Raw genomic sequence first — 97,155 nt, 5'->3', positions numbered from 1 at the left:
TTCAGGCTCAACAACTGGTTCAGGCTCAACAACTGGTTCAGGCTCAACAACTGGTTCAGGCTCAACAACTGGTTCAGGCTCAACAACTGGTTCAGGCATAGCACTATTAACTGACTGTGCTAAATTGTCATTATCATAAATATCGCTTTGCAACTCATCGTGACTTGAAGTCTGATAATCAACATTATAAAGTTCTGGCGGTGGTGCTGACGCTTCATGTGCAATAGCATCTGGAGCTGATGCCGAAGAAACTGGTTCTATAGCTGGTACTTTGGTAGCAGACCCATTACTATCATAAGTATTGCTCAAGACTTCATCGACTGGTAATGGACGAAACGCCAATAAACGCAAGATGCACATCTCAAGCGCTTGCATCGGCGTACTTGCAAGCTTAACACCTTCACGGGCTTGCACAACAATCTCATAATACAGCTGCAAGACATCAGGGCTAATATGCTGAGCTAGCGTATAAATATCTTTTGCTTGCGCCTCATTAACATTAAGAGCGACCTCAGGCAACAGCTGAGTCAATGCCAACTGATGTAACAGTTCAGCAAGCCCGTCAAACATACTCGTCGCATCGACCATTTGCGCACGCATTTGCTCAATATGAGCAGCAACAGCAGACTTATCATGATTATAAATATCTGTGATTAGACGCACTAAGTCAGCAGCATCAATAAGACCAAGCATTGCATTAACAGTCGCATCATCCAGTGCGCCTTGACCAAAAGCAATGGCTTGATCGGTCAATGATAGAGCATCACGCACAGAACCTTTGGCTGCACTTGCTAACTGCCAAATCGCTGGCTGAGTATAGCCTACCTGCTCTTTGGTCAAGATATTTGCCAAGTGCTCGCTAAGTAACGTTTGAGGTAATGGGCGCAGAACGAACTGCAAGCAGCGCGAAATAATCGTAATCGGTAGCTTTTGTGGATCAGTTGTCGCTAATAAAAACTTCACATGCTCAGGTGGCTCTTCTAGCGTTTTAAGTAGCGCGTTAAAGCTGTGCGTAGACAGCATATGTACTTCATCAATCAGATAGACCTTGTAACGCCCTTGGCTTGGCGCATAAGGCACATTGTCTAATAGCTCACGCGTGTCTTCGACCTTGGTACGAGAAGCGGCATCAATCTCAATAAGATCAATGAAACGCCCTTGATCAATAGCAACGCAGTTATCACATACGCCGCAAGGAGTGCTGGTAATACCTGTATCACAGTTCAAGCATTTAGATAAAATACGCGCAATCGTTGTCTTACCCACACCGCGCGTACCTGTAAACAGGTAGGCATGATGCAAACGATTATAATCAATCGCATTAATCAACGCTTGAGACACATGCGTCTGCCCAATCAACTCGTGAAAGTTTTTTGGTCGGTATTTGCGAGCTAAAACTTGATATTGCTGCGTCATAAGAAATGCCAATGTAAATAATACAAATATAAAGGGAGCGTCAAACTAATGAATCATACTATGTTCAGATTATAACTGAGCTTGAAGTTGGGCCAGTCGGTCATATAAGCGTTGAGTACTTTCATCAATCAATGAGCCTGCTTGATGAAATATATCCAGATAAACCTCAGTATTTACACTGTCTTCGCACGGCCTAAACTCTACGCCCAGTAAAAACAAATTGTCCATCACTGGCTCTTGTAACTGGACATTGATATCTGACAATAAATCTTTATAAGAAAGCCTAACATTTTCTGCGCTCAGCGAACTGCTATTGTCTTGTGCATAAAACACCATGAGATAATGGCGTCCAAATACATGATAAGAATGCTCGTGACGGACATATCCATTCCAGCGCGAGTCTTGATCCATGGTTCTATAAGCTAAGATTTTTTCTACTAGACATGCATAGGTATACATTGACTCATCTACCAAAATATCAACCTGATCATTTGGTAAAGGTGTACCTACTTCATGATAACGCTCAAGCACACTGTTGAATAGCTTGAACCACATTCCAGTATTTTTTTGCATCTCAGCCATTAAGGCATCGGCATACACAGTCTGATTCGGCTCTACTGCTTTAAGTAAGCGTAATTCAACTTGCTCAATTAACTCGTTATCGATTAGCTGCTCTTGCACCCTAATCGCTCTTTGATGAAAGTCAGGTGATTGTAGAAACTGTTTAAGCAATGTTGATTCGTTTTGAAATGATGCAAAGCTAGACAGTTGACGACGATGGAAATCCAAAAAGGTTGTTAAATCACTTGGCGTCACTAACTGATTGAGGATATCAACGAAGTTTTGATGACTAAAGACTTGTAGGATACTTTGCTCATCATCTAAGTCTAAAACACAGTCTTCTGCAAAAAACCGACTGCCATATTCGTAGCCAACTGCATAAGATGAATGGCCCGATTGATCGTTTTGATGATTGATGGACAACGACGTCAAGCCAATAAAATAAACTGCTTTATCAGTTATCGAGGCACTTCTATCTACAATTAGGCTATCGTTTTTTTGATAAATCTGAGCGTGGCGTTTGATGAGTTGGTTAACAACTTCTTTTCTCCACTCACGAACTTTAGTATTATCCACTTCTTGCTTATTTGCCTGTATCACGACGGTATTGACGAGCAAATAAATAGTAGCGCCAGAAAACTCAAAAACAAAATCATAACCCTGAAAATGATCAGAGTCAGTGATTTTGTTATCAGGCAACTCATACAATGATAAAAAACATTGCTGAATCATTTTTTGCCATGGCGCATGTGATGCTTGCTGAATATCCATAATACCTCTATAAATGATATTTCACAAAAAAGCTTATACCCATTCTGTGAAAATGAGCAAAAGCTTTTTATGCTGAGTTAAGTATCAGTTTGGATTTACAGCAAGCAAATCCACCTTAGCTGTCTTGTTTGCGGCGCATGTGCGGGAACAAGATCACATCACGGATACTAGCAGAGTCGGTAAATAGCATTACTAGACGGTCAATACCAATACCCTCACCGGCTGTCGGTGGCAGACCATAAGACAATGCTTCGATATACTCTTCATCGAAATGCATAGCTTCATCATCGCCAGCGTCTTTTTCAGCAACCTGACCACGGAAACGCTCAGCTTGGTCTGCTGGATCATTAAGCTCACTAAAGCCATTAGCCAACTCACGACCACCAACGAACAGCTCAAAACGATCAGTAATCTCAGGATTGTCATCACTACGGCGCGCTAGTGGTGATGTCTCAGCAGGATATTCAGTGATGAACGTTGGCTGACGTAATTGATGCTCAGCCGTTTCTTCGAAGATAATCGTTTGTAGTTTACCCACACCAAACACATCTTTGACTTGTTGCTTAAGTGTCGTAGATGCATATTCTGCTAGGTATTCACGATCATTGATGCGCGCCATGTCAAAGTTTTCAGCATATTTTGCAATCGCATCAGACATTGATAGACGAGCAAATGGTGCTTTTAGGCTAATGGCTTCTTCTTGATAAGTAAGCTCCGTTGTGCCCAACACATCTATTGCTAACTGATTAAACAGACGCTCAGTCAAATCCATCAAGTCATGATAATCAGCATATGCTTGATAGAACTCAATCATAGTGAATTCAGGGTTATGGCGGGTTGAAACCCCTTCATTACGGAAACTACGGTTAATCTCAAACACGCGCTCAAACCCGCCAACGACCAGACGCTTAAGATAAAGCTCAGGCGCGATACGTAGGTATAAAGGCATGTCTAATGCATTATGATGTGTCTCAAACGGACGAGCTACTGCGCCGCCTGGTATCGGATGCATCATTGGCGTTTCAACTTCCATAAAACGCTCATTAAGCATAAATTGACGAATACCACTAACGATCTGACTACGAACCATAAAGGTATTGCGAGTCGTCTCATTGGTCATCAAATCAAGATGACGATTGCGATAGCGCGCTTCTACATCAGACAAACCATGGAACTTGTTTGGCATTGGACGTAATGATTTGGTCAGTAGCGTAATTTCTTCAATATGCACATACAAATCGCCTTTACCTGAGCGACCGATATAGCCTGATACACCAACGATGTCACCCAAATCTAGTGATTTGATGCTCGCACGCGTCTCCTCATCAAGCTCTTTACGTGCTACATATAACTGAATACGGCCTGTCATATCTTGGATCACGATAAACGAACCACGGTTGAGCATGACTCGACCTGCCACGTTGACCTGTGTTTTTTCACCATTCGCTGCTTTTTCTTCAATTTCCTGCTTTGAGACACCATCAAAAGCCGTCTGTAAGTCTTGCGCATAATCAGTACGTTTGAACGTATTAGGATACGGCTGTTTACCTGAAGCACTGATATCATCTAGCTTGGCTTGCAGTTGTGCGATTAGCTCGTTAGCATCTTCTACGACTGGGGTTTGATCTTGGTTCTGATTATTGTGCTTTGACATAACACTCTCAATATTTTTAGGTAATTAAATGGATAAACGAAAACAGAAAAATTAAATCAATACTTATTATTATAAGAACAGACACGGTGATAAAAACGATAAAACTGTTAATACTTTTACAGACCAACTACTAGTCATTGCCACCGATACTGGCCATCAAATCAGCCTGATGCTCACGTAGTAGTGCATCAAGAATCTCGTCCAAGTCGCCTTCCATAATGGAATCAAGCTTGTATAAGGTAAGGTTGATACGATGATCGGTCATGCGACCTTGTGGAAAATTATAGGTACGGATACGCTCTGAGCGATCGCCACTACCGACCAAGTCACGACGTATAGAGTCCGCCACATCGACCTGTGCTTGCACTTTGGCTTGTTGAATTTTAGAGACCAGCATTTTCATAGCATGCGCACGGTTTTTGTGTTGGCTACGCTCTTGCTGACACTCTACCACGGTACCTGTCGGAATGTGCGTCAAACGTACGGCAGAATCAGTCGTGTTAACATGCTGACCACCCGCGCCGCTTGAGCGGAAAGTATCCATCTTGATATCAGCAGGATTGATATCAACAGTATCATCAATCTCAACTTCTGGCATTACCGCAACCGTACAAGCTGACGTATGCACACGACCTTGGCTCTCGGTTTCAGGGACACGCTGTACACGGTGAGCGCCCGATTCAAACTTTAAGCGACCATATACACTATTGCCAGATACGCGAGTGATGATTTCTTTATAACCACCATGCTCACCTTCATTTGCAGAGAGCACTTCTAGTGTCCAGCCTTGGCTCTGCGCGTATTTTTGGTACATACGGAACAAGTCACCAGAGAAAATCGCTGCCTCATCGCCGCCTGTCCCAGCACGAATCTCCAAAAACGCTGGTACTTTGTCGTTAGGGTCTTTTGGTAGCATCATCAGATTGAGTGCTTCTTCCATCTCTACGATGGTATCACGCGCACTCTCAATCTCATCGATCATCATCTCTTTCATGTCAGGATCTGTTGCATCGGCTAGCATCGCTTCTGCATCGGCCTGATCCGTTTCTGCACCCACGTAGTTTTGCCACAGCGTCGTGATCTCCATCAAGTCGCTGTGCTCAACAGACAATTCACGGAACTTATTATTATCACTGATGACACTAGGATCTGATAATAAAGCGGTGACCTCTTCATAACGGTCTACCATCTGGTCTAAACGCAGGCGTAAGGATTCTTTCATAAAAGGACTTTTAATTGGATAAGAGGAATAAGCCCGTGATTATAGCAAATTTTTTGGGGTAAATTAAAACCTCTAATCATTCTTGTTGATATTGTCGGTAATCTCGATGTTATCTTCTCAAACATCTCTGTTTATATTTAGATGTCACGACGTAATTTCAATAGCAAAAACGACAGACAAAAAAATAGCTAAGAATATTCTTAGCTATTTTTATCAGGACAGGTAGTTAAAGTATTAGACCTTGCGAACTAAGACCGAACCAATAGAGTAACCTGCACCAAATGAGCAAATAACGCCCAAATCACCTGATACTAAGTCATCTTTGTGGCGATGGAATACAATCATAGGACTCGCTGAGCTAGTATTGGCAAATTCAGCAATAACACTTGGAGCAATCGACTTATCGGCATCTTTACCAACCACGGTACGCAGAATCAAATCCAACATATTGGCATTGGCTTGATGCAACCACATCATCTTAACATCAGATGTTGGGATGTCGTTTTCTTGCAAGTGCTCAGTGATAATCTCTGACACTTTTGGACAGACTTCACGGAATACTTTACGACCGTTTTGCAAAAACAGCTTATCAGTGACTGGTGCTTTGATATCTGGATACATTTCGGTCTGCGCTGCTAGATACTCTGAGCGATCCATAAAGCCGTATTCGTTTTTGATGTTGGTCGAAAACTGAGTAAATAGCTTAGAGTTTAGAATCTCGTAACCTTTTGGCGTATCTAATTCTTCAACGATAGAAGCAGTCGCCACATCACCGAAGATAAAGTGGCTGTCACGGTTACGCCAGTTTAAATGCGCTGAGGTAATCTCAACGTTGACCACAGCAATACGTTTGGCCAAACCAGAGATGATAGAACCATGTGCTTGTGACAGACCGAAAGTCGCCGCACTACACGCAACGTTCATATCATAAGCAAAGCCGCCAATCATACCAATTTCGTTCTGGATTTCGATAGCAACTGCAGGATAAGTACGCTGGAAGTTTGAGCAAGCAAGGATGATACCGTCTAAGTCATTGGCCTCAAGTCCAGCATCAGCCAAAGCGTCTCTAAGTGCTGCTGCACCCATTTCGGCCATTACCGACAGCTCTTCGCCCAAGTTGCGGTAAGGGATAACTGGCGCCATGATTTCAGTATTTAAGATACCTTCTTTTTCCATCACATAACGTGATTTGATACCAGATACTTTTTCGATGAAAGCAGCTGAAGAAGGCTCAAGTGCCGTCACTGTCTCTGCAGCTATCTCTTCAGCATGTTCGGTATTATAGTTTTCAACATACTGGTTAAATGACTCAACTAGCTCTTCGTTACTAATGCTGTAAGGTGGGATATAAAGACCAGTGCCTGTGATACAAGTCGTCATGATAAGCTTCCTTGTCTACTACTGTGGTGCTTGGAATAAGCATAAAAGTGGAAAAATAATAGCCATTCAAATTCAGTGAATAACTGTAAACTTAAAATCAGTGTGTTTATTATGCCTGAATATTATAATTTTTCTAATACTTTGTTACAAATAATCTGTTTCTTGCCATAAATTAGCAAAGACTGCCGTCCTTTTTCGGTAGCTACGTTATAATTGGCATCATTTATTTTGTACTATTCGTCGAACTATCTTAATTATTCAAAACATTGATACACGCTCATACTTAGGAATGCTAATGGCAGAACTTCTCAACTGGTTATTTGGTCAATACGCTGACTACTCTACGATATTTATCATTCTTGAACTGATTGCCGTTGTCTTCGGCGTAGCAAGTGTCTTACTCGCCAGCAAAACCAATATTTTAGTCTTCCCTATTGGTCTGGTCAGCACTGCTATATTTGTGTACCTACTGTGGAAGTGGCAGCTGTTTGGCGATATGTTCATTAATGCTTACTATACCGTGATGAGCTTGTATGGCTGGATTAACTGGTCAAAGAACAAGAAAAACCAGTCTGTTGAGCATAAGCAGTCAGATACCAATAATGTCCGCATTGAGCATTTGCATGCAGGTGACATCCCTATACTTTCTGCTTTGGCAGCAGGAACGATAGCTTTTGTAGGATTGGTTTATTATTTCCGCCCAGTGATTAATAATGGCTTTAGTTTCGATGGTGCGGTACTTGGACTCCATTTATTTACTTGGGTCGACTATACTGACATGCTCACTACGGCTTTATTTCTGATGGCAATGTGGCTCATGGCACGACGTAAAATCGAGCATTGGATACTCTGGATCATCGCTGATGCGATATCGGTACCGCTATACTTCTATAAAGGTTTTACTTTTACCGCGCTACAATATGTAGTCTTCACTCTTATCGCAATCTGGGCATACTATGAATGGCAACGACGCTACCGCGTACAACCTCGAGCAGCATACGCCTAAACCTGTCATCAAAGTCGCGGTCTTAGGAGCAGAAAGTACGGGTAAGACGACCTTATGTCGTGATTTGGCCGCGCATTTTGATAGTCCTTGGGTGTCAGAATATATGCGTACCTACTTACAGGCAAAGTGGGATGATGAGCAGCTGACTTGTACGTGGGAGGATCTGCTCCCTATCGCACAGGGACAGATTACACTAGAGAATACCTTGGCCAAACAGGTCGCTCAGTCGTCTGATGCCAGTCATTATTTGTTTTGCGATACCAGTTTGTTTGAGCTGATGGTTTATTCCTATTGGTATTATGGCGACTGCCCTACTGCCCTTGAGCAAGCAGCATTGGCCCATCATTATGATTTGATATTATTGACTGATGTTGATACGCCATGGGTCGCCGATGATCTGCGCGACAGTCCACACCAACGTGATGAGATAAGTGCTTATTTCGCCAGTCAATTAAGCAAACATCAAAAAACATTTCAACGCATTAGTGGCGATAGAAAAGAGCGTGTTCGGCAAGTAGTAGCGCAGCTCGCTGATATAGACAACATATCGCCACACCAAAGCTAAACAGCTATACCCAAAAACTTATTCATATTTGTGTCTTTAGGACTTTCTTGTCTTCAACACTTTTTTGTCTTTGAAACCTAAGAGATAGCCATGCTAAAGAAGTTTGAGCTTTATTTAGAAAAAACCATATTTAATAGCCGCTGGATACTGGCACCTTTTTATCTAGGGTTGGTGTTAGGCATTATTTTATTATTTATTAAGTTTGTCCAAAAGCTATGGTACATGTTTGCTGACATTCTGACGGCCTCTGAAGCCAGTGTGATTGTAGATATATTGGTATTAGTTGATATCTCTCTAGTTGCCAGTTTACTGCTTATCATTATATTCAGTGGCTATGAGATTTTTGTCTCAAAAATCGATACTGGCACTCATGATGATCGACCTAGCTGGATGGGCAAAGTAGACTTTTCTGGTCTGAAGCTCAAAGTCATCGGAGCGATCGTTGCTATCTCGGCGATTGACCTTTTGAAATCCTTTATGGATATCTCTAGCGGAATGAGTGAACTTGATGCCGACAAACTCATGTGGAAGGTTATTATTCATATGACCTTTGTATTGTCTGGCTTGTTATTCGCTATTATGGATAAAGTCGTTGGCGACACGAAAAAGCATTAAAAACATTAATAATCTAAAAATAATTATCCGAGAATATCAACTTTTACCCTTTCACAGTTATTCCATATTTCCTGCACATCTTCTCTTCATGCCCTCTCTATGATGTCTTTTAAAACCACGGTCTGCTATCTCGGCAGCTGTGGATTAAAGACACTTAGGAGGCGAAAACATGCAAAAAACATTATTGACTAAGTTATCTATCATTGTAGGACTTTGTATCGTCTTTTTGATTGGTCTCACTATGATTGGCGATATCATATACGAGAGGCAGTACTACGCAGAGTCAGTGATAAAAGAAATCACCCAGCAGCATGTCAATCCACAAGAAGTGATTAATCCATTTATCGCCATCCCTACGACAGTCACACCAGCATGTCAGTCAGATGCATCTGATACACCAAATATAAAGAGCAAATGCGAACCGTCATACTCGAAGATTGAGACGATTTTTGCCTCTCAGACGCAGGCTGTACAAAACCTAAAAGCAAACACAGACACTTATAAACGCGGTATCTATAGTGCTACTAGCTATGATGGTCAACTGACATTCGATCAAAGTTATACGCTTGATGAGACTTTAGAAAATTTAGATCAGGTTGGCACTACAATTGACGATGATGCAGATTCAGTCGGTATATCTCTTAATACAGACAAAACGCAATTAACCAAAACCATTACCCACTGGAATAAAGCAAAACTTATCATTCCTGTGTCTGACTTACGCGGTGTCGCTACCCTGCCTACTGTCACAATTAATCAAAAATCAATTGCAGCAAACTATCCGCAGATACCAATGATAGAGAACTTAACCTATGTTGAAGTAGATATTCCTAAAGACGCATTGGAGCAATTAAGCAATCCTACTAGCCAGCATAATAAAGATAGCTTTATTATTACAGGTTCAGTAGATGCAGATCTAGATAAATCAGAGGTAAATAGCCAGTTATCTAATCCTAAAGACAATCAAGCGCTGAATATTGTGATCGACTTACCATTAGCTGGCATTAGTAATATAACGACTGTCCCAACTGGGCAGAGCTTTACTCTATCTATGCACAGTGACTGGCAGACACCAAATTTCATCGGTAAAGCATTACCAAATACTAAGAGCATTACCACTAAAGGATTCGATGCCAGTTGGCAAAATCAGTATTTAACTATCGCTAATAACCAATACCTCTCTCAATGTCTCAGCGCGCCTAACCATCAATGTACTGTCATAAGTGAATCAACGCTCAATACCGATAGTCATTCGTACAATACTGATTCGTTTGAGTCATCAAGAAGTCTGACGACAGACAGTGCGACAGTGGCTGGCAGCAATCAAAGTATTCTGCTGAACAGCTTTGGCGTTAGTTTTGCAAGCCCAAATGATGTCTATCTACAAACTGAACGAGCCATGAAGTACGCCTTGCTATTAATGTTGGTAACGTTTGGTACTTTCTTTTTATTTGAAGTGCTCAAATCAAGTCGCATCCACCCTATTCAGTATCTGTTAGTCGGCTGCGCACTATTTGTCTTTTATGTCTTATTACTACCACTTGCAGAACAAATCGCATTTTGGCAAGCCTATATGGTAGCGTCCAGTGCTTGTGTCGGGCTTATTGGCTGGTATAGCTATTATGTATTTGGCGGTTTAAAACGGGCAGTAATCTTTACCGCGACACTTGCTGGGCTATATGCTGCGTTTTTTGGTATTTTAAGTACAGAAGATCTCAATCTGTTACTGGGTGCGATATTCTGCTTTGTGATACTTGCCTGCGTGATGGTGATGACTCGCAAACTCGACTGGTATAAAGTGACATAAATGATGAGAGCCATGCGCTGTATAAAGCAAGTCAGACAAACTGTCAGTAAATGAAAGGTTTTTATCTAATAATTTGAAAAAAGGCACTAGCTGCCTTAGCTTATCAACTGAGCTAAGGCAGCCAAGTAGTAATATTATTTGACGATATGATTGTTTAACGCTTTAGCCCAATTGTTGCAATTGTCCTCGCAGCGCGGGCAACACTGATTAGGGTCAGAGATTTCATCAACGTAACCGCAATACATACAAGCATAATAAACCCCTGCTTCTACTTGCTCGACCGGTCGGTATTGCTTGGGGAAAAGCGGCATCCCGTAGTCTGTCTTTTCAGAGGTGTGCAATAAAATACTAAAATTGCCATCAGCTTCGAGCAAACCAGTACGCACTTGTCCTAAATGCTCAACCCCTTGTTGGCGCATTTCAGCAAAAAACTCATCATGTGACATTTCCCCTTTTTTAATCTTATCAAGCACCAGCATGCCATCTTCTACAATATACATTGAGCGCCCCTCTAACAGATCCTCAAAAGGCTGGAACTTCATCATCGCCCAAGTACACAGCCTATAGAGTGAAATGACCGTACCCATGATTAATACCGCTTGGATAATGGGCAGGTCTTCGGTGAACATAGGATCACCTGCAATAGAGCCTAGCGATAAAATAATGGTTAACTCGAAAATAGAGAGCTGACGGACACCGCGCTTACCAGTAAATCGTAAAAATGTGATAATTAATACAAACATTACAGTGACACGTATTAAAATTTCTACGGCAAACAACCAAGTTGTGTCATAAATAAAAATACTTGCCCAATTCATACTATCTTTTCCTATTTATTTATCTGATTTATTGTGTTTAATAAGTGCTGTTCTAATAGTTCGTTTGACGCGAAGCACATCATCCCTATTTTTAGACCTTATCGTCAATACAACTATCGTTATTCTGATTTAAAAGAGACTTTTTGCCATAAGTACGACAAAATATCCTGTCTTGTAAGACAGCTATAGATCAGATTGATAATTTATCAATCTATTATCTTTGCTAAAAAAAACGTTCGTTATAACAGCGTATCTCAAGACCTAAAACTAAAATCCTATGTTTGCCTGTTTTGTGCCATTTATTCATTGTAGGAATTACTTTTGAAAGCCACTATTTATACCATTATTGCGTTAATCGCCTTTGCCGCAAACTCCTTGTTTTGCCGAATGGCATTGGCAGAAGGCTATATCGACGCTTGGAGCTTTACCATTATCAGGCTAGTGAGTGCGACGGCTTGTCTAGGCATTATCATGGCTATACATGCTTACAGACTGCGACGCCAAACGTCTAATCATGACGAACCTACTGTCCACGCTATATTAAATGATAAAGGCAGTTGGTTAAGTAGTCTCAGCTTGGTGATTTACGCACTATGCTTTTCGATTGCGTATGTAGAGTTGGATACTGGCACTGGGGCATTGATTTTGTTTTCAGCGGTTCAGCTGACGATGATTGGCTGGGGTATCTACAAAAAGGAGCAATTAAGCGCGCTACAATGGTTGGCGTTTGTCGTTGCAGTAGCAGGATTCGTGTATTTGATGCTGCCATCAGCTGCCATACCATCACCATTGGCGGCAGCGTTAATGGCTATGAGCGGCGTAGCATGGGGAGTATATAGTATACGAGGCAAATCATGTATCTCACCGCTACGAGCGACAGGGTTTAATTTTGTGCGTAGCTTAGTCGCTGTGCCTATACTATTACTGGTAGGTATGACCTATCTAGATGACTTAGGTTTGAAAAATATCAATTTGGAAGGTATTGCGACTGAAGGTGTACTACTCGCCTGTGCATCAGGAGCGATCGCCTCAGGGTTGGGCTATAGTATCTGGTATACAGCAATGCCACTATTGAAAAACACACAAGCCGCTATCGTTCAGCTATGTGTCCCTGTGATTGCTGCGTTGCTAGGTGTGATATTTTTGTCTGAACAGCTGACTGTTCCATTTATAGTTGCAAGCACAGTCATTTTGGGCGCGGTCTTGGTATTTACTTTAAATAAAAAAGTACCAGTATAAATTAAGTCTATTAGTGATTTATCATTAATAATCTGCTCAGAAAAGGTTCCAGCTAATTACGTTACCGGACAACATAAAACGCCCCGACTCTTATAAATCGGGGCGTTTTATATTCGAGTTATTATTTTAATATTGTTAGTCTATGATCAAAAGTCGTTGAACAATAGCCTTTAAGCAACAGTCTGTACACAACAGCCTTTAAACAACGGTCACTTCTAGACGAGTATCGACATTGCCGCGAGTAGCATTAGAATACGGGCACACCTGATGCGTGGCTTCTATCAGCTGCTGCGCCTGCGCTTCATCAATACCTGATACTTCTACAGACAACTCTATCTCTAAGTTGTAGCTACCGTCAGCTTTCATACCGATACCCACTTGCGCAGAGGTTTTTGAAGCGGTAACAGGCAATTTCATGTGCTGTGCAGTCATGCTCAAAGCGCTATCAAAACAAGCCGCGTAACCCATTGCAAAAAGCTGTTCTGGATTCACGCCTTCTTTATCTTGTTCTTGAAAAGATACCAAGTCAAATCCCAACGAACCATCGTCTAATCCAGTATGGCCAGAACGTCCACCAGTAGCGGTTGCGCGCGTTTTATAAAATATTTTCATGAGTAATTATTCCTTGTTTCATATTGTTAGAGGTCGTACTTACGCTGTTGCGATGAGATTATTATAGAATCCTCAACATTTATACGTTAGAACAAACCTCTATAACTCTTGCCTAATCCTACAAATATTTATACTATCAGGCAATCTTATAAAATAAGCACTCGTGATGAATCAAACGACTATTGACCAACTTTTAGCAGTACTGCCTAGAAATAGAACCATCGAATCCGCTGTTTCAGGTTTATTCTTTTACTGCGCGGATAAACCAAGCAAAGCCGTAAGCTATATTCAAGAGCCAAGTATTTGTATTGTACTGCAAGGTGAACGAGAGATTTACTTGGGTGCTGACTGTCAAAGGTTTGACAATAGTAACTTGATGTTCTGTCCCGTTAATATACCGCTAAGTATGCATATCAAGCACGCTTCGATAAAAAACCCTGTCATTGTTTTATCAATGAAATTAGATTTAGCTATGATTAGAGATGTCTTAGCGCAGATACCGACCACACACCCAATGGCAGGCAGCCATTTAGGAATAAAGTGGCACTTAGATGACACCATAATGGACGCGTTTGAGCGATTGATACGCTTGCTTGATTATCCAAACGATATTGATTTTCTGTCTTCTTTAATTCAACAAGAAATATACTATCGCCTACTCTTGGCTGAGCAAGGCAACAAACTTAAGCAATTGGTCGTTAGCGGTAGCCATACACACCGCATTTCCCAAGCGACTGACTGGATAAAGGCACATCTAGATGAACCTATTATGATTGAAAGCTTAGCTAGTAGATGCGGCATGAGTGTTTCAGGGTTTCATCAGCATTTTAAAGAAATAACCCAGCTGAGTCCGCTACAGTATCAAAAAAGCTTACGTTTAATGGAAGCTAGGCGATTAATTAAGATGCAGGGAGCGCAAATATCACAAATAGCGATGCAAGTAGGCTACGAAAGCCCTAGTCAGTTTAGCCGAGAATATAAGCGGTTTTTTGGTGTGAGCCCGAGTAATGAGTTGTAGTTATAACTATATCGTTTAATAGAATGAAAAATTTTGCTTAGGCTATTTTCTACTATACCTATGAAACTCTTCCCCAAAAAACAACATTTTTAAGTTGGATAACTTGTGAAGTATTTCAAATAAATAGAAAAATTGGTTGACGTGACTATATATTCGTATTATAACATATGATATATATTTAAAATAATGAATATATAGGAGCAGCTTTACTCTGCGTAAGAACGATGTAAAGCGATCAATAGAAAGCTTAGGGAGGAGATAACATGATTCGTTTAAGCTACACTCTCAAATGCTGGGCACTTGGCATCACGTTTTTTACAGTGTTCTACTTTATGGTAGTCATGAGTGACCCTGGCTTTAGTAAGTACATTTATATGTTAGCTTTCAGCACTTTGCTATTCCCTATTGCTAAGCGTGCAGTCGATGTCATGACCGATTTTTTCGCACCAGATATTGAATTGTTCAATGGATTGCTACCATCACTTTTAATCAACATTGTGATTTGGATGCTTACTCCATTTATCGTCGCATTAACTGTGATTGCTTATGTACTTTATAGCATGGGTGTACTGACAGAAAAGATTAGCCATTAAGTACCAATTATCAAATGCCAATCATTAAATACTAGTCATTAGATACCGGTCACTAATTATCAGATATTAAGCCTCAATAGCTCATAGAGAAGATGGTTTGCAAACTATCTTCTCTAACTATGTATATAGCGACTAAAACGATCAATAGATTTAACTTACAACGGCTAGTTTCTGGCTTTTTTGCCAACAAACTGTACTACAGCGCTAAGCCCTTGATGGCGCTTTCCTTCTGATACCATACGCAACTTCTCTACACCAATCACTTCGTTCAGCCCTACAAGCTCATTTTGAAAGTTCTCTAAAGCGCCAAAACGCTCCCTTTGACTGTCTGGTGGTCCACCGACTGCCTCTGTTTCAAGCTGTCGTTCTGTATAAGCTTCGACGATAAATACTCCATCGGGCTTGAGAGCAGTGCCAACTTGTGCATGTACATATTGACGTACCATTTCAGGCACGTGTGCCCAGATAGAAACTATGGCATCCCATTTATCCTGACCAAAGTTGTAATCTGCTAAATCAGATACTTGGGTGGTAATAGCTACGCCTCTATCTTTGGCCAACTTATTCGCTTTGTTTAACCCTACTTCGGACATATCCATCGCAGTTACCTTGAAACCTTGCTCAGCTAAGAATACTGCATTCCTACCCTCGCCCTCTGCTAGACAAAGTACGTGTCCACCTACAGGTATCTGCTCAAATGTCTCTCTCAAAAAATCATTAGGTTCGGTGCCAAATGCGAACTCTGTGCCACTATAGCGTTCATCCCACATTTTAATCGTCCTTTTATTTGAGATTGATATCCAATTTAGTAATTAATATATGGCACCTAGAACACTTAGTTATAAAGCCCGTATCTTAAGATCAATGTGTGCTCTATAACATAACGTACCATACAAACCTAAGATTTAGCCTAACTTACCTTGTCCCACATTTTGCTTAGACGCTTGGGCGACACTGCCATACGAGTTTTCATAGGCTGGGCAAACAGTTGAATACGGTATTCCTCCACCATCCAACGATACTCACTGATGGCTTCTTTGTCCGCACGTCCTGCTAGCCGCTCCATATGCAAGTCAAGCGCGTATACACCATCGAGGTCGGCGTCGAGGTTGTGCTCCAAACGCTCTAGTCGAATCTGTAACGCTTCGAGATAGCGTGGATACTGTTGCCAATGGCTATAGTCCATCCGATAAACAAAATCAGCCAAATGTAAATCTTCTAATTGATCTTCGATATCATCGATAGACTCACCAAATATCTCACGATCTAGCATCAACAACCCTTGGCGAATACGTTGCCAACGAGTGTAGACATTCTTAAGCGTTTTGATCACGCTTTGACCAGTTAATAAGAAGTTATTGACTACCACTTCGAGAGTTTGGGTATACTCTTCAGAGGTAAACGGTAGCTCCTCGCTCAATCCAACTGCGATGTCATCGGCGCTTTCTGGTAAATTCTCAGAGTGATCAAATAAGACATAGTGCTCTTCGAGAGCCGCGTCTAACGCAGCATCTATAACGATCGTTTTGAGTTTATCCATGTCGCCAAGTGGCGCAAATGCCAGTTTAAATATACTATCGATTTGGCTCGTTAGCTGCTTTTTCTTTGCACCAAGTTTGCCTTTGATTAAAGTCAGCACCCCAATACGATGTGCTTGAAGTGCTGCATTGACATCAGTGTATTGATGAATCGATACAGCTTCTCCCGCTTCATCAGCGACAAGCGCTGCAAACTGTTTCATCACCACACCTGCGCTATGATGGTTTTTGCTAAAAGCAAAATACTCAGGGAACTCAGTATGCACGCCTTGCTGTTCATTTACCGCTTGACTGGTCTCAGATGCATGACGAATCTGTAGGGTTTGTAGATCACGGCCTTTTTCGATGATACGGTTTTTCTCATCGACCACGCAGATTTGTGGTTGCAAATAACGATCAATCGTAGATGGATTGAAGTTCTCTGGTGTCACCGACATAATACCGCGACGATGCAATGCCTGACATAGCTGTTTCAGCAATCCTTGTCCACCCTTTGGCTGCAACTCATCAAACAAACTGTCTGCAATATTGGGTATCGGTACGATTTGGCGACGTATCTCTTTTGGCAATGACTTGAGCAGCTGCAATACCAATTCATAGCGCCAACCGGGCACGCCCCACAGTAGCTCAATCGCGTCGAGCTGCGGTAATGCGGCAAGCGGTACACGTATGGTCACACCATCATCATCGCTGGCTGGATCAAAGATATAACGCAGCGGCAGCTTTAGATCGCCCAGCTTCCACACTTCTGGGAAGTCCCCTGTGGTCGGCGCTTGGCTATTAAGTACATCTTCATCAGTAAAGAATAGATGCTTGGCATCATGCTTTTCGACTTCTGCACGCCAATCCTCAAACGCTTTACGACTGGCAACGTGCTCAGGAATTTTCTTATCATAGAACTGATACAGCGTCTCTTCATCTACCAACAAATCGCGGCGACGCAGCTTGTCTTCGATACGCTCAACATGAGCAATCTTATCCATGTTATGTTGCAAAAATGGTGCATTGCGACCAAGGTTACCCGTCACTAGACCATCACGGATAAATATCTCTCGTGACTCGATTAGATTGACTTGCTCATAGTTGGTCAGCTGCTTACTAATAATAATCAGTCCAAACAGACTGATCTGAGCGTAAGCTTTGACTCGTCCTGTTTTCTTGGACCAATGTGGCTCGAAGTAATGATATTTCAGCAAATCACCTGCCGCTGAAATAATCCATTCTGGTTCGATTTTGGCAACGGTACGCATAAAGACTTGTGAAGTCTCCACCATCTCAAATGCCATCACCCAAGGTGGTATTTGTTTAAACACCGTACTGGCTGGGAATATCTTAGCCTTTTGCTGACGCGCAGCCAAATACTCACCGCGACTTTCGGTCTTATGCGCGATGATAGACAACAATCCTGTTAACAATGCTCTATGCAGATTGGCATATTTGACCGCTTTTAGCTCTTCGTCTTCGATCGCTGTTGGATCATTAACAGCCACATTTTTATCAGCAGCTTTTGATTCATTAACATCAGTTAATTTCAGCTCAGTGACCATTTGCACCAATTGACGGTGTGTCTGATGCCATTCTCGTACACGCGGGAAGCTTAAATAGTTTTTCTTAGCAAACTGCTTACGCTGATTGCCAGACAATTTATTGCCGTCTTCATCTTTCTCAAACAGCGCCTTCCACAGACTTAAATAAAATAAGAAGTCAGAGTCGTCTTGACGGAAGACCGCATGCTTTTGATCCGCTTGCGTACGTTTATTGGCAGGACGCTCGCGTGGATCCTGTACAGCAAGCGCGGCCACAACGATTAGCATTTCACGAATACAATCAAAATCAGAACCAGCCACCAGCATACGTGCCAGCCTTGGATCGATTGGCATACGTGCCATTTTCTGACCAGTTGCTGTCAAACGCAGATGATCAAGCCCTTTTCTCGATTTTGGCTTGTTGGTTTTGTCTTGAGCAGCGATGTCTTTCTTGGAAGTAATAGCGCCCAACTCATCTAGCAATTTATGACCATCAGTAACCAATCGGCTATCAGGCGGCTCAATGAATTCAAAGTCATCTACACTACCTAGACGCAGGTTTGCCATCTGCAATATCACAGATGCCAAGTTAGTACGTAAAATCTCAGGCTCAGTAAACTCAGGGCGGCCACTAAAATCTTCTTCACTATAAAGACGAATACAAACACCTGGAGCAACACGGCCACAGCGACCTTTACGCTGATTGGCCGCTGCTTGCGAAATCGCTTCAATCGGTAAACGCTGTACGCGCGAGCGATACGAGTAACGCGAAATCCGCGCAAAACCCAAGTCAATCACATAGCGAATACCCGGCACGGTCAATGCAGTCTCAGCAACGTTGGTCGCGATAACAATACGGCGACCTCGACCCGATGGCTGAAAGATACGCTGCTGCTCTTCATAAGTCTGCCGTGCAAACAAGGGCAGCACTTCTGTATGGCGCGGGCCATGACGCTCAAGCACTTCCTGCGTCTCACGAATCTCCGCTTCAGTCGCAGCAAATATCAAAATATCAGCTTGATCGGCGTGACCCTTACTCTGCGCATCGCTAAAGCACTCTTCGACAGCGGCGACCACAGCACGCGGCAGGTTCTCTTCAAAATCATCGTAGCTGTCATCTTCTGAGCTATTTACTGGCTCATCTGTCAACGGACGATAACGGACTTCTACTGGAAAACTACGCCCTTCGACATTAAAAATAGGCGCAGGAACTTGCCGTTTGAGCTTATTGTCATAACGGCTGAAATACTCACTAAAGCGCTTGGTATCAAGGGTCGCCGAGGTAATAATGACTTTTAAATCTGGGCGCTTGGGCAGCATCTTTTTGAGATAACCCATAATAAAATCGATGTTTAAACTACGCTCATGCGCCTCATCGATAATAATCGTATCGTACTTACTCAAAAACCGATCATGACCCAATTCAGCGAGTAAAATACCGTCCGTCATGAGCTTTACAACAGATTGCGCTGTCCCTTGCTCATTAAAGCGAATCTTAAAACTGACCGTATTACCTAATGGCTCACCCAACTCTTCTGCGATACGGTTTGCCACACTACGAGCAGCCAATCGTCTCGGCTGTGTATGCCCTATCTGCCCTGTAATACCGCGCCCTGCTAGCATTGCAAGCTTAGGCAACTGCGTCGTTTTACCAGAACCCGTCTCACCAGCGACGATAATGACTTGATTATCGATAATCGCTTGTACTAAGTCTTCTGCGCGTTGGCTAACAGGCAGATCTAAATTTAGCTTGGCAGGTAAATCACTTGGAATACTGTCGATACGTGCTTGCACGGCTTCTTGAGAACGTGTCTTTATTTTCTCGTACTGAGCACGTTTTTTAGCGAGTACATTATCTGAATTATTCTTTCGCTCAGAATCCTGATTAGATTTTTTATTTTTAGACACAGCAGCACGTGCCAGCTCTCTCTCAAGACGGCTTAAGTAATAGCTGTCTTTAGCAAGTACTGGTAGATCAGAAGCAATGCTAGTCTGAACAGCAGTGCTATCGTCGCTAAACTTATTATTCGAGTGGCTGTCATCTGGATTTGTTGTCTTATTTGTTTCTTCAACGCTGCTTTCACTAGGCATTTTTGGTTCATTCTCAGAAGTATTGGGCATATTTACTTAGGCTATTTATTATGTAGAAGTGGTTAGATTATGGGGGTAATTGGGGTATGATTCAAGTTAGTCGAGTCCTGATTGCTCTCGTAAGCTATCCATTAGGTTCATTTAATGAGGCGTGTATTGGGTTACTTTTATAAAATTTAGATGAACCTGTTATTAAACCTGTTGTAGCGCCAATTTCTTTAAATTCTTGATGCTTAGATAACCGACGTATTCTTTGTCTTCTCTAGCATTCAGCTCATCTGTATCACTAATAGGCTCAATCGAAAGCTGAACATTGGAGATAAGATCGTTTACGTTATATATGTCATCTATATCTACTGCAAACTTATCATCAATATGAGAAGCTGCATTAAAAGGTGACGTTTCATCTTTAAAAGTAAACTGCTTATAAAAATCACTTTTTTTTGCTTGTTTGATCGCGTCAGCTTGGTGAGGTGCAACGATAAGTAGCTTATAGTGAAACTCTTCAAAACTGTCCTGTTGATAGCCACCTAGATTGATAAAGAATAACCTTAAGTCAGTAGCAGCCTCTACTTGCTCACTTGATTCAATTAACTTGATGGCATAATTACCCACTTTAGTAATTGCTCTATATGAATCAATATGCCATTTATTTTTTACCTCAGGCCAATGTTCATTGATATCTGCTATCAAGCCACTCACTTGACTGGCTGTGCCAAAGAAAATATCGTGTTGCTCAATCAGACGGCCTTTAGGACGACCGCCCAGTTGAACCATATATAGTGTTAGCATTTTACGTAATCTCTATTAAAACAAAACCCATAGTTAATCTAAAGGTGATGCTGTTATTGCTAGGATAGAATGTTTTTAAGTACTGTCATACTGGAACTACTCTACCCGTCTTCAATGCAAATACCCAATCTTCACGTCCGTTTCTTAGAGCCATATTTGCTGCTGCTTCATGGTTATAAGCGACCCTGACATGCTCAGTTTGCCAATGTTTACCTTGTTGAGTCTCAATACACTTGATAAGAGCATAATTAGCATGAGGCGAATAAGTTTGCATCTTATGAATAATAGACAAATCATCTTCGTAAGCTGGATAGCCAACGCTACCACTATTCACAATAGTTTGTCCTGACGACAGTACTACTGTACGCGGGATGTGTGTATGACCACATAAGATAACATCATTATCAATACCATTGAGTAACGCCAATATAGTCGCATCATTACGCACTATTGGTTGACCCGTTTCGATATCCTATAGTAAATATATCATGTCATCGGTCGGCGAACCGTGGCAGAGGTATATATCCTCACTGACATGAAAATCAAATGGCAAAGACCGCATCCATTCAATCGCTTTTTTAGAGAGATCTTTGATAATAAAGCCCATGGTTGGATTATTAGCAATTTCTGCCGTAGTGGCTTCATAAATCTGCCTATCCTGATTGCCTCTAATGGTAATAATATCATCTCGATTTGCCATTAATAGCTCATAGGTAGCACGAGGCGCTATTGGCCCGTATAAAATATCACCAAGATTGACAATCTGATCAACATCTCGATATCTTATATCGGCAAGCACAGCTTCAAGGGCGTAGACATTACTATGAATATCTGAAATCGCAGCGATGGTTGTTATCTGTGTCTTTTCTAAGTTATCCATTTCCTAACTCACTAATCAAAAACTGCTTTACAACGTCAACGGTTGCTAACGGATCTTCTTCGTGCGGTACATGACCTAAGTTATCAAATATCTTAAGCTGACTATTACGTATATCTCTATGGAATAACGCGGCGTTTTTTACAGGAATAAGATCGTCTTTTGCACCCCATAAGATCAAAGTCGGTATGTCCAGCTGCTTTATTTGGGCTTGAACGCTCTCATCATCAGTTTCATTTAGGCGACGACTTAATGCTTGCCGATTACCTTTACGTAGGGTCAATTCATAATATCTGTTAATCAATTTCTCGTCGACTTTACTGTCATCGGCATACACGCTTAAAACGCTTTTTTCGACGACACTTCTGGGTAGGATACGATTTAAAATTGGTGACAGCATTGGATATTTAGCAAGCTTAAAACCAATAGGAATATGTTTTGGCGTTGCTGGATAACCAACTGAGTCTACCAATATTAACCGATCGACACGCTCAGGATACAAAGCGGCGGTGCGCCACGCTACCTTGCCTCCTAATGAATTACCGGCTAGCGTGACACGATCCAGCTTCAAATGATTGAGTACTTCAATGACAAATGCCGCATAATTTTCGCTACTATATTGTGTGCTTTCGTCCACGTAAGGACCGGTCAAACCGAACCCTGGCAAATCCATGCTCACGACACAGTATTGATCAGACAGCGCTTTGGTCCAGCCCTCCCATGTATGCAAACTTGCCGATGTACCATGCAATAAAACGATTGTTTCAGGTTGTTTTTTTTCGTCTGCATCGCCACGGTGTATATAACAATTAGCTGACTGCGCTACATGCGCCTGCATACCTTGTATGTCTATAAATTCGCTGTTGGGTAGTTGCCATTGTTTTAGCTCAGCGACGGTACGATCAGGTGCCCAGTATTTTGCTATAAATATCATTAACACAGCAATTGCGCCTATTACTATGAGACTAATTGCTTTTGATAAGTACTGTGTCATGTGATCAAATCCATTTAATAAGATGACGTTAATGATAAACATTCTATACCGTTAGCTCATATGATAAGCCATAAAAAACCCCAACGTTCAATTTGTCTTGAACATCGGGGTTTCATTTATACTAAGCAGATATGACTAGGATTGTAATGACTACTTGATTATATCAAGAAAAAATACGCCCATAGCCCGATAACGATAGTAGCAATGATATTTAATATGATACCTGTACGAATCATTTCTGTCTGTTTGATCAAACCTGTACCGAACACAATAGCATTTGGCGGTGTGGCAACTGGCAACATAAAGGCACACGATGCACCAATACCGATGACCAATACGAGCACTTCATGTGGCAAACCCATCTGCTCTGCAATAGCGGCAAATACAGGTACTAGCAATGCTGCCGAGGCAGTATTGGAAGCAAATTCTGTCAAGAAAATAATAAATGCTGAGACTGCCATCATCACAACAATAAGTGGTGCCGAAGACAACGCAGTTGCTACGGTTTCCCCTAGTACCAAAGACGCCCCAGATACTTTCAAAATTGTCGATAGCGCAATACCACCACCAAACAACATGAGCACACCCCAATCCGTATTATCTGATACTTGCTTCCAAGATACCAACCCTAAGCTCACTACTGCTGCAGCTGCTGATAGTGCAACGATGGCATCAGTATCCGTGATGTCTAAAGCTGCTCCGATCTTTTTGGAGAATATCCAGCTCAATGCCGTAACGATAAAGACGATGATAGTGACGATACGTGGCTTGTTCCAAGCAATCGGCGCGTCATCAACGAGGACAATAGTACGATTTAGGTTCGGCTTTAGGAACACATACATCGCACCCAACAATAATGGTAACAGTACCAACATCATCGGAATACCAAACTTCATCCAGTCTACAAAGGCAATATCGAGCGCCTTTGCTGCAATAGCATTGGGCGGCGAACCAACAATCGTACCTAGACCACCAAGGCTGGCTGAATAAGCAATACCTAACAGTACAAAGACAAACGTACCGCGATCTTTTTCACGATCAACTTGCGTCAAGATACCGAGTGCCAATGGGAGCATCATCGCAGCTGTAGCAGTATTCGATATCCACATCGATAAAAATGCCGTCACACCAAATATCAAAAATACAGCTGTACTCAGTTTGCCACCAGACATCGATAGAATCTTTAGTGCTATTTTTTTGTCTAGCTGCTGCACATGCAATGCTGCTGCCAAGGCAAAACCACCAAAGAACAGATAAATAGTAGGATTGGCAAAGCTTTGCAGACCGATTTCAGCATCGAAGTCTGGTATGCCAACTAAGGCACCGATTACTACGACAAGTAGCGCTGTTATGGTGACGTGCACAGCTTCTGTAAGCCAAAGTACCCCAATAAAAAACAGGACTGCGAGACCTTTATTAGCATTGATATCGAACGGCAACACATTGTAAATAATCAACGCAATAATCGCGGCAATCGCGACAACGATCAGCCCTTTTCCTGTACCTTTTGGGAAGGTATCAGTAAATAAATATTCATTGCCATCATTAGGAAGATGACTATCTAGCTTTTGCTCTGACATAGAATGTCCTTATTGAATCAAAGACGGTGTAAGAAACCTAAAAATAAAACATAAATTGTTGGTTAATGTATTTTGATAATACACATGACCACTGAGGTAAATCTAATTATCTGCAGACATTACTTGAGATATATACGTCGAAACTCGCTTTTTTACAACTTATGCTAGAAATCCGTAAACTTAGTCGTTAATCATGTGATCAGCTTCATTATTAGTTGCATGGTTGATTGCAGCATTAGTTACACATAGTCACTAAACAAGTGTACTCTGTATATGTACAAGACTATGGTCACACTGCATACTAGATAAGTTAAATAAAAGCCAAGCGCTACTAAATACGAGCGTCAACAAATAAAGATTTAATTAAAACATCTCTATTAAGAAGTAAATAAAAATACTGGAGTACTTTATGACAGACTCAAATAAAACGGACTCAACGACCAAAATGGCACCAAAAGACATCAATCAAGATGGCCTAGCCAAAGAAGATCAACAACGTACTGACGACTCTATGCTCGATATGATGCAAGGGATGCATGAGCACGAAGATCATAAAGAATAAGACCAAAGCATGTTTTAACAGCTCGCTATTCTATACCTAAATAAACATGCAAAAACCAATACGGTTAATAATAGGCACGATAGGCGTTTATCACTATGATAAGCGCCTATCTTTTTTTGGTTCTCTCACCTCTGGCAGATGATCTGAGACATAGTTGTATACAAATGCTGCTGTCGACACAATGGCGATGGGAACGAACAAAGCATCATAGCTGACTTTTGCAAACAAGAAAGCGCCTATTGCGCTACCGCCGCAGAAGCAATACCAAATAATGGCTTGGAACCCCAAGGTTGGCTTACTAATAGAACGACCAGCAAGCCAATTACCGATTGCTGCACCCATGTCTGATGTTAGCCCTGTTAAGTGAGTGGTACGAATGACCGCCCCACTATAAGTTGCGACCATCGCATTTTGCAGTCCACATGCCATTGCTGCTGCTAATTGCCCCAAGTAATCATGCTGCTGATATAACCAATAACTCACCAACAGTAGTGCTGCTTCTAGATATAGCGCTCGCCCATAACGACGACCAAGTTTCAATGATGTCTGTCCAATGACAAAACCGCTTAGTATAGCCCCTGCCAAAAAGGACAGCAACAAGGTACCAATATATAAAATACTACGCGCGTCTGAATGAGCGATAGCCGCTGCAAACAAGCTTACATTGCCCGTTACGTGCGACACTGATAAATTGGCAAACCCCATTAACGCCGTCGTATTCACGCAACCAGCACTAAATGCCAATACTGCCCCGCCCCATAGTATCCACTTTGGTAACTTGGTTATCATATCCCTCGTCCAAAGGCACGTAGCTAAAAAGACGCATTGCTAAAAAAGTACGTAGCCAAAAAGACTCATAGTATAACTAGAAAAGACAGCCAACTGGCTGTCTTTTCTATTATCAAACGAATCATCTATAACAATTACTGTGCTGGTTCATCAAGCATCATCAACTGCTCGCTGATAGCTACTGTATTGAAGCCTGCATCAACGAACATAATCTCACCTGTGATACCAGATGCCCAAGGCGACAATAGGAACAATGCGGCGTTGCCTACTTCTGTCTGTGTGATGTTGCGCTGTAGTGGCGCAATTTTTTCGCTGATATCAAGCATTTTACGGAAAGACTTAATACCACTAGCCGCTAGCGTGCGGATAGGACCTGCAGATATCGCATTAACACGGATACCTTCACCGCCCATAGACGTTGCTAAATAACGAACGCTCGCTTCTAAACTGGCTTTTGCCATACCCATAACATTGTAGTTTGGCAATACTGAAATGCTACCTTCATAGGTCAATGTCAACATAGAACCATGGCGCATCGCTAGTAACTCACGAGCCGCTTTAGCCAATGCAACGAAGCTATAGCTAGATATATCATGCGCGATATGACTGCCTTCACGAGTCGTGGCATTGACAAAATCGCCATCCAACTGATCCATCGGTGCAAAACCAATGGCATGTACCACACCATTAATACCGTCGCCCCAGTGAGCAGTCACTTGCTCAAAGCATGCAGCAATTGACTCATCAGAAGCTACGTCACATTCTAGAACCAAATCTGCTTCAAATTTTTCAGCGGCCATATCGACGCGTTTTTTGATTTTGTCATTCGGGTAAGTCAGAATTAGTGAAGCCCCTTCGCGGTGCAGCGCTTCTGCGATAGCCCAAGCGATAGAGAGTTTACTTGCGATGCCAGTTACGACAAATCGTTGTCCTTGCAGTAGCATAAGATTTCCTTTTGAATCAATCGAGATGATTTAGAATAAGAATTTATTTAGAGTAATTAGAAGATAGAGACTACTAAATAGTACAAATGAAAAGATGAGTTATTATACACGAAATAATTTAAGTAAACAGTCGTAAACTGTATTTGGTTCTTGTTATTGGATTGACTGATACAAACAACTAATAACGTCAAAATGACTAATAGCAGTTTATCACTTGAAGTAGTATCGACAGTGGGGGTTTTTCGTGAGTTGCTAGATTGCATTTTAGCATCAACGCTTCAAGATAAAATACTTAGAATATAGTAGTTTGCTTATTTTATGAGAAAAATTGTACTTCGAATATTAACACTACAACCGTTTCGATTAAGTACCAAACACTCCTTTATTGATTAAAGACTCAACTGCTAGCCACAGCAGTATGAAGTTCAGCAGATTTCGAGTATAATCACAGCCCTTCCCAGCTTGCACAATTTTTATAAGAATCCTCACATGATAGGATTCAACGTTAAGCTACACCCACATTTTGGATGGCTGCCAAACTTATGAGTAACACCCCCATCATAACCCCAGATTATAAAGAAAGTACCGAATCTTATCGCCAACTGATTGCTTCAACTGGCGAAGACTTAGATCGTCCGGGTTTGCTAGATACGCCTGTACGTGCTGCAAAGGCCTTTGCCCATCTGACCCAAGGCTATCATCAAAGTATAGATGAAGTGGTCAATGATGCTGTGTTTCCATCAGCCAATCGCGAGCTGGTACTGGTACAGAACATTGAGTTTTATTCACTGTGTGAGCATCATATGCTACCGTTCCATGGTGTCGCTCATATCGGCTACTTACCTGACGGCCAAGTACTAGGACTGTCAAAATTTGCTCGTATCGTTGATATGTTTGCTCGTCGTTTGCAAATACAAGAAAACCTAAGTGAGCAGATTGCACAGACCATCATGGATGTTACTGGCTGCCGCGGCGTAGCAGTCGTTATGGACGCATCACATATGTGTATGATGATGCGCGGTGTTAGCAAACAGCATTCAACCACGCGTAGCACCGCGATGCTCGGCGAATATCAACACAATAATCAAGCCCGTAATGAATTTTTGGGTGCGGTACCTAAGCGTCAACCAGCGTTTTAATTGACTGTTAATTGCTTAGGCTGTTGTGAATAACAACCAAATAAAAAGGACGCATATGATGCGTCCTTTTTATTTGGCTGAGCGATAGAAAAATAGTACTAACCAACTGGTTTTACGTCATCTACCCAATCGCCATAACCAGCAGCTTCCATCTGCGCCAGTGGAATAAAGCGGAGCGCTGCTGAATTCATGCAATAGCGCTTGCCTGTCGGTGCTGGACCGTCATCAAATACATGTCCCACATGTGAGTCCGCGTAACGGCTACGAATTTCAGTACGAGTTCCAAATATTCCTCGATCTGGCTTTTCAACCACTAAGCTCGTATCCAATGGGCGAGTAAAGCTCGGCCAGCCCGTACCAGACTTATATTTATCACGCGAAGAATACAGTGGCTCACCAGATATCACATCGACATATAATCCAGGTTCTTTATTATCCCAGTACTCATTATCAAAGGCACGCTCGGTCCCTTCTTTTTGTGTGACTTTATACTGAATATCACTAAGTGACTTCTTTAGCGCATCTTGTGAAGGTTTTACGAATGTATCTGGGTTAAAACCTTTGCCTACCTTACTATTCGATGTGTTATTTGACGTCACTTGCTGTGTGCTGTCTGCTTCGGGCGTAAACTTACTAAAATCAAGCTCATAGTTTTTACCAAAGACACTCTCGATAAATTGATAGCGACCAGAATTGAAGGTATAGGCTTTATAGCGTATCGGGTTCTTTTTGTAGTAATCTTGATGATACTCTTCAGCAGGATAAAAAGTGCTAGCAGGTACAATCTCGATCACTACTGGCTTGTCATATACACCAGAGGCTTGCAGTGACTGCTTGGCCGCTTCTGCGATTTGCTTTTCTTGCGCGTTGTTATAGAAAATCGCTGGGCGGTACTGCGTGCCGCGATCAACATACTGCCCTTTATCATCAGTAGGATCAGCGATTCTCCATAGCGCCTGTACTATGCCATTGTAAGTAATCTTCTTAGGATCATAATACACCTGCGCAGCCTCGGTATGCCCAGTACCACCTGCTGACACCTGCTTGTAGGTTGGGTTTTCAGCGGTGCCACCCGTATAGCCAGATACGACTTCTACCACGCCAGGGATTTTTTCATAACCTGCTTCAACACACCAAAAACACCCACCCGCTACTGTGGCTACTGCCAATCCTGGCGTAGTCGGTGCATATGGGTTAGCGGCAGTTGTGTTTTTTACAGTAGCGCTGTTTTCAGTTGATGCACAGCCTGCGTAAATCGCACTACTCGCTATGATAACTAACCCTATGATTCTAGATGGTAATATGCGATTCATGAAAATCTCCTAAGCGTAATGTCCTTCAAATATCCTAACGCTTTTGTATCACTGAAACATTCCTATACTGTTATATATTTACAGTTTATTAAGATATTTTTTATCAACTGGGTTTAGGGCGTGTCCTCAATTCAATCGATAGTCATCTAAATGGGTTAAAAATGGCTAAATCTTGCCAAACGGTGTCAAATAGCTGACTAATATCTCGATATTACCTGCGCTATTTTCCTTGTTTGACTGCAATTTATCTCATTTTTATCACCATTTTTAAAATGAGGACACGCCCTAATCACAAGATAAATTAAACGATTATTTGATAATAATTATATGTCTTAGTATAAATTATACTATAGAAATAAAACGGAAACTTTATTATCTCAATGCATTAAAAAAGCCTATCCTTCAAAGAGTAATAGACTTTTTTATTTTAATATCACTAGCTCTATAAAAAACTATGACGCTGTTTCATTATTACTATCAGCACGTTCGTCACTAGCCTGCTTAATCTTCGTTAGAATTTCTTTGATCTCAGCGGCTGATAGATAGGTTGGCACGGCATAAGTATCACTGACTTCTTTTGCAGCTGCCTTTGCGATATCATTAAAATCGCTGGTTTGCATACCATTGACAGTCGGATCAATGTTTAGATCTGCAATCAAGTCTCTAACTTGCGCAATCAGGTTATCTGCTATCTCACTATCGCCATTAGCTGCTTGACCATTCTGTACCATACCGGTTCTTTTCGACAGTGCAGCCAGTCTTTTTTTGCTCGCTTTGCGATTGACGTCAAGTACATAAGGCAACACGATGGCATTGGCACGACCATGAGGAATACTATAGTAAGCGCCTAACTGATGCGCGATAGCATGCACATAGCCTAGACCTGCTTTGTTAAAGGCAATCCCGCCGTAATGAGCGGCGATACCCATCTCTTCTCTTGCTTTTAAATTGCCACCGTCTTTATAAGCTAGTGGTAGATAATGCATAACAGATTTTACGGCAGAGGCTGCATAGTAATCTGTCTCTACGCTAGCATTGGCACTCATCCATGCTTCTAAGGCATGGGTCAATACATCAATGCCAGTATCTGCTGTTATATGGGCTGGCATGCCTTTCATGATAACTGGATCAATCGCTGCGGCTAGCGGTACCATTCTTGGGTCGATAGACAATGCTTTTTGATGCGTTTTATCATCCGATACTACTGCGCCAAGTGTCGCTTCTGAACCCGTGCCAGCTGTCGTTGGTACGCAGTATAACGGAGTCGCGGGCTTTCTTGCTTTAAGAATACCGATTAGCTGCTTTGGCTTGCACTTGTTACCTTGAGACATGGCAATCATTTTGGCCGCATCGATCACTGAGCCGCCGCCAATGGCTACGATAGAGTCACAATTGGCTTTTATAGACTGACGTAGCCCCTCTTCAACTACCTTAAAAGTAGGATCTGGCGTAATGCCGTCATAGATGTGATAACTGATATTTTTCGCATCTAGATAATCAGTGACTTTTGCAGGTATACCCAGTTCGTTGAGCACTGTATCCGTGACAATAAACACATTGGTATTGCCTTCATTGATAAGCATATCGCATAGCTCATCACAGGCAGTCTCACCAATGAATAACATCGGTCTTCTGATAGGTATCACATAAGACACTGCTTTTAATACCTTCGCCCGAGTCTTAGCAACAGCCAAATAACCAGCATGCTGCAAGCTGTTGTTCTTTACCAATTTAGTAATACTGTTTTGTGTTTTCATGGGCACAAAAATCCTTTTTAATGATGGTTTTAACTGCAATAAAGACCGTTAAAGACCGTTAAAGACCGTTAAAGACCGTTTTTGCCAGCCAGTTAAATATTACTAATTTACGAGCGCCAGAATGTATAAAGATACGTATCACAGCATTATAAAATGGGCAGCTCTCTAAAATTATTGTACCACTGCTCTTTTCAATATGTCGCTATTATTATGAACTGCTCGCCTTTAACAATTGCTGAGTATAAATATGTTGTGGGTGATTAAAGAGATCTTCGGTACGTCCAGATTCCACACACACCCCTTGTTTCAACACCATAACATGCTGACACAGTGCACGTACTACCTTGAGATCATGACTGATAAAGACATAGCTAATTTTTAACCTTTCTTGTATTTCTCGCAGTAAGCTGACAACCGTAACCTGTGTGGTACTATCGAGCGCAGAAGTAGGCTCATCTAATACAAGTAGACTGGGTTTCATAATAAGTGCGCGCGCCAGTGCCACGCGTTGACGCTGGCCACCTGACAGCTCGTGTGGATAGCGCTGCGCAAATGCTAAAGGCAAATGTACCGTAGCAAGACTATCTAGCACCGCTTGCTGACGGGCGACTTTATCCACGCCTTGTACTAACAATCCTTCTTCCACGATTTGCATGACCGTCATACGTGGATTAATACTGGCAAATGGATCTTGAAATACCATCTGTATCTGCGAGCGGAAGTTACGTAGCGCTTTTTTGGACAATGCTGAGATATCTTGATCATTGACCACTATCTGCCCATTCACACGTGCTTGGTTGCTCAGTAGTTGGCTAAGCGCCAACGCAATGGTGGTTTTACCTGAGCCAGACTCACCGACGATACCCAATGCCTGACCTTTTTGTAGTGTCATATCGACATCTTTAACCGCGTCAAACCAGCGCTTGGTACCACCAAACAGACCTTTTTCAATTGGGAACTGTACGTTAAGGCGTTTCACTTCTAATACGCTTGATTGTTTATCTGCGTTATCGTCTTTTATGGTTAATGCTTGCCCAAAGTCTTGCTTGATAAGTGTGCGGGTATAATCGGCCTTAGGCTGATCAAATACCGCTGACGTTTGACCCTGTTCAATCGTTTGACCTTGGCGCATAACGATAACCTCATCACTATAGCGCCTGACCAGATTGAGATCGTGACTGATTAATATCATCGCCATATTGTGCTTGCGTTTGAGCTCATCTAGTAGCGTCAAAATCTCATGCTGCAAGGTAACATCGAGCGCAGTCGTTGGCTCATCAGCAATTAAAATATCAGGCTGCTGAGCCAATGCCATGGCAATCATCACTCGCTGACGCTGACCACCTGATAACTCATGTGGATAACGGTTCAATTTGTCAGCAGGATCTGTAATATTGACATCATTTAGCAAAGCAATGCTGGTGTCTCGCCATTGCTTTTTAGGTATTCCGCTTAGACGCAACGATTCAGCAATTTGTTTGGCGACCGTATGCAACGGATTTAATGCGGTCATTGGCTCTTGAAACACCATACCGATACGCTGTCCACGAATAGACTGCAATGCAGCATTACGCGCCTTATCATTCGCTATGGGCAAGGTCGACATGCCTGTTGTACTTGCCAACTGAACTTCACCAGTAATTGTCAAACTGTCTGGTAACAGACCTAGTAACGCAAGACTGGCGATTGATTTGCCAGAGCCTGACTCACCTACAATAGCCAAGGTTTGCCCTTGTCTTAGCTCATAAGACAGCGCATCGACTAGCTGGACTCCTGTAGTCGTCGTGATAGTTAATCTATCTACAGTTAGCATAAGCTTATCTTGTGCATGATGAAGACTTTCATCTGACGCGTTGTGGTGCTTGGTGGCGACAATATTTTTAGTCATATTAAGAACGCCTCGGATCAAATGCATCACGCAGCGCTTCGCCAACGAAGATGAGTAATGATAAAATAAAGGTCAAACTAAAGAATCCTGACAAAGCAAGCCACGGTGCATCAAGATTATTTTTCCCTTGTACCATTAGCTCACCAAGAGACGGCGAGCCAGGCGGCAATCCATATCCCAAGAAATCCAGCGCAGTCAAAGCGATAATATTGGCCGTTAGAATAAATGGTAGTTGCGATAAGCTAGAAGCTAACGCATTGGGTAAAATATGTCTGAGCATGATTTGGCTGTCCGAAACACCTAAATTGCGTGCAGCTCGCACATAGTCAAAGTTGCGGGCTCGCAAAAACTCTGCCCGTACCAAACCGACTAGACCCATCCAGCCAAACAGTAGCATCATGGCGAACAACATAATAATACTAGGACTAAACAGACTAACCAAAATAATAATCATAAATAGCTGAGGCATACCGCCCCATACTTCCATAAATCGCTGCCCTGCCAGATCTACCCAGCCGCCATAATAGCCTTGTACCGCACCAACGATAATCCCAATCAGTGCGCCCGCAAGCGTCAAGGCCAAACCAAACAGTAACGACACTCGCATACCATAAAGTATCCGTGCCAGCACATCACGCCCCATATCATCAGTGCCAAGCCAGTTCTGAGCATTGGGTGCTGCTGGATAAGGCAGACCAAGCTCGACATTGGGCGTCTGATCGGCAAACGGAATAGGCGGCATTATATAAAACCCTTGCTTATCAATCAGCAACTGCACTGCAGGGTCTTTATAATTGGTTTCGGTCTCAAATACACCGCCAAACGTTGTTTCAGGATAAGCTTTTAATACCGGAAAGTAATAATTGCCTTGATACTGCACTAACAATGGTTTGTCATTGGCAATGACATTAGCTGCCATACAAATAACAAATATCACTGCGAAAACAAACAGTGATATCACCCCAAGTCTATTTTGACGAAAGCGATTTAAACGCGCTTGCCATATAGGGTTTAAGCGTTGCTTTTTTGTGGTAGATAGCTGCTCAGGCATTGGCGCTTTATCTGGTTCGCTATTAATAGTACTGCTCTTTGATGAAGGTTGATTATTTGACATTAGCGGCCCTCAAAATCAATACGAGGATCAATTAAGTGATAGCTCAAATCACTGATTAATTGCAGTAGCAGCCCCACTAAGGTAAAGATAAATAGCGTACCAAATATCACTGGATAATCGCGTTGTTGAATGGCTTCAAAACCTAGCAAACCGAGGCCATCAAGCTTAAAAATAATCTCAATCAAAAAGTTACCCGCAAAAAAGATACCAACGATAGCGGCTGGAATACCTGCGATAATAATCAACATCGCATTGCGAAACACATGGCCATATAGCACCTGACGCTCACCTAAGCCTTTAGCACGAGCGGTCAGTACATACTGCTTGCCAAGCTCCTCTAAAAAGCTGAATTTGGTCAAATAGGTCAAACCTGCAAAACCGCCTACAGTACTTGCCAGCAGCGGTAACGCTAAATGCCAAAAGTAATCTTTTACTTTACCAAGCGCGCTGAGCTGATCAAAATTTTCGGACGTCAGTCCCTGTAATGGAAAGATATTCCAATAGCTGCCACCCGCAAAGAAAACCAGTAAAATCACTGCAAAGACAAATACAGGTATCGCATGTCCGATCGCTAGCAGCATAGCCGTGGCTTTATCAATACCTGAGCCATGATGCATCGCTTTATAGACGCCTAGTGGAATAGCGATCATATAGATGAGCAACGTACTCCACAGCCCAAGAGATATCGAGACTGGTAACTTCTCTACGATAAGATCGGTCACCGACTGCCCTTTAAAAAACGACTCACCAAAATCTAGCTGAGCGTAGTTCTTTAACATAAGCCAAAATCGCTCTGGGGCAGACTTGTCAAAACCATATTGGGCATTGATTGCGGCGACCATCTCCTCAGAGAGACCACGCGTGCCTTGATAAGTACTGTCATTACCACCTGCACTGCCCGCACCAATATTACCACCAAGCGCATTGTCTTTTGCGCCCTGTTCGATAAGTGCCAGCTGCTGCTCAACAGGCCCGCCAGGTGCTGCTTGTACGATTACAAAGTTGGCAAGCAAGATCAAAAATAGTGTCGGCAATATCAGTAGTAGTCTTTTTAAGATATAACGACCCATAATGGCGACTTCCTAAATAAAGAGAGAGGGCAATGACGTTCAGCAGCGAATTGATTTTTATTGAAGCAGTACACAAAAGCATTTTTTAAAAGTTGTTTTTTAGCTCACGTAACGCTGCAAATACCGTCAATGACTTCTCATCATCGATAGACATTTTGGATTTCACTCCTGCGATGACGCTTGGCTCTTGTGTACGTAAAAACACATTTACCGCGCGCTCATGCTCTAGTGTCACTGGTAGCGTTGCCATGCCTTGCTCAGTTTGAGCCTCTGCTCGTGCTAATGCTTGCTGCATCGCTTCGTTGTCAGGTTCAATAGACAGGCCAAAACGCAGATTCCTCGCTGTATATTCATGCGCAGGATACAGTAGCGCCTCATGAGGCAAGCCGTTCAAACGTTTAAAGCTCTCATGCAATTGCTCAATCGTACCAGTAAAGACACGTCCACAACCTGCACTAAACAGAGTATCACCGCAGAAGCAGTGCTTTTGCCCATCTATATCTAAGATATAAGCCATATGGCTAGCGGTATGCCCTGACACATCCCAGACTTGCGCAGAGCAGCCCCATGCGCTCACCGTGCTACCATCTTTGATAGTTTGATCTTCATCGACGCCATGCTCACTATGCGCAACCAGATGAGTCATCGGATACGATTCCTGTAACTCTGCGACGCCGCCGATATGATCATGATGATGGTGAGTCGTCCAAATCGAGGTTAGCTCAAGCTCATGCGTCTCTAGATAATCAATGACTGGTTGAGCTTGACCTGAATCAATGACAATCGCCTGCTTATTATTTTCATTAATCAATGTCCAGATATAGTTATCGCTAAATGCTTTGATTGGGTGAATACGGATACTCATGTTAAATCCTTACCGGTAGTTATTTTTGTTACGTGTTATTTTGAGTTATCTAGGGCGTGTCCTCAATTCAAACGAGTGTCCTCTAAATGGGCTAAAAACAGCTAAATTTTGCCAAACATCGTCAAATAGTTGGTCAATATCTCGATATTATCTGCACTATTTTCCTCATTTGATGGCAATTTATCTCATTTTTATCACCATTTTTAAAATGAGGACACGCCCTAGTCTAACTGTTATTTGATAGCAATAGCATATATGCTCAGCTGTCCGTTGTTATCGGGTCAAACTTTATAATAAATACTGTCTACTGCTTTAAATATTTATTGATGCGCCCTTCTGCCTCTTTATCGACCCACCAATAATCGATACCAACAGCATTGGTCGGTAGTTTTTCGGTATGGCGATACTGATCCCAATAGGCGACATTGGTACCAGATTTGCCGTATAGCGGTACAACATAATGTCCTGCCCGCAATAACCTATCTAACACCTGTGTATACAGTACAATCTCGTCACGATTTTTAGCATTACCAAGGGCAGCAACGACTTTATCGACGGCTGCATTCTTGATACCAGCACTGTTATGATTACCCGGCTCGTCAGCAGCAGCGCTTCCCCAGAATGCCGCTTGTTCAGCACCAGGAGATAGACTTTGAGCAAATACGTCCACGACCATGTCATAGTCAAAACGGCGCATACGCTCATAATATTGCGGCCCATCGACTTGGCGCAATGTTGCATCAAATCCCAAGCGTTTTAGATTGCGAATATAAGGCAACAAGACACGACCCATAGTCTCGCCTGTCATCAAAATCTCAATCTGAGCAAGCGACCCATCAGGCTGATATAGTTTCATGTCCTCATAATAAAACCCAGCCTCTAACAGAAGCTGGCGCGCCTCTAATAGCCCTTGACGATTAAAACCATTACCATCGCTGGTGGGTGACTGCCACTCTGCTAATGTTGCTTGGCGCTGAATTGGTTCAAGCTCAGACAATAAAGGCGTCAATACCTGCATTTCTGCATCAGATGGCGTACCCGTTGCAGCAAGCTCTGATCCATGAAAAAAGCTTTGCAAACGCTCATACTGCCCATGAAATAGGGTTTTATTCATCCATTCAAAATCATAAGCAGCTGTCAGTGCTTGGCGAACCTTGATATCTTGGAAGATTGGGCGGCGCAAATTCATCACCAACGCTTGCATCGGTACTGGGTTTTGGCTGGTTATCGTCTCTTTTTGGATAAGCCCTGCTTTCACCGCGGGGAAATTATACCCAGTTACCCAGTTCGATGCTTTGTTTTCGGGACGAAAGCGGTATTTACCAGATTTAAAACCCTCAAAGGCAATTTCATCACTTTGATAATAAACAAACTTGATCATATCAAAATTGTAGCGACCACGATTGACCATCAAATCACGACCCCAATAATTGGGATCACGTATATAACTTACCGAACGCCCTGCATCGACGCGTCCCAATTTATAAGGACCGCTACCCATCAATGGAGTCAGACTGATTTTTTCAAAATCGGTATCAATGGAAGATTTGGCAAAAATAGGAAACTGGCCAACAGTCAGTAAAATCTCTTTGTTTTCAGCAGATGCAAAGACAAACTTTACTTGTTGATCATTAATGATGTGAATGTCTTTAATATCACTTAAATAACTGCGAATATACATAGGACCTTTGTGCAATATCGCCTCAAAAGTTGCTTTTACATCGCGACTGGTCACACCCGACCCATCCCAAAAACGAGCATCAGGATTGAGGTGATATACAATCCAGCTCGTATCATCTGGGTCATACGTCACTTTACTTGCCAACTGTGGATACATGGTAAAAGCTTCATTTAATGAGCCAGTCATCAAAGTATCATACAGATAGTCTGTGCCAATCATCGCGACGCCTGTGGTCATCCATTTATTGGCGCTATTAAACGTACCACGCGCATCTAGAGAAAGCGTGCCCCCTGATGGCGCTTTTGGATTGGCATAAGGTAAGTAAGGCGCGTCGATGTATTCAGTAGGACTATTGTGACCAAGCGCGGTCCTCGTGATAGGTGCAGCGATACTGCTCGGTATCCAACTGACGGTGATGGTTAGCAATACAGCTTTTAACAGGGCATTTTTTATTATCATGACGTTATAACAAACCTCTATGCTAACCAATATAAATATCAAAACGTAAAGCCTGACAGCAAAACAGCGTTATAGCAAAATTTTATCATAACAAACTTAGGTTTTTTAACCTAATGGTTTGCCGTGGATATCGCTTCATGGTGATAGCATTAAGCGATATCCATGGCAAACTATTATTACTACGCGCTAGCATGACCAAACTGTCTATTTATAAGTATAAAAAGGGCGCAACCATGACTAGTTACGCCCTTCTTGATGTGCAGTTTATATATAAAAACTTTATATGCTAGCAGTTATTATTTTGCTTAGGCGTGCTTTTTTTCAAAGGCAATCATAAAGTCAACCAACTGCTGTACCCACTCAAGTGGTACGGCATTGTAGATACTGGCTCGCATACCGCCTACGTCACGATGACCTTTTAGATTTAACAAGCCAGCTTTTTCTGACTCTTCTAAGAATACTTTATCGAGGCTGCTGTCTGCTAAAGTAAACGGCACGTTCATGATAGAGCGATACTTAGAATCTACTGGATTATTATAAAAACTGCTCTCATCGATTGTCTTATAAAGTAAGTCAGCTTTTTGCTGATTGATTTTACCGATAGCAGCCACACCGCCCTGCTCTTCCAACCAGTCAAACACTAGCCCTGCTAAGTACCAAGAATACGTCGCTGGCGTGTTAGACATAGATTCTTTGTCAGCTTGATGCTCATAATTCAGCAGCATAGGACACCATTCACTTGCTTGCCCCATCAAATCATCATGGATAATGACAATGACTAGACCTGCAGGGCCGATGTTTTTCTGTGCGCCCGCGTAGATCATGCCAAATTTAGACACGTCTATCGGCTGCGACAAGATACAAGATGACATATCAGCAATGATTGGCGCATCTACTTGTGGTGGCTCAAATATCTGTAGGCCATGAATTGTTTCATTGGCACAGTAATGAAAATAAGCGGCGTCTTCATTAATATTCCAATCGCTTTGCGCTGGTACGTCAGTAAAGTTATTCTCTTTCCCAGTCGCAACTAGGTTAATCTCGCCCAGACCCAGTGCTTCATAGCGCTTGGCTTCTTTGATCGCTTTGCCTGACCATGCCCCTGTCGTCAAATAGTCACCGCGTCCACCATTCAACAGATTCAATGGAATCGCAGAAAACTGCAAACTTGCGCCACCTTGCAAAAACAGCACTTTATAGTTATCCGGTATTTCCATAAGCGAGCGTAGCTTAGCTTCCGCTTTGTCAGTAATGGCCATATACTCTTTGCTACGATGGCTGACTTCCATGACCGATAGGCCGCGACCTTGCCAATCAAGCAGTTCGCTCTGCGCGCGCTCTAGTACGGCTGTTGGCATGGTAGCAGGTCCAGCACAAAAATTTGGCAGGCGATGCGGTGTGGCAGTTGCTGTAGACGTTGGGGTTGTAGGCATAATCACAGTCCTAGGTATGATGAAATAAAAGGATGTTTTTTATTTCAGTTTGTTGATAAAGGCATTGGTATTGATGTTAGTTTTTATACAACTCAATGAGATATCTGCTCCCATAGCTGACGTTTAGCATCACTGTCTGCGAGCATTTCTTCTAATGTCGGCACAGCAGTCAGATTGGGATGTTGTAGGCCATCAGGTAGCGCTGTTAGTGCAGCAACTTGTATTTCTTCACTCCGGCCAATTCGAAAAATATATCCTGCAAGACTGGCATTGGCAAGCTCAGCAGTATCCATACCGTCGCAAATCGGGAATGATGTTGTCTCGCAAGTGATTGATAGCGCCTGAGTAATGTTTTGCCATAGTTTTTGACTATCACTATTCAGCGCTTTGATATCAATCAATATTACCCAGTCACCATAGCGGCCACCTTGCAGGTCAAATGGTGCTACTTTTTTTAAGCTATCATCATTTATGCTGTCGTCATTATTACTTTGCGGAAAATCACTCTGCGCAAATTGAGGTTGCTCAATAGGTGCATTCGTAGAGGTTACAGCAGTTTGGTTCAATGCAGTACTTGGGATGTCATGATAGTTAGACCCAGCACTTGAACTAGCAGCACTTGAACTAACACTATTCGAATCAACGGAATCAAAACTATAGGTAACAGGGCTTTGCTCACTAGCCGCCTGTTCAGTGGTAGCTTGCAAATCAGCATCATACTCATCGGCAACATAGCCGTTAGCATTATAGTCATTGATATGATAACCATCAGCCGGTTGATCAACTGTACCTATAATTCTAGCGCTCGCTACTTCATTGTTATTAGGCTCAATATCAGTGGAATCAATATTTGATTGCTCAACCGAAGCTGTCGTAATATCAGCCATATTGATGGTTTCTGACTCAGGCTGCACCCACTGATTGATACCCATCATCGCTAGAATTTGGCGTTGCTGCACACGGCGCTGTAATACAGTTAGCGGGTCTTGGGTATCACTCATTCGACTCTACTATCCTACTAATTTTGTTTATATCATTTATAGATGTTTTTATGGTTTTGGCAGCTCTCACTGAGTATGTATCACACCATTAATCAAATACTAAATACATACCCGTCAAAACAGCTGTCGAATACCGAGCCAACGCTCTGATATTGCCAACAAACAATCATATTCATCTTGGCTAATTATCGTATCGTGTAACATCACCGTATGCAACGTACTTAGCCATTGGCGATACTCATTATGAGTCGGCTGGTTCATCTCGCTTTCATTATAATCTATTTGGCTACCATCCTGTTGCTTCTCTCGATAATTATCAGCATTCTGAGCACCTACCAAGCGCTTGATAGAGTGATTGGCAGAGACAGGAACCGCAGAAATAATCGTCAATAACTGAATGCTATTCAAATGCTGTGCGGTCAATAATAACCACTGTAAATTGACATCGCTTACTGTCACGAGATCAATATCAATCAAGCGCGCATGCCGTCTCAAATCTACAATATAATGCGCCACACTGTCGTTGCCTTCACTCAATAGCGATCGGTCATGCATTGATATCATCTGGCCTTTTGCATCTTTTGATAGCCGATAAGCCAATAAGACAACAATTGATACTTCTGATTTACTAAGTCCTGCAAACACCTGACCCGAAGGATCTAGTTGCGCCCTTACGTCTTCCATACCAGTCTTCAGTATTTGCAACCATAGAGACTGCGCGTCTGTATCTTGTAAAACTTCAGACAATATCGGTAGCAACTGCTGCAAATGTAGCGCTTGCCATAGTGATAATATTGGCGATTTTTGATGTGCTAAAGCTAAAGAATTGTTCAGAGCAATTGCATGAGCGTTATCACTAGATATATTTTGATCTGACGAATCAGGAGCTAAGCTTTTGGTTAAGTCAGATGTCAGCTGTTGGTTAAATAACTCAAATATGCCCTGCTGATAACGCAACAACATCGTACGGCATTTCTCTTGTTTTTTATAGTACTGATGACTGTCGTGACTATGATCGTCTTTACTTTTGAGTTTTAGATTTTCGATAGATAGTTCAGATAAATTCTTTTGATGCAATTGGTTTAAGGCGAGCTCAATCAAAGCGCTGTCCAAACGCCTGTCCAAACTGGCTACTACTGTCATCAGCTTAGTATCTATCCTATGCGGTAATATTTGCTCATGGTCAATAGTGCCACCCTCAATAGACAAGCCATCATTCCAAATATCATTCAAACTATAAGTGGTAGTTGTTGATAAGGGTTGATACTGATGGCAAAACAAGACAGCTTCGACTAATGCTAGCGCACCTAAAGGATGATGACTATGGTTTAGTATGTGCTGAGGTAGCGATACCTTTTGAATATCGCTAACTTCAATTAGTGTGTTTTCTGGTAGGTCAGCATCAGGTTTGGCCTGCCACGGTTTTAATAGCTGATGAGCACCAACGTCTTCGGCCTGTACTTGAAGCCGCCCATCAATTACCACATCAGCTTCTACGGTAAACTCTAAACCGTCATCAATCTCTGATTCGCCATTATCTTTATTACGATTGTCGCTTATAGATTCAGCAAGAACTTTTCCATCATTTGGCTGTTTAGTGTCACCTGTATCAATCGTTGCAGCTGTTTGAGATCCAAGTAACGACGACTGCTGCAAGTTTTTGTCTGGCAAATTTTCACTTAGGCTATTTTCTTTTGTTTCTGCCCAATCACCTAAGCGTCGTTGCCTATATATCTCTTTAACCTTTTGCTGATTTATTCGCTTTTCTTTGGCGACTTGTACCGCGAACCTATGATAAGCATCCGCATTAATAGCGTTCATACGCTCTGTCAAGCTTGGATGGGTGGCAAACCATGACACATCACCTAAGTCTGCCCCACTACTAGCAAAGAAAAAATGGCTGAGTCCATTGATATCGGCGATGCCAGACAAACGCGAGCCGAGCGAGTCTTGATGAATGGCTTTTAAGGTTTCGACAATCGCAGGCGTACGTGTTAACTGAACACTGGTGGCGTCAGCAAGTAGCTCGCGCTCACGATTAAAACTGTGCTTAATCAACTGCGCGCTTGCCATACTAGAGAAGCTTAAACCATGCAGTAGCAATGTCCAAGCACTACGCGAGGCTTGACGATCTATTATAGGTGGCGTTTGCACCCATTTAGACTGACGCTTGGCTGAGGACTGCTGTTGTTGTGATTGCTGCTGCCAGTAAGCGACCCATTCACTATGCGTGGTGAAATTGGCCGTTTGCGCTTCTGTATTGCGTGCTAGCATATCAACCTGTCTCTGTGATAGAGACTTTTGGGAAATACTATCGCTATCAAAGTGACTATAATTAGAGAGACGATTAGAAATGTGATTAGATATTGGGTCACTCCAGTCGTATAGTATCTGCAAGCCTGCCAATACCACCATCAGCTGTAAATTAAAATTGGCATCGCCGTGCAATATATGACCATATTCATGACCAATGAGTCCGTATAGCGCCTCATCAGACAGTTTATCTAGCGCACCTTGAGTAACGACAAGTACCATATCTGAGCTATGGCGACCAGCGACGAAACCATTGATACCCTGCTCGTCAGGTAGCACGTACAAAATAGGGGTTTGCAAACCTGCCGCAATGGCCAGTTGTTGAGCGATTTCATAGTAGCGACGATAAACGGGCGGAAAATCGCGCTCGTCACGTACTGCTATATGACGTGAACGATAGCGAACCTTTTCTTCAGCTTCGTGTTGATGAGCGACTCCTTGACTGTGCTCCCATGGTTCTTGACTATTATCGATAAACAGCCTAACCGCTCCTACTCGCTGAGCAATAGCGCGACCACCTGCTCGCAGACGTCGATACTCTAAAAAACTACCACCAACGAAACTGCCTAACGTCAAGACAATGACCAGAACCAATACCCAATGATATATACCGCCTGCAAATACTGTCAGCAGTATAGACATAACAGCCAGTCCTACAGCCATATGAGCAAGTACAATCAAGAAAAACAGTCCATAAAGTAATAGACTGCGCCGCGTACGTATCCGCTGTTCACCAAAAAAATCCATCAGATTAGGCTGCCTAGAGTTCGCCAAAATTGTCTAAACCTTAGCCCATATTGACAATCGGTGCCTGAGCAATCGCTTCTCTATCTTCAAATACCAACTGACTGAGTGGACGAAAGCCAAAAGTCGTACTAACGAGGTTATTCGGGAATACTTCGCGATCGTTATTATAAAACATCACGCTGTCATTATAATGTTGACGCGCAAATCCGATGCGATTTTCCGTATTGGTTAATTCGTCCATGAGTTCCTTGATCATACTATCGGCTTTTAGCTCTGGGTAGGCTTCGACGACAGCGGAAAATTGACTCAACGCCTTAGATAACATACCTTCTGCTTTTGCAAATAGTGCCATATGCTCTAGCGAGTCTGGCTGATGTTTATTAGAGTCTTGTAGATCTTGTGCGTGATTACGTGCGCTAATAACGCGAGTGAGTGTTTCTTCTTCATGACTCAAATAACGCTTGGCAGTTTCGACCAAGTTTGGAATCAGATCATGACGACGCTTTAGTTGAACATCTATTTGAGCAAAGCCATTCTTTGCTTGGTTCCGTGCGCGTACCAATCTATTGAAAATGGATACCCCAAACACAACCACCAACACCACAAATGCAATGAATAGCCAAACAAACATCTTCATAATCAAACTCCAAGGTGTCTAGAATGTTAATAAAAAGTTAATACATTGTATTTTAACTCATATTAATCAATAAAACCTTAGAACTAGATCGGAACTACAAAGGAAATCGAACAGGAAGTTAAATTGAAAAATACATAAGCAAATGGATAACCACCAGACAAAATTTTGACCAAAAAAAAGCCCTTTACAATGAAGGACTTAATACATCACAAATAGATACTTTGTACTTTATTGATATAATTATCAAATTTTAGGCAAAAAAAAGCGACTCCAAAAGCACATCCTCGGCACACACTATAACTATTACCGTTGCTACCTTCCGGTCCTGGCGGGATTCATAGAACAATGTTGCGAGGCTACCAATGGAGCCACCAGTCGCAAATTATACAAGAAATTTTTAATTTTACAACCCCTATCTTAAAACTGTTTGCTTTAGACCCTAAACAACACTGTCATTTAGTTCATTATCTTATGTCCGCAATATATGAGCACAAATTATATCAGCAACTTAGGTCACAAAATTCTCACAGCAACTTATATGAATTTTGCTATTTTAGTGAATGAAGTTGCACCCATGTCGATTTCTAGAGAACAATAGGGACAACTTTTCGTGTATAAATGAGCGTTGATAATTGTCATTTATATATTATTAGAATCAACTTAGGAGATAATAATGAAAAATACTTTATTGAATAAAGCAGCACTAGCTTCTGGCACGGTTTGTCTTATGACAGCAATGATGGGTAGCGCCCATGCAGAGCCAACAGGCTATGATCAACTGACGTTTCAAACAGAAATAAAAGAAGAAATTCAGAACGACGAAGTACGCGCCAGCTTGTACAAAAAAGCACAGGCCACTGACTCTAAGACTTTAGCCACAATGCTCAACACCTCAATCAACAATGCCATGAAAATCGCCAAGCGCTACCCTAGCGTGACCGTGAGCACAGGGCAACAGCGCACCTATCCACGCTACGACAAAAACGATAAAATCATCGGCTGGACAGGTCAAGCAAACATAGACTTAAAAAGTACAGACTTTTCAGCAACTAGCCAACTAATTGCCGATTTGCAAGAAACCTTAGTGATGGACAATCTTAATTTTGGCGTATCAGATACTAAAAAAGATGCTCTAGAGCAAAAATTAATGACCGAAGCCTCTCGCGCTTTTCAGCAGCAAGCTAAGAGCCTTACCCGCGCGTGGGATGCTCGTGGCTATCGCGTCGTCAATGTTAACCTAAATACAGGTAGCAACTATCCACGTCCGATGTATAGCGCTATGAGCATGAAAGCAGATTCGCTTGAATCTTCTGTACCAAGCCAAAGCTTTGAGTCTGGTAATAGCACTATTTCGGTGACTGCTAACGGTACTATCGAGTTAACTAAATAAGACAGCTTATAGTTCAATAAAATAAGTGATTTACATTAAAAAAGGCAAGCATCGTTAACGGTGCTTGCCCTTTTATTTTGCTAGCGATATCTATTCATTATATCCAATCATTATTGAGACCATTATTGTGACTTAGCAACTTACTGTTGACGCAGTTTTAGCATCAATTTTTGATACCAAGCGAGCTTTTGATAAGCCAACAGCTGCGCTGCCTTTCTTTTGTTGTCTTGCAATGTGGTCGTGTTTTGAATCACATATACGGTACGTGTGATTTGCTCAAGTGTTTGGCCAGTTTCGCTTTGTATAACAGCCTTGATTGTATGAGCGCCTGGCAAAACATCAACAGTAGCAATAGATGCGTTCAAACCTTGTGCAACCTGTTTATCATCAAAATAAATACGAGCGCTATCACCTGCCTGTAACGCAGGCTTAATCTGTACATTGACATCGATATTCTGTACGGGACGACGATAGGCTCTCTCTTCGCTAGGTTCAGTAATTACTAATTGATAATTTACTGGTGTGGCAACCTTAGTATTTATCGCAGGCGACTCAGTAGCAGTCACTGTCTGCGACGCATTTGATGATTGGCGACTTGTATTAGAATTGGTTGTCGTATTCAGACTAGTTGACCTGCTCGTCTCATTACCTGTCGTAATAGCCATTTGACTGACTTGTTTGCCAACTTGCTGCTCATAATCCTGTGGACGGTCAGTAAAGGTGACTTGACCGGTTTGCTCGTCGACCACTTTGTAAATAGGTGCGGCATTGGTGAGAGGTGCACAAAGACTAACAAGAGCAACCGTAGTCCATAACCCAACTCTAATCTTACCCTTCAAGAAACTCGGTTTTGCTAATAAAGTCATAATCCATCAACCTAGATAGTGTCTACTATTAATATAATTTTATAAAACTATTATGCGTGAGTTTTGATATGAAATCAGTAGCGATTTCAAAGAAAATTCAGCAATTGGACTGATACACTTTATTAATACGCATAAAAAAACCAGCTAAGTCATTCTTAGCTGGTTTTTATGACTCAAAATAACTGAGTGCTTTAGCGACTAATTAGCAGCTGTAGTACATGTCAAATTCAACAGGGTGTACAGTTACGTTCAGACGTTGTACTTCTTCTTCTTTCAAAGCGATAAACGCTTCTAGCATGTCTTCAGTGAATACATCGCCTTTTAATAAGAAGTCATGATCGTCACGCAATGCTTGCAATGCAACATCTAAGCTCTCTGCAACCGTTGGGATTTGTGCTTCTTCTTCTGGTGGCAAGTCATACAAGTTCTTGTCAGCAGCTTCACCTGGATGCATTTTGTTTTGGATACCGTCAAGGCCAGCCATCAACAATGCAGCAAACGCTAGGTATGGGTTCGCTGTTGGATCAGGGAAACGGGCTTCTACACGTACCGCTTTAGGGCTACTCACGTGTGGAATACGGATAGACGCTGAACGGTTAGACGCTGAGTAAGCAAGTTTAATAGGCGCTTCGTAATGTGGTACTAGGCGCTTATAGCTGTTGGTTGATGGGTTGGTAATCGCATTCAACGCACGAGCATGCTTGATAATACCGCCAATGAAGTACAATGCTGTTTCAGACAGACCAGCATACTCATCACCAGAGAATGTATTTACGCCGTCTTTTGAGATTGACATATGTACGTGCATACCTGAACCGTTATCACCAACGATTGGCTTAGGCATAAAGGTCGCTGTTTTGCCAAACTGATGCGCAACGTTATGAACAACATATTTCAATTGCTGAACTTCATCCGCTTTACGTACCATCGTGTTGAATGCAACACCGATTTCAGACTGGCAAGAAGCAACTTCATGGTGATGAACTTCAACCGAACCTTCACCAACGATTTCTTCGATGCGTTCACACATAACAGCACGCATATCATGTGAGCTATCGATCGGTGGTACTGGGAAATAACCGCCTTTCACACGTGGGCGATGCGCCATGTTGCCCCACTCGTAAGTCTCGTTAGTCGACCATGCTGCTTCTTCAGCCGTGATTTTATGACTAACGCCAGACATATCAACTGACCATTTAACATCGTCAAATACAAAGAACTCAGGCTCTGGACCGAAGTAAGCAGTATCACCGATACCAGTAGACTTTAAATACTCTTCAGCGCGACGTGCGATAGAACGTGGGTCACGGTCATAACCTTGTAGCGTTGATGGCTCGATGATATCGCAAGTCACTACCACAGTCACCGCGTCAAAGAACGGGTCAACAAAAGCAGTTTCTGGATCAGGACGCAAGATCATATCTGACGCTTCGATACCTTTCCAACCAGCGATTGATGAGCCATCGAACATTTTGCCATCTTCCATGACATCTTCATCAACGGTATGCGCTGGGAAGCTGATGTGCTGCTCTTTGCCGCGTGTATCAGTAAAGCGAAAATCAACCCATTTAGCATTAGAGGATTGGATAAGATCTAATAGTTTATTCGACATGAATAGTCTCCGTTGTGTTGATCACGTAATTGCGATTTAAAATTATTAATATGATGTTCTTGTCCAAGAATGTCAGATGTGCTCTCAATACTAAAATAGCGCATTCGATATTATGCTTATTATCAGCACTATTTTGCGTATTAGTCAAGATGCTCATCTAAAGCGTTTACTCAATCAGACCAATATTTGTGCACATGGTCTAACATACGCCAATTCAATCCTAACGACATTCTAGCAATATACAACTCATAATGCTGAACTCTTCGGGCTCTTGTTAATAATTATTTTTAGACCAGCTTTTTGGCTTTAAAAATAATCATAACAGCAATAATGCAAAGGCTATGCCAATGTATTGACGCTCTGATAACAGATATAGTTATAGATAGATTTAATTATCAATATTTACAGTGATTTATACGATTAATATCGTTATATATTAATTAATTCTCATCTAGTTCGGTTTTAGAATACCACTTAATTAGAGCACCAATTGAGAACCAAAGGCACTTAATTGGTGCAAATACAAATATATTTATTATTGAAATGCTATTTATTGGTGCGCCGTTAACAGCTGAATTTATAACATTATCTCTAACTACATTAGTTTATTCGTCGACAAAATAATAAAAAATATGTTTTTACTTGGTGCTTACTTAGATAGCCTATACCCTACATTTGATAGAAAACAAAATAGTGGTAAGATAACCGCGCGCAATAACCCCCTCTGTTATAGTCATAGCTGCTTGTGTCCGGCAATCAAGTGACTCTATAACAGTGAAAACAAATTTTATGTTTAAAATATAATAAAACTGATAAGTTGAAGCCTTAATGATTTTGATGATCGATAATTACGATAGCTTTACGTACAATATCGTACAGTACTTCGGTGAGCTAAAGCAGGACATTACTGTCTGGCGTAATGATCAGGTCAGCATTGAGCAGATTAAAACCCTCGCACCTGATGTCATTGTGATTGGCCCAGGTCCGTGCGACCCTGACCGTGCGGGTATTTCGCTGCAAGCCATTGAGACATTTAAAGGAATTATTCCTATACTGGGTATTTGCTTGGGTCATCAAGCTATCGGTCAAGCCTTTGGCGGTCAAGTGGTCAAAGCTGGCGAAGTCATGCATGGCCGCTTATCCGCTATCTATCACAACGAGCAAGGTGTGTTTGCTGGATTACCCAACCCGTCACAGGTTACGCGCTATCATTCACTCGTCATTGATAAGACAAGCCTACCAGACTGCCTTGAGCTCACTGCATGGACACAGAATGCTGATGGTAGTATTGAGGAAATCATGGGTATTCGCCATAAGGATTTTGCTGTAGAAGGTGTCCAGTTCCATCCTGAGTCAATATTGAGCGAAGCAGGTTATCAATTGCTCAATAACTTTTTACAGACTCATGGCTTGGCTACTCTGACATCCGATGAGCTACCGCAAGTTGGCTAGATTTGACTAAAAGCACCTTGGTAAAAAATGCTGCTTTCATAAGCCTATGCCAAATTTCACACAGATTCATATAAAAAATAATAGTAAGTGAGACCATAATGAGTACGACAAAAATAGAAGAAACGCACACGCCAGAGAGTATTGCAAAATTGTCTGACGAGCAAACACATCAATTGCTAACCATAGCTTTGGGTAGAATATTTCAACACATCGATTTAACCTTTGATGAAATGTATCAAGTGATGCTGATTATCATGCAAGGTAGATGCAGCGACGCTATGATGGGCGCTATCTTGACGGGGCTGCGAATGAAGGGCGAATCCATTGACGAGATTACTGCATCAGCCAGCGCCATGCGTGCACTAGCCGCCAACATTGAACCAAAGAACTGCGATTACTTGGTAGATATCGTTGGTACTGGCGGTGATGGTGCTAACTTGTTCAATGTCTCAACTGCATCGGCGTTGGTTGTTGCGGCAGCTGGTGCACAAGTTGCTAAGCATGGCAATCGCGGCGTCTCGACCAAATCTGGTAGCTCAGACTTACTTGAGCAAGCAGGTATCAGTCTTGCGCTCACTCCAGAGCAAGCAAAAGACTGTATCGAAAACCAAGGTATCGGGTTTTTATTTGCACCCAATCATCACAGCGCCATGCGTTATGCCAACCCTGTACGCCGTGAATTAAAAGCGCGTACCATCTTTAATATTTTGGGCCCATTGACCAATCCTGCTGGCACGCCAAACTTAGTCATCGGTGTATTTACTGCGCAGCTATGTGAGCCGATTGCCAAAGTGATGAAAAACTTAGGCGCACGTCATGTCATGGTAGTAGGCGCAAAAGATGGTCTTGATGAAATTAGTCTTGCAACCTCAACCACAGTCGCTGAGCTAAAAGATGGCGAGATATCAGTCTATGACATGATGCCAGAAGATGCGGGTATCGAGTCACAAACTCTTATTGGCCTCGATGTCGACTCTCCAGCACAAAGTCTTGAGTTGATTCGTGCTGCGCTATCTGGAGCTGACACTCATGACCGTGCCGTACTTAAAGCACGTGATATGATTGCGCTAAATGCAGGTGCCGCGATATACACCGCAGGACTTGCCAGCAACTACCCTAACGGTGTTAGCCGAGCACAAAAAATCATTCAAAATGGTGATGCTTTACTCAAACTTGAGTCTTTAGCCAACTATACCCAACAGCTAGTCGCTCAAGGTTAACTTATAAGCACTTATATACTGTCTATAGTCAAAAAAATCTAAAACGGATACAAGGTAGCCGACCGCAGATTGTACAAATCGCACATCTAGGAAGGGCAACGCCGTAGCCATTTAGTAGTTATTAATAGCTCTCTGACTATATTTACATTTAACGATATTCGGATACCAGTATGACCACAACCCATTCAGACATACCGTCAGTGCTACAGCGCATTGTCGCCACCAAAGTAGAAGAAGTAAAAGCCGCTCGCGAAGCATTGTCTCTAGAGGATTTGCAAGCACAGGTCGCAGCTGATGATAAACCGCGTCGAGGTTTTGCCGCGGCATTACGTGCTGCTGGCACTAAAGAAAATGGTATCGGTATCATTGCTGAGATTAAAAAAGCCTCACCGTCTAAAGGCATTATCAATCATAACTTTACCCCTGCTCTATTTGCGCAGCAGTATGAGCAAGCAGGCGCTAGTTGTCTGTCTGTATTGACCGACCGTGATTACTTTCAAGGCGATGACAGCTACCTTATTCAAGCGGCTAATACCTCAAGCCTACCGATATTACGTAAAGACTTTATGATTGATGTCTATCAAATCTATCAATCTTACCTAATGGGCGCTGACTGCATCCTACTCATTATGGCTTGCATAGATGATGCCCAGGTACGAGAGCTACATGCACTCAGTATTGAGCTTGGTATGGACGTATTGATAGAAGTGCATACCAAATCTGAGCTTGAGCGTGCGCTACAGTTGCCACGTTCAGTACACAATATCTACGGTATCAATAACCGTGATTTAAATACCTTCGATGTTGACCTGCAAACCACGCTTGATCTCAAGAATATTTTAAACGACGCACTCGCTGCTGATGCTAATAGCACTGAGCAAAAACCACTTATCGTGACCGAGAGCGGCATTCATAGCAGTGATGATATTCGTCTCATGCTAAGTAATGAGATTCAGCACTTTCTAATCGGTGAACAATTTATGAAAACCGATCATCCTGGGCAAGCGTTACAATCCTTACTTGCGGGCGTCGCAGCAGACGGGTAAAGTAACTCAATAATTTATGCTTAAATATATGCTAATAGCTTGAACAATGTCTGCGCTATATACATAGTTCAATCAACCATTCATCAATCAACGATACGTTAACTTTTATGTCAAACTCTCTGTTTTCAAAAGAAATGCAAGACCAGCTCAAAGAACTCAAAGGCCAGCTGAGCAAGGGCCGTGATACCAATTCACCTGAAGGTGAGAATCAAAAGCCAACTGAGCCGGTGTCGCTACCGACTCAAAAGCAAGTGAAAAAGACAGTTAAGCAGCTAGATAGTGAACATATCGATGACGATAAAGTTCTGTTTATGCAAGCCATGCACGGTGTCAATCAGCTAGAAGACAAAAATGTCCGCTCACCTGCCAGCGCAACTAGAGCAGGCAAACCTGATGCAGCGACACTATCAAAACGTGCTGCGGCTCAAGGTAGTGAAGCCAGTGATTTAGGCGCAGGCTTGTCAGATATGCAAGCACTACTGAACCCTGTCGCTGCTGAAGCTTATTTGTCTTATAAGCAACCAACACTGCAAAATAAAATCTTTGATCAACTCAAAAAAGGCAAGCTGCGTTGGTATGATGCGGTAGATATCCATGGCTGTACAATAGAAGAAGCACGCGAAGCGATGACTCAACTGTTGAGCCAAGCCAAGCAGAAAAACGAAACCATGGTAAAAATCGTCCATGGTAAAGGTAGCGAAGCGATTCTAAAAACCTGTATCAATGGTTGGTTGCGTCAATTACCAGAAGTATTAGCTTTTTGCTCTGCGCCACCAAAAGATGGTGGTAACGGTGCTGTACTAGTACTACTCAAAAAACCTAAAGCAGATGGTGAATAGGTCTACTGTTAGTAATACGGTACTACATAAAAAGGACTGCTTATTTGCAGTCCTTTTTTTATCAATCATTCATAGTTCAGACATGGACTATAACAATGTTTCCTCTAATGAATACTCTCTTTCATGTACATTCCATTTAATATGAGCTTCTCACCCTCTATTAATATATTGACTTGAACACCTTCTAATTAGCAAAGCGAAATCACTATGAGCATACAGACTACTGAAAACACCAACGAGCTAGAACAGCAGATTGCTGCACTAATTACCATTGAACCAAGGTTCGCCCCTGTCCATAAGCAGGTTGGTACCCCTAACCTTAGGCATAACGCAGGTGGGTTTGAGCAGTTGATGAGAGCGATAGTAGGTCAGCAGTTATCAGTTGCTGCCGCTGCCAGTATTTGGAAACGGTTGGTTGATGCAGAATTGATCACACCGCAAGCGATACGTGAAGCGACAGACGATAGTTTGAAGACGCAAGGATTGTCCAAGCAGAAAACTCGTTATGTACGCTCTTTAGTGGATCATGATATAGACTTTGCAGCCTTAGAAACCTTGTCAAATGAAGAAGCCATAACAACCTTGACAGCTGTGACAGGCATTGGGCGCTGGACAGCTGAGATGTATTTATTATTTTCGCTAAAACGTGCAGACATACTTGCAGTCGATGATTTGGCCATTAAAGTTGCAGCCATGGAGTTGTTAGGCTTAGCAGAGCGCCCAACACCCAAGCAGCTAAAAGACTTAACTCTGCACTGGTCACCTTATCGCAGTGCTGCCAGTCTATTGCTTTGGTCGTACTACGGCTCATTACGTGATAAAACCGCAGTACCTTTATAGCTAGTTGAGCAAAAAACATAGCCAGTGTTATTCACTACCATTCGTGAGCAAAAAGTCTCTTTTAAGGCTGGTTCCATATAGAAAAGCCAGATTTATTTTTAGTGTGCTTAAACTTACTTTTTCTTAGCATATGACTTTTATGCTTTAGTGCCTTAAGCGCACCACTTCGGCTGACGGTCGCCATAGAGAATTTGTGGTGACTTGCAACATCATTTTTAGCCTTGTCGCTATCTTTACGAATATTAACGCCATCGTCGTTGTAATCTTTCCTGTATACGCTTGTGTTTACTTCCTTGTTATCAGACACTTCATTATTAGCAGAGTTACTACTGTTATCTGATTCATTTCCTTCTGCTGATTCATCAGTGCTACTTCCCACATGATGTTCAAGCTCCGTTTGATTGACGATCAACTGCTGAGTCGGCAATGCATGTTCTACTTTATATTTCGCGACTTTCTTTAATATATCGACAAACAAAGCGTTTTGTTTGTCATAGAACTCAATGATACCAATAGCATTCACATAAGCTTGCAACTGAATAACATAGCAATCTTGGCGCAGCTCCAAAATATTGACCTGATTCCATTCTTGATTGGTCAAATCATGCTCTTTTATAAATTCATCCAAGTCATTAACCATTTTGAATATTACGTCAAGATCAGCGGTACGCTTAATATATAAGTAATGGAAAAAACGAAACATATCGCGAGAGGTAAAGTTTTCGATCTGCATCGATGAAAAGTCACCATTTGGTACCGTAACAATCGTCCGCGACAAGGTCCGTACGCGTGATGAGCGAATACCAATGTCGATAACTGTGCCTTCGTAAGTACCGAATTTACAATAGTCACCGATACGCACAGGTGAATCCGCGACGACGACGACACTACCAACTAAGTTTTCGATCGTCTTTTGCGCACCAAGGGCTAACGCCAAACCACCCACACCCAGTGCCGCAATACCAGTGGTCAAATCAAAACCCAAATTGCCAAAAATGACAATCACTGCAAATATCAGGAGTAGCGCCTTAACAACCTTACGCAGCAATCCCAAAATTGAGACTCGCTCAGTATAGTTTTTCTTGTAGCTTAGATTTACCGCTCGGGTAAATATCGCGTCGATCACTCGCAATAGTAGCCAAGTCAGCGCTAACCAAGAAGCGATATCCGTAAAGCGATTGACCGGCTCACGCAGGGTCACCGATACGCCTGCATAAACCATCACCTCGGATAGTATCAATGCCATAATGACCACAGAGAGTGGCAATATTACTTTGTTAGGTAACGGCAATGGCGTACCACGCAAATACGGATAAACAATCCTTAATAAGTGGTATAGCAACCATACCGCGACATAAGTAAGTACAAAGCTAGTCACAATCATGGTGAGCGCGGCGACCAAATCAGCTAGTTGATAGCCGAAAAGCTTTTTACCATCTAAAGAGTCAACCGTATAGCGAGAGACCAAGGTCGGCTCAGTATTTTCTATCACTTCTGGTACTGAGGTCAGCGTATCGCTAGAGAATTGCCAATATTGTTCGTTTTGTTTTGAGACCACCCTTTCGAGTAGTAGCGGAACACTTCGCTCCCCGATATTAATTACACCGACATTTTCTTGGCTAGGTGGCAGTTGGTCTGTTAGATTACCCTCAGGTGAATTGCTAATCTGTAGATCCGGCTGAAAACGCCCTCCTGCATCCAGTGCCTGTTTAAACTGTCTCACAACGGTCGTTGGGTTATCGGACTTTGATAAGTTGAGATAATTACTTGCCAGCAGATAATCATTTTCGCCCAGCGCACTGATAAACCCTTGTACCGTATGACGCGGCGTGTCTCGGCCAAACGAATCAGGCAATGGCGTACTTACTGTCTCTCCACTACTGTCATTACCCACTCCAAGCGCACCAGCCTCCACAGCATAAGCATTATTTGGCAAGGCAATACTCAACAGCATAGCTAGTAGTAGCATTGCGACTATAAATGGCATCTTAGTAGTAGCAGGAAATGAATTAGGCGAAGGACTGGGAGTCAGATTGTGCTTGATAGACAAAACAAACCTCTTAGTTTAAAAATGGCATGATAAATGACAGGTGACGTCCATACTATAGTAACAATTATTTATAACAGCAGTGCTTTTGATTACGCAATTTTGTAGCTAACTGTATTGGTATTTGGTTTCTTACTCTATGTGCATTTCTAATAATAAGTATTTATTAAGACAGCTTTCTCTTATAAAACTAAAAAACTGCTCATAGAATGTTTAGGTAAATTAATTTTTAATAAATTATTTAGCAAACTAACATGAATACCATTCAGCCTATCCTGAATAAAAATTAGGTTAAAGTAGTTTATAAAGCAAGTTAATTTGTAGATAATGAGCACAGTTTTGCTTGTATACTGTTTTTTGTAACTTTTGACCCCTTTTACGTCATAATAGTTACCTCTCATTTCTGCATTTTTAACTTGATTACTTTGGAATCGACTATGTCTGTATCACGTGCATCTTCACGTACCTATCTTCGTTTAAGTATTTTGAGCGCGCTTGGCTTACTAGCAGTAAATACTGCAATGGCAGCCACTTCTGAAAACACTTCCATTGACGATAGTAACTTACTACAAGTTGAGCTTGATGAAATTGTTGTGACAGCAACCCGTACGCCGACTAAGACCAGTAATATTATCGCTCAGACACGGGTAATCGATAAAGAAGAATTGCAACGTTATCAAGGTCAAACCGTAACAGATGTATTAAGGAATCAACCGGGCATCAACATTACTCAAAGTGGTAGTATGGGAAGTGTTAGTAACTTTTATATGCGCGGTTACGACAGCAAGCAAGTTCTTGTAATCATCGATGGTATCCGCTACAGCTCTATTTCTACAGGCGCGCCAGCACTAAATCTATTATCTGCCGATCAAATCGACCGTATCGAAATTTTATATGGCGCATCAGGTTCTAGTATTTATGGTTCTGACGCGATGGGCGGTGTCATTCAAATATTTACTAAAGGCAATAACGTAGAACAATCTAACGTTTCAACGACCGTGGGTTATGGTAGCAACAACCATTACCAAGTAGGCCTGACAGGCCAGCTTAAAAATGAGACTTCCTCATTGAGTTTGGGTGTCAGCCGCAACGAAACAGACGGTTTTAACGCAATTGCTAACCCTAGTTCTTATGATTACAATGCTGATGATGATGGTTTTAAATCTACCAATGCCAGTCTAGCGTTACAACATAAGATTTCAGACTCTTTAAGTGCTGGACTCAGCGCATTATATTCTGACTCTACAACGGATATCGACTCTGCAGGCAACGCTTTTCCAAATGCTTATTCAGATCAAAAAAATGGCAGCGCCAATGTTTTTATTCAGCATCAAACACCATTAGCTGTCACTAAATTTAGCTACGGCCAAAGTATCGATAAATCCACTACTCATGATGCTAACTCTATTGATTATCAAGATGGCAGTCAATTTGATACCATTCAACAGCAGGCACGTTCAGAAACAAGTATTAATGCACAACCTGGTACCGTTATCATTGGTGCAGAATGGTTATCACAGAAATTAGAAGCATCTGATGTTTTGGATTTTTCAGGTTATCCTGCCCCTGCCGCTCAAACTGCTTACGATCCTGAAGATAGAACTGTCAAAAGTGGTTTTGTAGGCTATCAATTATCAGAAAATAGTTATGACCTACAAGCCAATTATCGCGTCGATGACAATTCACAATATGGCAATGAGGACACATACAACATAGGTGCCGCTATACGTCCATTAGATGGCTTGCGTATCGGTGCAAGCTATGCGACAGGGTTTCGCGCGCCAACCTTCAACGATTTATACTACCCTGGTTACAGTAACCCTGACTTAAAGCCTGAGACCAGTAAAAATACGGAAGTGTTTGTAGAGTACAATAAAGGCCATCAAATATCCCGTCTGACTGGCTATCATACTGACGTTGATGACTTGATTGGTGGTAATACCAATACGAGTGAGGCACAAATCAAAGGCTTAAGTTTGACCTCAGACTGGAGCGTTAGTTCGTTTGTATTTGGTTTGGGTTATGACTATCTAGAAGCTAAAGACAAAACCACCAATAGTGCTAACTATAATAACGACCTTGTATACCGCCCTCAAAATAGCAGTTTGATTTATGTTGGTTATCAGCAACCTGCTTTTGATGTGCGTTTAGAAGCTAAATATACTGATGAAAGATTCTCTGATGCTGCAAATACTACTAAGTTGGATGACTACACTCTACTAAACTTAAGTGGCGTTATCTATCTGACGACCAATCTGCGCGCTAACTTACGCGTTGATAATATCACTGATGAAGATTATACCCTTGCCAGCCAATTCGGTAATGAGTACGCTACCGAAGGCACTAGCTATTTTGGTTCTTTAACCTATGATTGGTACTAAACCAGTCATAAATTAATATAGTATCTATTGCAAACAATATAAAAGGTCATCTACAGATGGCCTTTTTTTTACCTATGAAAAATATACAGGTACTTATGCCATGACTGCTTATCATTTATCTCAGTCAATAGGTGACAATTAACCACTCATCTATTACAATAACGACCTCCGAGAGGTGTTGCGCCATAACAGTGATTTACTGCATTAACATTCTATAGTTATGCAATCACAGGTTATGTTAGGCTCGGTTAACTGTCGAGAGTCCATATTTTTGGTCGCTCACAGCGCAAACAACGGCACCTGCGTTTTTATTCTTTTTATCATTCGTTAACCACTGATAGGAGCATATTATGGACGCAGTGTCTACTACACCATCTGCCCATACGATCGATCCCTCTTTCACTGACTATAAAGTCGCTGATATCAGCCTTGCTGATTACGGCCGCCGTGAAATCACCCTTGCTGAAGCCGAAATGCCTGCCCTAATGGGTTTGCGTCGTCGCTACGAAGCCGACCAGCCGCTTAAAGGCGCGAAAATCGCTGGCTGTATCCACATGACCATTCAAACTGCCGTACTTATCGAGACACTAGTCGCGCTAGGTGCTGAAGTACGCTGGACATCATGCAATATCTTCTCAACTCAAGACCATGCTGCTGCTGCGATTGCTGCTGCTGGTATCTCTGTCTATGCTTGGAAAGGCGAAACAGAAGAAGAGTATGAATGGTGCCTACGTCAGCAAGTACATGTTGGCGGCGAAGCGTCAGGCCAACTTTGGGATGCTAACTTAATCTTGGATGACGGCGGTGATTTGACCGCTTTGATTCACAGCGATTATGCAGAGCTGCTTGATAACATCCATGGTATCTCAGAAGAAACCACTACTGGCGTTCATCGCTTGGTTGAGATGCTTGGTAAAGGTACGCTTAAAGTACCAGCTATCAATGTCAACGATGCAGTTACCAAGTCTAAAAATGATAACAAATATGGCTGCCGTCATAGCTTAAACGATGCTATTAAACGCGCTACCGATATGTTCCTTGCTGGTCGCCGCGCTTTGGTTATCGGTTACGGCGATGTGGGCAAAGGCTCTACGCAAAGCTTACGTCAAGAAGGCATGATCGTACGTGTTTCAGAAGTTGACCCTATCTGTGCTATGCAGGCATGTATGGACGGTTTTGAAGTCTTATCACCATACATCGACGGTGACAACACGGGCGGCGCAGCCAGCATCAACAAGCGCTTGCTTGAAGATACTGACATGATCGTCACGACTACTGGTAACTACCATGTTTGTGACCGTCATATGCTAGCAGCCCTTAAGCCTGGTGCTGTAGTATGTAACATCGGTCACTTTGACACCGAAATCGACACTCAGTTTATGCGTGATAACTGGCGCTGGGTTGAAATCAAGCCACAAGTACATCAAATCTTCCGCTCAGACGATGAAAACGATTATTTGATCTTGCTTGCTGAAGGTCGCCTAGTAAACCTAGGTAACGCTACTGGTCACCCATCACGCGTGATGGACGGCTCATTTGCCAACCAAGTATTGGCTCAAATGTATCTGTTCGAAGAAAAATTCGCTGACTTGCCAGCTGACCAACGTACTGACAATCTATACGTAAAAGTATTGCCTAAGAAGTTAGACGAAGAAGTGGCCGCTGCGATGGTTGCAGGCTTTAACGGTACGCTAACTAAGCTGACCCAAAAGCAAGCTGAGTATTTGGGTGTGCCAGTTGAAGGTCCATTCAAGCCTGATGCTTATAAATACTAAAAGGAGACTGACTGTGAGTAAGCCTGCTTTCTCCTTTGAGTTCTTTCCTGCGAAGACCGAGCAAGGTCACGAAAAGCTTCTCAGCACGTATGATGAGCTTAATAAGTTGTCACCAGCTTATTTTTCGGTAACTTATGGTGCGGGCGGTTCAACCCGTAGCCGCACCTTAGATATCGTACAGGCACTAAGTGCGCGTGGTACCACTGAAATCGCACCGCATATGTCTTGTATTGGCGATGACAAAGCTGAAATCGCTGAATTGCTCGAGTATTATAAGACTTTAGGTATTAGACGCTTAGTAGCGCTACGCGGCGACTTGCCATCAGGTCAGGTGGGCATGGGTGAACTACCATTTGCGGTAGATTTGGTAAAGTACATTCGTGAGCATTCGGGTGATCACTTCCATATCGAAGTGGCCTCCTACCCTGAAATGCACCCACAAGCGCGTAGCTTTGAGTTTGATATCGATAACTTGGTAAATAAGTACCAAGCTGGTGCCAATGCGTCGATTACCCAGTTTTTCTACAACGCTGACAGCTATCTGTACTTGCGTGATAAGTTAGAGAAACGCGGTATTGACACGGTAGCTCAGCCTTTGGTCGCTGGTATCATGCCAATTACCAATTCAAGCAATCTCTTGCGTTTTGCTGATAGCTGTGGTGCTGATATTCCGCGCTATGTACGTAAACAGCTGACGGATTTTGGTGATGACCGTAAGGCTATTCGTGAGTTTGGCTTTGATGTGGTTTATCGCTTGTGTGAACGCTTGATTGCCGAGGGCGTACCTGCCATGCATTTTTATAGCATGAACAAAGTTGAGCCAAACAAACGCTTGGTAGAAGCATTGGGATTGACTGCTTAAACTTGTAAGCATTCTAAAATACCCCTTAACTATTCCTGAATACATTATCAATGACTGGCGCTTCTAGGAGCGCCAGTTTTTTATTGTCAAAATCCTGACCAATAACCCTTAACCGTTTTATTCATACACTTTATCTTATTTGATTTTTAAAAATTTCTTCACTGTGTAATAATACTGCTCTAAAAATAATTTTCTTTATTAAGAAAAATTCTCATAAAACAAATGTCATTAATTGTCTCAAGTGATATTCTATAGATCTAATAACAACTATACTCAATCAAATAATAGGAATAAGACCACGTGCGACGTTTTTTTTATGCCGTTAACAACGACAATGCTGATGCCTCATCACTACCTAAATTGGGTGAGTTACCGCTAGGTAGCAATGTCGAATTACCAGATAGCGTTGTCCATCACTGGTGCCGTGTACTACGAGCAAATATTGGCGATCAAGGGGTTTTGTTCGATGGATTTGGTGGCGAATATACAGTAGAGCTACAGGCAATCAGTAAAAAAAATGCCACTGCTACTTTGCTTACACATATAGACGACGATCGTACGCCGCCTACTATCACTCAGATTGGTTTGGTAATGAGCCGCGGTGAGCGTATGGACTATGCTATCCAAAAAGCAACTGAGCTTGGAGTGACTGCTATTCAGTTGCTCAGCAGCCACCATGGTGAAGTCACATTGAAACCCGCTCAAGTTGAGAAGAAACTGGCGCACTGGCAACAAGTGGCAATCGCAGCTTGTGAACAATGCGGTCTTAATCGCCCACCTCTTATTCTTACGCCACAATCTATCAATGAATGGCTAAGCAATACCAATTCTGATGCTAAGACTACTGAGGCTATGGCTACTGACGTTACGAAGGCGCAAATGGCTGTCAGTTCTATCGTTTCTGTGCTTAGTCATGATTCTTACTATCAAGTATTAGCAAACGCTCCAGATCTATGTATGCAAATGAGTGTACCAGCAGCAGGACAACCTGCCATGCCTAACGCTCTATCTGATATTCTTAAACAACAGACCCCTTATATCAAACTGTTGATCGGGCCTGAGGGTGGTTTGAGTCACGATGAATGTCAGCAGGCGGAGAGTGTTGGTTTTGAGCCTTGGCAAATCGGCACAAGAGTCTTGCGTACCGAGACTGCACCAGTGGTAGCGTTAGCTACTTTACATGCCTTAAGCACCTAGTAAAAACTGATAAGTATTAGTATGACTATCGTAGTTTTTATCTTTTATGCTTATAGTCAAAAATAACGTCTGTTCTTCATCGTACACAGTAAAACGCGATGCCAACTCAATGTTAATAAATTGATAATGCAGTTCTTATTTTTATAAGCCCTTATCTTTTGTGAGCCACTATTATGAGCAATTTTGACACTATTCCAGTATCAATCAAGCAGCAGTTGATGAGTACGCTATGTGAACAGCTTGAAGACGCCATATTTGTATTAGATGACAATTTACGTTATTTAGCGGTCAATGCCAGTTATGAGCTTATGATTGGCTACAAAGAAGAGTTCTTGGTTGGTCGGCCACTTGGTATTTATGCTGCTAAGTTTTTATCAGAAGCAGAGCAGCTGATCTTGAAAGACATCAGCAAAAACCTAGACAGTCATGGATTTTACGAACTTGATTTTTCGATGATCAATCGTTATGGCGAGCCTATTGATTGCCATGTCACTTATCGCAAGATTTATGTCGAGCAGACGGCTTACCATGTGGGTATGTTACGTGACATGTCATCCGTTATCAAAGACCAAAAACAGGTCGCGCATTTACTCAACTATGATCAGCTTACGGGGCTTCCTAACCGCAAGGTATTTTTGAGCCAGACAAGTGACATGCTATTGGATAGTTATCAAGAGGTTGTCCTTGTACGCTTAAATATTGATCGCTATCGCAATCTTGCCAGCCTACTAGGGCCTGATGGTGCCAATGACTTAATAAAAAACTTTGTAGAAGAAGTCGAAAAGCTCAAACTGCATAATTTACGCTCCTTTTCTCACTTTGGTGGTGATGATTTTGCGCTACTGTTTGAAGTTAAAGATGCCAATATGGTACGTCATCAGCTAGACACACTTATGCAAATGTGTGAACGCCCCTTCTCTACTGATAAGAGCCATGCGACAGATGCAAATATCTATTACCATATTTCTGTGGGTGTCAGCTGTTTTCCAAAAGATGATAACGAAGTAACGGGTTTATTGACCAAGGCAGAAAAAGCGCTGGACTATGTTAAGCAGCATGGTGGCGATGATATTCGCTGGTATGATGAGGCCATTGAAAGCGCCACCGCTGGTAGCTTAGAGCTAGAGTCTGAGCTTAGAACGGCTACCCTTGAAGGTCAATTCGTTCCTTATTATCAGCCAAAATTCTCATTAGAGACTGGGGCTATCACAGGTTTTGAAGCATTGGTACGTTGGCAACACCCTACTCGCGGATTGCTCAAGCCCGTTCATTTTATCAATGCCATTATCGCGCACAAGCTATCCTTTGATTTGTTTTCGCAACTGGCCATTAAAATTGTCAAACAATTATCCGTTTGGCAACAGCAAGGGTTTCATCAACACGTCTGTATCAACGCTGATGCTGCTGAGTTTAGCCACCCTGATTTCTTCGATATGGTGAGCATACTACTGACAGAGAATGACGTTGCTGCCCATCAATTGCATATCGAAGTGACCGAATCGTCTTTGATTCAGCGTCATGATAATGTAAAAAAACAGCTTAACTCGCTTAGAGAGCTTGGCGTACGTCTAGCGCTCGATGATTTTGGTACTGGTTATGCGTCATTGAGCTACTTGCAAGAATACCCATTTGATTTTATCAAGATCGATAAGAGCTTTATCTCCAATATTGAAACCGATCGTACCCAGCACGCGATTGTAAAAGCCATTTTGGACTTAGCAGTCGCTTTAGACATGCAGGTCGTTGCTGAAGGTATCGAAACTGAGCAGCAGCGCGATGTGTTGTTAGATATGGGTTGCAAAATTGGTCAGGGCTATTGGTTTAGCAAACCCGTGGCTGCTGATGTCGCCACTGCGATGTTGATCAAACAAAACGGTTCTGAGTAAACGCTAAGCTATTCGCTATTCGCTATACGTTATTAATCATAAACTACTATGTTCAGACTCCTAGCATACGAGCATGTTTAATGTTTATCACGTTTATATCTGTGAAATAACTTACATGCTCGGTTCTACCAAATAATGTTGTAATTTATACCGATGCGTTTGTCTTTCTGGCGAACGCTATTTTTTTGGCTGTCATTTTTTCATGTTAATACTAATCATATAAAGGACTATTTGTCTTAGTAACGTTAGGGTTTTCATATGCTTAATGCTGCTGTTTCCTAGCGCCTAACGTCGATTGCATAACCGATGCAAGATAGGTTCATGACTTATCAGTCCTGTCACCAAACTTGTATAATCACCTATGAAAGCCTATCTTTTATAGTGAATTTGTTAGAGCACATTTAATCTCTCATTGACTCTGACAATCACCACTCTTTTCAACACTATTTTATGTAATCGATAGCATGGTTGACCTGCTTTACTGTTTATCCTTTATTTAGATTTTCAGATTGGCTAGGTAAGAATAACGCACTAGAAGATAGTGCGACTATATGCTCATTATTGACTATGATCGGTTACATTCCAAAAAGGACAGGAAGTTATGCAATACAAAGCGCCCTTACGTGATATCCAATTCGTTATGCATGAACTACTCGATAGTGAAAGCCACTACAAAACTTTGCCTGCGTTCCAAGAAGCTGACCGCGAGCTAATGGACAGCCTATTTGAAATGGCTGCAAGCTTTGCTGAAAACGAACTGTCACCATTGAACCAAAGCGGTGATGCTGAAGGCTGTAAGTTTGACAATGGTAAGGTCACCACGCCAAAAGGCTTTAAAGAAGCTTATGATGCGTATTGTGAGCTTGGCTTCCCTGCTTTATCTGCTGAAGAAGATTTTGGCGGTCAAAACATGCCGTTCTCATTGTCTACTGTCATCAATGAAATGGTTGGTACGGCTAACTGGTCGTTCTCTATGTACCCTGGCCTATCACATGGTGCTATTCAAACCATCGAGCATCATGGTACTGACGAGCAAAAGCAAACCTATTTAGAAAAAATGGTCACTGGCGAATGGTCAGGAACCATGTGTCTTACTGAAGCGCATGCGGGTTCTGACTTGGGTATTATCCGTACCAAAGCTGAGCCTAAAGAAGATGGTAGCTATAGCATCACGGGTCAAAAGATTTTCATCTCTGCCGGTGAGCATGACCTGACCAGCAACATCATCCACATTGTATTGGCTCGTCTACCAGGCGCTCCTGCTGGCACCAAAGGTATCTCCCTGTTTATCGTTCCAAAAATGACGGTAAACGCAGATGGTAGCGTTGGCGAAAGCAACAATGTCGTTTGTGGCTCTATCGAACACAAAATGGGTATCAAAGCCTCTGCAACTTGTGTCATGAACTTCGATGGCGCAACAGGTTACTTGATTGGACCTGAAAACCGCGGCCTACAGTGCATGTTCACCTTTATGAACGTAGCACGTATCGGTACTGCTGTACAAGGTTTGACTGCAGCAGAGTATGCATTCCAAGGTTCATTGACTTATGCAAAAGACCGCTTAGCGATGCGTTCACTATCAGGTACGAAAGCACCAGAGAAAGCAGCTGATCCTATTATCGTACATCCAGCTGTTCGTAACATGCTATTGACTGAAAAAGCCTTTGCTGAAGGTGGTCGTGCGCTAGTGTATTATCTCTCACACTTTGCAGATACCGTCGCAAAAGGCGAAGGCGAAGAGTTGAAGTTTGCTGATCAAATGTTGTCACTACTGACGCCAATTGCTAAAGCGTTCTTGACTGAAACAGGTCTAGAAGCCGCTAACCATGGTATTCAGGTTTATGGTGGTCATGGTTTCGTTAGCGAATGGGGTATGGAGCAGAACGTACGTGATACACGCATTTCTTGCTTATACGAAGGTACCACAGAGATTCAAGCGCTTGACTTGCTAGGTCGTAAAGTCTTGGGTTCACAAGGTAAGCTACTTGCGAACTTTGTAAACGTTATCCAAGAATTCTGTGAAGAAAACAAAGAAAATGACGAGATGGGTCAATTCATTCGCCCACTTGCCAAGCATCTTAAAGAATGGGGCGATTTGACTGCACGCATCGGCATGCAAGCAACTGAAACTCCAGACGCTGTCGGCGGCGCTGCGGTAGACTATATGTATTTCAGCGGTTATGTAACTCTAGCTTACTTATGGGCACGTATGGCACTGGTTGCTCAGACTGCTATCGCAAACGGTACTGGCGAAAAAGCATTCTATGACGCTAAAGTTAAAACGGCTCAGTTCTACTTTGCTAAGCTATTGCCACGTACGACTACGCACGTACAGCGTATCAGCACTGGTGTAGAGCCATACATGAGCATGGACGTTGATCAGTTTGCCTTTTAATTAAAGCGCTAAACTTCGCAATCGTATAATCTTGAGCGGCAACATACTTCGGTGTGTTGCCGCTTTGTTTTGCGCGTGCTTATGACCATTATCAACATGGTCTTAACTATAGCAACTGTCTATAAGTACCGACCTGCCTACCTTCTCACACTATAGTTATCAGTGAGGTGTCTATAAGCACTTCAATAGCCGTTGCTAACTTTTGGTGTACGCACAATTCACGAAGAAATACACTCGCTCACAAGCTTATTTGTTAAACTTTGATTATTAATCGCTAAGGTTATACCAAGAAAACAGTTGATAATCTTAACAACTTCAATTTTAATTATTTGAACCAAAGGAATGTTTATGGCTGTTTATAATGCCCCTCTTAATGACATGCGCTTTATCTTAAATGACGTATTCAAGGCGCCAGAGTTTTGGCAAAACAACGAAAACTTGGCTCATGTCGACATGGAAACTGTCGATATGATTTTAGAAGAAATGGGAAAACTGTCAAAAAACATTCTACTTCCTATTAACCGTAGCGGTGATGAAGAAGGCGCAACTTTCGAAGGTGATGGCGTCGTCACTACGCCGACAGGATTTAAAGAAGCCTATAAGCAATATGCTGAGTCAGGCTGGGTTGGCTTAAGCGGTAATGCTGAATACGGCGGTCAGGGCTTCCCTAAAATGGTTACCATGCTCACCGAAGAGATGGTTTTCACTGCCAACCAATCATTTGCCCTGTATCCAAACCTAACAGTAGGCGCGACGCTTTGTTTAAATGCGGCTGGCTCTGAAGAGCAAAAGCAAACTTATCTAGAAAAAATGTACAACGGCGAATGGGCTGGCACCATGTGCTTGACAGAGCCGCATGCTGGTACTGATTTGGGTATTATCAAAACCAAAGCCGTGCCCAATGACGACGGTAGCTATGATATCTCTGGTACCAAAATCTTTATCACTGGTGGTGAGCATGACCTTACTGACAATATCATTCATTTGGTATTGGCAAAAACACCTAATGCACCAGAAGGTTCAAAAGGCATTTCACTATTTGTCGTACCAAAATTCTTGGTCAATGCAGATGGTAGCTTAGGTGAGCGCAATACATTAGCCGTCGGTTCTATCGAACACAAAATGGGTATCAAAGCCTCTGCGACTTGTGTCATGAACTTTGATAATGCTAAAGGCTGGATGGTTGGCGCGGAAAACACTGGCCTATCATCAATGTTCATCATGATGAACTACGAGCGTGTCACTATGGGCTTGCAAGGCCTTGGTGGTTCTGAGCTTGCCTATCAAAATGCAGCGTTATATGCCAATGACCGCGGTCAAGGCCGTAGCGATACCCAGCTACAAAGCCCAGAAAAACCTGCTGATGCTATTATCCATCATGCTGACGTCCGTCGTATGCTATTGAACGCCAAAGTAAACACTGAAGCGTCGCGCTGTTTTGCGATGTACGTTGCCAAAAATCTTGATGAAGAGAAGTTTAGTACCGATCCTGAGTCAGCCAAAGCGGCTGCAGCTCGTGTTGCTTTATTAACACCAGTTGCTAAAGCGTTCCTGACTGATAAAGCACTGGAAGCCACTGTTGATTGTCAGCAAGTCTTTGGTGGTCATGGCTATATCCGCGAATGGGGTATGGAGCAGATCGTTCGTGATACCCGTATTGCACAGATTTATGAAGGCACTAACGGTATTCAGGCGCTGGACTTACTAGGTCGTAAAGTTGCTCGTAACAACGGTAAGTACGTCACTCATTTCTTGGGTGAGATTCGTGACTTTGTTAGCAACATGCAAGCAGACCACGCTATCAAACAAGCTACGTTGAATGCAGCAGATACCATCGAAGAGCTAACTACAACTGTGCTTAACAACATCGGCGAACGCAAAAACGAAATCAATGGCTGTGCGGTTGACTACATGCATGCGTTTGGCTACCTCGCCTACTCATACATGTTTGCATTGATGGTAGAAGCTGCTAATGGCAAAGAAGGCGAGTTTTATACCAATAAAGCTAAGCTTGCGGACTACTTCGTCGGTCGTGTCTTACCGCGTATCGATGCTCATGCACAAATGGTCAAAGCTGGTAGTGACCCAATGATGAACTTTGATCTTGCTTATTTCGACGTTCCTGCAAGCTAAGCTAGCTTTAAAACTAACCTAAAATACCTTGATTAAAAGGACAGTCGTGTTACTGTCCTTTTTTTTGTCAAAATAACTGCTAACAAAATAATTCAATATCAATTGGCAGTTCCGATTAAAATAACGCAAGACAAGATGTCGCTCGACTACAATTGAACGATTGGCAAACATTACTCAACCACTTATACCGATTTAAATAATAAAAACGATTGAAACAACCATGATAAAGGGTGCGACGTGTCAGAATTAAAACGCATTTTACAACAGATTACCGCCTTGAGCGACGTGCCAGACCCTGCGGTACTCAAACGCTTGATTGATGAGCTACGAGTCAGTGATAAAGAACCTGCATTGGCCAATGAGAAAATTCAATCCCTTATCGATATCATACATCAGCATCCAGAATATGGAGATGGGCTGTCTAGTTTTGTGCTAAAACTGATTATCCAATATCGACAAATTGCGCTGTATACCGACACTGGTATTATGTCCGACCAAGGGTTTTTCAACAGTTTACGCCGGTTGATTGGCCATCGGTTTTTACCATTATTACCACAAGACGACTCTGTCGTAGAATTGGTGGGCTACTTATTTAATAAACGCTCTGATGAACGTTGGCTGGCCAATATTGAAAAGGAAAAATGGGACAAACTGGTTGAGCTGGTTCGCGTAGAAGAGAAACACTTAAATCTAGTCGCTACCGCAAAAAACAGTATTTTAAACGCTATTATCATTTTGTCTTATCGCATCAGCGGTATCGGCTTGCATCCTGATTTGATGGAGTCCTATCCACAAATACTGAACTACTCAGCATCTTTTGTTGCACAAAACCAAGAAGCCGTACTCTTCGTCAATCAATATCGTCAAGCACATGAGCTTGATACCTTGACAGATATCACGCCCGAGCAAGCAGTCGATCCTGCACCCCTATTGGTTATGCTCGAACAGTGCGAAGATATCGTCGCTACCGTACGCAAGCGGATTTATAAAACTGGTATCTCTATCCGTTTGACTAATATGATGCTGCGTTTAGATCAAAGTTTGCAGCGTATGCGGATTTTGACTGAGCTGGTCACAGACGATAATCAAAAGCGAGATCGCGCTGTTATCGAACTGATACAGGCGCTCATCACTACGGCCAATCAGCGCTATAGTATTGGTTATTTAATTGATAACAATACCAAACTACTCTCTCGCAAAGTCACAGAAAATGCCAGTCGCGTCGGTGAGCATTATATTAGTACCGATAAAGCTGGCTATCAAAAAATGCTCAAAAAAGCCTCTATTGGTGGCTTTATCATTGCATTTATGGCAACTATAAAAATACTGGCGTATCACTTAGCGCTCGCACCCATGGGTCGCGCGTTCATCAACAGTATGATCTATGGTTTGGGCTTCGTATTTATTCATGTTATTCGCGGCACAGTCGCTACCAAGCAGCCAGCCATGACCGCAGCTGCGATTGCCTCTACCATATCTGAAGGCTCTGGCAAAAAATCACATCAATTGACCAAGCTATCAGAATTGGTCGTCGATATCTTGCGTACCCAGTTTATCGCTATCATGGGTAACGTCATGCTAGCTGTACCCGTCGCTTTGATTATCTCTTTTGCTTGGTTGCAATATACTGGCGCGCCAATGATCGATACCGAAAAAGCAGGACACCTGCTACATGATCTCGACCCCTTTCACTCATTAGCACTTCCCCATGCTGCTATTGCTGGGGTTTACCTGTTCTTATCTGGTTTGATTGCCGGCTACTATGATAATTTGGCAGTTTATAACAACGTAGGCGCTCGTATACAACGTCACAAATTACTGAAATACATACTGCCTAGTTCATGGCTTCAGCGTTTAGGCGGCTTTATAGAGGCCAACTTGGGCGCTATCATGGGTAACTTTTTATTCGGGGTGTTCTTAGGTAGTACCGCGACTATCGGCTATATCTTCGGCTTACCAATTGATATCCGTCACATTGCCTTTGCTTCAGCAAACTTGGCACACGGGCTATTCAATATATCTGCTGATGACATCAGCTGGAGTCTCATCCTGATTTCTATACTTGGTGTGGCACTTATTGGTCTGGTCAACTTAATCGTTAGCTTTTCACTGGCACTGTTTGTCGCCCTACGTTCTAAAGAGGTTCGCTTTTTTGAATGGAGTCGCCTCACAAAACTGGTGTTTGGCCATATTATTAGTCATCCGTCTGACTTTTTCTGGCCACGTGATAAGCCAATGAAATATGCGCGTATCGATAGTCAGGGCCACATGATATTTGATGATACCTCCGCACAAAAAAATGGCAAATCTATACCAAGTAATTATGTGGTGAGGCGTTTGTCTGATGTCAGAATATTACCTGAATCTAAGCACGCTGATGCTCAACATTCACAGACCAACACCGACATCAACTATGAAAAGCAGCCGACAGATGAGCATACGCAGCCGTATAGCTCTCCTGAAAAAGTAATGGATCTGGATGATGGTTTAGTCGATGACGAACTAAACAGCGTTCCTTATACCGATGATATCCAATACGATAAAGCAACCAAAACGATAAGTGCGATCAATAACGATATCGTTAGTGATGAGCCACACCACACTGACTCTGATGACAAGCAGACTGGTGACGCAAAAACACCTTTACCAAAACCTAAAAAACCACCAAAGCTACCTAGTTAAATAGGTAGTTGCGGTGGATTTATGCTCGATCGACTGTTGATATTAAAGTTATTTGTCATAACGTCCGTTATGGGAAGAATGGGTTGCTCTAAGCCGTTTTTTAACGCCTATTTTAGATGGTGAAAAGATAGTGACTTAACATCATTATGGGGACATATTCCTACAACGTTTCTTACGGAAAATGAATGCTAAAGTACTCAAAATAAGTTAATTATTCATCATCACTAAACTTCACATAACTATCAATTTTTTTACCTTTGAGACTGTCCAGTATTTGTTTTATACGACCATTATCATATTGATTAGCATACGTATTCTGTTTTCTTAAATAATGCATGAACTCTTCTGGTAATGACACTTTATAATTTTTCACTAAATGAGGAATCATCATTGTCCAGAGATAGCAACCATCAGTAAAGACCTTAGTTCGCACAGTAATTTTACTATCAATGATATCTAGATCAGGCGATAGAAATTCTATTACTTCTATGCCATTTATCAAATATTTATAAACAGTATCTGCATCAATATTTGATAGTTTGTTAACTTTAGTTTTTACACTTGGAAATTCTTTTGAATTTATTACTGGGTTGGAAGTACCAACCATTTCTGAGAAAGGAGCTAGTTTCTTCATGTATTATTTTTCCTATTCTGACTAAAACACCTTATTCAAAATGGCATACCTTCGCTTTTAAAAGTTCGGTTCCCTAGTAAGGACTTTAATCTTTGGCTGTGGGCTAATGATCTCCACTTTTTAACTCGATGAACGTAGTCACAGTGTACTTCATGGTGTACTTATCATATATATTCTGTTAGTGACCGGTGCGCTATACAGGCATCGAGCTGCTTTGGGAAATTCTTTTATTCCAACCTCCTTTATATCTAGGAGATTTCCACAACTCAGGCATATGAGGGAAGTTTACAAACTCTTTATCTATTCTCTCAATATATGTTAATCCATCTATAGCAACATAGTTTTCATCGAACAAATAGCTCCATAAATTAAGTAGAACATTTCATTACATTATTCACGCTAGTATTTAACTAAGTTACAACCAATACAGTTAGCTTGATATGCGTTAAGCTACATTGAATACATGTAAAATAATGGATTAGATATGACCGAAAGAGTAACCAACAAAGCAATTTTTAGTAGTAGAGTTTTTTCAATTAATTATGTTACCTACCCTACTAACCACAGCGTTATGAAGCACTGTGACCCCGTGCAAAAAGGCCGTTATTACAAATTAAACTTTGTTTTAATTCAGCCTAAAGTTGGTGGTGTGTTCGAGTGTTCAAACTGCATTATAAACCTGTTCGACAGAGTTTATTTATTTCGTCCCGATAAATATGAGCACAGTGTTTCACGAATTCAATCTGGTAAACGCGTGTTATTGAGTTTTGCTTTGAATATTTAGCTAAAGCTTATTAAAGCTGGGCAAACTGTCGAGTTATTTTCCTTTGATTGGTTTGCCATAGGTATATCCCGCAACGGAACTAGCTATTTCACCCTTTAAGCCTATTAACAGACCATCTAAAACGAACTGCTATAACGGAACTACTTATAACAGACTGTTTATTTAGCCTTGTATATTAAGACGCTTATAACCCTCTTTATGGACTCGGGCACTGTGCGCTTGAGGTTATTACCTTGCCGTCACCCAATCTATAAGCCAATAGATAATTACCCCACACGCAGCCACCGTCGAGTGCGCGCGCATGTGGCAAATCAATCTCGCCTTTTAGCGCAGCCCAATGACCGAATAGTATCTTACGAGTGCGCGGTACTTGCCACTCAAACCAAGGCAAAAAATCGGTTGGCATAGCCTCATCTAAACCTGCTGAAAAGCTAAACTCAAGCGACCCATCCTGCTTACACAAGCGCATACGCGTAAAGTAATTAGCAATCGCCCGCATCTTAGTAAATCCTTCGATACCTGCATGCCATTCATCCGCTTCTTTGCTATATAGATTCGGCAGCAATTGATCTAGCTGATTCAAATTACTTTGCAGCTGAGCTTCTAATTGCTGTGCATACCCTGCAGCTGCTTCAATACTCCAATGCGGTGGAATGCCTGCATGCACCAACACCGTGTACTCATCAGGATAAGCCAATATCGGCTGCCTGCGTAACCATTCGAGCAACTCATCACAGTCATCCGCAGCAAAGATAGGTGCCGTTTTGTCTTTATTTTTAAGCTTGGCTGCCCCGCGCCAAACTGCTATCAAATTAAGATCATGATTACCCAATACCGTTGCCGCAGCGCCTTGCTCACACAACGCTTTGACATGGCGCAGCGTGTTCAATGAGTCCTCGCCGCGTGCTACCAAATCACCAGCAAACCATAATTTGTCTTGGGCAGGATCAAAATCCAGTGTTTTTAACAATTGTAGATACGCAGCATAGCAACCTTGTAAGTCACCGATAACATACTGATGGCGAAAACTCATAATACCTCAACGATTTAAACACGATAGTTAAAAACAGCGCGATAAGAAATAAATATCTAAGCACTAATCATAAAAATAAAGCATAAAAAACCGCCATTATAATTGACGGTTAGTAGCATGCTTTTATTTATCAAAAATACATTATACGTCTAGCTGTTGTGAGTGATTGCTTAAGTTCACAAAATCTGTGACGCTTAATGTCTCAGGTCGTGCCTGCGGATCGATACCACAAGCCGCAAAATCGTCTTCGCTCAATGTCGGCAGCAACGTTGATTTTTTGAAGATAGCACGTAGTGTCTTGCGACGATGGTTAAAAGTCTCACGTACGACAATAGCAAAATGCTCTTCATCATTTGCGACTACTGGTTTGTTGATATGCGGCGTCAGACGAAAGACAGCACTGGTCACCTTTGGTGGTGGATTAAACGCACCGCGAGGAACAGTTAGCAAGTAATCTGTATCACAGTGGTATTGCATAATGACCGATAAGCGGCCATAAGTCTTGCTACCCACATCGGCTGTGATACGCTCGACCACTTCTTTTTGCAACATAAAATGCATATCTTGAATCACATCGGCATAGCTAAGCAGATGAAATAAGATAGGCGTAGAGATGTTATACGGCAGGTTACCTACTACACGTAGCTTACCGCGCTCTTCACTATATAGCTCACGGTAGTCCACATGCATCGCGTTGTCTTTGATAATCTCAAAGTTTGGATGGCTATTGGCACCGATACGAATACGCAAGCTATCTGCCAAATCACGATCCAGCTCCACCACTGTCATCGCATCCACTTCTGCCAATAACGGCTCGGTCAATGCGCCCATACCAGGCCCAATCTCGATCAAATTGTCATCGCGCTCTAGACGAATACTTTCGACGATTTCGCGAATGACGCTAGTATCATGCAAGAAGTTTTGGCCAAAGCGCTTACGCGGCTGATGTTTGGCAGCACGTAAGCTGTTAGAAATAGTTTGAGCATCAAATGAAGTTTTGGACATAAAAGAGTCTTAATGTATAAAAGATAAATGGGCGATAATAATGTAATGGCAGCGATACGCTGACTTTATAATGACAAATTATACCACAGCTCATAATTAGGCTGTGTTTTTGAATAATTATTATCGATAGACGAGCCATGCTTTCGAGCAACTGACTCGGTAACTTTTTATCTCTACATCCATATAATATAAACTCTGATTATGCTAAATGGCAGCGTCAAAGCAAGTGCTAGCAGACAGAAACAGGTCCAAAGATGGCGTCATCATAACGCTCTCGGCGTAAAACTAAATCGATAATTAAACGATTTTTAACGCTTCTTGGGTTTAATAAAGCCCCACTGCATAACGCAATTGGTTATGTTTCACCTTTTGAGTTTGAAAAGCGCTATTATGATAATTTAACCCTGTCAGGCATTGCTGTCTGACTCCAGTAAAGTAAGCCAGTCTCTGATATAGTCGAGGCGGTTCAGCCCTACGCGATCGTCAGCCCGCCAGATAAATACCCTTAGGGAATTCACATATGATCCTGAAACTTAACGTCACCCTCCATTATCGACTCTCAGAGCCCATGGATCTTTTGCTTCAGATCGAAGCCGCCGATCTTGTGGATCAGCGGGTGCGTTCGACCGAGATTTGGACATCAGACGTTGCGCATTTTTCACGGGTCGCCGCCGATGATGGTATAGGAGAGCGGATTTGGATTCACGCTGAAGGAGATTTTAGCTGCACTTACCTTGCAGAAATCGCCGTTGACCGTCCTGCCTTGGACATATCGGCACTGTCCCAAACGCCCCTGCATCTTTTGCCCGGAGAGACGATCAGGCATTTGATGCCGTCTCACTATTGCCCGTCAGAACAGTTCCATGCCTTTGTAGACGCCGAGTTTGGCAATCTCACTGGCGGCGCACGGATTGCCGCGATGCGCGACTGGATCGAGTCGGCATTCAGCTATGTACCCGGATCGAGCCATGCACAAACCACCGCGCTCGACAGCTTTGCTCAACGTCAGGGCGTATGCCGCGACTTTGCGCATGTTCTCGTAACACTAGCGCGCGCGTCGTCGATACCAGCTAGGTTTGTGAGCGTTTATGCGCCCGATGTGACACCACAAGACTTTCATGCCGTGGCCGAGGTCTATCTTGAAGGGAGCTGGCACCTCATTGATCCCACTGGCATGGCAGGTGCCGACACAATGGCCCGCATCGGTGTTGGGTCCGATGCGTCCAGCGTCGCGTTCTTAACCTCGTTCGGATCCATGGAGCTGATCAACCAATCGGTATCCGTAACCAGACAAGCTTAGGGTCCTGATCCTAGGCTTTCGAGCCTAGGTTTAAAACAGATGCTGCCCGTCATGCACGATCAAAATTTTACTGAATCGTCTTAGGTGGCTGCCTTTTTAGATAGGCATTACTGATAATAAAATTATTAAGTACTATGTGAAAAATATCTATAAGCACTGACTTATACAGCAGGTACATCGATAAGTGATTTATCAGCCATCTCATTAGCCATACTTAGTGCTTGATATAAACTGGTCGCACTTGCACCACCGCTTCCTGCCAAATCTAGCGCCGTACCATGATCGACAGAAGTGCGAATATAAGGCAAGCCCAAGGTTAGATTGACGGTATCGCCAAAACCGTGCGATTTCAATACTGGCAATCCTTGGTCATGATACATGGCAATGACCGCATCACAGTTTGCTAAATGTCTGGTGGTAAATAACGTATCTGCTGGCATCGCCTCTGATATATTGACACCTGCATCGATGAATTCTTGCAACACGGGATTGATAATCTCAATCTCCTCACTTCCCAAGTGCCCGCCCTCGCCTGCATGTGGATTGAGGCCGCAGACCAAGATACGAGGCTGCGTGAGACCAAACTTCTCTCTCATGTCATCGATGACAATTTTTACCGTTTGGCGCACGTTCTCCGCGGTGATGGCAGCAGGGATGTCCTTCAACGGCAAATGCGTAGTGACAAGTGCTACTTTCATCGCTTGATTGGCCAGCATCATGACGACTTTCTCACAGCCGCTTTGCTGCATAAAAAACTCAGTATGACCACTAAACATGGTGCCATCTAATAGCTTAATATCTGCATCTATCAGCGCTGATTTTTGCAATGGTCCGGTGACGATGGCAGCGACTGTATTATTGATTGCCAGTTTATGAGCAATATCTAACTGCTGAGCCACCATCGCTGAGTTAGCGATATTGATTTGTCCGCAGACAACGGGTGCCGCACAAGGAATATCCAGTAGGATGAAAGCACTATCAGCGTCTATACCTTGCTGCGATATCTGCTCTACCAAGTTAACATCGAAGTTATCGGTATTTATATCTGTATTGATAGTATGCCAGCTAGGTATACTTTTGAGCACGCCAGCTGCAACCAACTCCTCTGCGCGAGTTTGCATCGCTTTAGCATCAGCAGTCACCCAAATTGGCCGAGCAAAATCTTGTAACTTATCCTCTGCTGCTAGTCCTAGTACGACATCCATGCCAATACCCGCAGGCTCACCTGTAGTGATTAATAGCGGTCGTTTTTCTTCTGTCATAACAATAGCCTTATGTTATTCAAATTATTGATTTTATTGTATTTATAATTCGTGTTTTAAATTTTTATACTTAGATATTGTATGGTATTTCTTAGTTCATGAAAAACAATCACTTCAGATTTAGTTCTTTATCAAGTCTAAAAAACCACATTATGTGTTAAACTTTCGCATCTGATTGTAGCATTTACAGACAAACCTGAGGCCGCGTTTTGGTACTTCTATCGTAGAGGCGCGCTACGTTTGTATTGCTCTATCATCGACATCTTTTTTCATACCCATTTTAACTCATTAGGCACTCATGGCAGAAAACGACAAAACCGACGACTTACTCAATCAGACACCGCCGCACAATATTGATATTGAAAAGGCATTGCTCGCGTCTTTGATGAGTATCGAAGAGGCGTACGACAAGATTGCCGATATTGTCACCAAAGATGACTTTTATGCTGGGCGACATCAATATATTTTTGATGCTATTGCCCATTTGGCGGCAGTGAATGAGCCTTATGATACGGTCATGGTACACGACTGGTTAGAAGCGCAAAAGCTACTCAAAGGTGCAGGTGGTGACAGTTATTTGGCTGATATTTTGAGCCAAAGTCCTGCGACTTTGTTTAACCTGACTGCCTACGCCCAGCGTGTGCGTGAACTATCAACCCTACGCCAGTTAATTACCACTGGTAATGACATGCTGACGCTTGCCTATAATCCAAAAGACCAAAGCGTTAGCGACATTCTCGATAATGTCGAAGGTAAGATATTTAGTATCAATGAGCAGCATAACAAACGTGCGGAACAGCGCGGACCTGTGGGTATTACCTCTGTCTTAACCAATGTTATCGATAAAATTCAAGAACTAAAATCTAATCCCGATGGCATGATTGGTTTGCAGACACCATTTGCCGAGCTGAATAACAAAACCCAAGGCCTACAAGCGGGTGACTTGATTATTGTTGCTGCGCGTCCTTCGATGGGTAAAACCACTTTTGCGATGAATTTGGCAGAAGGGATTTTATTTAATGAAGATTTGCCAGTCGTCGTGTTTTCGATGGAGATGCCTGCTGAATCTATCGTCATGCGTTTGCTGTCCTCATGGGGCGCGATTAACCAGACGCATCTGCGTTCTGGGCAAATGAATGAAGATGAATGGGCAAAGATGATGAACGCTATTCAACATTTGCAATCAAAGCATTTATATATTGATGATAGTACTGCCCTACCGCCGTCTGAGATGCGTTCCCGCTGCCGACGTATCGCCAAAAACCATGACGGTCGCTTGGGTGCTATCGTAGTCGATTATCTTCAGCTGATGAAAGTACCCAGTCTAGATGGTAACCGTGTTGGCGAGATTTCTGAGATTTCTCGTAGTCTAAAAGCATTGGCACGTGAGCTTGAATGTCCAGTGATTGCATTGTCACAGCTTAACCGTAGTCTAGAAAACCGTCCGAATAAACGCCCTATTATGTCGGATCTACGTGAATCTGGTGCGATTGAGCAGGATGCCGATTTGATTATGTTCATCTATCGTGATGAGGTTTATAATGAAAACTCAGACCACAAAGGCGTGGCGGAAATCATCATTGGTAAACAGCGTAACGGCCCTATTGGTACTATTCGTCTAGGCTTCGAAGGTCAATTTACCCGCTTTATCAATCTAACGCCAGAGTACTACCAAGGCGTGAGTTTCGAGAATGATGAGTAACCAACCTTATAAATTTAAGCCTTATATAGACTCAGTTTAAATTATAGGTTAATAAATAATTTTACATAACCAGTTTTTAATACAATAGCCAGTACCGCATCAACCCAATCGATGCAGTACTGGCTTTATCACTTCATAATTCTACTCATACAGAAGGCGATTATGCGCACAATTACTATAAAACCCAAAGCCCTTACTCATAACCTAAATCAAGTCAAACAACGCGCACCCCAATCTAAAGTGTTGGCTATGGTTAAATCCAATGCTTACGGGCATGGCGTGGCGGCAGTCTTGCCAGCCCTGCAGCAAGCAGATGGTATCGGTGTCGCTACGTTGACTGAAGCGCTAGAAGCCAGACAGTTAGGTTGGGAGAAAACCATCGGTCTAGTAGAAGGTGCGTTTACCGCTGATGAGTGGCAACAAGCGATTGATCATGAGATTAGCTGCGTGATTCACCACGGACCACAGCTAGAGTGGGCCCTACAAAATATCCCGCCAGCTGGCAGTGCAACTAGAGTAGCTTGGCTCAAATACAATACAGGTATGAACCGTTTAGGATTCAATGCTGAGGGTGTGCTATCAGCAGCAAAACGCCTACATGAAGCGGGTTATCAGCTGATCCTAGCCACGCATTTTGCCAATGCTGATGACTACGATCATCCATTAAATGCGATGCAGATTGAGCGTTTCTCAAGCGTACTGGCGACTTTGAAAGACACCATTAGTCCAGATATCCAAGGTTCGTTATGCAACTCTGCTGGTATCGTCAACTTCCCAGAGTACCATTATGACTGGGTACGTCCAGGCATTATCTTATACGGTAGCTCGCCTGTGGTTGATAAAAGCGCACAAGAACTAAACTTGCAGCCCGCGATGGAGTTTAGTGCTCAAATCATTGCTCTACAAACCGTTAGCGCAAATGATGCGATCGGCTATGGTAGCCGCTGGCGTGCGCAGCAAGACACCAGAACGGCGTTGGTCAGCGTTGGATATGGAGATGGCTATCCACGTGTGGTTACTGATGATGCGTATGTCACTGTCATCGATGCTAACGACAGCCAAAGCTACCGCTGCCCAGTAATTGGGCGCGTGGCTATGGATATGATTGTCATTGATATCAGTAGCGCACCTGAGAGTCTTGCTATAGATAGCAAGGTCATGCTCTGGGGCAATTCGCCGCGTGTTGATGAAGTTGCAGGTCATGCTGGGACGATTAGCTATGAGCTATTATGTCGCCTAAGCATACGTCCAAACCGTACACAGGCATAATCATTAGCGGCACAGTCATTAGCATATAAGGTATTGCGGCTTGCTAATGTGATTTCGGTCTATTTGGCAAGCCATTTGATCTTGATAAAAATGAACGTTTACATTGAAAGTAAATACGCTATACTAAAAGTTTGTTGTCAACCCAGTATACGCACTGACGCGATGCTATTGAAGACTGATGACGTTTCACTGACTGCGATCGACTGCTAGGATTACTATGAGTTTGCGCCATTTTTTAACCTTATCTGATTTAACCAAACAAGAACTAGAAAACTTAATCAAACGCGCAAGCGAATTGCGTAAGATGCAACACGCAGGCGAGATATACCAGCCTTTTGTTGGTCGTACGCTTGGCATGATATTTGAAAAATCTTCAACGCGTACCCGTATCTCATTTGAGACGGGCATGGGTCAATTTGGTGGTAACGCCATATTTTTATCACCAAACGATACGCAGCTTGGTCGCGGCGAGCCATTAGAAGACTCAGCACGTGTGATTTCTAGTATGGTAGATATCATCATGATTCGTACCTTTGGGCACGAAAAAGTTGAAACCTTTGCTGAATATTCCAGTGTACCGATTATCAATGCGTTGACCGATGACTATCATCCTTGCCAGTTGCTTGCTGATATGCAAACCTATTACGAGCATCGCGGTAGTATTGAAAATAAGATTGTGACTTGGGTTGGTGATGGCAACAATATGTGCTCGTCATTTATGCAAGCTGCTAATCAGTTTGGTTTTGAATTACGCGTGGCAGCACCTTATGGGTTTGAGCCTGATCCGAAACTTATGGAACGATTTTCACACTGCGTGAGCTTGGTAGAAAACGTACAAGACGCAGCAAAAGATTCTAATCTAATTGTCACCGATGTATGGGCAAGTATGGGTCAAGAATCCGAGCAAAATACGCGCGCACGTCGTTTTGCCCCTTATCAAGTGACGCCGTCTCTATTAGACAAAGCCGATCCTGAGGTGGTGTTTATGCATTGCTTGCCAGCCCATCGTGGCGAAGAAATCTCTCATGATATGCTTAATGACCCACGCTCTGTCGTTTGGGATGAAGCTGAAAACCGCTTACATGCCCAAAAAGCATTGATGGAGTTTTTACTCAAAGACAAAATCAAGTTGCCTGCATAACTTAGGCTATTCTATCAAAAGACAGTGAGATCAATAGTAAGATAACTTGCTAGTACACTCCTAAATAAGTTCCTATATAAAAAAGCCGTCCAGATCTGGACGGCTTTTTTGTTTATACAAATGATTTAGAGATAGTTTAACGCGTGAGCGTTGTCACGCCATTAGCACCTGCTTTTAGCAGAACGTCTGCTTGGTTTGCCGCAAAGATACCATTACAGACCACACCTACGATATTATTTAGCTCTTTTTCAAGCGCGATTGGATTACTCACATCCAAATCATAAGTATCTAGAATGACATTACCATAATCAGTGACAAAGTCTTCACGATATACTGGTTCACCGCCTAATTTGGCCAATTGGCGAGCCACATACGAGCGTGCTTGTGGTAATACTTCAATCGGTACTGGAAACGCGCGACCTAAGATATCAACGCTTTTGCTATCATCGACCATACAGACGAACTTATTTGAAGCTGCGGCCACAATCTTTTCGCGAGTCAATGCACCGCCGCCGCCTTTGATAAGTTGCAAGTGCTCGTTAACTTCATCAGCACCATCGATATAAACATCCAATGTACCAGCAAAGTTTAAATCGACTATTTCGATACCAAGCGCACGAAGTTTGTCTTCTGTCACCTGTGAGCTAGCGACAGCGCCAGCAAGCTTCAATTGTGGCAACAACTCAATCAAACAGTTGACCGTACTACCTGTCCCTACCCCAAGTATCATATCGTCTTCGATATAGCTTAGAGCAGCTTTGGCCGCGGCTTGCTTTTGTGCTTGCTGATCACTCATCATAAATCCTTGGAAAATAAACGTATGGTCTTAAAAAAAGTAAAAGGCTAAAACAGATAAAATGCGCGGCTATTATAACCGATGATATTAATGGATGTTAGCGCATCATGACGCTAATTTGTGAGTCCCATCGTGCCTAGCTAAGGCTTAACTTCGGCAAATACCTGCACTTCATGTAAATTCAAGCATGAAATCCCAAGAAAACTGCAATTGAGTCTTGCAAGATACTAAAAATCGGCATAGGCTAATCTATTTCGTTTTTATATTCATCTACACTTTTTATATTCACTCTGTTTAGGGATTACTATGCTGTCACACTGGGTACGAGCCATCTTACAAGCCACCGTCTATGACGTTGCTATTCAAACACCACTTGAAACGGCGCCCAAGCTGACCCAACGTTTTGCCAATGACATTAGATTTAAGCGTGAAGACTTACAACCAGTCAAATCATTTAAATTGCGCGGTGCCTATAACCGTATCAGTCAGTTGAGCGATGAGCAAAAAGCGCGCGGTGTGATTTGTGCTTCGGCAGGTAATCATGCGCAAGGCGTGGCTTACTCTGCGCGCAAACTATCACTAAATAACATCATCGTCATGCCAACCACGACTCCCGACATCAAAGTGGATGCGGTAAGAGCACTTGGTGGCAATGTAGATCTACACGGAGATAGTTTTGATCAAGCAAACCGTTATGCGATTGACCGCGCTGAACGTGAAGGCCTTACTTTTATTCCACCTTATGACGATGAACTAGTCATCGCAGGACAAGGTACTATTGGTCTTGAACTGACCCAGCAGTGGCGCAACATGGATTATGTGTTTGTTGCCGTTGGTGGTGGTGGCCTAATCTCTGGTGTGGCCGCATTCTTAGGTGAAGTTGCACCGCATGTAAAAGTGATCGCGGTAGAAGCCGAGCAGTCAGCTTGTCTAAAAGCAGCGCTTGAAACAGGTGAACGTGTCAAGCTCGAGCAAGTAGGATTGTTCGTTGATGGCGTGGCAGTCGCGCAGATTGGTGAATTACCTTTTGACGTCGTCCGTACGCAAAAAAGCGATAACTCAGGCCCTATCGTTGAGCCTGAAGTGATCACTTGTACCAATGATGAAGTGTGTGCCGCTGTCAAAGATATCTTTGAAGAAAATCGCAGCATTGTTGAGCCTGCTGGCGCGTTGTCAGTCGCTGGTATGAAAAAATATATCGAAGCTAATAATATTCAAGATAAAAACTGCGTCGGCATCATCTGCGGTGCCAATATGAATTTTGACCGCCTGCGTTATATCGCTGAGCGTACTGAAATTGGTGAGAAAAAAGAAGCTATCTTTGGGGTTACTATCCCCGAGCAAACAGGCGCTTTCTTGAACTTCTGTCGCAGTCTACACGGTCGTAATATTACTGAGTTTAACTACCGTGCTGATAGCAAAAAATCACCAGACTCAATGGAACCTGCCTCAATCTTCGTAGGTATCGCTTTAAAAGAAGGTGAAAAAGAGCGTCAAACCATCAGTAACCAATTATCAGACGATGGCTATACCGCTCATGACCTGACTGATGATGATATCGCCAAATCGCATATCCGTCACTTGATTGGTGGTCATGCTCATGTCGAAAACGAGCAATTGCTACAAGTGGTATTCCCAGAACGTCCAGGCGCATTGCTAACGTTCTTAGAGAAATTGGGTGATGACTTCAATATTACCCTATTCCATTACCGCAACCATGGTGCTGCTGAAGGTCGTGTACTGGTTGGCCTGCAAGCCTCTGAAGGCAACTCTCGTCAGCTGCAAGATGCGCTTTTAGATATTGGTTATGACTGTGCCACGGTCAATGACAACATTGGCTATCAGTTGTTTTTGAGATAGTAAAAATAGATATCATATTTCTTACCTAATGGCAGTTTTTAAGTTGATTGAAAACTGCCATTTTCATATTAATAATAATTATGAGCTGGCAGGTATGGCACAGTGATAAACAAAGTATTAGTGATATTGACCTGTCTGATTTTCGTGCTTATAGGTTATAGAGTCCTTCAACCTAAAAACACGGTACATCAACCTGCAACCAATGCAGCGGCAGATATCGTAACGCAATCTACTCTTACCTCTAATAACATTGATAATATTGATGATATACCGCCGACATACGTTGATTTGGGTACCACTTCAACATCAGCGCCAACTGCAACTCCAGTCTTATCAACACAACCAGCCTCAAGCTTTTCATGTGACGGCAGAACACATTGCTCACAAATGACATCCTGTGCAGAAGCCACTTATTTCACAAACTACTGTCCTAATACCAAAATGGATGGTAACCACGATGGTGTACCTTGTGAACAACAATGGTGCAACTAACCCACAACCATCAAATCTATTTGCAAATATTAAAGTTGCCCTAATATTGTTTATATAAAACTATGATTCAATATAAAAACGAATGCAGAGTGATTCTTATGAAGAAAAATACTGATGATAGCAACCAAGGTTTGGTGAAAATCCGTCTCGACAAATGGCTATGGGCAGCTAGGTTTTATCGTACACGCACCCTAGCCAAACAAGCGATTGAAAGTGGACGCGTACACTATGCCGGTAGCCGGGTAAAAACCAGTAAAGAGATTTCAGTCGGAGATGAGCTAACCATTCGTCAAGGCTCAGCGACCGCGATGACCGAAAAGACGGTCGTTGTTGAGGCGCTATCTGCACAGCGTGGCAATGCGACTACCGCTGAGGTACTATATTCAGAGACAAAAGAGAGCGAAAACCGCCGTGCTTATTATGCCGAACAGCGAAAACTGGCCAACCTTGCTCGTCCTGACAACAAACCCAATAAAAAAGAACGTCGCGATCTACAACGTTTTAAAAGTAATCAAGATTAAAACTATCTCACCTTTTGGCCATGCATCATATGGCCAAAGTTTTGTCGTTAAATGACGCTATTGTTTAGTCTCTATCCTTGCCATTCCAAGCATTAAGCGTTACGCTAGCAGCTGATTCAATCGATTGCATGCTAATAAAAGCCGCATTAACAATGCTGGTCTCTTATAGCATGTTTTTTTTGTTATAGAAGGTCATATTATGCTGATGAAAGCCTGTACTCCCTCGTCTGTATTATTGGTATGTTTAGGAAATATCTGCCGCTCCCCTACTGCTGAAGAAGTTTTTCGTCAGCAAGCAGCGATTGCTGGACTATCTATAAAAGTAGACTCAGCAGGCACCAGTGATTGGCACGTTGGCAGTGCGCCTGATGCTCGCTCACAACGTCATGCTAAGTCACACGGCTATAAAATTAATAAGCTGGTCGCTCGTCAAGTCAGTGCCAATGACTTTCGTGATTTTGATTTAATCTTAGCCATGGATTCACAGAATCTAGCTGATCTACAAGCTATCAAAGATGGCATTACAGAGTCAGAAGATAATTTGGCAACACTAGCGCTGTTCAGTGAAGAAGACCCTACCTATTGTGGCAGCGATGTGCCAGATCCATATAAGGGCGATAACGATGATTTCGAAGAAGTGATCGAGCGTATCGAGTCAAGTGCCCAAGCTTGGATAGAAAGCTGGAAAGCCTGCTAGCCATACCGTCTATATTTCTGCTACTCTTGCATCCGGTATCCTCTATAATAAGGTTAATCTTCTATAAAAGAGCTACAGCGTTAACCTCGCTTGAAGTATCACAGTTACGTCTGCGCTCAGTTGCCTTGTATCTCTTTTAAATTGAAACAACTATAACTACCTTATCATTTATTATCCTTTTGTCACATAGGCTATGTTATGACCCAAGCTTCACGCCTTGACCACAGTACTCAGTCTACCATCAGCTCTGATGTTTCGAATGTTTCAGCGACTGCCGTAGTCAAGGATTCAATCGATTTGTCACATGACAATACTATGGCATTGGCCTGTGTTGCTGACTCTGTAGTGACATTAGAGAATGAGGCGCAGCTTGATGACTTTATGGCAGCTTATATAGAAGATACAGCAGACAAATTGCGATTGTTTGTACTGTCTGGCGGTAGCAATGTTTTATTGCCTGCCGCGTTAAAAGCCATAGTATTGCAGCCAAAGATGCGTGGTATTCATCTGACCAATCAAACCGACGATTATGTCGAAATCGAGGTAATGGCTGGCGAGAACTGGCATGATTTGGTCGTACATACGGTCAATCAAGGTTGGTATGGGTTAGAAAATCTTGCCCTAATACCGGGTCTGACGGGCGCAGCACCCATACAAAATATCGGTGCATACGGCGTACAATTAGAAGACCGCTTACAGTATGTACGCGCCTATCATTTGCCGACACAAACTTGGCACCATTTGTCAGCTGCTGATTGCCAATTTGGCTATCGTGACAGTATCTTTAAACGTACGCCAAACACATGGCTTATTAGCCGTGTAGGTTTCAGATTACATACTGATCCTGCCAATATTTTAGCCAGTTATGGTGATGTACAGACTGTGGCGCAGCGCTATGCGGAGCAACAAAATCGCGAGCAAGCAATGCCTCATGATGTTATGCAAGCCATTATAGATATTAGACAACAAAAGCTGCCTGATCCAAAACAGCTACCTAACTGTGGCAGTTTCTTTCAAAATCCTATTATCGCTCAGGAGCGGTTCACAGCGCTGCAAGCAACTTATCCAGCTATCGTTGGTTACGCGATGCCTGATGCAATGGTAAAGGTGGCTGCGGGCTGGCTTATTGAGCAAGCAGGATTAAAAGGGGGCGGCATTGCACCTATTTTTACGCATAAACAGCAAGCACTTGTACTGACCAACCATACGCCTCAGCAAGCCACGCAAGAGGATGTAGCCGTAGCACAGAAACATATCGCTGCTACTGTCTATGAAAAATTTGCCATTCAATTGTCACGTGAGCCAGTCTGGGTAAATGCTGATGGCTCAATTGGATATGCTGAGCATGTGGCCTAAAAAATCATGGTCTAAGCGGCTATTATCTAAACGATTATGGCGATATTACTTGCGGTTTTCTGAACGCATGGTGACGCTTTTTCGCATTATCAATATTACTTTTATACTAGGCTCTACGTCTGTCATTTTAGTGATTATTAGCTTATTTACTCCGCTGTTTTCGCAAGCAATCGTTTATATATTTTCTCTACTGCCGCTACCTGATATGCCTTCTGCTGCCATGAGCTCACCGCCTACCGCCTATGTAGTCCTAGGCGGCGGTCTGACCAATGACCACAATAACCAAATTATCCTAAATCGTTATAGCCTCAATCGCGCGCGTACCGCTGCAGGCGCTTACCATGATTTACCCCTACCGATCGTACTGAGTGGCGCTGAAGCTCCATGGCTCGGTCAATGGTTGATGGAACATGGTATCGATGGACTGATCAGTGAAAATGCCAGCATGAATACATGTGAAAACGCCCGTTTTACAGCCAAACGCATTCCGCTACGCCATGTATATCTGATTACTGATAGCTATCATATGGCACGTGCACGCAGACAGTTTGCCTTAAATGGTATCAATAGCACACCACTTCCTGCGCCATTGCCAGTGAGACGCGACTGGATGAAGCCTGCCCACAACTTAAGTCACTCACGGCGCGCTGTCTATGAGGTCGCAGCCTACCTGCGCGATGTGATACGCCCCCAGATGGACTGCCGCCACGCCAATGATGTGACTTCACAGCAGCTATTGACCCCAAGAGGCAATGCCGCAAAAAACTCTGACGAATAAACGTTAAAAATGTATACGATACCATTGAGAGACGCATACTAAATGCTACCGAACATCCACTACATTTGTGATGGGTGTATAATAATAAGAGACACTGCTATTTAAGAGATTTGCCATGCTCAGTATATTTTTATTAATTCCATTAAGTCTCATGCTGTTTGTGGTTGCTATTTGGGCAGTGCGTTATGCGGTCAAGTCAAATCAATTCGAAGATCTGGACAATGCATCACAGCGTATTATATTGGATGACCGTCAAGAACGCCGCCAAACCATGCAGGCTCATGAACGCTCAGCACCTACCCAGCAGCAAGATAAAACAGCCTCAACTGATGGAAATAACGATAATTCTGAGATAGATAAAAACTCAGAAATCTAATCTTACCTACCTTATAAATGCGTAATTTATTGGTGCCGTTTTATTAAATAATTCAGCACTAGCAAGTTCGCCCTTTACTATTCTTAGGAGACGCATTCATGACCATCGCTTTACTTGTGGCGGCATTACTAATGGGATTCTTTGGTTCACCGCATTGTTTAGGCATGTGTGGCGGTCTTGTGACCGCGTTTGGTCTGTCTATGAAGGATGTTAGCCCTGCCAAACGCCGTGCTTTGGTGGCCACTTACCATCTTGGGCGTTTAACGAGTTACGCATTATTGGGTTTAATTGCAGGGCTTATCGGTATTACCGTATTAAAGCCATTAATGATGGGTAATAGTACACCGCGTATTTTATTGGGATTGGTACTGGTATTCGTCGGTGTGACGATGCTTGGTGCACCGTTTTTGACTAAGCTCGAACGTTTTGGTATGCGCTTTTGGCAGTATCTTAGCCCATTGCGTCAAAAGGTATTTCCACTCAATACTTTTCCGCGCGCACTAACAGCAGGGTTGCTTTGGGGCTTTTTGCCTTGTGGTTTGGTATATGGCGCTCTACTAATTGCGGTCGTTGCTCATAATCCATTAAGCGGTGCTGCGTTGATGTTTGTCTTTGGTCTAGGAACTATACCGATGTTGGTTGCGACGCACGAAACGGTCGGTTGGCTACGTGATAAGATCGGACGTTTTCGCTTAAGACAGTTAAACGGTGCGGTTATGGTAATATCAGGTTTGGCAGTAGCGATCGTGCCCATGGTCATGGCAAATATGCATGGCAGCCATGGTGAGATGAACCATGGTAGCCACACTGCTATGATGTCTGATATGGGCTCTCATGATATGAGCCAAATGAATCATGATATGGATATGGCAGAAGACATGGATCAGAACATGCAAAATATGGACAACCATATGGACCATAGCATGCATGACATGAGTGATGAATCAATGGACATGAATCACCATGAGCATACTGAGATGATGGAACACGCTCAATAAAGTTATCGGTAACAGATATTATTAACACTTCGCATATAGAAAGCCCTCAATACCATTTTCGATATTGAGGGCTTTTATTTTTTGAATAATGCTCAGTTTATAGCAACTATTCCTGCCATTGCTCAAGCGTGAACTTGGTTTCTAAATGCTTCTCTAATGCCGGTATATTAAAAGCATCATCCTCACTCACAAAGCTGATACTAATACCTGTCTGACCCGCACGGCCCGTACGACCAATACGGTGTACATAATCATCTGGCTGATCAGGCAAAGTAAAGTTAACCACGTGGCTAATATCATCGACATGGATACCGCGCCCTGCTACATCTGTCGCCACCAAAATAGAAGCGTGACCATCTTTAAATCGCTGTAAATACTTCTCACGTTTTTGCTGAATGACATCGCCCGAGAGCATCACAATATTATGCGCTTGACGCAGTTTGTGATACAGACGCTTTACTTGGTCTTTACGATTGGCAAAGACGATGACCTTCTCTACTGCTTCATCACTGATAATACGCTGCAAGGCGTCTAGCTTTTGATCTTCTGTCAGCAAATAAAAATGCTGATCTACTAACTCGCTGGTCTTGTGTTCAGGCTCAATTTCAACAAACTGAGGCTCATGTAACCAACGATAGGCCAAATTCATAACATCTTGGTTAAAGGTTGCAGAAAACAGCAAGCTTTGACGATCAGTATTGGCAGGCATTCGACCAACTAGGCGCTTGATATCAGGAATGAATCCCATATCTAACATACGATCGGCTTCATCGAGTACCAGTACCTCTACTCTATCTAGATACACCATGCCTTTGTTAGCAAGGTCAATTAGACGGCCAGGCGTCGCTACCAAGATATCAACGTATTGACGTTCAAGCTCGTGCTGCTGAGTTTCATAGTTAGTACCGCCCATAATACAGACGCTATGTAGCGAGGTATATTTGGTTAATGCAATACAGTCATCAAATATTTGCTGAGCCAATTCGCGAGTTGGCGCCATGACCACAGCGCGCGGCTCACCAAGATAGCGCTCTTCGTCATTGGTAAATGGACGCTTAAGCAAGGCTTCCATAATAGTCAGTAGAAAGGTCGCTGTTTTCCCTGTGCCCGTTTGTGCTTGTCCGATAGCATCTTGATGTGCCAATGTATGCGGTAGTATCTTTGCTTGAATGGGCGTCAATTCAGTAAAGCCTAGATCACTTACTGCACGCAGGGTCGCTGTTGAAAGTGGCAAATCAGTAAACGTTGTAAAATTGCTCAAAAAAAATATCCTTTTAAATGAATTACTTGTATTTTATTAATTATAAATAGGCTCACAATGAACCTTTATAGTGTCAAGTGTAATGTTTAAACCGTGAGCAGTAAGAGTAGCTTTATCAAGTCTGCAAACTACCATCAGACATATAGGCATAAAAAAAGCCAAGCCCGAATCCAATCCTACCAAATATGCTGCAGTTCACTCAACATAGGTAAGATAAGATGGGCTTGACTCAGTAGTATATCAGTAGTTTGTACAGACATTATAACTAAACCGCTTTAATGTCTGAGTAAATTACTCTTCTATCTTTCTGACTTCTTCAGCTTGCAGACCTTTGTCACCTTCTACTACGCTGAACTCAACTTTTTCGCCATCTTTTAGAGAACGATAGCCATCACCCTGAATCGCGCGGAAATGGACAAAAATATCTTCTCCGCTGTCACGTTGAATGAAACCAAAGCCTTTTGAGTCATTAAACCACTTAACGATACCTTGCTCACGAGCTGACATAATATTACTTCCTAAAAAAGTCCGCTTAGCCCTAGCTTCCTTTGCGACATTGCATATAAACAGGGTCTAAGATTATGAAATCAAAAATTAAGAGTATTACTACTCTACTTACCATCATTTATGTAGTGCTTTAATTACCTACATAGTGTGTCCATAACGAATTCGCCAAACGCACTTATCGTCATGAAATTCGATGATAGCAACAAACTTGCAATATTTATTGCATAAAAAATATCATAGCACGGGTTTTTAGCAACATAAAGACTTTTAATATGCTTTTTGATATCTAGATAATTTTTTTAGACAAATTTTTATAACCTAGCTGGCAAGCTGTTATGATAAAGAGCAAAATGCGTTTAAGCCAATTTAGCTTGGCAGCTCGCGCCTTAAATTATTCATATATTATTATAAATTATTAACATCGCTCAATAGTTACTGAGACCATTATGACCTCCTCTACTCCAATAAAAGCAGCCGAACAATCGACTAACGAAAATTCAAATCAAATACTGACTCATAAATTACTACTGGTAAACGGCGTAAATCTGAATTTACTAGGTAAGCGGGAACCGCATATTTATGGTCATACGACACTTGCTGATATAGAAAAGCAACTAGTTGAGCGCGCGGCTCACCACGGTATAGAGTTAATATGCATACAGTCCAACCATGAAGGTAAGCTAGTAGATGATATTCAGCATCATGGATTATTGGCGGATAAATCTGCTCAAGTCGATGCTATCATCATCAATCCGGCTGCCTTTACGCATACTTCAGTGGCTCTACGCGATGCACTATTGGCCACCCAAAAACCATTTATAGAAGTACATTTATCCAATGTTCATGCCCGTGAGCCTTTCCGTCATCATTCATATCTAAGTGACGTTGCGGTCGGTGTTATTTGCGGCTTGGGACAACTGGGCTATCAAATGGCGCTTGATTACTGGTTGAGCAATATGTATGCAGTTGACACAAGCAAATGATATGACTGTGCTTACTTTTTTATAAATAACTACTCGCGTCTTCACACATTAGTCAAACAGTAATCTTGCAATTAAAATAATAGAATTACGACTGAGCAAATAACCCATTATACGGTGACATGAATGGCAAAATCGTCCGGAAAACGCTTTATGAAACTCGCTGGCATGACAGCAAGTATTGCTGGCAAAGCCGCCAAAAACTCATTTAAGCATCTCTCAAGTGACGAAGAAAAACGTCTGCAAGCTCGCTCAGATCTAATGCAAGACGTGGGCGTTCAAATTGCCGAAACGTTGGGTGAGATGAAAGGCGCAGTGATGAAGGTCGGACAGATTGCTTCACAATATAAAGATGTGTTTCCGCCTGAGGTAGCGTCAGCGCTCGAAAAGCTACAGAAAGATGCGCCGCCAATGCCGTATGCGCAGATACAAGCTCAAGTTGAACGTGAGTTGAAAGCGCCTATTTTAGAATTGTTTAGCGCGTTTGAAGAGACACCTTTCGCGGCAGCATCTATTGGACAAGTGCACAAAGCGACGTTGCCATCGGGTCAAAAAGTGGTGGTCAAAGTCCAATATCCTGATGTTGACGAAAACTGTGATAGCGATCTCAAACAAGTACGTATGGCATTAAAAATCGCTGGCGTGCTCAATATGAGTAAGCAACTACAAGAGCAGCTTTTTAATGAGATTCGCCAGAGTCTGCACGATGAATTGGACTATGTCAAAGAAGCTCATAATTTACGAGTATTTGGTGCTTTTCATGCAGAAGATGAAGGCCTTATTATTCCCAAAGTGATTAGCAGCCATTCTTCTAGACGGATTTTAACGCTGACCGAAGAGATGGGAGAGACATTGACTGTCGCTGCGACGTGGGACAATGACGTCAAACAAAAAATAGCAGAGCGTCTGTTTCATTTTACCGCAGGGCAGCTGTTTGGGTTGTACCGTATGCACTGCGACCCTCATCCAGGTAACTTTGCGTTCCGTCATGACGGTAGCGTCGTGGCTTATGATTTTGGTGGTATCCGCAGTTATAGTGATAGCGAAGTGCAGCTATTCAAACGCTTTGTCAAACATGCATTAAGAGGTGACGTCACTGCACTTGAACAAGATTTAATCGCGCTAGATATTCGCCGCGAAGATGATAAGAACATCCCTGGTGAGTTTTATGAAAATTGGCTATCGATTGGTCTTAAACCATTATCTATCAGCCCGTATCAAGAAGGCGCATTTGATTTTGGGAGTAGCCAAGTCCATCACGAGGCCATTGCACAGATGCGTACGTCTTTAAAGTACTTTGGTCAGTTTCAACCCTCAGCTACCACTATGATGCTAGACCGTACTGTATCAGGACAGTACTGGAATCTGGTCCATCTAGGCGTCGAGATCGACCTCTCACCACTGGTTGATGAATATATCGATGCGTAGTAGGTATGTTGACTGTCACGATTAAATCTGTCTTTAGATATGTAGCGCGTGTCCACAACGATCGCAAAAGTCTGCCCCTACTGCATGGCCGAACTTACCACAGTTTGGACAAGTCACTGGGTTAAGTTGTGGACGCATGTTACGTGCTAGCTCTGACGTAAAAATACCTGTTGGTACCGCAATAATCGAATAACCCGTGATCATGACCATGGTTGCAATTGCTTGGCCAAGCGGTGTTTTGGGTGACATATCACCGTAGCCTACCGTTGTCATGGTGACAACTGCCCAGTAGATAGACAGTGGAATACTGGTAAATCCATTTTCCGGCCCTTCTACCACATAAATAATTGAACCAAAGATGGTTACTAACAATACAAGCGATAGGAAGAAAACCGTAATTTTCTGCTGACTGGTTTTTAATGCAGACGCCAAAAACCCAGCCTGCTGCATATAGGCCTTGAGCTTAAGAACGCGGAACACACGTAAAATACGTAATACCCGTATCACGAGTAGATACTGTACGCCTACAAACATTAGGCTCAAATAACTTGGCAATACAGACAGTAAATCTACTATCCCAAAGAAACTAAAAGCATAGCGTAAGCGGTTGGGTGCTGAAAACAGTCTTAACGCATACTCAATAGTAAACAAAATGGTAAAAAACCACTCTGCATAAAAGAACAACGTGCCATACTGCAAACGCATATATAGCACACTATCAAGCATGACGACGGCCACACTGGCTAAAATTGCAATCAGCAATACAATATCAAAGAGCTTACCCAGACGAGTATCTGTGCCTTCAATAATGATATGCGTACGGTTACGCAAGTGTGTAAGAGCTTCGGCGGTTGGTTGCTTCATAGAATCAGTACTTTATAAAATCAATGGCTTGATAGCACGCAATGACTTAAAATGTGATGGATAAGGGCAAGTTGGTCAAAATGGCTAAAACTGGTTTATAATATCGCTCACCTATCACAGTGAATACAATCTATAAGTTGCCACAGTGTAGCAAAAAAGCACTCTCAACAACATACAAATCGTTAACGTGCCAGTAGCGCTACTACCTCAAATAGACAAAGTAATGATAGTATAAAATCAGGCAAGCAGGTATCGAAGGTTGTTGTTAATCACTCTTTTTACCCATAAAAATAGTACGTAGAACTTAAGGATGTTATATGGCAGGCCATTCAAAATGGGCAAATATTAAACACCGTAAAGCCCGTCAGGATGCAGTAAGGGGTAAGATATTTACCAAGATTATTCGTGAAATCGTTTCAGCTGCCAAACAAGGCGATCCCGATCCTGACAAAAACCCACGCTTACGTGCCGTTATCGAAAAAGCCCTATCCGTCAATATGACGCGCGACACGATTAATCGAGCTGTCGACCGTGGTACAGGCGGCGGTGATAATGAAAACATGGAAGAAGTCAGTTACGAAGGCTACGGTGTCGGTGGTGTGGCTGTATTGGTCGAAACCATGACGGATAACCTTAACCGTACTGTCAGCGAAGTACGTCATGCTTTTACCAAGAATGATGGTAATCTTGGCACATCAGGCTCAGTGGCGTATTTATTCACTAAACGTGGCGAGATCACTTTTAACGATGTCAGCTTAGAAGATGAAGTGATGCTCGTTGCACTAGATGCGGGCGCCGTTGATATCGAAAATGATGGCGAAAGCTTGCTTGTTATTACTGAATGGGAAAGTTTCGGTCAAGTCCAAGATGCCCTTAATGCGGCTGGTCTTATTTCTGACAACGCCGAGGTCACTATGTCACCATCTACCACGGCTGAGATCGACAATGTCGATGATGCTGAAAAGATCATGAAGATGATTGATATGCTAGAAGATGCTGATGATGTGCAAGAAGTTTATACTAACGTGAACTTCTCTGCTGACGTCATGGCTCAGCTTGAAGCATAAGCTTATTAATTGTTCAGTAAAAAGGGCCAGATACTAAAAGTATTTGGCCCTTTTTTATTAAGATAGCTCCAGACTCAGTTTTACGTCCAACTTCCTTCTAGTGCTAGTAAATACTCTTTTTTATCTAGCCCGCCTGTATAGCCACCGAGCTTACCGTCGCTTGCAATTACTCGATGACAAGGCACGATAATGCTAAAAGGATTTTTGCCATTGGCCTGCGCGACCGCACGAAACCCCTTTGGACTGTTGACACGCTGCGCGAGTGTGGCATAGCTGATGGTTTCGCCATACTCAATACCTTGCAGTGCCTGCCATACTCTTTGCTGAAACTCAGTACCCATAGAGAAATCTAAAGGCAAATCCAATGTCTTACGTTTACCATCAGCATAGTCTTTGAGTTGGAAAATCGTTTCTATCAATAATGCTTGAGCAGGTTCATTCATGCTTAGGCTATTTTTATCTATAAAGGTAAAGTCTTCATCTGTCAGATCATAGTACTTTTTAAGTTTAGGTACAGATTTTGAGCTATGCCATGAGTTACCTGCCAGCAGCCAGTTGGCTTCAACGAGCATAGGCTGACCATGCTCATTGACACGAGCAATCAGTGTTAATCGATGTAACCCAAAGGCTGCTGTGGTAACTATCATAGCGTCTACTTCCCTATTCTTTTAAAAATGATTTACCAGATAAAACTGGCTCTCTTATTCTTTATCATCGGTCTCGAACAAAGCGGCGACAAATTGTTTCGGACTAAAAGAACGTAAATCATCAATCGACTCACCCACACCAATATAGCGGATAGGCACATCTGTCGTTTCGGCAATATTAAACACCACACCACCTTTAGCAGTACCGTCTAGCTTAGTAATAGTAATACCTGTCAGTGGCACAACTTTATTAAACAGCTCAACTTGGTTGATAGCGTTTTGACCCGTGCCAGCATCTAGCACAATCATACCTTCATGCGGAGCACTTGGATCCGCTTTACGCATGACACGTACGACCTTCTCTAATTCTGCCATCAAATGCGTTTTGTTTTGCAGACGTCCCGCAGTATCGGCGATGAGCACATCGATATTTTTTGCTTTGGCTGACTGCATCGCATCAAAAATGACAGAAGCGCTGTCAGAACCATGACCTTGCGCCACTACTGGAATATGATTGCGCTCGCCCCAAATCTGTAACTGCTCAGTAGCTGCCGCACGGAACGTATCACCCGCTGCCAGCATGACTGATTTGCCTTCACCTTGTAGACGCTTGGCAAGCTTACCAATCGTTGTGGTTTTCCCTACGCCATTGACACCTACTACCAATATAACGAATGGCTTTTTGCTAGTATCAATCACCAATGGCTCAACTTTTGGTGTGAGGATATCAACCAGTTCACTTTGCAATGCTTTATATAAAGAATGAGCATAGATCAAGTCACCACGATCTGTCTGTTCGGTGAGGCTCTTGATAATACGGTTCGTCGCGTTGACGCCAATATCGGCTACCAATAGCTGATCTTCGACTTCTTCTAATAGTTCGTCATCAATCTCTTTACCACCGATTAAGATACTGACCATGCCTTCGGCTAAGTTTTTGCGTGACTTGCTGAGGCCCGTTTTCATACGGTTAAACCAGCTGCCTTTTTTCTTATTTTCTTTTATCTCTTTTATCTCTTGTGACTCTGTAGCAGGCTCTTTGGTAGTAGCTGCCTTTGTATCGCTGTCAGCCACTGGGTTTACACTTGGCGTATCACCCAATTGCTCTTGCAACGGCATAGCAGGAATGGTTGAAGCAGTATTAGTTTGACTTGTAGCGGCTGTCTCTGTAGCGCTTGAAAAGCTTTCAGAGTTACCCTTAGGGACGTTATGCTCTTCTGTCATAACAATTGGTGTCGCTAAAGCAATATTGTCTGCAGCGTCATTGCTAGAGACGTCTTGGTTTACCGTACTGTCCTTTTGTGGAGCAACACTCTCTGTTTCATCAATAATGGGCACAGATTGCACCGGTAGACTGGGTAAGGTAATATAATCGTCATCTAAGTCA

78 protein-coding genes and 1 other RNA gene are annotated in these 97,155 nt (G+C 42.6%); 38 read left to right on the top strand and 41 right to left on the bottom strand.

From position 1 onward, the window contains the following. The 5 genes from dnaX to ACIGBM_RS08780 form a co-directional block, all read right to left on the bottom strand. A partial coding sequence (gene dnaX, locus ACIGBM_RS08800) for a DNA polymerase III subunit gamma/tau (protein WP_397477472.1) occupies positions 1-1,416 on the bottom strand: 1,416 nt, incomplete at its 3' end. Positions 1,417-1,485: 69 nt separating this feature from the next. Next, positions 1,486-2,748, bottom strand: coding sequence for a hypothetical protein (locus ACIGBM_RS08795; RefSeq protein WP_397477471.1), 1,263 nt, complete (start codon positions 2,746-2,748; stop codon positions 1,486-1,488). 115 nt (positions 2,749-2,863) lie between these two features. Further along, entirely contained in the window at positions 2,864-4,402 is a 1,539-nt protein-coding gene (gene lysS, locus ACIGBM_RS08790) for a lysine--tRNA ligase (protein ID WP_397477470.1), read from the bottom strand. A gap of 130 nt (positions 4,403-4,532) precedes the next feature. Beyond that, entirely contained in the window at positions 4,533-5,624 is a 1,092-nt protein-coding gene (gene prfA / locus ACIGBM_RS08785) for a peptide chain release factor 1 (RefSeq protein ID WP_057760300.1), read from the bottom strand. A gap of 234 nt (positions 5,625-5,858) precedes the next feature. Next, positions 5,859-7,004 (bottom strand): beta-ketoacyl-ACP synthase III, encoded by a 1,146-nt coding sequence (locus tag ACIGBM_RS08780; RefSeq protein ID WP_057760302.1) that lies wholly within the window; start codon positions 7,002-7,004, stop codon positions 5,859-5,861. A 295-nt stretch (positions 7,005-7,299) separates the two neighbouring features. Here ACIGBM_RS08780 and pnuC point away from each other — a divergent pair, with 295 nt between their 5' ends. The 4 genes from pnuC (at position 7,300) to creD (ending at position 10,997) form a co-directional block, all read left to right on the top strand. Next, the gene (pnuC, locus tag ACIGBM_RS08775; RefSeq protein WP_397477469.1) at positions 7,300-8,010 is read left to right on the top strand and encodes a nicotinamide riboside transporter PnuC; all 711 of its coding nucleotides are present in this window, start codon (positions 7,300-7,302) and stop codon (positions 8,008-8,010) included. Further along, on the top strand, positions 7,961-8,575 hold the full coding sequence (locus ACIGBM_RS08770; protein ID WP_397477468.1) for an AAA family ATPase: 615 nt from the start codon (positions 7,961-7,963) through the stop codon (positions 8,573-8,575). Before pnuC ends, ACIGBM_RS08770 begins: the two co-directional genes overlap by 50 nt. 90 nt (positions 8,576-8,665) lie before the next feature. Next, positions 8,666-9,190, top strand: a complete 525-nt coding sequence (locus ACIGBM_RS08765; protein WP_101204361.1) for a TIGR00645 family protein — start codon at positions 8,666-8,668, stop codon at positions 9,188-9,190. Between the two features lie 169 nt (positions 9,191-9,359). After that, positions 9,360-10,997, top strand: coding sequence for a cell envelope integrity protein CreD (gene creD / locus ACIGBM_RS08760; RefSeq protein WP_397477467.1), 1,638 nt, complete (start codon positions 9,360-9,362; stop codon positions 10,995-10,997). A gap of 134 nt (positions 10,998-11,131) precedes the next feature. Here the strand turns inward: creD and ACIGBM_RS08755 are convergent, their stop codons facing one another. Further along, positions 11,132-11,815, bottom strand: coding sequence for a DUF421 domain-containing protein (locus ACIGBM_RS08755; RefSeq protein ID WP_397477466.1), 684 nt, complete (start codon positions 11,813-11,815; stop codon positions 11,132-11,134). A gap of 321 nt (positions 11,816-12,136) precedes the next feature. Here ACIGBM_RS08755 and ACIGBM_RS08750 point away from each other — a divergent pair, with 321 nt between their 5' ends. Further along, a complete protein-coding gene (locus ACIGBM_RS08750; RefSeq protein WP_397477465.1) occupies positions 12,137-13,054 on the top strand; it encodes a DMT family transporter in 918 nt (305 codons plus the stop codon). 198 nt (positions 13,055-13,252) lie between these two features. On the opposite strand, the gene ACIGBM_RS08745 is transcribed toward ACIGBM_RS08750, so the two are convergent. Continuing rightward, positions 13,253-13,666 carry an organic hydroperoxide resistance protein gene (locus ACIGBM_RS08745; protein ID WP_160021698.1) on the bottom strand — a complete coding sequence of 138 codons (414 nt, stop codon included), beginning with the start codon at positions 13,664-13,666 and terminating at the stop codon, positions 13,253-13,255. Positions 13,667-13,832: 166 nt separating this feature from the next. On the opposite strand from ACIGBM_RS08745, the gene ACIGBM_RS08740 reads away from it, so the two are divergent. Next, positions 13,833-14,684 carry an AraC family transcriptional regulator N-terminal domain-containing protein gene (locus ACIGBM_RS08740; RefSeq protein WP_397477464.1) on the top strand — a complete coding sequence of 284 codons (852 nt, stop codon included), beginning with the start codon at positions 13,833-13,835 and terminating at the stop codon, positions 14,682-14,684. Between the two features lie 263 nt (positions 14,685-14,947). Beyond that, a complete protein-coding gene (locus ACIGBM_RS08735; RefSeq protein ID WP_102091713.1) occupies positions 14,948-15,277 on the top strand; it encodes a hypothetical protein in 330 nt (109 codons plus the stop codon). A 164-nt stretch (positions 15,278-15,441) separates the two neighbouring features. On the opposite strand, the gene ACIGBM_RS08730 is transcribed toward ACIGBM_RS08735, so the two are convergent. From ACIGBM_RS08730 to ACIGBM_RS08700, 7 genes are all read right to left on the bottom strand, one after another. Then, the gene (locus ACIGBM_RS08730) at positions 15,442-16,047 is read right to left on the bottom strand and encodes an SAM-dependent methyltransferase (RefSeq protein WP_397477463.1); all 606 of its coding nucleotides are present in this window, start codon (positions 16,045-16,047) and stop codon (positions 15,442-15,444) included. Positions 16,048-16,187: 140 nt separating this feature from the next. Further along, entirely contained in the window at positions 16,188-20,462 is a 4,275-nt protein-coding gene (gene hrpA, locus ACIGBM_RS08725) for an ATP-dependent RNA helicase HrpA (RefSeq protein WP_397477462.1), read from the bottom strand. Between the two features lie 162 nt (positions 20,463-20,624). Next, positions 20,625-21,224 carry a DUF1543 domain-containing protein gene (locus ACIGBM_RS08720; RefSeq protein WP_397477461.1) on the bottom strand — a complete coding sequence of 200 codons (600 nt, stop codon included), beginning with the start codon at positions 21,222-21,224 and terminating at the stop codon, positions 20,625-20,627. A gap of 85 nt (positions 21,225-21,309) precedes the next feature. Beyond that, positions 21,310-21,672 carry a metallophosphoesterase family protein gene (locus ACIGBM_RS08715; protein WP_397477460.1) on the bottom strand — a complete coding sequence of 121 codons (363 nt, stop codon included), beginning with the start codon at positions 21,670-21,672 and terminating at the stop codon, positions 21,310-21,312. A 24-nt stretch (positions 21,673-21,696) separates the two neighbouring features. Further along, positions 21,697-22,104: a metallophosphoesterase family protein gene (locus ACIGBM_RS08710; protein WP_397477459.1), complete on the bottom strand. Its 408-nt coding sequence runs from the start codon at positions 22,102-22,104 to the stop codon at positions 21,697-21,699. Then, a complete protein-coding gene (locus ACIGBM_RS08705) occupies positions 22,097-23,035 on the bottom strand; it encodes an alpha/beta fold hydrolase (RefSeq protein ID WP_397477565.1) in 939 nt (312 codons plus the stop codon). Before ACIGBM_RS08705 ends, ACIGBM_RS08710 begins: the two co-directional genes overlap by 8 nt. Positions 23,036-23,253: 218 nt before the next feature. After that, positions 23,254-24,675 (bottom strand): DASS family sodium-coupled anion symporter, encoded by a 1,422-nt coding sequence (locus tag ACIGBM_RS08700; protein ID WP_341609267.1) that lies wholly within the window; start codon positions 24,673-24,675, stop codon positions 23,254-23,256. Between the two features lie 409 nt (positions 24,676-25,084). On the opposite strand from ACIGBM_RS08700, the gene ACIGBM_RS08695 reads away from it, so the two are divergent. Then, on the top strand, positions 25,085-25,237 hold the full coding sequence (locus ACIGBM_RS08695) for a hypothetical protein (protein WP_166739249.1): 153 nt from the start codon (positions 25,085-25,087) through the stop codon (positions 25,235-25,237). 93 nt (positions 25,238-25,330) lie between these two features. Here ACIGBM_RS08695 and ACIGBM_RS08690 read toward each other — a convergent pair whose 3' ends face one another. Both ACIGBM_RS08690 and ACIGBM_RS08685 read right to left on the bottom strand, forming a co-directional pair. Further along, the gene (locus ACIGBM_RS08690; RefSeq protein WP_397477458.1) at positions 25,331-26,026 is read right to left on the bottom strand and encodes a YoaK family protein; all 696 of its coding nucleotides are present in this window, start codon (positions 26,024-26,026) and stop codon (positions 25,331-25,333) included. Between the two features lie 134 nt (positions 26,027-26,160). Next, positions 26,161-26,970, bottom strand: a complete 810-nt coding sequence (locus ACIGBM_RS08685) for an enoyl-ACP reductase (protein ID WP_191113648.1) — start codon at positions 26,968-26,970, stop codon at positions 26,161-26,163. A gap of 542 nt (positions 26,971-27,512) precedes the next feature. On the opposite strand from ACIGBM_RS08685, the gene folE reads away from it, so the two are divergent. After that, a complete protein-coding gene (folE, locus tag ACIGBM_RS08680) occupies positions 27,513-28,109 on the top strand; it encodes a GTP cyclohydrolase I FolE (RefSeq protein ID WP_185156591.1) in 597 nt (198 codons plus the stop codon). A 98-nt stretch (positions 28,110-28,207) separates the two neighbouring features. On the opposite strand, the gene msrB is transcribed toward folE, so the two are convergent. From msrB to ffs, 12 genes are all read right to left on the bottom strand, one after another. Next, on the bottom strand, positions 28,208-29,422 hold the full coding sequence (gene msrB, locus ACIGBM_RS08675) for a peptide-methionine (R)-S-oxide reductase MsrB (RefSeq protein WP_397477457.1): 1,215 nt from the start codon (positions 29,420-29,422) through the stop codon (positions 28,208-28,210). 452 nt (positions 29,423-29,874) lie between these two features. Further along, entirely contained in the window at positions 29,875-31,179 is a 1,305-nt protein-coding gene (locus ACIGBM_RS08670; protein ID WP_397477456.1) for an iron-containing alcohol dehydrogenase, read from the bottom strand. Between the two features lie 208 nt (positions 31,180-31,387). Continuing rightward, positions 31,388-33,067, bottom strand: a complete 1,680-nt coding sequence (locus ACIGBM_RS08665; RefSeq protein WP_397477455.1) for an ABC transporter ATP-binding protein — start codon at positions 33,065-33,067, stop codon at positions 31,388-31,390. 1 nt (position 33,068) lies between these two features. Continuing rightward, positions 33,069-34,118 carry an ABC transporter permease gene (locus ACIGBM_RS08660; RefSeq protein WP_397477564.1) on the bottom strand — a complete coding sequence of 350 codons (1,050 nt, stop codon included), beginning with the start codon at positions 34,116-34,118 and terminating at the stop codon, positions 33,069-33,071. Between the two features lie 62 nt (positions 34,119-34,180). Next, positions 34,181-35,251 (bottom strand): microcin C ABC transporter permease YejB, encoded by a 1,071-nt coding sequence (locus tag ACIGBM_RS08655; RefSeq protein WP_179798986.1) that lies wholly within the window; start codon positions 35,249-35,251, stop codon positions 34,181-34,183. Between the two features lie 85 nt (positions 35,252-35,336). After that, on the bottom strand, positions 35,337-36,116 hold the full coding sequence (gene gloB / locus ACIGBM_RS08650; RefSeq protein ID WP_397477454.1) for a hydroxyacylglutathione hydrolase: 780 nt from the start codon (positions 36,114-36,116) through the stop codon (positions 35,337-35,339). 304 nt (positions 36,117-36,420) lie between these two features. Further along, positions 36,421-38,253 (bottom strand): extracellular solute-binding protein, encoded by a 1,833-nt coding sequence (locus ACIGBM_RS08645; protein ID WP_397477563.1) that lies wholly within the window; start codon positions 38,251-38,253, stop codon positions 36,421-36,423. A 308-nt stretch (positions 38,254-38,561) separates the two neighbouring features. After that, entirely contained in the window at positions 38,562-39,689 is a 1,128-nt protein-coding gene (gene serC / locus ACIGBM_RS08640) for a 3-phosphoserine/phosphohydroxythreonine transaminase (RefSeq protein ID WP_397477453.1), read from the bottom strand. A gap of 92 nt (positions 39,690-39,781) precedes the next feature. Then, complete coding sequence (locus tag ACIGBM_RS08635; RefSeq protein ID WP_397477452.1) at positions 39,782-40,690, bottom strand: DNA polymerase III subunit psi; 909 nt, start codon at positions 40,688-40,690, stop codon at positions 39,782-39,784. Positions 40,691-40,804: 114 nt separating this feature from the next. Continuing rightward, positions 40,805-43,777: a M48 family metalloprotease gene (locus ACIGBM_RS08630; protein WP_397477451.1), complete on the bottom strand. Its 2,973-nt coding sequence runs from the start codon at positions 43,775-43,777 to the stop codon at positions 40,805-40,807. 13 nt (positions 43,778-43,790) lie between these two features. After that, entirely contained in the window at positions 43,791-44,387 is a 597-nt protein-coding gene (locus ACIGBM_RS08625; RefSeq protein ID WP_082624601.1) for a LemA family protein, read from the bottom strand. 268 nt (positions 44,388-44,655) lie between these two features. Further along, positions 44,656-44,752: signal recognition particle sRNA small type (gene ffs / locus ACIGBM_RS08620), an RNA gene on the bottom strand. 308 nt (positions 44,753-45,060) lie between these two features. Between ffs and ACIGBM_RS08615 the strand changes: the two genes are divergently transcribed. Further along, positions 45,061-45,777, top strand: a complete 717-nt coding sequence (locus ACIGBM_RS08615) for an SIMPL domain-containing protein (protein WP_371547160.1) — start codon at positions 45,061-45,063, stop codon at positions 45,775-45,777. A gap of 140 nt (positions 45,778-45,917) precedes the next feature. On the opposite strand, the gene ACIGBM_RS08610 is transcribed toward ACIGBM_RS08615, so the two are convergent. Together ACIGBM_RS08610 and glnA are read right to left on the bottom strand one after the other, a co-directional pair. Continuing rightward, the gene (locus ACIGBM_RS08610; protein ID WP_397477450.1) at positions 45,918-46,643 is read right to left on the bottom strand and encodes a DUF4124 domain-containing protein; all 726 of its coding nucleotides are present in this window, start codon (positions 46,641-46,643) and stop codon (positions 45,918-45,920) included. Between the two features lie 202 nt (positions 46,644-46,845). Beyond that, a complete protein-coding gene (glnA, locus tag ACIGBM_RS08605) occupies positions 46,846-48,255 on the bottom strand; it encodes a type I glutamate--ammonia ligase (RefSeq protein ID WP_057760355.1) in 1,410 nt (469 codons plus the stop codon). 828 nt (positions 48,256-49,083) lie between these two features. Between glnA and ACIGBM_RS08600 the strand changes: the two genes are divergently transcribed. The 5 genes from ACIGBM_RS08600 (at position 49,084) to ACIGBM_RS08580 (ending at position 53,652) form a co-directional block, all read left to right on the top strand. Continuing rightward, positions 49,084-49,707 carry an anthranilate synthase component II gene (locus tag ACIGBM_RS08600; RefSeq protein WP_397477449.1) on the top strand — a complete coding sequence of 208 codons (624 nt, stop codon included), beginning with the start codon at positions 49,084-49,086 and terminating at the stop codon, positions 49,705-49,707. A gap of 98 nt (positions 49,708-49,805) precedes the next feature. Beyond that, positions 49,806-50,927 carry an anthranilate phosphoribosyltransferase gene (gene trpD / locus ACIGBM_RS08595; protein WP_347163104.1) on the top strand — a complete coding sequence of 374 codons (1,122 nt, stop codon included), beginning with the start codon at positions 49,806-49,808 and terminating at the stop codon, positions 50,925-50,927. 170 nt (positions 50,928-51,097) lie between these two features. Further along, positions 51,098-51,973 carry an indole-3-glycerol phosphate synthase TrpC gene (gene trpC / locus ACIGBM_RS08590; protein ID WP_397477448.1) on the top strand — a complete coding sequence of 292 codons (876 nt, stop codon included), beginning with the start codon at positions 51,098-51,100 and terminating at the stop codon, positions 51,971-51,973. 107 nt (positions 51,974-52,080) lie between these two features. Next, on the top strand, positions 52,081-52,812 hold the full coding sequence (locus ACIGBM_RS08585; RefSeq protein WP_102093003.1) for a Smr/MutS family protein: 732 nt from the start codon (positions 52,081-52,083) through the stop codon (positions 52,810-52,812). Positions 52,813-53,019: 207 nt separating this feature from the next. After that, entirely contained in the window at positions 53,020-53,652 is a 633-nt protein-coding gene (locus ACIGBM_RS08580; RefSeq protein WP_397477447.1) for a DNA-3-methyladenine glycosylase family protein, read from the top strand. 61 nt (positions 53,653-53,713) lie between these two features. Here the strand turns inward: ACIGBM_RS08580 and ACIGBM_RS08575 are convergent, their stop codons facing one another. After that, positions 53,714-55,639 (bottom strand): mechanosensitive ion channel family protein, encoded by a 1,926-nt coding sequence (locus ACIGBM_RS08575; RefSeq protein ID WP_397477562.1) that lies wholly within the window; start codon positions 55,637-55,639, stop codon positions 53,714-53,716. Between the two features lie 497 nt (positions 55,640-56,136). Between ACIGBM_RS08575 and ACIGBM_RS08570 the strand changes: the two genes are divergently transcribed. The 8 genes from ACIGBM_RS08570 to ACIGBM_RS08535 all read left to right on the top strand — a co-directional run bounded on the left by ACIGBM_RS08570 (position 56,137) and on the right by ACIGBM_RS08535 (position 71,010). Further along, entirely contained in the window at positions 56,137-58,080 is a 1,944-nt protein-coding gene (locus ACIGBM_RS08570; RefSeq protein ID WP_397477446.1) for a TonB-dependent receptor domain-containing protein, read from the top strand. Positions 58,081-58,430: 350 nt separating this feature from the next. Next, complete coding sequence (gene ahcY, locus ACIGBM_RS08565; RefSeq protein ID WP_191113667.1) at positions 58,431-59,855, top strand: adenosylhomocysteinase; 1,425 nt, start codon at positions 58,431-58,433, stop codon at positions 59,853-59,855. Continuing rightward, the gene (gene metF / locus ACIGBM_RS08560; RefSeq protein ID WP_397477445.1) at positions 59,839-60,717 is read left to right on the top strand and encodes a methylenetetrahydrofolate reductase [NAD(P)H]; all 879 of its coding nucleotides are present in this window, start codon (positions 59,839-59,841) and stop codon (positions 60,715-60,717) included. The genes ahcY and metF overlap by 17 nt, the downstream gene beginning before the upstream one ends. A gap of 300 nt (positions 60,718-61,017) precedes the next feature. Next, the gene (locus ACIGBM_RS08555) at positions 61,018-61,914 is read left to right on the top strand and encodes a 16S rRNA (uracil(1498)-N(3))-methyltransferase (protein ID WP_397477444.1); all 897 of its coding nucleotides are present in this window, start codon (positions 61,018-61,020) and stop codon (positions 61,912-61,914) included. A gap of 173 nt (positions 61,915-62,087) precedes the next feature. After that, on the top strand, positions 62,088-63,800 hold the full coding sequence (locus ACIGBM_RS08550; protein ID WP_397477443.1) for a putative bifunctional diguanylate cyclase/phosphodiesterase: 1,713 nt from the start codon (positions 62,088-62,090) through the stop codon (positions 63,798-63,800). Between the two features lie 601 nt (positions 63,801-64,401). After that, positions 64,402-66,195, top strand: a complete 1,794-nt coding sequence (locus ACIGBM_RS08545) for an acyl-CoA dehydrogenase C-terminal domain-containing protein (RefSeq protein ID WP_114700078.1) — start codon at positions 64,402-64,404, stop codon at positions 66,193-66,195. A gap of 348 nt (positions 66,196-66,543) precedes the next feature. Then, positions 66,544-68,328: an acyl-CoA dehydrogenase C-terminal domain-containing protein gene (locus ACIGBM_RS08540; RefSeq protein ID WP_101204979.1), complete on the top strand. Its 1,785-nt coding sequence runs from the start codon at positions 66,544-66,546 to the stop codon at positions 68,326-68,328. Between the two features lie 237 nt (positions 68,329-68,565). Further along, on the top strand, positions 68,566-71,010 hold the full coding sequence (locus tag ACIGBM_RS08535; RefSeq protein ID WP_397477442.1) for a site-specific recombinase: 2,445 nt from the start codon (positions 68,566-68,568) through the stop codon (positions 71,008-71,010). 211 nt (positions 71,011-71,221) lie between these two features. On the opposite strand, the gene ACIGBM_RS08530 is transcribed toward ACIGBM_RS08535, so the two are convergent. The 3 genes from ACIGBM_RS08530 to rsmA form a co-directional block, all read right to left on the bottom strand. Continuing rightward, positions 71,222-71,644 carry a hypothetical protein gene (locus ACIGBM_RS08530; protein ID WP_397477441.1) on the bottom strand — a complete coding sequence of 141 codons (423 nt, stop codon included), beginning with the start codon at positions 71,642-71,644 and terminating at the stop codon, positions 71,222-71,224. A 980-nt stretch (positions 71,645-72,624) separates the two neighbouring features. Next, on the bottom strand, positions 72,625-73,461 hold the full coding sequence (locus tag ACIGBM_RS08525; protein WP_397477440.1) for a symmetrical bis(5'-nucleosyl)-tetraphosphatase: 837 nt from the start codon (positions 73,459-73,461) through the stop codon (positions 72,625-72,627). Positions 73,462-73,602: 141 nt separating this feature from the next. After that, positions 73,603-74,466 carry a 16S rRNA (adenine(1518)-N(6)/adenine(1519)-N(6))-dimethyltransferase RsmA gene (gene rsmA / locus ACIGBM_RS08520; RefSeq protein WP_057760387.1) on the bottom strand — a complete coding sequence of 288 codons (864 nt, stop codon included), beginning with the start codon at positions 74,464-74,466 and terminating at the stop codon, positions 73,603-73,605. A 520-nt stretch (positions 74,467-74,986) separates the two neighbouring features. Here rsmA and ACIGBM_RS08515 point away from each other — a divergent pair. Further along, entirely contained in the window at positions 74,987-75,766 is a 780-nt protein-coding gene (locus tag ACIGBM_RS08515) for a transglutaminase family protein (protein WP_397477439.1), read from the top strand. Between the two features lie 161 nt (positions 75,767-75,927). Here ACIGBM_RS08515 and pdxA read toward each other — a convergent pair whose 3' ends face one another. Continuing rightward, positions 75,928-77,028, bottom strand: a complete 1,101-nt coding sequence (gene pdxA, locus ACIGBM_RS08510; RefSeq protein WP_397477438.1) for a 4-hydroxythreonine-4-phosphate dehydrogenase PdxA — start codon at positions 77,026-77,028, stop codon at positions 75,928-75,930. 298 nt (positions 77,029-77,326) lie between these two features. Between pdxA and dnaB the strand changes: the two genes are divergently transcribed. The 3 genes from dnaB to argF all read left to right on the top strand — a co-directional run bounded on the left by dnaB (position 77,327) and on the right by argF (position 81,140). Continuing rightward, positions 77,327-78,730, top strand: a complete 1,404-nt coding sequence (gene dnaB, locus ACIGBM_RS08505; RefSeq protein ID WP_057760393.1) for a replicative DNA helicase — start codon at positions 77,327-77,329, stop codon at positions 78,728-78,730. A gap of 162 nt (positions 78,731-78,892) precedes the next feature. Beyond that, complete coding sequence (gene alr, locus ACIGBM_RS08500) at positions 78,893-79,999, top strand: alanine racemase (RefSeq protein WP_397477437.1); 1,107 nt, start codon at positions 78,893-78,895, stop codon at positions 79,997-79,999. Positions 80,000-80,216: 217 nt separating this feature from the next. Beyond that, entirely contained in the window at positions 80,217-81,140 is a 924-nt protein-coding gene (gene argF / locus ACIGBM_RS08495; protein WP_057760398.1) for an ornithine carbamoyltransferase, read from the top strand. A 136-nt stretch (positions 81,141-81,276) separates the two neighbouring features. On the opposite strand, the gene rpiA is transcribed toward argF, so the two are convergent. Then, a complete protein-coding gene (rpiA, locus tag ACIGBM_RS08490) occupies positions 81,277-81,936 on the bottom strand; it encodes a ribose-5-phosphate isomerase RpiA (protein WP_057760400.1) in 660 nt (219 codons plus the stop codon). A gap of 306 nt (positions 81,937-82,242) precedes the next feature. Here rpiA and ilvA point away from each other — a divergent pair, with 306 nt between their 5' ends. From ilvA to ACIGBM_RS08450, 8 genes are all read left to right on the top strand, one after another. Beyond that, positions 82,243-83,796 carry a threonine ammonia-lyase, biosynthetic gene (ilvA, locus tag ACIGBM_RS08485; protein ID WP_101205019.1) on the top strand — a complete coding sequence of 518 codons (1,554 nt, stop codon included), beginning with the start codon at positions 82,243-82,245 and terminating at the stop codon, positions 83,794-83,796. 102 nt (positions 83,797-83,898) lie between these two features. After that, positions 83,899-84,288 (top strand): excalibur calcium-binding domain-containing protein, encoded by a 390-nt coding sequence (locus tag ACIGBM_RS08480; RefSeq protein WP_397477436.1) that lies wholly within the window; start codon positions 83,899-83,901, stop codon positions 84,286-84,288. A gap of 98 nt (positions 84,289-84,386) precedes the next feature. Then, entirely contained in the window at positions 84,387-84,809 is a 423-nt protein-coding gene (locus ACIGBM_RS08475; RefSeq protein WP_397477435.1) for an RNA-binding S4 domain-containing protein, read from the top strand. A gap of 199 nt (positions 84,810-85,008) precedes the next feature. After that, on the top strand, positions 85,009-85,506 hold the full coding sequence (locus ACIGBM_RS08470; protein WP_397477434.1) for a low molecular weight protein-tyrosine-phosphatase: 498 nt from the start codon (positions 85,009-85,011) through the stop codon (positions 85,504-85,506). Positions 85,507-85,821: 315 nt separating this feature from the next. Further along, positions 85,822-86,862, top strand: a complete 1,041-nt coding sequence (gene murB, locus ACIGBM_RS08465; RefSeq protein ID WP_397477561.1) for a UDP-N-acetylmuramate dehydrogenase — start codon at positions 85,822-85,824, stop codon at positions 86,860-86,862. A 49-nt stretch (positions 86,863-86,911) separates the two neighbouring features. Next, entirely contained in the window at positions 86,912-87,640 is a 729-nt protein-coding gene (locus ACIGBM_RS08460) for a YdcF family protein (RefSeq protein WP_227511134.1), read from the top strand. Between the two features lie 115 nt (positions 87,641-87,755). Next, complete coding sequence (gene ccoS / locus ACIGBM_RS08455) at positions 87,756-88,016, top strand: cbb3-type cytochrome oxidase assembly protein CcoS (RefSeq protein WP_397477433.1); 261 nt, start codon at positions 87,756-87,758, stop codon at positions 88,014-88,016. Between the two features lie 98 nt (positions 88,017-88,114). Further along, positions 88,115-89,014, top strand: coding sequence for a sulfite exporter TauE/SafE family protein (locus ACIGBM_RS08450; protein WP_397477432.1), 900 nt, complete (start codon positions 88,115-88,117; stop codon positions 89,012-89,014). A 106-nt stretch (positions 89,015-89,120) separates the two neighbouring features. Here the strand turns inward: ACIGBM_RS08450 and ACIGBM_RS08445 are convergent, their stop codons facing one another. Both ACIGBM_RS08445 and ACIGBM_RS08440 read right to left on the bottom strand, forming a co-directional pair. After that, positions 89,121-90,275, bottom strand: coding sequence for a DEAD/DEAH box helicase (locus ACIGBM_RS08445; protein WP_102091784.1), 1,155 nt, complete (start codon positions 90,273-90,275; stop codon positions 89,121-89,123). 291 nt (positions 90,276-90,566) lie between these two features. Continuing rightward, the gene (locus ACIGBM_RS08440) at positions 90,567-90,782 is read right to left on the bottom strand and encodes a cold-shock protein (protein WP_057760416.1); all 216 of its coding nucleotides are present in this window, start codon (positions 90,780-90,782) and stop codon (positions 90,567-90,569) included. A gap of 446 nt (positions 90,783-91,228) precedes the next feature. On the opposite strand from ACIGBM_RS08440, the gene aroQ reads away from it, so the two are divergent. Together aroQ and ACIGBM_RS08430 are read left to right on the top strand one after the other, a co-directional pair. Continuing rightward, on the top strand, positions 91,229-91,765 hold the full coding sequence (gene aroQ / locus ACIGBM_RS08435; RefSeq protein ID WP_397477431.1) for a type II 3-dehydroquinate dehydratase: 537 nt from the start codon (positions 91,229-91,231) through the stop codon (positions 91,763-91,765). A 123-nt stretch (positions 91,766-91,888) separates the two neighbouring features. Further along, positions 91,889-93,190 carry an ABC1 kinase family protein gene (locus ACIGBM_RS08430; protein WP_397477430.1) on the top strand — a complete coding sequence of 434 codons (1,302 nt, stop codon included), beginning with the start codon at positions 91,889-91,891 and terminating at the stop codon, positions 93,188-93,190. Between the two features lie 33 nt (positions 93,191-93,223). Here the strand turns inward: ACIGBM_RS08430 and ACIGBM_RS08425 are convergent, their stop codons facing one another. Then, positions 93,224-94,054, bottom strand: coding sequence for an ion transporter (locus tag ACIGBM_RS08425; RefSeq protein ID WP_057760421.1), 831 nt, complete (start codon positions 94,052-94,054; stop codon positions 93,224-93,226). Positions 94,055-94,371: 317 nt separating this feature from the next. Between ACIGBM_RS08425 and ACIGBM_RS08420 the strand changes: the two genes are divergently transcribed. After that, positions 94,372-95,121 (top strand): YebC/PmpR family DNA-binding transcriptional regulator, encoded by a 750-nt coding sequence (locus tag ACIGBM_RS08420; RefSeq protein ID WP_102091781.1) that lies wholly within the window; start codon positions 94,372-94,374, stop codon positions 95,119-95,121. A gap of 80 nt (positions 95,122-95,201) precedes the next feature. Here the strand turns inward: ACIGBM_RS08420 and ACIGBM_RS08415 are convergent, their stop codons facing one another. Beyond that, positions 95,202-95,768 (bottom strand): methylated-DNA--[protein]-cysteine S-methyltransferase, encoded by a 567-nt coding sequence (locus tag ACIGBM_RS08415; protein ID WP_397477429.1) that lies wholly within the window; start codon positions 95,766-95,768, stop codon positions 95,202-95,204. Positions 95,769-95,822: 54 nt separating this feature from the next. Beyond that, positions 95,823-96,734, bottom strand: coding sequence for a signal recognition particle-docking protein FtsY (ftsY, locus tag ACIGBM_RS08410; protein ID WP_227526712.1), 912 nt, complete (start codon positions 96,732-96,734; stop codon positions 95,823-95,825). Between the last annotated feature and the right edge of the window lie 421 nt (positions 96,735-97,155).

This window comes from Psychrobacter sp. NPDC077938 (assembly GCF_044542635.1).
Lineage (GTDB): Bacteria > Pseudomonadota > Gammaproteobacteria > Pseudomonadales > Moraxellaceae > Psychrobacter.
Note: the sequence above shows the minus strand (reverse complement) of the source record. Positions and strands in the feature narration are given on the sequence as shown.

Coding starts and splice junctions, on each gene's coding strand:
- msrB (WP_397477457.1), bottom strand. CDS start 29,422: ATGAATCGCATATTACCATCTAGAATCATAGGGTTAGTTATCATAGCG.
- aroQ (WP_397477431.1), top strand. CDS start 91,229: ATGACCTCCTCTACTCCAATAAAAGCAGCCGAACAATCGACTAACGAA.
- ACIGBM_RS08570 (WP_397477446.1), top strand. CDS start 56,137: ATGTCTGTATCACGTGCATCTTCACGTACCTATCTTCGTTTAAGTATT.
- ACIGBM_RS08425 (WP_057760421.1), bottom strand. CDS start 94,054: ATGAAGCAACCAACCGCCGAAGCTCTTACACACTTGCGTAACCGTACG.
- ACIGBM_RS08625 (WP_082624601.1), bottom strand. CDS start 44,387: ATGAAGATGTTTGTTTGGCTATTCATTGCATTTGTGGTGTTGGTGGTT.
- ACIGBM_RS08600 (WP_397477449.1), top strand. CDS start 49,084: ATGATTTTGATGATCGATAATTACGATAGCTTTACGTACAATATCGTA.
- ACIGBM_RS08540 (WP_101204979.1), top strand. CDS start 66,544: ATGGCTGTTTATAATGCCCCTCTTAATGACATGCGCTTTATCTTAAAT.
- ACIGBM_RS08615 (WP_371547160.1), top strand. CDS start 45,061: ATGAAAAATACTTTATTGAATAAAGCAGCACTAGCTTCTGGCACGGTT.
- ACIGBM_RS08710 (WP_397477459.1), bottom strand. CDS start 22,104: ATGGATAACTTAGAAAAGACACAGATAACAACCATCGCTGCGATTTCA.
- ACIGBM_RS08690 (WP_397477458.1), bottom strand. CDS start 26,026: ATGATAACCAAGTTACCAAAGTGGATACTATGGGGCGGGGCAGTATTG.
- pdxA (WP_397477438.1), bottom strand. CDS start 77,028: ATGACAGAAGAAAAACGACCGCTATTAATCACTACAGGTGAGCCTGCG.
- ACIGBM_RS08695 (WP_166739249.1), top strand. CDS start 25,085: ATGACAGACTCAAATAAAACGGACTCAACGACCAAAATGGCACCAAAA.
- ACIGBM_RS08755 (WP_397477466.1), bottom strand. CDS start 11,815: ATGAATTGGGCAAGTATTTTTATTTATGACACAACTTGGTTGTTTGCC.
- hrpA (WP_397477462.1), bottom strand. CDS start 20,462: ATGCCCAATACTTCTGAGAATGAACCAAAAATGCCTAGTGAAAGCAGC.
- ACIGBM_RS08475 (WP_397477435.1), top strand. CDS start 84,387: ATGAAGAAAAATACTGATGATAGCAACCAAGGTTTGGTGAAAATCCGT.
- ACIGBM_RS08515 (WP_397477439.1), top strand. CDS start 74,987: ATGATCCTGAAACTTAACGTCACCCTCCATTATCGACTCTCAGAGCCC.
- ACIGBM_RS08440 (WP_057760416.1), bottom strand. CDS start 90,782: ATGTCAGCTCGTGAGCAAGGTATCGTTAAGTGGTTTAATGACTCAAAA.
- ACIGBM_RS08740 (WP_397477464.1), top strand. CDS start 13,833: ATGAATCAAACGACTATTGACCAACTTTTAGCAGTACTGCCTAGAAAT.
- ahcY (WP_191113667.1), top strand. CDS start 58,431: ATGGACGCAGTGTCTACTACACCATCTGCCCATACGATCGATCCCTCT.
- ACIGBM_RS08780 (WP_057760302.1), bottom strand. CDS start 7,004: ATGACGACTTGTATCACAGGCACTGGTCTTTATATCCCACCTTACAGC.
- rpiA (WP_057760400.1), bottom strand. CDS start 81,936: ATGAGTGATCAGCAAGCACAAAAGCAAGCCGCGGCCAAAGCTGCTCTA.
- ACIGBM_RS08420 (WP_102091781.1), top strand. CDS start 94,372: ATGGCAGGCCATTCAAAATGGGCAAATATTAAACACCGTAAAGCCCGT.
- trpC (WP_397477448.1), top strand. CDS start 51,098: ATGACCACAACCCATTCAGACATACCGTCAGTGCTACAGCGCATTGTC.
- ACIGBM_RS08665 (WP_397477455.1), bottom strand. CDS start 33,067: ATGACTAAAAATATTGTCGCCACCAAGCACCACAACGCGTCAGATGAA.
- ACIGBM_RS08430 (WP_397477430.1), top strand. CDS start 91,889: ATGGCAAAATCGTCCGGAAAACGCTTTATGAAACTCGCTGGCATGACA.
- ACIGBM_RS08685 (WP_191113648.1), bottom strand. CDS start 26,970: ATGCTACTGCAAGGACAACGATTTGTCGTAACTGGCATCGCAAGTAAA.
- ACIGBM_RS08575 (WP_397477562.1), bottom strand. CDS start 55,639: ATGCCATTTATAGTCGCAATGCTACTACTAGCTATGCTGTTGAGTATT.
- serC (WP_397477453.1), bottom strand. CDS start 39,689: ATGCCTACAACCCCAACGTCTACAGCAACTGCCACACCGCATCGCCTG.
- ACIGBM_RS08770 (WP_397477468.1), top strand. CDS start 7,961: ATGAATGGCAACGACGCTACCGCGTACAACCTCGAGCAGCATACGCCT.
- ACIGBM_RS08655 (WP_179798986.1), bottom strand. CDS start 35,251: ATGGGTCGTTATATCTTAAAAAGACTACTACTGATATTGCCGACACTA.
- creD (WP_397477467.1), top strand. CDS start 9,360: ATGCAAAAAACATTATTGACTAAGTTATCTATCATTGTAGGACTTTGT.
- ACIGBM_RS08670 (WP_397477456.1), bottom strand. CDS start 31,179: ATGAAAACACAAAACAGTATTACTAAATTGGTAAAGAACAACAGCTTG.
- ACIGBM_RS08720 (WP_397477461.1), bottom strand. CDS start 21,224: ATGCTAACACTATATATGGTTCAACTGGGCGGTCGTCCTAAAGGCCGT.
- ACIGBM_RS08550 (WP_397477443.1), top strand. CDS start 62,088: ATGAGCAATTTTGACACTATTCCAGTATCAATCAAGCAGCAGTTGATG.
- dnaB (WP_057760393.1), top strand. CDS start 77,327: ATGGCAGAAAACGACAAAACCGACGACTTACTCAATCAGACACCGCCG.
- murB (WP_397477561.1), top strand. CDS start 85,822: ATGGCATTGGCCTGTGTTGCTGACTCTGTAGTGACATTAGAGAATGAG.
- argF (WP_057760398.1), top strand. CDS start 80,217: ATGAGTTTGCGCCATTTTTTAACCTTATCTGATTTAACCAAACAAGAA.
- ACIGBM_RS08525 (WP_397477440.1), bottom strand. CDS start 73,461: ATGAGTTTTCGCCATCAGTATGTTATCGGTGACTTACAAGGTTGCTAT.
- ACIGBM_RS08635 (WP_397477452.1), bottom strand. CDS start 40,690: ATGAGTGATACCCAAGACCCGCTAACTGTATTACAGCGCCGTGTGCAG.
- alr (WP_397477437.1), top strand. CDS start 78,893: ATGCGCACAATTACTATAAAACCCAAAGCCCTTACTCATAACCTAAAT.
- ACIGBM_RS08470 (WP_397477434.1), top strand. CDS start 85,009: ATGCTGATGAAAGCCTGTACTCCCTCGTCTGTATTATTGGTATGTTTA.
- trpD (WP_347163104.1), top strand. CDS start 49,806: ATGAGTACGACAAAAATAGAAGAAACGCACACGCCAGAGAGTATTGCA.
- ACIGBM_RS08545 (WP_114700078.1), top strand. CDS start 64,402: ATGCAATACAAAGCGCCCTTACGTGATATCCAATTCGTTATGCATGAA.
- ACIGBM_RS08585 (WP_102093003.1), top strand. CDS start 52,081: ATGTCAAACTCTCTGTTTTCAAAAGAAATGCAAGACCAGCTCAAAGAA.
- ACIGBM_RS08700 (WP_341609267.1), bottom strand. CDS start 24,675: ATGTCAGAGCAAAAGCTAGATAGTCATCTTCCTAATGATGGCAATGAA.
- ACIGBM_RS08745 (WP_160021698.1), bottom strand. CDS start 13,666: ATGAAAATATTTTATAAAACGCGCGCAACCGCTACTGGTGGACGTTCT.
- folE (WP_185156591.1), top strand. CDS start 27,513: ATGAGTAACACCCCCATCATAACCCCAGATTATAAAGAAAGTACCGAA.
- metF (WP_397477445.1), top strand. CDS start 59,839: ATGCTTATAAATACTAAAAGGAGACTGACTGTGAGTAAGCCTGCTTTC.
- ACIGBM_RS08610 (WP_397477450.1), bottom strand. CDS start 46,643: ATGACTTTATTAGCAAAACCGAGTTTCTTGAAGGGTAAGATTAGAGTT.
- ccoS (WP_397477433.1), top strand. CDS start 87,756: ATGCTCAGTATATTTTTATTAATTCCATTAAGTCTCATGCTGTTTGTG.
- ACIGBM_RS08580 (WP_397477447.1), top strand. CDS start 53,020: ATGAGCATACAGACTACTGAAAACACCAACGAGCTAGAACAGCAGATT.
- pnuC (WP_397477469.1), top strand. CDS start 7,300: ATGGCAGAACTTCTCAACTGGTTATTTGGTCAATACGCTGACTACTCT.
- ilvA (WP_101205019.1), top strand. CDS start 82,243: ATGCTGTCACACTGGGTACGAGCCATCTTACAAGCCACCGTCTATGAC.
- ACIGBM_RS08795 (WP_397477471.1), bottom strand. CDS start 2,748: ATGGATATTCAGCAAGCATCACATGCGCCATGGCAAAAAATGATTCAG.
- glnA (WP_057760355.1), bottom strand. CDS start 48,255: ATGTCGAATAAACTATTAGATCTTATCCAATCCTCTAATGCTAAATGG.
- prfA (WP_057760300.1), bottom strand. CDS start 5,624: ATGAAAGAATCCTTACGCCTGCGTTTAGACCAGATGGTAGACCGTTAT.
- ACIGBM_RS08730 (WP_397477463.1), bottom strand. CDS start 16,047: ATGTGGGATGAACGCTATAGTGGCACAGAGTTCGCATTTGGCACCGAA.
- ACIGBM_RS08660 (WP_397477564.1), bottom strand. CDS start 34,118: ATGCCTGAGCAGCTATCTACCACAAAAAAGCAACGCTTAAACCCTATA.
- rsmA (WP_057760387.1), bottom strand. CDS start 74,466: ATGTCCAAAACTTCATTTGATGCTCAAACTATTTCTAACAGCTTACGT.
- ACIGBM_RS08415 (WP_397477429.1), bottom strand. CDS start 95,768: ATGATAGTTACCACAGCAGCCTTTGGGTTACATCGATTAACACTGATT.
- ACIGBM_RS08530 (WP_397477441.1), bottom strand. CDS start 71,644: ATGAAGAAACTAGCTCCTTTCTCAGAAATGGTTGGTACTTCCAACCCA.
- lysS (WP_397477470.1), bottom strand. CDS start 4,402: ATGTCAAAGCACAATAATCAGAACCAAGATCAAACCCCAGTCGTAGAA.
- ftsY (WP_227526712.1), bottom strand. CDS start 96,734: ATGAAAACGGGCCTCAGCAAGTCACGCAAAAACTTAGCCGAAGGCATG.
- ACIGBM_RS08705 (WP_397477565.1), bottom strand. CDS start 23,035: ATGATATTTATAGCAAAATACTGGGCACCTGATCGTACCGTCGCTGAG.
- gloB (WP_397477454.1), bottom strand. CDS start 36,116: ATGAGTATCCGTATTCACCCAATCAAAGCATTTAGCGATAACTATATC.
- ACIGBM_RS08765 (WP_101204361.1), top strand. CDS start 8,666: ATGCTAAAGAAGTTTGAGCTTTATTTAGAAAAAACCATATTTAATAGC.
- ACIGBM_RS08735 (WP_102091713.1), top strand. CDS start 14,948: ATGATTCGTTTAAGCTACACTCTCAAATGCTGGGCACTTGGCATCACG.
- ACIGBM_RS08450 (WP_397477432.1), top strand. CDS start 88,115: ATGACCATCGCTTTACTTGTGGCGGCATTACTAATGGGATTCTTTGGT.